This is a genomic window from Flavobacterium sp. ZB4P23 (assembly GCF_003970375.1).
In the GTDB taxonomy this organism is placed as follows: domain Bacteria; phylum Bacteroidota; class Bacteroidia; order Flavobacteriales; family Flavobacteriaceae; genus Flavobacterium.
The window spans coordinates 1-115343 of record NZ_RYDK01000009.1 but is presented as its reverse complement, the minus strand read 5'-3'; the positions used below and the strand labels follow the sequence as shown (position 1 = coordinate 115343).

Annotated in this window: 98 protein-coding genes, 1 other RNA gene and 1 pseudogene; 51 read left to right on the top strand and 49 right to left on the bottom strand. The window is 33.9% G+C overall.

The features are described from left to right. Window positions 1–22: 22 nt before the first annotated feature. Together EKL99_RS14085 and EKL99_RS14080 are read left to right on the top strand one after the other, a co-directional pair. On the top strand, window positions 23–559 hold the full coding sequence (locus EKL99_RS14085) for a lipocalin family protein (protein WP_126463420.1): 537 nt from the start codon (window positions 23–25) through the stop codon (window positions 557–559). 143 nt (window positions 560–702) lie between these two features. Then, the gene (locus EKL99_RS14080) at window positions 703–1881 is read left to right on the top strand and encodes an MFS transporter (RefSeq protein ID WP_126577161.1); all 1179 of its coding nucleotides are present in this window, start codon (window positions 703–705) and stop codon (window positions 1879–1881) included. Window positions 1882–1969: 88 nt separating this feature from the next. Here EKL99_RS14080 and EKL99_RS14075 read toward each other — a convergent pair whose 3' ends face one another. Further along, complete coding sequence (locus tag EKL99_RS14075; protein ID WP_126577160.1) at window positions 1970–4489, bottom strand: M14 family metallopeptidase; 2520 nt, start codon at window positions 4487–4489, stop codon at window positions 1970–1972. A gap of 224 nt (window positions 4490–4713) precedes the next feature. On the opposite strand from EKL99_RS14075, the gene EKL99_RS14070 reads away from it, so the two are divergent. Then, complete coding sequence (locus EKL99_RS14070) at window positions 4714–5646, top strand: peptidylprolyl isomerase (RefSeq protein WP_126455419.1); 933 nt, start codon at window positions 4714–4716, stop codon at window positions 5644–5646. Window positions 5647–5790: 144 nt separating this feature from the next. Here EKL99_RS14070 and EKL99_RS14065 read toward each other — a convergent pair whose 3' ends face one another. After that, window positions 5791–6675: a transporter gene (locus EKL99_RS14065; RefSeq protein WP_197037254.1), complete on the bottom strand. Its 885-nt coding sequence runs from the start codon at window positions 6673–6675 to the stop codon at window positions 5791–5793. 123 nt (window positions 6676–6798) lie between these two features. Between EKL99_RS14065 and EKL99_RS14060 the strand changes: the two genes are divergently transcribed. The 8 genes from EKL99_RS14060 (at window position 6799) to EKL99_RS14030 (ending at window position 13790) form a co-directional block, all read left to right on the top strand. Continuing rightward, entirely contained in the window at window positions 6799–7083 is a 285-nt protein-coding gene (locus EKL99_RS14060; protein WP_126455421.1) for a DUF4834 family protein, read from the top strand. Between the two features lie 48 nt (window positions 7084–7131). Next, complete coding sequence (locus EKL99_RS14055; protein ID WP_126577159.1) at window positions 7132–9552, top strand: YfhO family protein; 2421 nt, start codon at window positions 7132–7134, stop codon at window positions 9550–9552. A gap of 65 nt (window positions 9553–9617) precedes the next feature. After that, window positions 9618–9782 carry a hypothetical protein gene (locus EKL99_RS14480; RefSeq protein WP_156063283.1) on the top strand — a complete coding sequence of 55 codons (165 nt, stop codon included), beginning with the start codon at window positions 9618–9620 and terminating at the stop codon, window positions 9780–9782. A gap of 6 nt (window positions 9783–9788) precedes the next feature. Next, entirely contained in the window at window positions 9789–9992 is a 204-nt protein-coding gene (locus EKL99_RS14735) for a hypothetical protein (RefSeq protein WP_231507451.1), read from the top strand. A 274-nt stretch (window positions 9993–10266) separates the two neighbouring features. Next, window positions 10267–10494, top strand: a complete 228-nt coding sequence (locus EKL99_RS14045; protein ID WP_126463410.1) for a hypothetical protein — start codon at window positions 10267–10269, stop codon at window positions 10492–10494. A 2-nt stretch (window positions 10495–10496) separates the two neighbouring features. Continuing rightward, the gene (locus EKL99_RS14040) at window positions 10497–11786 is read left to right on the top strand and encodes a glycosyltransferase family 4 protein (RefSeq protein ID WP_126577158.1); all 1290 of its coding nucleotides are present in this window, start codon (window positions 10497–10499) and stop codon (window positions 11784–11786) included. Window positions 11787–11827: 41 nt separating this feature from the next. Further along, window positions 11828–13288 (top strand): lipopolysaccharide biosynthesis protein, encoded by a 1461-nt coding sequence (locus EKL99_RS14035; RefSeq protein WP_126577157.1) that lies wholly within the window; start codon window positions 11828–11830, stop codon window positions 13286–13288. 202 nt (window positions 13289–13490) lie between these two features. Then, on the top strand, window positions 13491–13790 hold the full coding sequence (locus EKL99_RS14030; RefSeq protein WP_126463404.1) for a hypothetical protein: 300 nt from the start codon (window positions 13491–13493) through the stop codon (window positions 13788–13790). Window positions 13791–13793: 3 nt separating this feature from the next. Here EKL99_RS14030 and uvrA read toward each other — a convergent pair whose 3' ends face one another. Further along, entirely contained in the window at window positions 13794–16589 is a 2796-nt protein-coding gene (uvrA, locus tag EKL99_RS14025) for an excinuclease ABC subunit UvrA (RefSeq protein WP_126577156.1), read from the bottom strand. Window positions 16590–16813: 224 nt separating this feature from the next. Between uvrA and EKL99_RS14730 the strand changes: the two genes are divergently transcribed. Together EKL99_RS14730 and EKL99_RS14015 are read left to right on the top strand one after the other, a co-directional pair. Continuing rightward, the gene (locus EKL99_RS14730; RefSeq protein WP_231507450.1) at window positions 16814–17149 is read left to right on the top strand and encodes a hypothetical protein; all 336 of its coding nucleotides are present in this window, start codon (window positions 16814–16816) and stop codon (window positions 17147–17149) included. Window positions 17150–17375: 226 nt separating this feature from the next. Further along, complete coding sequence (locus EKL99_RS14015; protein WP_126562083.1) at window positions 17376–17960, top strand: RNA polymerase sigma factor; 585 nt, start codon at window positions 17376–17378, stop codon at window positions 17958–17960. 287 nt (window positions 17961–18247) lie between these two features. Here EKL99_RS14015 and nth read toward each other — a convergent pair whose 3' ends face one another. Then, window positions 18248–18898 carry an endonuclease III gene (nth, locus tag EKL99_RS14010; RefSeq protein ID WP_126555464.1) on the bottom strand — a complete coding sequence of 217 codons (651 nt, stop codon included), beginning with the start codon at window positions 18896–18898 and terminating at the stop codon, window positions 18248–18250. A gap of 77 nt (window positions 18899–18975) precedes the next feature. Here nth and bcp point away from each other — a divergent pair, with 77 nt between their 5' ends. Continuing rightward, entirely contained in the window at window positions 18976–19428 is a 453-nt protein-coding gene (gene bcp / locus EKL99_RS14005; RefSeq protein WP_126463396.1) for a thioredoxin-dependent thiol peroxidase, read from the top strand. Window positions 19429–19572: 144 nt separating this feature from the next. On the opposite strand, the gene EKL99_RS14000 is transcribed toward bcp, so the two are convergent. Then, complete coding sequence (locus tag EKL99_RS14000; protein WP_126577155.1) at window positions 19573–21036, bottom strand: TonB-dependent receptor; 1464 nt, start codon at window positions 21034–21036, stop codon at window positions 19573–19575. A 94-nt stretch (window positions 21037–21130) separates the two neighbouring features. Between EKL99_RS14000 and EKL99_RS13995 the strand changes: the two genes are divergently transcribed. Beyond that, window positions 21131–21895: an MBL fold metallo-hydrolase gene (locus EKL99_RS13995; protein WP_126463392.1), complete on the top strand. Its 765-nt coding sequence runs from the start codon at window positions 21131–21133 to the stop codon at window positions 21893–21895. A gap of 11 nt (window positions 21896–21906) precedes the next feature. Then, window positions 21907–22407, top strand: coding sequence for a hypothetical protein (locus tag EKL99_RS13990; protein WP_126555469.1), 501 nt, complete (start codon window positions 21907–21909; stop codon window positions 22405–22407). A gap of 51 nt (window positions 22408–22458) precedes the next feature. Here EKL99_RS13990 and EKL99_RS13985 read toward each other — a convergent pair whose 3' ends face one another. The 4 genes from EKL99_RS13985 to EKL99_RS13970 all read right to left on the bottom strand — a co-directional run bounded on the left by EKL99_RS13985 (window position 22459) and on the right by EKL99_RS13970 (window position 26746). Then, window positions 22459–23109 (bottom strand): alpha/beta hydrolase, encoded by a 651-nt coding sequence (locus EKL99_RS13985; protein WP_126564445.1) that lies wholly within the window; start codon window positions 23107–23109, stop codon window positions 22459–22461. Window positions 23110–23112: 3 nt separating this feature from the next. Beyond that, complete coding sequence (locus tag EKL99_RS13980) at window positions 23113–23439, bottom strand: hypothetical protein (protein WP_126577163.1); 327 nt, start codon at window positions 23437–23439, stop codon at window positions 23113–23115. 13 nt (window positions 23440–23452) lie between these two features. Continuing rightward, a complete protein-coding gene (locus tag EKL99_RS13975; protein WP_126577154.1) occupies window positions 23453–24706 on the bottom strand; it encodes a dihydroorotase family protein in 1254 nt (417 codons plus the stop codon). Window positions 24707–24817: 111 nt separating this feature from the next. Then, entirely contained in the window at window positions 24818–26746 is a 1929-nt protein-coding gene (locus EKL99_RS13970; RefSeq protein ID WP_126577153.1) for a BatA domain-containing protein, read from the bottom strand. Between the two features lie 182 nt (window positions 26747–26928). On the opposite strand from EKL99_RS13970, the gene EKL99_RS13965 reads away from it, so the two are divergent. After that, complete coding sequence (locus tag EKL99_RS13965) at window positions 26929–28041, top strand: lactonase family protein (protein ID WP_126562076.1); 1113 nt, start codon at window positions 26929–26931, stop codon at window positions 28039–28041. 147 nt (window positions 28042–28188) lie between these two features. Here EKL99_RS13965 and EKL99_RS13960 read toward each other — a convergent pair whose 3' ends face one another. From EKL99_RS13960 to EKL99_RS14575, 8 genes are all read right to left on the bottom strand, one after another. Continuing rightward, window positions 28189–29541, bottom strand: a complete 1353-nt coding sequence (locus EKL99_RS13960; RefSeq protein WP_126463381.1) for a DEAD/DEAH box helicase — start codon at window positions 29539–29541, stop codon at window positions 28189–28191. Window positions 29542–30322: 781 nt separating this feature from the next. Further along, the gene (eptA, locus tag EKL99_RS13955; protein ID WP_126577152.1) at window positions 30323–31852 is read right to left on the bottom strand and encodes a phosphoethanolamine--lipid A transferase EptA; all 1530 of its coding nucleotides are present in this window, start codon (window positions 31850–31852) and stop codon (window positions 30323–30325) included. Next, window positions 31833–32660 carry a phosphatase PAP2 family protein gene (locus EKL99_RS13950; RefSeq protein ID WP_197037253.1) on the bottom strand — a complete coding sequence of 276 codons (828 nt, stop codon included), beginning with the start codon at window positions 32658–32660 and terminating at the stop codon, window positions 31833–31835. Before EKL99_RS13950 ends, eptA begins: the two co-directional genes overlap by 20 nt. Window positions 32661–33679: 1019 nt before the next feature. Further along, window positions 33680–34630 carry a nucleotidyl transferase AbiEii/AbiGii toxin family protein gene (locus EKL99_RS13940; protein WP_126577150.1) on the bottom strand — a complete coding sequence of 317 codons (951 nt, stop codon included), beginning with the start codon at window positions 34628–34630 and terminating at the stop codon, window positions 33680–33682. After that, entirely contained in the window at window positions 34623–35207 is a 585-nt protein-coding gene (locus EKL99_RS13935; RefSeq protein ID WP_126555485.1) for a DUF6088 family protein, read from the bottom strand. Before EKL99_RS13935 ends, EKL99_RS13940 begins: the two co-directional genes overlap by 8 nt. Before the next feature lie 593 nt (window positions 35208–35800). After that, window positions 35801–36197: a transfer-messenger RNA gene (ssrA, locus tag EKL99_RS13930) on the bottom strand. A gap of 106 nt (window positions 36198–36303) precedes the next feature. Then, window positions 36304–37503 (bottom strand): serine hydrolase, encoded by a 1200-nt coding sequence (locus EKL99_RS13925; RefSeq protein WP_126555487.1) that lies wholly within the window; start codon window positions 37501–37503, stop codon window positions 36304–36306. Then, window positions 37415–37603 (bottom strand): hypothetical protein, encoded by a 189-nt coding sequence (locus EKL99_RS14575; protein WP_197037256.1) that lies wholly within the window; start codon window positions 37601–37603, stop codon window positions 37415–37417. Before EKL99_RS14575 ends, EKL99_RS13925 begins: the two co-directional genes overlap by 89 nt. 148 nt (window positions 37604–37751) lie before the next feature. Between EKL99_RS14575 and EKL99_RS13920 the strand changes: the two genes are divergently transcribed. Together EKL99_RS13920 and EKL99_RS13915 are read left to right on the top strand one after the other, a co-directional pair. Next, window positions 37752–38954 (top strand): NAD(P)-dependent oxidoreductase, encoded by a 1203-nt coding sequence (locus tag EKL99_RS13920; protein WP_126577149.1) that lies wholly within the window; start codon window positions 37752–37754, stop codon window positions 38952–38954. 171 nt (window positions 38955–39125) lie between these two features. Beyond that, window positions 39126–40133, top strand: a complete 1008-nt coding sequence (locus EKL99_RS13915; RefSeq protein WP_126463369.1) for an LLM class flavin-dependent oxidoreductase — start codon at window positions 39126–39128, stop codon at window positions 40131–40133. A gap of 208 nt (window positions 40134–40341) precedes the next feature. On the opposite strand, the gene fumC is transcribed toward EKL99_RS13915, so the two are convergent. Further along, window positions 40342–41739: a class II fumarate hydratase gene (fumC, locus tag EKL99_RS13910; RefSeq protein WP_126463367.1), complete on the bottom strand. Its 1398-nt coding sequence runs from the start codon at window positions 41737–41739 to the stop codon at window positions 40342–40344. A gap of 250 nt (window positions 41740–41989) precedes the next feature. Here fumC and EKL99_RS13905 point away from each other — a divergent pair, with 250 nt between their 5' ends. Further along, entirely contained in the window at window positions 41990–42154 is a 165-nt protein-coding gene (locus EKL99_RS13905; RefSeq protein WP_091170588.1) for a hypothetical protein, read from the top strand. A 124-nt stretch (window positions 42155–42278) separates the two neighbouring features. On the opposite strand, the gene EKL99_RS13900 is transcribed toward EKL99_RS13905, so the two are convergent. After that, the gene (locus EKL99_RS13900; protein WP_126577148.1) at window positions 42279–44732 is read right to left on the bottom strand and encodes an outer membrane beta-barrel family protein; all 2454 of its coding nucleotides are present in this window, start codon (window positions 44730–44732) and stop codon (window positions 42279–42281) included. Between the two features lie 97 nt (window positions 44733–44829). Beyond that, on the bottom strand, window positions 44830–45174 hold the full coding sequence (locus EKL99_RS13895) for an arsenate reductase family protein (protein ID WP_126555494.1): 345 nt from the start codon (window positions 45172–45174) through the stop codon (window positions 44830–44832). 97 nt (window positions 45175–45271) lie between these two features. Between EKL99_RS13895 and EKL99_RS13890 the strand changes: the two genes are divergently transcribed. The 3 genes and pseudogenes from EKL99_RS13890 to EKL99_RS13880 form a co-directional block, all read left to right on the top strand. Beyond that, entirely contained in the window at window positions 45272–46183 is a 912-nt protein-coding gene (locus EKL99_RS13890) for a CPBP family intramembrane glutamic endopeptidase (protein ID WP_126577147.1), read from the top strand. A gap of 41 nt (window positions 46184–46224) precedes the next feature. After that, window positions 46225–47274 (top strand): AMP-binding protein, encoded by a 1050-nt coding sequence (locus tag EKL99_RS13885; RefSeq protein WP_126568661.1) that lies wholly within the window; start codon window positions 46225–46227, stop codon window positions 47272–47274. Between the two features lie 145 nt (window positions 47275–47419). Then, window positions 47420–47687 (top strand): annotated as a pseudogene (locus EKL99_RS13880) (IS5/IS1182 family transposase); the annotation flags it as partial. A gap of 280 nt (window positions 47688–47967) precedes the next feature. Here EKL99_RS13880 and EKL99_RS13875 read toward each other — a convergent pair. From EKL99_RS13875 to prfB, 7 genes are all read right to left on the bottom strand, one after another. Further along, entirely contained in the window at window positions 47968–48390 is a 423-nt protein-coding gene (locus EKL99_RS13875; protein WP_126463356.1) for a DoxX family protein, read from the bottom strand. A gap of 318 nt (window positions 48391–48708) precedes the next feature. Beyond that, window positions 48709–50337 carry an acyl-CoA carboxylase subunit beta gene (locus tag EKL99_RS13870; protein ID WP_126463354.1) on the bottom strand — a complete coding sequence of 543 codons (1629 nt, stop codon included), beginning with the start codon at window positions 50335–50337 and terminating at the stop codon, window positions 48709–48711. A gap of 155 nt (window positions 50338–50492) precedes the next feature. Beyond that, window positions 50493–51494 carry a UDP-3-O-(3-hydroxymyristoyl)glucosamine N-acyltransferase gene (gene lpxD, locus EKL99_RS13865; protein ID WP_126463352.1) on the bottom strand — a complete coding sequence of 334 codons (1002 nt, stop codon included), beginning with the start codon at window positions 51492–51494 and terminating at the stop codon, window positions 50493–50495. Between the two features lie 302 nt (window positions 51495–51796). After that, complete coding sequence (locus EKL99_RS13860) at window positions 51797–52795, bottom strand: NADP-dependent oxidoreductase (RefSeq protein WP_126463350.1); 999 nt, start codon at window positions 52793–52795, stop codon at window positions 51797–51799. Between the two features lie 77 nt (window positions 52796–52872). Further along, window positions 52873–54837, bottom strand: a complete 1965-nt coding sequence (locus EKL99_RS13855) for an aconitate hydratase (RefSeq protein WP_126463348.1) — start codon at window positions 54835–54837, stop codon at window positions 52873–52875. 55 nt (window positions 54838–54892) lie between these two features. Further along, window positions 54893–56275: an NAD-dependent succinate-semialdehyde dehydrogenase gene (locus EKL99_RS13850; RefSeq protein ID WP_126577146.1), complete on the bottom strand. Its 1383-nt coding sequence runs from the start codon at window positions 56273–56275 to the stop codon at window positions 54893–54895. A gap of 664 nt (window positions 56276–56939) precedes the next feature. Next, window positions 56940–58038 (bottom strand): peptide chain release factor 2 gene (prfB, locus tag EKL99_RS13845; RefSeq protein WP_126456165.1). Its coding sequence is split into 2 segments (ribosomal slippage): window positions 56940–57974 and window positions 57976–58038, totalling 1098 coding nucleotides; the frame shifts between segments, so codons are not numbered across the junction. A 193-nt stretch (window positions 58039–58231) separates the two neighbouring features. Here prfB and EKL99_RS13840 point away from each other — a divergent pair. Then, entirely contained in the window at window positions 58232–59254 is a 1023-nt protein-coding gene (locus EKL99_RS13840) for a low specificity L-threonine aldolase (protein WP_126456163.1), read from the top strand. A gap of 85 nt (window positions 59255–59339) precedes the next feature. Here EKL99_RS13840 and EKL99_RS13835 read toward each other — a convergent pair whose 3' ends face one another. After that, the gene (locus EKL99_RS13835; RefSeq protein WP_126454841.1) at window positions 59340–59660 is read right to left on the bottom strand and encodes a YbaB/EbfC family nucleoid-associated protein; all 321 of its coding nucleotides are present in this window, start codon (window positions 59658–59660) and stop codon (window positions 59340–59342) included. A 70-nt stretch (window positions 59661–59730) separates the two neighbouring features. Here EKL99_RS13835 and EKL99_RS13830 point away from each other — a divergent pair, with 70 nt between their 5' ends. Continuing rightward, a complete protein-coding gene (locus EKL99_RS13830) occupies window positions 59731–61866 on the top strand; it encodes a S9 family peptidase (protein WP_197037252.1) in 2136 nt (711 codons plus the stop codon). A gap of 70 nt (window positions 61867–61936) precedes the next feature. Beyond that, the gene (locus EKL99_RS13825; RefSeq protein WP_126463342.1) at window positions 61937–62977 is read left to right on the top strand and encodes a PLP-dependent cysteine synthase family protein; all 1041 of its coding nucleotides are present in this window, start codon (window positions 61937–61939) and stop codon (window positions 62975–62977) included. Between the two features lie 83 nt (window positions 62978–63060). On the opposite strand, the gene EKL99_RS13820 is transcribed toward EKL99_RS13825, so the two are convergent. The 3 genes from EKL99_RS13820 to gcvT all read right to left on the bottom strand — a co-directional run bounded on the left by EKL99_RS13820 (window position 63061) and on the right by gcvT (window position 67525). Then, window positions 63061–65133, bottom strand: a complete 2073-nt coding sequence (locus EKL99_RS13820; protein ID WP_126555511.1) for a hypothetical protein — start codon at window positions 65131–65133, stop codon at window positions 63061–63063. 537 nt (window positions 65134–65670) lie between these two features. After that, on the bottom strand, window positions 65671–66384 hold the full coding sequence (locus EKL99_RS13815; protein WP_126454832.1) for a YebC/PmpR family DNA-binding transcriptional regulator: 714 nt from the start codon (window positions 66382–66384) through the stop codon (window positions 65671–65673). Between the two features lie 58 nt (window positions 66385–66442). After that, window positions 66443–67525 (bottom strand): glycine cleavage system aminomethyltransferase GcvT, encoded by a 1083-nt coding sequence (gene gcvT / locus EKL99_RS13810; RefSeq protein ID WP_126516245.1) that lies wholly within the window; start codon window positions 67523–67525, stop codon window positions 66443–66445. A gap of 285 nt (window positions 67526–67810) precedes the next feature. Here gcvT and EKL99_RS13805 point away from each other — a divergent pair, with 285 nt between their 5' ends. Then, the gene (locus EKL99_RS13805) at window positions 67811–68659 is read left to right on the top strand and encodes an NAD(P)H-hydrate dehydratase (protein WP_126577144.1); all 849 of its coding nucleotides are present in this window, start codon (window positions 67811–67813) and stop codon (window positions 68657–68659) included. A 26-nt stretch (window positions 68660–68685) separates the two neighbouring features. On the opposite strand, the gene EKL99_RS13800 is transcribed toward EKL99_RS13805, so the two are convergent. Then, entirely contained in the window at window positions 68686–70035 is a 1350-nt protein-coding gene (locus tag EKL99_RS13800; protein WP_126577143.1) for a TlpA disulfide reductase family protein, read from the bottom strand. 481 nt (window positions 70036–70516) lie between these two features. Between EKL99_RS13800 and EKL99_RS13795 the strand changes: the two genes are divergently transcribed. Together EKL99_RS13795 and EKL99_RS13790 are read left to right on the top strand one after the other, a co-directional pair. Further along, on the top strand, window positions 70517–71311 hold the full coding sequence (locus EKL99_RS13795; RefSeq protein WP_126463334.1) for a HipA family kinase: 795 nt from the start codon (window positions 70517–70519) through the stop codon (window positions 71309–71311). Continuing rightward, the gene (locus tag EKL99_RS13790) at window positions 71289–71672 is read left to right on the top strand and encodes a DUF3037 domain-containing protein (protein WP_126562034.1); all 384 of its coding nucleotides are present in this window, start codon (window positions 71289–71291) and stop codon (window positions 71670–71672) included. Before EKL99_RS13795 ends, EKL99_RS13790 begins: the two co-directional genes overlap by 23 nt. A 6-nt stretch (window positions 71673–71678) precedes the next feature. Here EKL99_RS13790 and EKL99_RS13785 read toward each other — a convergent pair whose 3' ends face one another. After that, window positions 71679–72869 carry a TIGR03862 family flavoprotein gene (locus EKL99_RS13785; RefSeq protein ID WP_126562033.1) on the bottom strand — a complete coding sequence of 397 codons (1191 nt, stop codon included), beginning with the start codon at window positions 72867–72869 and terminating at the stop codon, window positions 71679–71681. Between the two features lie 129 nt (window positions 72870–72998). After that, complete coding sequence (locus EKL99_RS13780) at window positions 72999–74528, bottom strand: S10 family peptidase (protein ID WP_126577142.1); 1530 nt, start codon at window positions 74526–74528, stop codon at window positions 72999–73001. Between the two features lie 197 nt (window positions 74529–74725). Here EKL99_RS13780 and EKL99_RS13775 point away from each other — a divergent pair, with 197 nt between their 5' ends. Beyond that, on the top strand, window positions 74726–75271 hold the full coding sequence (locus EKL99_RS13775) for a hypothetical protein (RefSeq protein ID WP_126463326.1): 546 nt from the start codon (window positions 74726–74728) through the stop codon (window positions 75269–75271). Between the two features lie 191 nt (window positions 75272–75462). Here EKL99_RS13775 and EKL99_RS13770 read toward each other — a convergent pair whose 3' ends face one another. Both EKL99_RS13770 and EKL99_RS13765 read right to left on the bottom strand, forming a co-directional pair. Then, window positions 75463–75858 (bottom strand): response regulator, encoded by a 396-nt coding sequence (locus EKL99_RS13770; RefSeq protein WP_126555538.1) that lies wholly within the window; start codon window positions 75856–75858, stop codon window positions 75463–75465. Beyond that, on the bottom strand, window positions 75855–78689 hold the full coding sequence (locus EKL99_RS13765) for a PAS domain S-box protein (RefSeq protein ID WP_126562031.1): 2835 nt from the start codon (window positions 78687–78689) through the stop codon (window positions 75855–75857). Before EKL99_RS13765 ends, EKL99_RS13770 begins: the two co-directional genes overlap by 4 nt. Before the next feature lie 380 nt (window positions 78690–79069). On the opposite strand from EKL99_RS13765, the gene EKL99_RS14570 reads away from it, so the two are divergent. The 6 genes from EKL99_RS14570 (at window position 79070) to EKL99_RS13740 (ending at window position 83434) form a co-directional block, all read left to right on the top strand. After that, window positions 79070–79219 (top strand): hypothetical protein, encoded by a 150-nt coding sequence (locus tag EKL99_RS14570; protein ID WP_197037251.1) that lies wholly within the window; start codon window positions 79070–79072, stop codon window positions 79217–79219. 12 nt (window positions 79220–79231) lie between these two features. After that, window positions 79232–79474, top strand: coding sequence for a hypothetical protein (locus EKL99_RS13760; protein WP_126463444.1), 243 nt, complete (start codon window positions 79232–79234; stop codon window positions 79472–79474). Window positions 79475–79491: 17 nt separating this feature from the next. Then, the gene (locus EKL99_RS13755) at window positions 79492–79872 is read left to right on the top strand and encodes a YchJ family protein (protein ID WP_126562029.1); all 381 of its coding nucleotides are present in this window, start codon (window positions 79492–79494) and stop codon (window positions 79870–79872) included. 89 nt (window positions 79873–79961) lie between these two features. Beyond that, window positions 79962–81080, top strand: coding sequence for a VWA domain-containing protein (locus tag EKL99_RS13750; RefSeq protein ID WP_126463317.1), 1119 nt, complete (start codon window positions 79962–79964; stop codon window positions 81078–81080). Between the two features lie 84 nt (window positions 81081–81164). After that, a complete protein-coding gene (locus tag EKL99_RS13745) occupies window positions 81165–82628 on the top strand; it encodes a magnesium chelatase (protein WP_126463315.1) in 1464 nt (487 codons plus the stop codon). Between the two features lie 212 nt (window positions 82629–82840). Next, a complete protein-coding gene (locus EKL99_RS13740) occupies window positions 82841–83434 on the top strand; it encodes a 2OG-Fe(II) oxygenase family protein (RefSeq protein ID WP_126463313.1) in 594 nt (197 codons plus the stop codon). Window positions 83435–83453: 19 nt separating this feature from the next. Here EKL99_RS13740 and EKL99_RS13735 read toward each other — a convergent pair whose 3' ends face one another. Beyond that, window positions 83454–84449, bottom strand: a complete 996-nt coding sequence (locus EKL99_RS13735; RefSeq protein WP_126577141.1) for a metal-dependent hydrolase — start codon at window positions 84447–84449, stop codon at window positions 83454–83456. 175 nt (window positions 84450–84624) lie between these two features. On the opposite strand from EKL99_RS13735, the gene EKL99_RS13730 reads away from it, so the two are divergent. From EKL99_RS13730 to EKL99_RS13700, 7 genes are all read left to right on the top strand, one after another. After that, window positions 84625–85524, top strand: coding sequence for an MBL fold metallo-hydrolase (locus EKL99_RS13730; RefSeq protein ID WP_126568676.1), 900 nt, complete (start codon window positions 84625–84627; stop codon window positions 85522–85524). 150 nt (window positions 85525–85674) lie between these two features. Beyond that, entirely contained in the window at window positions 85675–86529 is an 855-nt protein-coding gene (locus tag EKL99_RS13725; RefSeq protein WP_126577140.1) for an EamA family transporter, read from the top strand. A 353-nt stretch (window positions 86530–86882) separates the two neighbouring features. Then, a complete protein-coding gene (locus EKL99_RS13720; RefSeq protein WP_126463305.1) occupies window positions 86883–87593 on the top strand; it encodes a PepSY domain-containing protein in 711 nt (236 codons plus the stop codon). 47 nt (window positions 87594–87640) lie between these two features. Beyond that, a complete protein-coding gene (locus EKL99_RS13715; RefSeq protein WP_126568678.1) occupies window positions 87641–88510 on the top strand; it encodes a DUF2911 domain-containing protein in 870 nt (289 codons plus the stop codon). A gap of 610 nt (window positions 88511–89120) precedes the next feature. Further along, window positions 89121–89330: a helix-turn-helix transcriptional regulator gene (locus EKL99_RS13710; protein WP_126463301.1), complete on the top strand. Its 210-nt coding sequence runs from the start codon at window positions 89121–89123 to the stop codon at window positions 89328–89330. Between the two features lie 2 nt (window positions 89331–89332). Beyond that, entirely contained in the window at window positions 89333–89647 is a 315-nt protein-coding gene (locus EKL99_RS13705; RefSeq protein WP_126463299.1) for a HipA N-terminal domain-containing protein, read from the top strand. After that, window positions 89640–90563 carry a HipA domain-containing protein gene (locus EKL99_RS13700; protein ID WP_126562024.1) on the top strand — a complete coding sequence of 308 codons (924 nt, stop codon included), beginning with the start codon at window positions 89640–89642 and terminating at the stop codon, window positions 90561–90563. The genes EKL99_RS13705 and EKL99_RS13700 overlap by 8 nt, the downstream gene beginning before the upstream one ends. Window positions 90564–90739: 176 nt before the next feature. Here EKL99_RS13700 and mnmE read toward each other — a convergent pair whose 3' ends face one another. Then, entirely contained in the window at window positions 90740–92128 is a 1389-nt protein-coding gene (gene mnmE, locus EKL99_RS13695) for a tRNA uridine-5-carboxymethylaminomethyl(34) synthesis GTPase MnmE (protein WP_126459159.1), read from the bottom strand. Between the two features lie 177 nt (window positions 92129–92305). On the opposite strand from mnmE, the gene EKL99_RS13690 reads away from it, so the two are divergent. The 3 genes from EKL99_RS13690 to EKL99_RS13680 all read left to right on the top strand — a co-directional run bounded on the left by EKL99_RS13690 (window position 92306) and on the right by EKL99_RS13680 (window position 95933). Further along, window positions 92306–93136, top strand: a complete 831-nt coding sequence (locus tag EKL99_RS13690) for a universal stress protein (protein ID WP_126553466.1) — start codon at window positions 92306–92308, stop codon at window positions 93134–93136. Between the two features lie 74 nt (window positions 93137–93210). After that, window positions 93211–94044, top strand: a complete 834-nt coding sequence (locus EKL99_RS13685; RefSeq protein WP_126568680.1) for a universal stress protein — start codon at window positions 93211–93213, stop codon at window positions 94042–94044. Window positions 94045–94160: 116 nt separating this feature from the next. Next, entirely contained in the window at window positions 94161–95933 is a 1773-nt protein-coding gene (locus EKL99_RS13680) for a DNA mismatch repair protein (protein WP_126568681.1), read from the top strand. Between the two features lie 214 nt (window positions 95934–96147). On the opposite strand, the gene dnaN is transcribed toward EKL99_RS13680, so the two are convergent. The 5 genes from dnaN to EKL99_RS13655 form a co-directional block, all read right to left on the bottom strand. Continuing rightward, a complete protein-coding gene (gene dnaN, locus EKL99_RS13675; RefSeq protein ID WP_126514988.1) occupies window positions 96148–97266 on the bottom strand; it encodes a DNA polymerase III subunit beta in 1119 nt (372 codons plus the stop codon). 103 nt (window positions 97267–97369) lie between these two features. After that, the gene (gene gldG, locus EKL99_RS13670) at window positions 97370–99055 is read right to left on the bottom strand and encodes a gliding motility-associated ABC transporter substrate-binding protein GldG (RefSeq protein ID WP_126577139.1); all 1686 of its coding nucleotides are present in this window, start codon (window positions 99053–99055) and stop codon (window positions 97370–97372) included. After that, the gene (gldF, locus tag EKL99_RS13665) at window positions 99055–99780 is read right to left on the bottom strand and encodes a gliding motility-associated ABC transporter permease subunit GldF (protein ID WP_126577138.1); all 726 of its coding nucleotides are present in this window, start codon (window positions 99778–99780) and stop codon (window positions 99055–99057) included. The genes gldG and gldF overlap by 1 nt, the downstream gene beginning before the upstream one ends. Window positions 99781–99848: 68 nt before the next feature. After that, complete coding sequence (locus EKL99_RS13660; RefSeq protein ID WP_126459184.1) at window positions 99849–100145, bottom strand: putative quinol monooxygenase; 297 nt, start codon at window positions 100143–100145, stop codon at window positions 99849–99851. 59 nt (window positions 100146–100204) lie between these two features. Beyond that, window positions 100205–101032, bottom strand: coding sequence for an S-adenosyl-l-methionine hydroxide adenosyltransferase family protein (locus EKL99_RS13655; protein ID WP_126577137.1), 828 nt, complete (start codon window positions 101030–101032; stop codon window positions 100205–100207). A 183-nt stretch (window positions 101033–101215) separates the two neighbouring features. On the opposite strand from EKL99_RS13655, the gene EKL99_RS13650 reads away from it, so the two are divergent. After that, complete coding sequence (locus EKL99_RS13650) at window positions 101216–102166, top strand: PhoH family protein (protein ID WP_126451687.1); 951 nt, start codon at window positions 101216–101218, stop codon at window positions 102164–102166. 46 nt (window positions 102167–102212) lie between these two features. Here EKL99_RS13650 and EKL99_RS13645 read toward each other — a convergent pair whose 3' ends face one another. Further along, window positions 102213–102638: an Rrf2 family transcriptional regulator gene (locus tag EKL99_RS13645; RefSeq protein WP_126459191.1), complete on the bottom strand. Its 426-nt coding sequence runs from the start codon at window positions 102636–102638 to the stop codon at window positions 102213–102215. Window positions 102639–102649: 11 nt separating this feature from the next. Beyond that, window positions 102650–103852 (bottom strand): NO-inducible flavohemoprotein, encoded by a 1203-nt coding sequence (hmpA, locus tag EKL99_RS13640; protein WP_126577136.1) that lies wholly within the window; start codon window positions 103850–103852, stop codon window positions 102650–102652. A gap of 191 nt (window positions 103853–104043) precedes the next feature. On the opposite strand from hmpA, the gene EKL99_RS13635 reads away from it, so the two are divergent. The 3 genes from EKL99_RS13635 to EKL99_RS13625 all read left to right on the top strand — a co-directional run bounded on the left by EKL99_RS13635 (window position 104044) and on the right by EKL99_RS13625 (window position 108315). Further along, entirely contained in the window at window positions 104044–104856 is an 813-nt protein-coding gene (locus EKL99_RS13635; RefSeq protein WP_126451684.1) for a Cof-type HAD-IIB family hydrolase, read from the top strand. A gap of 49 nt (window positions 104857–104905) precedes the next feature. Next, window positions 104906–107254, top strand: coding sequence for a prolyl oligopeptidase family serine peptidase (locus EKL99_RS13630; protein WP_126577135.1), 2349 nt, complete (start codon window positions 104906–104908; stop codon window positions 107252–107254). A 107-nt stretch (window positions 107255–107361) separates the two neighbouring features. Then, window positions 107362–108315, top strand: coding sequence for a phosphoribosylaminoimidazolesuccinocarboxamide synthase (locus EKL99_RS13625; protein ID WP_126577134.1), 954 nt, complete (start codon window positions 107362–107364; stop codon window positions 108313–108315). 188 nt (window positions 108316–108503) lie between these two features. On the opposite strand, the gene EKL99_RS13620 is transcribed toward EKL99_RS13625, so the two are convergent. Then, window positions 108504–109592: a M42 family metallopeptidase gene (locus EKL99_RS13620; RefSeq protein WP_126459203.1), complete on the bottom strand. Its 1089-nt coding sequence runs from the start codon at window positions 109590–109592 to the stop codon at window positions 108504–108506. Window positions 109593–109675: 83 nt separating this feature from the next. Here EKL99_RS13620 and EKL99_RS13615 point away from each other — a divergent pair, with 83 nt between their 5' ends. After that, the gene (locus tag EKL99_RS13615; RefSeq protein ID WP_126577133.1) at window positions 109676–110344 is read left to right on the top strand and encodes a DUF4294 domain-containing protein; all 669 of its coding nucleotides are present in this window, start codon (window positions 109676–109678) and stop codon (window positions 110342–110344) included. An 82-nt stretch (window positions 110345–110426) separates the two neighbouring features. Here EKL99_RS13615 and EKL99_RS13610 read toward each other — a convergent pair whose 3' ends face one another. From EKL99_RS13610 to EKL99_RS13600, 3 genes are all read right to left on the bottom strand, one after another. Further along, window positions 110427–112367 carry an OmpA family protein gene (locus EKL99_RS13610; RefSeq protein WP_126577132.1) on the bottom strand — a complete coding sequence of 647 codons (1941 nt, stop codon included), beginning with the start codon at window positions 112365–112367 and terminating at the stop codon, window positions 110427–110429. Window positions 112368–112377: 10 nt separating this feature from the next. Next, a complete protein-coding gene (locus EKL99_RS13605) occupies window positions 112378–113295 on the bottom strand; it encodes a type IX secretion system membrane protein PorP/SprF (protein ID WP_126553448.1) in 918 nt (305 codons plus the stop codon). Window positions 113296–113451: 156 nt separating this feature from the next. Beyond that, the coding region (locus EKL99_RS13600; protein WP_148106058.1) for a gliding motility-associated C-terminal domain-containing protein at window positions 113452–115343 on the bottom strand (1892 nt) is incomplete at its 5' end.

Here is a 115343-nt window from a genome sequence, read left to right as displayed (position 1 = left end):
TTTTGATATCTAAAGATAGATCATGAAAAAGAAAATTCTGGCCTTAGGAAGTCTAACATTGCTCTCAGTAACTTTATTCGTAATGAATCTGTGCCACTCTACACCTAAAAAGGTAAAGGCAATACAAAATTTTGATAAAGACAAATTTCTAGGCAACTGGTACGAAATTGCACGGCTGGATTTTGTTTTTGAAAAAAATTTAAACAATACCACAGCTAAATATTCACTCAATAAGGATGGAAGTCTTAAAGTGATAAATCGGGGTTTTAATTTTATAAAGAACAAATACGTTGCAGCTACAGGCAAGGTTAAGTTTGCGGGCGATTCAAACACCGGAAAATTAAAAGTTTCTTTTTTTGGTCCATTTTATTCAGGGTACACCATTATAGCACTTGATTCGGATTATAAATATGCTTTGATGGCTGGGAGAAGTCTTAAGAATTTATGGTTTCTTTCACGAGATAAAACAATGCCTCAAAATATAAAACAAGAGTATCTAAAAACAGCACAAGACCTTGGCTACAATACTTCCCAGCTCATTTGGGTCCAACACAATTAATTGATACAATTGAAAACGTACTTGCTTATTTTCAATAATTGGTACTTAGTACGTTCCAATTGATGCCGTAAATTGTGCAGGAATGTATGAAAAAAAATATTTATTAATTTTTTCAGGAAAAATTAGAATAGTATTTTTGCCACATGAATTTATCCAAATCAAGTGTTTTGTTTATGGCAGCCTGCACTGGACTTATTGTTGCCAACCTCTATTATTGCCAACCCTTAATTATTTTAATAGCATCCGAATTTAAAATCCCCGTAACGGATTCCGGTACAATAACCTACCTGACGCAAGCAGGTTATGCTATTGGACTTTTTTTTATGGTTCCGCTTGGCGATAAGATTGAACGTAAAAAACAGATTTTAATCACCACTTTTGCCTCAGTAATAGCCTTGATTATTGCGGCTACTGCCCAAAGTTTTGTGGTGCTAGAAATTGCTTCATTACTTATAGGTATTACTTCTATAGTGCCACAATTGATTTTACCTTTGGCTGCCTCTTTAAGTAAGCCGGAAGAACGGGGTAAAGTGGTAGGGACCATTATGAGTGGTTTGCTTGTGGGGATATTATTGTCTAGAACCCTTAGCGGCTTTATTGGAGATATTTGGGGCTGGCGAGCCATGTTTTGGATAGCCGCCGGAATATGTCTTTTTATTTTTTTTGTAATCTACAAGCAATTTCCATTCAATCAACCAGTATTCGGGGGAACTTACGCGCAATTAATCCAATCGCTTTTTTCTTTGATAAAAACCCAACCGTTATTGCGAGAAGCAACCGCGATGAATGTATTTTGTTTTGCTCAATTTGGAGCGTTTTGGACCACAATGGTGTTATTGCTTTCTGATGATCCTTTTCATTTTAATAGCGCAACAATAGGTCTTTTTGGCGTGGTGGGCGCTTCCGGAGCATTAGCGGCACCTTTGGTAGGTAAAATCGGAGACAAAGGCAGTTCTAGAGTTGTTGTGGGATATGGCAGTTTATTGATGTTAGTCAGTTTTGTTATTTTTTATTTTTCAGCACAAAGTATTATCGGAATAATTATAGGGATTGTCTGTATTGATATTGGTTTACAAAGTGTTCATATTTCAAATCAAACCCGTGTATATTCAATACTTCCAGAGGCACGAAACCGTATGAACACCGTGTATATGTCGTTTAGTTTTTTAGGAACTGCGGCAGGTTCAGCTTATGGTTTGATGTTATGGAAATATGGAGGCTGGAAGGCTGTTACTTTGGGTTGCATTATTTTGTCATTATTAGCATTAACTGTGTATGCAGTTACTTATAAACGCAAAGACAAAGTGCAAAAAGTACAATGAATTGAGTATTATAAAAAAAGCGCAAAGTATTTTGACTTTGCGCTTTTTTTATAATACTCTGAAATACTTTAAAAAAAAATATAGTTTTTTACATGAGTTTGCCAAAGAAAACAGCATTCCAAAATAATTTTTCTGTTCCCAGCCAGAAGGCTCGGAAATTAGTATTGTCTGTGAAAATTAAAATAGCTCCATCTCCTTTTCGAATGGCTTGAAACGGTACCGTTTCTTTTAACAACTCCAGTTTTGGTTTCGAAATGTAACCGCTCAACAATGGATTTTTAGTATACTGGATTGGATTGCTAAAACTATTTTTATTGGGTTCAATAAAAATAGAGGAGTTTCTGAAAATAGGCATCATATTTCTTGGCATTCCATAATTAATAGGATGTGATAAATCTAATCTGGTTTCAAATATTGCCCCGCCAATCTCTTGTGCTCCCTTGAAATCACTAGTTTGTTCAAATGAAATTGCTTTAGCTTCATTTTTAGTAGTTTTCAAAGTTAATTCAATTAATTTACTATCATTCAGCCATTTAATAGCATCCTGATACGCAATTAAAGTTCCTCCACTTTGAGTCCATTGCTCTATTTTAGCTGCTGTAGCTGGTGAAAGTCCACCATAATTTCCATTGACCATGATCAAAGTCGTATAACCACTTAGAGTCACTCTTTGTAGTTGTTCCATATCTATTTTAGTCAATGGAATTTGTGCTTTTTGATCAAATAAATGCCATAATTCTCCCGCATCTGATGGATCAACACCACGTCCCACGACCATAGCTACTTTAGGCATGGTAAGATTGACTAGATTGGGATTTCCTAAATTGGCACCATCAGTAAACCCGGTTTCTACGGCGGTAATAGCAATAGCGTATTTCGGGATAATTTGGTTCAGGTACGCATACATTTCATCTGAACTCATTGTCTGATTCTGAACAGGTACTAACAAACTCCCATAGGAAAAAGTTTTTCCGTTGTGGACAAATGGTTTCTTAGTGGTTTTTATACGCAGTCCTTTGGCCTGTAATTGGTATAAAAGTTTAGGAGAATTGTAGTCAGTCCATTCGATTAGGTATCCTACATCACTTTTTTGATTGACCGTTCCGGGTTTCAATACATTTTCGTAACGTGCCCCGGCTTGTGAAAGGGAATTCAGTTCCTCAAAATTTAAATTGAAAGCCAGATCAAAATTCCATGCTGAAATGTCATAAAAGATACTGTCTTTGAACTTGGTTTGTCTATCAAAAATAGCGTGTATGAGCTTTGAGTTTTTTTGTTCCATGGGAATAATAATACTCAAATCTTTACTGAATTTCTTTTTGTTGATGGTGATGTCTTCTTTCAATTGCAGCATTTCAATTTTATGCTGGCTAAGTATTTTGGCGAGTTCTTGAACTTTAGTAGCATCTTTTTCATCTCCAAATACATAGCCTTTTGTTTTGTTTCTTTTACTTTCGGCACTGGAATTAGTAAAAAAATCGCGTTGGTATTCCAGCAACTCTTTTCGCATTTCATACGCAGCCTGTACTGATGACAAGCTGGTTGTAAATTGATTTTTGATGGTAAATGGAAAAGTGATTATTCCGTTTACGCTTTGTTGGGCATGTCCTCTTGAACTCGCTTGTTCAAATAAAATACCGATACCTCCATTGATGTCAGGATAGGTAGATCCTTTGCCGTAATAAAAGTCATCAAAACCATCTTCGACATAATAAAAACTTCCAATTTTATCCAATGCTTTGGCATGGTAGCCTGCAATTTTTTTGGTTAGTTTTTGGTTTAATTCAGGAGTGAGTGGGTTGGTGCGACTTTGAACTCCCGGCTGAAAAAAGTAAGTCGAATTAGTTCCCATTTCGTGAAAATCACACAATACATTTGGCATCCATTTCCTAAAAGTCCTAATGCGCGCCTGACTTTCAGGAAGTTGAACGGGAAGCCAGTCTCTGTTCATGTCAAACCAGTAGTGATTAAATCTTCCGCCTGGCCATGCTTCATTAAATTCTCGGTCATTAGGATCTGTTACTAAGTTTTTACTTTTATGGCTGTTCACCCAAGTTGAAAAACGATGCAAACCATCTGGATTTAAACTTGGATCTAATAGAATAATCGTATTATCCAGCATTTTCTTTAGTTCAGGACTTTCTGAGGCTGTAAGATAATAGGCCAGAGCAATTGCGGCACCGGTTCCGCTGGATTCATTTCCATGGATTGAATAGCCTAAATAGAGTACGATAGGCAAATTAGATACATCCGAAGCATTAGTATCTGAATCCGATAAAGCGAGGTGTTTTCTATGAATTTCATCAATTTTTGCTAAATTTTCAGGACTTGAAATGGTAAGTAATTGTAGTGGACGGTTTTCATAAGTGTAACCGGTTGTTTCTATTTGCACTCTGTCAGAAGCTTTTGCAATAGCTTCCATAAAGTGAACTACTTGATTGTGATCAGTATGCATTTCTCCTAATTCAAAATTAAAAACACTTTTAGGTGTCGGAATTTTGTCATTGTACGTTTCGTTTTGCGGCAAAAAATACGCTAGCGGTACTGGTCTTTCTTGCGCATTGCAAATGAAACTAAAAAAGAATAAAAGGTAATAAATAGATTTCATAGATAAATAGGTTTTTAGTGGTGACGGTATAAAAAGAATCATTTGAATACAGGTTGTGTTAGAATTACATCAAAGATTAAATTTCAAGTGGCTTTAAATAGGATCCTTTTTAAGACAGAAAATTGGAAGAAATTTCAAGATGATTTATCAAATGTAACGTTTTAGTGAATAGGTTCAAATAAATTAATTTTGTAAATTTGCATTTCAATAAAAATTAAAAAGCAATGGAAAACGGAATATATGCTAAGTTCAACACCACAAAAGGGGCTGTTTTAGTAAAACTAACACACGATTTGACTCCTGGTACAGTTGGGAACTTTGTAGGATTAGCAGAAGGTAACTTAGAAAATAAAGTTAAACCACAAGGAGTTAAGTTTTATAATGGATTAAAATTTCACAGAGTAATTCCTGATTTTATGGTACAAGGCGGTTGTCCACAAGGAACAGGAACTGGAGATCCAGGGTACAAATTTGATGATGAGTTTCATCCAAGTCTAAAACATGATCGTCCGGGTGTTTTGGCGATGGCGAATTCAGGACCAGGAACGAATGGTTCTCAATTTTACATTACACACATTCCTACGGAATGGCTGGATAATAAGCATACTGTTTTTGGTCATGTAGTTGAAGGTCAGGATGTCGTTGATGCTATCGCTCAAGGCGATGTTTTAGAGACTTTAGAGATCGTTAGAGTAGGAGATGAAGCTAAAAATTGGAATGCAATTGAAGCTTTTATTAGCTTTAAGGGATCACGGAACAAACGTGATGCCACTTTGAAAGCCGATGCTGAAGCTGCGATGGAAAAATTAGCTGCGGGTTTTGAAAAAACAGAAAGTGGACTGCGTTACCAATTCATCCAAAGAGGAGAAGGTAAAAAAGCAGAAAGCGGAAAAACCGTTGCTGTTCACTATGAAGGTTCATTAGAGAATGGAAAAGTGTTTGATTCCTCTTATCCAAGAAAAAAACCAATCGAATTTAGATTGGGGCAAGGTCAGGTTATTGAGGGTTGGGATGAAGGAATTGCCTTGTTGCGTGTAGGTGACAAAGCACGTTTTGTGATTCCATCTCATTTAGGGTATGGATCTCGTGGTGCCGGAGGAGCAATTCCGCCAAATGCTACTTTGATTTTTGATGTAGAATTGATGGAAGTAAAATAGTTTTTAGTACTCTTTTCAGCGACTAGAAAAGACAAATACAAAGAATCCCAAAACGAAAGTTTTGGGATTTTTTTATACCGCTTATTTTACTGTACTTATTTTTATATTTTTTCGCTTATTTTTAAGGCTTTTTTATCGGAATACTTAATTGTCAATATTTATTCTTACTTCTTGGTAATTGGCATCATAGCGCCAGGAAAAACCAATACCTCCATACAGTGCAGATGGAGTATCTTTAAGACTTGTACTTATTGAGGCATCAATTTGCATGTCTTTATTTAACAAATAAGCAGCGCCACCACGAACTATTGCATCGCTGTAAAAATCACTTTTGAACCCCTGATTTTCTACAAATCCGGACCATTTGTCATTAAACCCTCTAGTCAAAGTTACCACGTAGCCATAACTCGGGAAATCAGTTGTAATATAGTCAGCAATGATATTCGTTACAAAAACCCACCTGCCATCACCTAAATGATTTTGGGTAATCAACATAATTTTTGGAGATATACCGGATTCAGTGGAAAAAGAATACGGATTGTCTGCCATTGTAAAATTAGCTCCTGCAAACACAGATACAGCAGGTATTAGTTGATGCCAGTCAAAACTGCGATTGGCTTTCCAGCTGTAGAGGTTTGTTTTTTTTTCATAATTCCGGAAAGGATCATACACTAAATATTTAGCTCCCAGAACCGTTTGCTTGAAGTCTGCACGATTGCTTTTGTTGAATAAAGAAGTGTACAGTTCGTTTTGGTATTGTATATCGGCTATCAATTCCAGCTTTTCCATGAATAATCCCCATCGCAATGTGGCATCAATCCCAAAACCGTTTGCATCATAGTTCAATAAACGATGGTTTTGTTTGATCCCGTAAACACCAGTTTCTATTTGGATAACAGACTTTCCAACAGCAAAAGCCGACATGGTTTCACCCGGTCTGTTCGAATTGATTTGATCCGTATGTTGCCCATAATGAATACTTGGAATCATTGAGAGAGCTACAATTAGTAAGATTTTGATTTTGGACATCTTATTTTTTTTAGTTAAAAAGTAACAACGCTTTTCAAATGTACTATATTTTATTATTTATTTAAGAGAGATAGTTTAATTTTGAACAGTTGATTTATTAATTTTGGAAAAAATTACACTTATATGCAAACAGCTTCATTTACGGGTTTTATAAAAGCACTTTTTTATATGATTGCTTTCTATTATATTTTTAGATTTTTGGCTAAATTATTTCTGCCATTATTAGTAAAAAAAGTAGTGCAGAAAGCAGGCGAAAACATGCAGAAGCAACAGCAGTATGCACAAGAGAATACGTGGCAAAAAACGCAATCTAAGGAGGAAGAAGTTCTTTACACAACAGCAAATACTAAAAACCCACGCGAAACCAAAAAAGTGGGCGATTATGTAGATTACGAAGAAATAGATTAAATTTGTCATTATTAGCATCATTTTTACTATAATCCAAACCATTTTACATTGAAAATAATAAATAAGTTCTATCCACACGCCTTAGCCATACTTGGTTTTGTTGTGATTTCTCTGCTATATTTTTATCCTGTGTTGCAAGGAAAGCAAATTTTCCAGTCTGATATTGTGCAATATACAGGAATGGCCAAAGAGCAAAATGACTTTAGAGCCACCGATGATGTGGAGCCGTATTGGACTAATTCCGCATTTGGAGGTATGCCAACCTATCAACTAGGAGCAAAATATCCACACGATTATATTGGTGCGATAGACGATGCATTGCGATTTTTACCGCGTCCTGCGGATTATTTATTTTTATATTTTCTTGGATTTTATGGCTTGATGCTGGTATTAAAAGTGGATCCTTTAAAAGCCTTTTTTGGTGCATTAGCCTTTGGTTTATCTACCTATTTGATAATTATTCTTGGAGTTGGTCATAATGCTAAAGCACACGCTATTGCGTATATGCCACTGGTTATTGCTGGATTTATTTTGGTGTTTCAAAAAAAATATATTCTTGGAGGTTTGATTACGCTTTTTGCGACAGCATTAGAAATCAATGCGAATCACTTCCAGATGACCTATTATTTATTGATTTTCTTATTGATTCTTTCTATATATTTTGTGTACCAGCAAGTAAAAGAAAAAGACTATAAATCGCTACTGTATTCATTTGGAATACTTGCGGTTGCGGGAATATTTGCTATTGGCACCAATGCGACTAATTTATTAGCTACTGCCGAATATGCAGATTTTAGTACTCGAGGGAAAAGTGAATTAACCTTTAATCCTGATGGTTCAAAAAAGGATAGTGATAGCGCCTTGACGTATGAGTACATAACGGAATACAGTTATGGAATTATGGAAAGTTTTAATCTGATAGCGCCCCGACTTTTTGGAGGCTCAAATAATGAGGCAGTAGGAAAAGACAGTAATATGTTTGAACTAATGGTGGGCAAGGGCGTACCAGAAGATCAGGCAACTGATTTTGTTTCAGGAATGCCAACCTATTGGGGAGATCAACCCATAGTTGCTGCTCCCGCATACATTGGTATAGTGGTTTTCTTTTTGGCTATTATGGCCTTGTTTATTGATACACGCAAAATAAAATATGTATTCCTTTCTGGAGCTGTAGTTGCTTTGATACTTTCATGGGGGAAGAATCTTCCTTTAGTGACTGATTTTTTTATTGACTATATTCCTATGTACAATAAATTTAGAGCAGTTTCCTCTATACAAGTTATTCTTGAATTGTGTTTTCCTGTTCTGGCTATTATGGGCTTACAGTCTTTCTTTACATTGGACAAAAAACTACAAAAGAAAGCCGTAATGGAGACCGGTGTTTTAGGGCTGGGATTAATACTGATCTTGTTTTTTAGTAAAAGTATGTTTAGTTTCTCTGGAGGTAATGATGCGTATTATCAACAAAGTTACGGACCTGACTTTGTTAATGCCTTAAAACAGGACCGAATGAGTTTGTATAGTGCTGATTTATTGCGATCTGGTTTCTTGATAGTAATTACAGCGGGTATTTTATGGTTGTTTATTAAAGATAGGTTTGCTCAGAAAACCGCTATTATACTTGTAGGCTTATTGATGGTTTTTGATTTGTTTTTTGTTGATAAAAATTATGTGTCAGGAAAAGATTTTGTCAGCGGCAGGGAAGTGGAAGTCCCATTTCAGGAAACAGCTTCCGATGTTGAAATTCTCAAGGATACAACTCATTACAGAGTTTTTGAAGTAAGTGGAAACTTGTCCAGCGCACGTGCTTCTTATTTTCATAAATCAATTGGTGGCTACAGTGCCGTGAAGCCGCGAAGAATGCAACAATTATTTGATTATCAAATTGCCAATAATAATATGGAAATCCTAAACATGCTAAATGTCAAGTATGTAATTCAGACGGATAAGGAAGGAAAAGAATTTCCAACTTCGAACCCAAATGCCAATGGGAATGCCTGGTTTGTAAGCAGTGTGAAAGTAGTTAATACCCCTGATGATGAGATGAAATCTTTAGGACAACTAGATACTAAAGATGTCGCAATATTTAACCGGCATGAGCATGGATCTAAGTTTAGAAATGTTGGATTGAAAAGGAGATGGGATACCAGTGGAACCATTCAATTAGATGTTTACAAACCCAATTATCTTAAATATACTGCTAATAATACTAAATATGCTTTAGCAGTTTTCTCTGAAATATATTATGAAAAGGGATGGAATGCCTATGTTGATGGCGTAAAAACAGTTCATTTCCCTGTTGATTATGTATTGAGAGCACTAGTTCTTCCAGGGGGGCAACACAAAATAGAATTCAAGTTTGAACCTCAAGTTATAAAAACCGGAAGCACGATTACGTTGGTAAGTTCCATAGGAATGTTGTTGCTTTTGATTGGTGGGATTTATTTTGAAAGAAAAAAAAGGCGTTAGCTGTCTGATATTTATTTGTAAATTTGATCTAATAAATTTCGAATACATTCTAAATTTTTAATGCAATGGGTAAAGTCAAATTAAATCACGAACATCCAACAGTAAAGGAGGCTAGATATGTTGAGGAAACAAGAGGATTGACTTATCAGCAACGTTTTGAAAAACTGATGGCAATAATCGAAATATCTTGCTTATTAAAGGCAGTAAAGAAATATTCAAAATCAAAATAATTTGAAATGAATATGCAGAAACAAATAATAGATGTTTGGAAGTACTTGTCAGAAAACAAGGTAAACTATTTAACTATCGGTGGATTTGCAGTAAATATTTACGGCTACGGAAGAAACACAGGAGATATTGATATTTTCATTGAAGATACGATTGCTAATCGTGGAAATTTAAGAAATGCGATCAAACAAATTGGTTTAGGTGATTTTTAAAGTATTAATACAATGCAATTTATTCCGGGTCGGACAGATTTCACTCTAAATATTAATTTTAGATTGGATATTATGACTTCTGTTAAAGGTTTAGAAAATTAGCCTTTTGTAGTACTTTTAGAAAAAGCAAATATCATAGATATAGATGGAATTCCAGTGTTTTTTATTGATTATGATAATTTGATTATTTCCAAAAAAGCAGCTAATAGACTTAAAGATCAACTAGATATTGAAGAGTTGGAGAAACTAAATAACAAAAATATTTATTAAAATTATGATAGAATTATTCGGTTTAAAATCGTTTCAACAAATATTGTTGTTACTTTTTTTATTAGGTTTTATTTTTGGAGTATTGTTTGGTATTTACTTATTTATACCTGACAAATTTAAATATTATTCAGTAATCCCCGCTTTACCGGCTTTTTACATTATTTCAAAAGGATTGTATCAAAACAGTACTTTGTTTTTTACGGATTTAAAATCAATTACAACAAAATCCTAAACTTGGAACCAAAAAAAATTTTAATAATTACCTATTATTGGCCACCGGCTGGAGGACCTGGGGTACAACGTTGGCTAAAGTTTGTTAAGTATTTGCCAGATTTTGGCATTCAGCCGATTGTGTATATTCCGGAGAATCCAACGTATCCTATTGTTGATGAAAACTTGGTTAAAGAAGTTTCAGATAAGACCATTATTTTGAAACAGAAAATTTTTGAACCGTATCAACTGGCGTCTTTTCTTTCGAAGAATAAAACTAAAAAAATCAGTTCAGGAATTATTCCAAATCAGAAAAAGCAATCTTTTCTAGACAAAATTTTTCTTTGGATTCGTGGAAATCTTTTTATTCCCGATGCGCGTGTTTTTTGGGTAAAACCATCAGTTGCTTATCTGGAGAAATATATTGTAGAAAGCAATATTGATACCATAGTTACTTCCGGACCACCGCACAGTCTGCATCTTATTGGAATGGAATTAAAACAGAAATTAGATTTAAAATGGTTTGCTGATTTCAGGGATCCATGGACCACTATTGGTTATCACAAATCCTTGCGATTGTCGAGTTTTGCTGCTAAAAAACACAAAGCACTAGAACACCAGGTTTTGAATACAGCCGATACCATTATAGTCACGAGTAAAACTACTAAAACTGAATTTGTAGCGATTACAAATAAGCCCATTGCGGTAATTACCAATGGGTATGATACGGAGCAAGTCGAAAAACAAGCGTTAGATTCTAAATTTTCTTTGGCACACATTGGTTCTTTTCTTTCCGAGAGAAATCCTCTGATTTTATGGGAGAGTTTGGTTGAATTAATTAATGAGATTCCGGAGTTCAAATCGCATGTAGAAATAAAGCTAATCGGAGCAGTCAGTCAAGAAGTTTTGGAAACTATGAAGCAATTCGGGTTAAATTCCTATTTGAATAATTTGGGATATGTTTCGCATGCAGAAGCGATTGCACATCAAAGAAAATCTCAGGTTTTGTTGCTTGTCGAAATTAATTCTCAAGAGACTAAAAGCATTATCCCTGGGAAATTATTTGAATATATGGTTTCCAACCGTCCAATTATTGCAATTGGTCCCAAAGGTTCTGATTTTGCCGAAATTATTACCACTACCAACACAGGCATATTTTTTGATTATTCGGAGAAAATGAAACTTAAAAGTGTAATTTTGGACTTTTATAATCAGTTTTTGGAAGGTAAATTACAGGTAAACGGAGTTGGACTACAGCGTTATTCCAGAAAAAATCTTACAAAAGAATTGGTTGAACTGCTTAATAAAATATAAATTAAAAGTGAGATTGCTTTGTGTCTCGCAATGATAAAGAAATGGGAATAGTATTAAATCAATCTTTAAAGAATACAATAATTACCTATTTTGGTTTTGGTATTGGGGCAATAAATACACTTTATTTGTATCCGTTTTTTTTAGGAACAGTATTTTATGCCTTAACAAACTACATTCTTTCTTGGGCAAATATCATTATGCCTTTATTGGCTTTTGGTATGCAAAATACGTTGGTGAAGTTTTATACTCAGTATAAAACAGAAGAAGAACGCTCCAAGTTTCTCTCGTTTACTGTACTAATTCCTTTCTTGTTGTGTATCCCTTTAGTATTGATTGGATTATTCTTTTTTGAACCTATTTCATTATACTTGAGCAAAGAAAATCCTGTAGTTAAAGATTATTTATGGCTTATTCCATTTATAGGACTTAGTATGGCTTATTTCGAGATTTTTTATGCTTGGGCCAGAGTGCACATGCATTCGGTTTTTGGAAATTTTGTGAAAGAGGTAGGGCTAAGATTATTTTCTTTATTTGCTTTGATTGGAGTCTATTATAAATGGATTACAGTGGTACAATTTATTTATGTTACTGCTATTATTTATTTTCTGGCTTTTGCTATAACGATGTTTTATGCTTTCCGAATAAAAAAACCTGTATTTCAGTTTTCCATTCCTCAAAATGTGAAAGATGTTTTAGTATATACTTTTTTCATTATTTTATCAGGTAGTGTTGCGGTTATGTTGTTGGATATTGATAAAATTATGCTGAATCAATACATTAAAATTGAGAATATAGCCTATTATTCCGTTGCTACTTATATTGCATCCGTCATAGCAGTTCCCAGTAGGGCGATGCATCAAATTACATATCCCATAACGGCTAAGTTAATGCATGAGAATAAACAGGATGAATTAAATGATTTGTACAAAAAAACATCAATTAATTTGCAAGTTGTAGGCGGTTTTGTAATGCTGTGTATTTTTGTCAATATCAACCAGTTGTATATAATGGTTCCAAAAGAGTATAGTGGAGGAATTCTAGTGGTATTTTTGATAGGGATTTCTAAATATTTTGATTTGATTTTAGGAAATAATAATGCTATTATTTTTAATTCAAAATACTACCGTATGGTCTTGTTTTTAGGTTTATTACTTGTTTTTCTAACAATAGGACTGAATATGTTTTTTATACCAAGATATGCTATAACAGGAACTGCAGTAGCTACTTTGTTATCAATAACACTGTATAGTTTGGCTAAACTGCTTTTTGTAGTCAAGCGTATGCACTTGTATCCGTTTACAATACAGACATTATATTCTCTTGCGATAACTTTTGTATTGTTCTTGATGTTTTATTTCTGGGAATTTCCTTTTCATCCAATCATAAGCATAGGATTAAAATCTATTTTAGTAGCCGTTTTATATATTTATATTAATTACAAGTTTGTTATTTCAATAGAGATAAACGAAGCTCTGAATTTGGTTGTAAAAAAATTCACCTAAATATTATTTATTTTCGGATTGTTACGTATTAAGTCACTTATTTTCATGTATTTATAATTATTTTTTTTATATTTAATAAAAAATAGAAATGCAAAATATCACTAAAAGTGGGTATTGTGAAGTTCTAAAATTGCCATTATTTTTGTAAACGTCATTTTGTCACTACTAGTAAAAAAATTAGAGATAAATTATCTGAAATAATATGAAAAGCAATACAAGTATAACCGAGGAGAATTTTATAAAGTTTTCCTCCATCCTGGAAAATAAAACCAACCATGGATTTATAGTGTTGGAACGAAACGACAAGTTGCCCTTCGCTATTTTATTGAAAAAAAGAAAAAAAGTAGATCATCTTTTTAATTTTTGTATCTGTTGCATTACATTAGGACTGTGGTCCATCGCCTGGATTTATATTACACAGGTTTCCTCAAAAGCTAAAAAAATACTTGTAGCTATTGATGAAGATGGAAATACTTTTGAAGAGAAATGTTATATGGGATAATATTTATAATTTATCTTTCAAATATTTTCCCGTAACAGATTCTTTTATTTTAACAACTTGTTCCGGAGTTCCTACCGCCAATAATTTCCCGCCATTTTCCCCGCCCTCAGGCCCCAAATCAATAATCCAATCCGCACATTTTATTAAATCAAGGTTGTGTTCAATAACAATAATTGAATGTCCTTTATCAATCAATGCATCGAAAGACGCTAATAATTTTTTGATGTCATGAAAGTGCAGTCCCGTTGTAGGTTCGTCAAAAACAAATAAGGCTTTGTCTTTTGTAGCTCCTTTCACTAAGAATGAAGCCAGTTTTATTCGTTGGGCTTCGCCTCCGGACAGAGTAGAAGATGATTGGCCTAATTGAACATATCCCAATCCCACATCTTGCAAAGGCTGTAATTTTTGAGTTATTTTAGGTTGTTTATTAGTATTGAAAAACGCAATCGCATCGTCTATGGTCATTGTAAGAATATCATGAATGTTTTTGCTTTCAAAAGCTACTTCCAGTACTTCTTTTTTGAATCGTTTCCCGTTGCAGGTTTCACAAGGTAATTGTACATCAGCCATAAAAACCATTTCTACGTTGATAGCACCTTCTCCTTTACATGTTTCACATCTCCCTCCATCAACATTAAAAGAAAAATGTTTGGCTTGATAGCCTCTAATCGTTGATAGTTTTTGTTTAGCATACAATTCTCGGATATCATCATACGCCTTGATATACGTCACCGGATTAGAACGGGAACTTCTTCCTATTGGGTTTTGATCTACGTATTCTATGTGTTTAATTTGAGCAAAAGAACCGGTCATTTCAGTAAATTGTCCCGCTTTTTCACCTGCGTTTTCCAACTTTTTTTGCATGGCCGGAAAAAGGATTTTCTTAACAAGCGTACTTTTTCCACTTCCAGAAACTCCTGTAATAACCGTTAATACATCCAGTGGAAAAGTAACATCAATATTTTGTAAATTATTTTCTCGTGCTCCTTTTATGTCAATAAAATTCTTGAAAAGTCTTCGTTTTTTAGGGACGCTAATTTCTAAATCACCGTTTAGATATTTCGCAGTAAGTGAAGTCGATTTTAATATTTCGTCATAGGTTCCCTGCGCGACTAAATGCCCGCCTAAAGTTCCTGCTTCCGGACCTATATCTATAATCATGTCAGCGGCTTTCATGATATCCTCATCGTGTTCTACTACAATGACCGTATTGCCTAAATCGCGTAACGATAGCAATACTTTTATCAAGCGTTCCGTATCTTTAGGGTGTAGACCAATACTGGGCTCATCCAAAATATACATAGATCCTACTAAACTGCTTCCAAGCGAAGTCGCTAAATTAATACGTTGTGATTCTCCTCCGGAAAGCGTTGCTGAATTCCGGTTTAATGTCAGATAATCTAATCCTACTTCGGTTAAAAACGATAGACGGTTGTTGATTTCAACCATTAATCGTTTCGCAATTTGCTTTTCATACACATCTAAATCAATGTTTTCGAAAAAGGTTACCAGATGTTTAATCGGTAAATCAACTAAATCAGAAACCGTTTTTGCGTTTATTTTCACGTAGGAAGCTTCTACTCTCAAGCGTTTTCCTTTGCAGGAATGGCATTTGGTTTTGCCTCGATAGCGCGAAAGCATTACTCTGTTTTGAATTTTATAATTTTTTTCTTCCAGTTCTTTAAAAAAATCATTCAGCCCTTGAAAGTAGCTATTTCCATTCCAAATTAGTTCTTTTTGATCCTCAGACAACTCATAATACGGTTTGTGTATTGGAAAATCAAATTTGTAGGCATTATTTACTAATTCGTCGCGAAACCAGCTCATACTTTCTCCTCGCCAAGGGAAGATTGCGTTTTCATAAACAGACAAAGTGGTATTTGGCACGACTAATTCGGAATCAATTCCTATAATATTTCCATATCCTTCACAAACGGGACATGCTCCATACGGATTATTGAAGCTGAACAAATGAACGTTGGGTTCTAGAAATGTAATACCATCCAACTCAAAATTATTGGAGTAGGAATACTTTTTATCAGCGTTTAATTCTTGTAAATGGCAGATCCCTTTTCCTTCAAAGAAAGCAGTTTGCACCGCATCAGCAAGACGATTGTAGAATTCTTCTTCTCCGGAAGTATCGTGATTGACTACAATTCGGTCAATGATTAAGAATATTTCTTTTATATCTAGTGAATCCGGTAAGTCGTCCAGACGAACCATTTCGTTATTCACTAATATTCGGGCAAAACCTTGCTGTAATAGGACCTTTAGTTTGTCTTCCAGTTTTCGCCCTTCTTCCAGATGAATCGGAGCAAGCAGCAACCATTTGCTGTTTATTGCAAATGTTTTGACATCGGTAACGACATCGGTAACGTTATTTTTTTTGACTTCCCGACCAGAAATAGGCGAATACGTGCGTCCAATTCTGGCAAAAAGCAATTTTACATAATCGTATATTTCGGTTGAGGTTCCTACAGTAGAGCGGGCATTGGTAGTATTCACCTTTTGTTCAATAGCAATTGCCGGAGCAATTCCTTTGATGTATTCCACTTTTGGTTTATCCAATCGTCCAAGAAATTGTCTCGCATACGAAGATAAACTTTCTACGTAACGGCGTTGCCCTTCGGCATATAAAGTATCAAAAGCCAAGCTTGATTTTCCAGAACCCGAAAGTCCCGTGATAACCACTAATTTATTGCGGGGAATGGCGACGTCTACATTTTTTAGGTTGTGTACTTGCGCTCCTTTTATAATAATATTTTTCTTTGGATCTAGTTTCGAAAGGTCAACTTGCATAAAAATGATAATTTTTACAAAAGTAATCAATTTTGAACAGAGAAAAGGGAATGAACAACTCACAAATAATCATAAAAAGCACGGTTGAAAAGTGCTTTTCTTCTTGTATCGTTTTAATATTTTCAATCCAATAAATAAATACTATTTTTAATTTTATTTTTGAAAAATTAATAACAAGAACTTTTGAAAACAAAATTATACATTTTTCTTTTTTTAATATCTTTTTGTGTTTTTCGCAAGAGCTACCGCCAATTGTAAAATATTTCTCTACTACTTATGGTGCAGGAAATCAAAACTTGATGATTTCTCAAGATCAAAATCATTATGTTTTCTTTGCAAACTATGAGGGATTATTAGAATTTAATGGATCTAATTGGGAATTGTATCCATCACCAAATGAAACTATTGTTCGTTCTGTAAAAGTGATTGGAAATAAGATTTTTACTGGTTGTTATATGGAATTTCAGTTTTGGAAAAAACGAATAATTAGTGGAGTTTTAGAAATAAAATTGGTGAATTTGATTATTCTGCTAAATATTTTGAAATTACAAACAACTTGAATGTATTCATCGGCATGCTATTTGTGTTGTAAATGTGAAAAAACAAGAAAAATTTTAACAAATTTCAATGAACATCTGTTAATTTATATTAATTTTACTTGGATCTTAAAATAATAATTGGTTAAATTTGAAAACTTTAATAAACCTAAAAACTCTTTAGCCTATATACAAAACTACTTTTTAGAGAAAACTCTCCAATTTTAATTAAAAACTAAAAAGTATAATTATGGTTAATATACAACTCCCTGACGCATTATTGGTAAAGGAATACATCTCAGGTAATGAGGATGCCTTAGCTAAATTGATAAAAAGGCATGAATCAAAAATTTTTGGTTTTATATATTCTAAAATTCCGGATAGAGATATTACCAAAGACATTTTTCAGGATACTTTTATCAAAGTAATAAAAACTTTAAAATCAAATTCGTATAATGAAGAAGGTAAATTTTTACCTTGGGTAATGCGTATTTCCCATAATCTGGTTGTTGATCATTACCGAAAAACTAAAAAAATGCCCATGTTCAGAGAAACGGAAGAGTTTTCCATTTTCTCAATTATGTCCGATGATTCGTTGACCATAGAAAACAAAATAATATCGGAACAAGTCGAACTGGATTTAAAAAAACTAATAGAAGAACTTCCTGCTGATCAAAAAGAAGTTTTGGTGATGCGAATGTACCAGGATATGAGTTTTAAGGAAATTTCAGAGACAACAGGAGTGAGTATCAATACCGCCTTAGGGAGAATGCGTTACGCTTTGATGAATTTGAGAAAAGTGATTGATAAACACCAAATTGTTTTGACTAATTGACAATATACTGAAACTTGCTGCGTTGTAATAGAAAACAAATTTGTATTACTCTATGGCAAAAACTTACTCAAAAAAATCATTAGTTTCTCAAACAATGAAACCCAGTAAAGAAACAATTTCTTTTTTATTAAGCTATTCTAAGGCGTTAAGCATACTGAAAATAGACAATAAAAATTTCGAAATTATATCGAATTGACCAAGAAATAGCAGCTTTCCTATTTTATTTGGATTGTAAAAGACTAGAAAACCGCTTATTCCATTTGGAAGCAGCGGTTTTTTAGCATACTTTATTTTTTATAATATGTATCAATAACCGTTTTTCGGCCAATAGTTTTAGTAATAATATCCTGATCTAAATCCCAGCCACGAGCCGGAGAATATTCTCTTCCGTACCAAATAATTTGAAGATGCAGGTCATTCCAAATTGCTTCAGGAAAAAGGCGTTTAGCATCTTTCTCTGTTTGAACTACGTTTTTCCCATTGGTTAAATTCCAGCGGTACATCAAGCGATGAATGTGTGTGTCAACCGGAAAGGCTGGAACTCCAAAAGCTTGGGACATCACAACACTGGCCGTTTTATGTCCTACCGCGGGTAATTCTTCCAGAAATTCAAAACTCTGAGGTACTTTTCCGCCATGTTTGTCAATTAATATATGGGATAAACCATGAATTCCTTTTGATTTCATTGGCGATAAGCCACAAGGCCGAATGATTTCCTTAATTTCTTCGACAGACATTTTGATCATATCAAACGGATTATCTGCTTTTGCAAAAAGTAAAGGAGTGATTTTATTTACTTGAATATCCGTACATTGTGCGGATAATAAAACGGCAATCAGCAGCGTATACGGGTCTTTATGATCCAAGGGAATTGGAATCGTAGGATATAGTTTTTTTAACGTATTTATAACAAAAATTACACGTTCCTGTTTATTCATTATTTATTAAATTTGATTGGTAAAGAAAAACAATTTCGGCGGCATTAGCAAAATTCAAATTCAAATCAATAAAAATAATGACAACATTAAAAAAAGGAGATAAAGCACCTGATTTTTCAGGTCTGGATCAAGATGGAAAATTACATCAATTAACAGATTATGCAGGTAAAAAATTAGTAATTTTCTTTTATCCAAAAGCAAATACGCCAGGATGTACAGCTGAGGCTTGTGACTTAAGAGATAATTTCGAGCGATTTGAAGCAAACAATTATGCTCTTCTGGGCGTTAGTGCCGATGTTCAAAAAGCACAGGCCAAGTTTAAGGAAAAGTATAACTTTCCTTTTCCATTACTTGCAGATGAAGACAAATCAGTGATACAGGCTTTTGGGGTTTGGGGTCCCAAGAAATTTATGGGAAAAGAGTATGACGGGATCCACAGGACTACTTTTGTAATTGATGAAAACGGGATTATTGATGAGGTTATCTCGGCTGTAAAAACCAAAGTGCATGCTGCTCAGATACTAAAATAATGATTCCGTGGTGTCATCCTTTATTGCATTTGCAAATATAAATGCAAACCAACTTTTAATAATAAACAAAGTCCAGATCTGCGGTTTTAATCGACCCCAGCTCTGGACTTTGTTTTTAATTTAACTCAAAATTTGACTACTGATTCACGAATTGATTTCCTTCAAAACTTTATTAGGATCAAATCCAAAAAGTCTGTGTTCCTTAATTATTTCTGCAATACCAGGGGGAAGCATTGTTTCCCAACCGGGCTTTCCATTATTAATCATATTTAAAACTTCACGAGAGAACACCTCTAAAATAGAGGGATCATAATCATCTATATCAACTACTTTTCCGTTGAATTTAAAGAATTTATAGAGTTCTTTCATTCTTGGGTGTACTTTTAAATTTTCGGAGGTGATTATTTCTCCATTTTCCCCAATCATTGGATACAAGAATACTTTCATGTCGCGGTAGAATAATTTCCCGAAAGCTTCCAGAATTCCGCCACTTAAATGACGGTAATATTTCTCGTCAAAAATATCTATTAAATTATTCACACCCATGGCTAATCCCATTCTGGCTTTGGTATAATTCGCAAAATACTCCACTACCTTGTAATATTCCTGAAAATTTGAAATCATTACGGTTTGTCCAAGTGAACAGAGTAATTCAGCTCGATCCATAAAATCTCTTTCATCGATTTCTCCATCAGATCGTAGGTTGGATAATGTAATTTCAAAAATCACTAATGTGTTTTCCGGACTGACCTTGTTCTCATTTAAAAACATTTTTAATGATTTCTCATACATGTCCATGTTGACTTTTGTAACCGGACGAAAACTACCCCTAAAAGCAAGGATGTTTTTCTTGTATAACATAGCAGCAGGAAGTATGTTTATTCCATCAGGATTAAACATAACGGCATCAGTCATTCCATTTTTGACTAATTGTAAACTCATCAAACGATTGTCAACATCAGCAAAACGCGGACCTGAGAAATTTATAGTGTCTATTTCTAATTGATCTTTGTCTAAATGGTCATACAAATAACGCAAGAGACGTTTGGGGTCGTTGTATTTGTAATACGCTCCGTAAATTAAGTTTACGCCCAGAATACCTAATGTTTCCTGTTGCAAACGCACATCAGTTTCTTTAAATCGAATGTGAAGAATAATTTCATTATAATCCTCATCCGGCTCAATTTGATAACTAATACCGACCCAGCCATGTCCTTTGAATTGTTTGGCAAAGTCAATAGTGGCTACGGTATTCGCATAGCTAAAAAACATTTTATTAGGATGTTTTTCTCTGCTTAGCCTTTTTTCTATTAGATTTACTTCATGAGAAAGCATTTTTTTGAGTCGACTTTCGGTCACATAACGACCGTCCTCTTCAATTCCATAAACGGCATCGCTAAAGTCTTTGTCATAGGCTGACATTGCTTTTGCAATTGTACCTGACGATCCACCAGATCTAAAAAAATGTCTTACAGTTTCCTGTCCAGCGCCAATTTCTGCAAAAGTTCCATAGATATTTTCGTTCAAATTGATACGAAGTGCTTTATCTTTGACTGAAGGGATTTGTTCGATGATTTTATCACCTTTTAATTTTATTTCTGTATCCATTTTCTTTTAATATGGCTAATATTTTGTAAAGTTAGTTAAATAGGTTTCTAATGAAAGGGAATTAACCCTATTTTTGCAAATAAAATAAAGAAAGTTGACGGTATATTTTTTAGGAACTGGTACATCACAAGGCATTCCTGTTATTGGTAGTAATCATCCTGTTTGTAAAAGCTCTGATTCTAAAGATAAAAGACTGCGCGTCTCTGTATGGATTTCTTGGGAGAATTATTCTTTTGTAATTGATTGCGGACCTGATTTCAGACAGCAAATGCTTGCGTCAAATTGCCAGAAAGTAGATGGTATTTTATTTACTCATGAACATGCGGATCATACCGCAGGAATCGATGATATTCGGCCTTTTAATTTCAAACAAGGAGAAATTCCAATTTATGCACATCAACGGGTTATAACTAATCTAAAAAGACGTTTCGATTATGTTTTTGAAACGGTCAATAAATATCCCGGTGCGCCTTCTGTTACAACTATTGAAGTTGTCAACAACCAGTCATTTGCCATTGGCAACAAAACGGTTGTCCCCATCAGTGTCATGCATGGAAATCTTCAGGTTTTTGGGTATCGAATTGATGATTTTGCCTACTTAACGGATGTGAAAACTATTGAAAAAAGTGAAATAGTCAAGTTGAAAAATCTAAAGGTATTGGTTGTGAATGCTTTACGGGAAGAGTCTCATGAAACGCATTTCAATTTAAAAGAAGCGTTGGATTTTATAGCTTTGGTCCAACCAGAAAAAGCCTATCTCACACACATTAGTCATATCATGGGGTATCACGAAGAGGTTCAAAAAAATCTCCCCGAGCATGTTTATCTCGCCTATGATAATCTAGAAATTAAAATTTAATTATATTTAAAATGAAAAATTCATTATTCCTGTACCTTACTATTCTGGCTGTGCTTTCTACTGTTTTTACGTATATGTTTTTGAGTAAACAAGTAGTATTTGAGCAAACTAGATATGAAAAAACCACTAAAAAATTAAGAGACAGTCTGAGTTTGGTTTCGAATCAATTAGTGGATGCCAACTATTTTTCTTTGGAAAAAAATGAGAATGCTCAAAATTATTTTGATACTACAAGCGCTAACAAAACAATTCAATACGAGAAATTGATTCCTTTCGTCACTGAAAAATTATTGGATTTGAACGCCAACCCAAAGGGAAATCCGTATACGGGTCAAGATCAAATTAGCACAAATAAATTTATTATTAACAAAGTCAAAATACTAAACCACAGATGGATTATTGCTGATTATAGTGATGGTGAAATTTGGGGTGAAGTTTTGTTGAAATATTTTGTCAATGAAGATAAAAGTATTTCTTTTGAGGTCAATCAATCGTTGTTGTACCAAAAATAATTAAGGTGCCGTATTCCGTTTATAAAGACCTGAATACGGCACAAATATTATTTATTCATTCTCTAAAATCCAGTTTTTGAAGTCATAAAAATTCTGTGGAGCAACTCCATGACCTATAGGATATTCTTTGTAGGTTATATTTATCCCTAAATTTTCTACTATTGCTGGTGTTTTTCTAGCCCATTCAACTGGAATTACTTGATCCACTGTTCCATGTGAAGCAAATATTTTCAGGGTATGAAAGTTGTTTTTTAGGTAATCCTCAGTGACAATTTCTAAATTTAAGTACCCGCTCATCGCAACTACTTTCTGAACCTTTTCAGGGTACGAAAGTGCAACTGCATAACTCAATATAGATCCTTGGCTGAAGCCAATCAATGTGACTTTCTCAGTATTTATGGGGTAGGTTTGAATTAATTCATCAATAAATCCGGCAATTAAATCTCTTGAAACTTTGGCTTGATCGTGATCCGAAAATTTATTTTGATCCGCATCAAAATTGATTGCATACCATGCATATGCACCGTATTGCATGTTATAAGGCGCACGTGCTGAAACAATATAATATTCATCAGGAAGCTCGGTTGCAAATGAAAATAAATCATCTTCATTGCTGCCGTATCCGTGCAATAAAAGTAAAAGTGGATTTTCGTCTAATTTTATTTTAGGCTCTCGTATTTTATATTCTAAAGATAAATTCATGGATTATGAGATGTTTGATAACCATTTTTGATAATACGTTCCCAATAATGGAACCGGTTTTGTTTCTCCTTTTATAGCACTGGTAATACCGTAAGACCATAAAACAAATACGAAAATCCACATGGGAGCCGAAATCATTAGGCTGTCAAAATTGCTGATGATTAATCCCAGTGATATGAATGTTAAAGTTAGTCCCAGTCCTTGACGGATGTGAAATGAAGCAAATTCATTTTTGTCTTCGGAGTTCATAGACATGGCAATAAATACGCCAATTCCTAAAATATAACTGGTGATTGCGGCCGTCTTTCCTGACTCTGTATTATTATTAATAGTATTCATTTTTTTATGCTAAAATTAATTTTTCTTGATTAACAATTCCGTACACTTTACCTCTTAGTTCAGTTCCTAAAAAAGCAGTGTTTTTAGATTTGGATAAAATGGATGATTTTGTAAAAATGCTTTTTGGTTCCGGATTAAATAAGGTAATATTTGCTTTTGAACCTTGATTAATTGATACTGTTTCGATGCCAAAAGTTGTTTTTCCTGAAGTGAGTTTTTCTATTACGGTTTCTAATGGCAAAACAGTCATCAAAGCTCCAAAAGCACTTTCCAGACCAATAGTTCCACTCTTGGCTCCATCAAATTCCATTTTTTTGTGCTCAATATCCATCGGATTATGGTCGGATGTAATCATATCGATCGTTCCGTCTTTTATTCCTTTCAGTAATGCTTTCCTATCGGTTTCAGTTCTAAGCGGTGGAGAAATTTTATAACGGGTATCAAAACCTTCCAGTTTTTCATCAGTTAGAACTAAATGATGCACAGCAACACTGCAGGTTACCTGCAGTCCATTGGCCTTAGCCTCTTTGATTAATTGTACTGATTTTTTAGTTGAAATAGTTGGAATATGAAGTTTTCCCCCAGTATATTCTAACAGAAATAAATTCCGTGCAATTTGTATTTCTTCGGCAAGATTTGGAATTCCTTTCAAACCCAGTCGGGTCGAAACTATGCCTTCATTGGCCACTCCATTTCCTTTTATATTTTCGTCTTGGGAAAAAGCAAGAATCAATCCATCAAAATCCTGAACGTATTGTAAGGCTATTTTTAGCAAATTAGCATTATCTAAACTTTTATTATAATCTCCAAAAGCAACGGCTCCCGCTTTTTTCATATCATATAATTCAGCCATGTCTTTTCCTGCACTTTCTTTACTCAAAGCGCCGATAGGATACAGTTGAGTTGCAAATCCTTGTGCTTTGTTCAAAACAAAATTGACTTGGGATTGATTGTCAATAATAGGAAAGGAGTTGGGTTGTAATGCGATTGCCGTGAAACCACTTTTGGCAGCTACAGTAAGTCCGTTTGATATGGTTTCACGGTCCTCAAAACCAGGCTCCCCGAGCGAAACGCTACTATCAAACCAGCCTTGGGAGACATGTAAATTATCAAGTTGTATTTCTTCTGCTTTATCCAGATTTGGGAGCCAGGTTCCAATTTTTTGTATAAAACCATCAACAATTAAAATATCTGCAGTCTTATTATGAAAGGGACTTTTCGAATCGATAATTTTGGCGTCTCTGAGGATTAATTTCATATGTAGATACTATTTGTTTTTTTGATTGAATATGAAATTTGCATTGACTTTTATGACTAAAGTACATTCATGCTCATTTTATATTGATTTTTAAGTATTGAACTTCGTTATTTACTTTACGAATCGTATAATTGCCATTTCGGTTATTAGAAATAACAGTGCAAAGATAACAAACCATTTCCAAATTTGATTATCAGTTCTGTCAGTTTGTAAAGTGTCAAAGAACGATGGTATTGATTCGATTGTTTTATAGTCAGAAAGAATAGTCTCATTGGCTGAAGCCAAATCACTTTCGGTTCGGTTGTAATTGAAACTAATGTTTTCAATCCACTCTTTTGTATTGTAAATGCTGAAATTCCCTGCTTGTATCGGATAATCATTGAAAGTCATTTTGACTTTATTATTCAGAATTTGTTGGATAGGAATAAATTGTTCGTCTAAGCCTTTTGCCGTTAAAATAGCGCCTTTGTTTAGCGATGCTTCTATAAAATGCGGGTTGTTATTACCAATTATCAAGGCATTTACTCCGTTGTTTTGATTGTGCATCGCCATCTTGTAAAATGTAGGTACAATTAATGGAGATTGCTGAAAATTTGAATTTTCGATGTTAATAGGAGCAGCAAAAAAACTAACTGCTGAAACCGAATTTGCTATCGATGTCAAGAAAACGCTTTGATCTTCATAAGACAAAGCTGCAGGAGAGGAACTGGATATTACAAAAGATTTTTTTGTCTTTGGATATTGAAAATTAGTCACTTTATTTTCAAAAACACTATGGAATATAGGATGATTGAAGTTGATTTTAGTAATCAATTTTTCTCTATTTTCTAAAGAACTAAATTTGAGGTTTCCAAAATTCGACAAAAAAGAATTCATATTGGTAATGGAACTTATCGCCGAAGGAATCACAATTAAATTGCCGCCTTTTTCTACAAAAGAGTTCAATGTGGTTGCCAAAGCTTGCGGAATTTCATTCAATTCATTAAGAATAATCGCGTCTTGTTCTTCCAGTTTATTATAGTCTAAGGTGCTTAAGGTATAATTGTTATAATTGAATTCTTCACTGGTATAAATTCTGGAAAGGAAGTTGCTTTTCGCTAGTTCTCCAATGCTGATAATGTTGGTTTTCTTCGTTTTTGAAATACTGAAAAACAACGTGTTGTCATAAGACAAACCATTGTCAACTATAGAAAAATAACCATGAAAGGATTGTTTAGGAATCGTGAAACTGAGGTTTTTTTTCTTTGTGTCTAAAGTTGTTATCGTTTTAGCAATAAGCTTGTTTTCATTGTATAGAGAAATTGGAATCGGGTTGAAATTCTTGCCATAACTGGATATTTGGACACTAATTTCATAAAAATTTTCTACTATTTTATGGATGAATACGCTGTCAATAGAAACATTGTTTTTTTGTTCTGCTTTTGGAATTATAAATGAAGGAGAATCAGTTGCATCACTATTTTTCAGTTGTTGTTCATCAAGACCTACCGCATCCGTAATGATGACGATATCTTTATTAAAAGCTGATTTATGCGCTTTTATTTTTGCCATTATATTGTCTAATTGGAACGGAGTTGGGCTGTATTTTAGATTTTGTAAAGCACTACGAACAGACTTTATATCCGTGTTCCAATAATTTTCGGAATTGGTAATTAAAGAAAAATTTACATTTTCCGGAGTTTCTTCAAGTAATTCCTGAACCGCTCTTTTTAATAATTCCCCTTTTTTGCCTTTGGCTTGCATGCTAAAAGAATTGTCCAAAATAATATACAATTCATTGGTGGCATTTTTGCTGTCTTGGGACTCGAAAAAAGGTTGCGAAAATGCGAAAATAAGGCAAGTTAGAAGTAATAAACGACAGGCGAGAAGCAACCATTTTTTGATTTTAGAGCTTTTTCTGGTTTGAATTGAAAGTGCTTTTAAGAACCGAACATTGGTGAAATATTCTTTTTTGAAATGGCGTAATTGAAACAAATGAACCAAAATTGGAACAATCAACAAGAACAGAAAGTATAAAATTTCGGGATGTTTAAAATGCATTCTGAGGTTGAGTTTACTTTACTGTATTTTGTTTTCAACGGTGTTCATTGAATTTCAGGAGTCAAAAATACAAATTTGTTGACAGTTTTAGATGAAGTTGTTATAATTTTTCAAAGGAATAAACTAGTGACATTCATTAGGAATATAATGTGTATTTTAGCTTTCTAATAAATTTTAAAAACATGAAAAAGCCGTTTGCGGTTCTTCTATTAATCTTCCTTTTTACAAGTGTTCATGCACAAAAAAACAAATTGAATTTACTAATAGGAACCTATACCCAAAGTTGTGACAGTAAAGGAATTTATGTATATGATTTTGATTCAAACACAGGCGATTTCAGTTTTAAAAATGCGACTGAAAAGGTTATAAATCCCAGTTATTTAACGGTTTCAAAAAATAATAATTTTGTGTATTCCGTAAACGAAAATGGGACTAAAAGTACGGTGAGTTCTTTTAGCTATAATCCAGCAAGAGGAAAATTAGACTTAATCAACAAGCAAAGCTCCAAGGGTGCGGATCCTTGTTACATAATCAATGACGATAAAAATGTAATTGTTGCTAATTATTCCGGGGGAAATATTTCCGTTTTTGCTAAAAATAACGACGGAAGTCTAGCTGAAGCGAAGCAAGTTATTCAACATTATGGAAAAGGAACTAATACACAAAGACAAGAAGGTCCGCACGTACACATGGTTCATTTTTCTCCAGATAAAAAGTTTGTTTTGTCTAACGATTTAGGGAATGACAAAGTATATTCATACGCTTATAATCCTAATGCTGAACACACTGTTTTAGAATTAAAAGACAGCATTTCAGTGAAATCCGGGAGTGGACCCAGACATTTAACCTTTAGCAAAGATGGTAAATTTGTTTATTTATTACAGGAACTGGACGGCGCGCTAACAGTATTTAGTTATTCTAACGGAACATTGACAAAGATTGATGAAACGATTATTTTAGCCAAAGATTTCAAAGGATCATTTAGTGCTGCGGATATCCATATTTCACCTGACGGGAAGTTTTTATATGCCTCTAATCGCGGCGAAGCAAATAATATCACCATTTTTGAAATTCTAAAAAACGGAAAATTACTATTGAAAGGGCAAACCAGTAGTTTAGGAAAAGGACCTCGAAATTTCACCATTGACCCAACGGGAAATTTTCTTGTGGTAGCACATCAATATACCAATGATGTAGTGATTTTTAAAAGAAATAAAAAGACTGGATTGCTTGCTGATACTGGCAAAAAAATTGTTTTGTGTTCTCCGGTTTGCTTGGTTTTTACTAAGAATTAAAATTAAAAACTCACAAAAAAAGTATTGAAAAACGAAAATTATTTTTCAACACTTTTTACTATTTATTTTTGTTTTTATCTTTAGACCCCGATGTTCAGAAAAAAATCAGGATTTAGAAAATGAACACTAAACACGGAATACTGATCACTATTTGTTCTTGTCTTTTCTCTTTTTGTCTCTGGTTTTTAGCATATTCCTATTTACAGAACCATGTGTTTTTTTCTTAGTTACACCAGGGCCGCCTAAATTGACTTTTTTATTCTTTTTACTTTTCTCTTGAAAAGCGCCATCTCCGTCAAGTTTTTGTTTTTTCATCATAAACTTGATCGGTTGTCTCTCTTTTTCAGGTTCAATTAATTTTGATGAAATTTCTACGGTTTCTGGGAAAGGTTCAATAGCTAATTCCATATTCATCAGCACTTCAATCTCTACTTTAAATTCTTCTTCGCGAGGTGCGATAAGACTTATAGCGGTTCCTGTAGCATCTGCACGACCGGTTCGACCAATTCTGTGCATATATAGTTCAGGTAATTCAGGCATTTCAAAATTGATAACGTGGGTAATATTAGAAATATCCAAACCTCTGGCCATGATGTCAGTAGTAATCAAACCACGTAAATTTCCTTCTTGGAACGAAGCCATCGTACTCAAACGATAATTTTGTGATTTATTCGAGTGAATTACTCCAAACTGACCTTCAAAATCCTCCTCGATTCGTTCGTGAACCATATCAGAAATTTTCTTATTATTGACAAACACCAGCACACGGCTCATGTCTTCGTTGTTTTGCAATAAGTGTTTTAAAAGGTTTATTTTAGTATTAAAATTAGGAACCTGATAGGATATTTGTTTGATGTTTTCCAGAGGTGTTCCTGATGCCGAAAGCGTAACTTCTTGAGGATAATCAAAATAATCATTCAAAATCGCATCTACTTCATCTGTCATAGTTGCTGAAAACAGAATGTTTTGACGTTTTTTAGGCATCATGGCCAATATAGAGGTCAATTGGGTACGGAAACCTAAATTCAGCATTTCATCAAACTCATCTATTACCAGCTTTTGCATTTCTTCAAAACGAATCACATTATCCAGCGTTAAATCCATGATTCTTCCTGGAGTTCCCACTAGTATGTCGCAACCTGCATACACTGCTTTCTTTTGGGTATTGATATTGACACCTCCAAAGATTCCAATAGTACGAACCGACATGTATTTTGTCAATTTCTCAATTTCTTCCGCAACTTGTACAACAAGTTCACGAGTAGGAACCAGGAGCACTATTTTTGGGGTATGCCCGGGAGTAAATTTATATAGTTTCAACAAAGGCAAAAGGTAAGCAAATGTTTTACCAGTACCGGTTTGAGCGATTCCCATCATATCTCTTCCTGACATTATCACAGAAAATGTTTTTTCTTGAATAGGAGTAGGAGTTGTAAACCCTAAATCATCTATCGCTTTTTGTACGGATTTAGGAAGATTGAATTGCTCAAAAGTAGTCATTTGCTTAAATTTTTTGCAAATATAGTCTTTTTGAAAGTAATGCTCTAAAAATGATAAATATCACAAATCAAACGCATTAAAATCACCAGTTTTCCATTTAATTTTTCAAGCAAATTATATTAAATTCAACAGATTATACGTGATAAATATGTTTGTTGTTAGTGTATTTATTTGATAAGTAGCAAGAAAGATATATTGTCGCAATTATTAAAAAGAGTTTTTGCCACAGATTGTAAGGATTAAAAATATTTTTAAAATTACATAACGAATTAATCTGTGCTAATCTGTGAAATCTGTGGTAAAGAAATTTAGTGCTTTATTAAAATACGACATTAAATTTTAGTCATTACTTAGATGCACAATATTTAATAATTTATATCAAAAGGATGGTAAAGGCAAATAATATTTGTCATAAAGAAATAATATGCGGTTAGTTAGATACCGACCTCGAAGTTTTATAATTAAATTAGCAATGAATTGACGGTTGATGATAAATAGTGTCTCAACCAAGATATGGAAAGAATAGCAAATATACTTTTACAAATCAACAAATCCAGGTTAATTAAGATTATACTTCAAGCAGAAAATAGTCAAGCAGGACTTAAAAACTCGCAACGCCAGAAACCGAAAAACGGTAATGCTCTTTTGGTCACTACTATATTGACAATATAAATCAAATGATCGATTTCTTGAAAGTAATCATTTTAAATAGTTTGTGAATAAAAAGCACTGAATTACAAGGGTTAAAAATGTTTTTACTAAAAGAGATACGAAGTTTTACTTATTTAAAAATGTTCAATTCTTCGTTATAAATAGGACTTTGAATATTTAAAAAATTTAAAACACTGTGAAATACATGGTTTTGAGACAACATCTCATTAGGTTTTAAATGTTTTGAACTGTTATCAGAATACCAAACTATAAAAGGGATTTCATATTGTTCTTTTGGTGCAATACTCAAAGGTAAACCATGCATGTATAGGTTTTTTTCTCCCAAAGATTCACCATGGTCAGACACAAAAATCATAGTACTTTTATAGGTAGTCAATTGCTTTAAATCTTTAATTATATTGGCTAATATATAATCGGTATACACAATGGTATTGTCGTAAGCATTGATTAGTTCTGTTTGAGAACAATTAGCTAATTCAACGCTTTTGCAAACGGGTTTAAAAGTCTCAAATTCAGAGGGATATTTCTTGCTGTATGTAGGCCCATGACTTGTACTTGTATGTAAAACGATTAATATTTTATTCTTTTTACTGGCTAAAATTTGTTCTTTTAATCCGCTCAAAAGTACTTCATCATAATTACAGCCATCGCCTTTGCAATTTGGCATTAGAAATGCTCTGTTTTGATAATTTTTTATATGAATTGGTGGCTCTCCCCAATTTGTTGTTCTCCAAATAACCTCAACATTATTTCGATGCAAATAATTGGGCAAAATTTCATACAAATCATCGGTGTTTTTATGTTCTAAAATACTTTTCACACCTGCAGTGGTATAGGTTGCATCCGATTTTGCATTAAAATGAAATACATTATTAGTTTTAGAGAGTAGGGGATTTGTGTTTTTGTTGTATCCATACAAAGAAAAATTTTGACTTCTTGCAGATTCGCCAATAACTAAAACTACAACTGATTTTTGATTATCTTTTATTGTTGCATTTGGTAATAAAATTTCTTTTTCATTTTTTTTGGATTCATGTGCATAAAAAAGTGAAATATTTACAGTATAAGACCAAGGCATTGCAAGTCCGCCCAAAGTTTTTGAATTTTTATCAATCCACAAAACATTACTTGAATTGGCAATTACTAAACCTAAAATAAATAATAAAGTCAATGAGATCAGGACAAAAAATCTTTTTACTGTAACATTTATGACTTTAACTTTGATGATATAAATACTAGGAATTATGCCCAGAAAAAGTAAGTATACAACTAATTTGAACGAAAAAAAACTGCTAGACTCGTCATAATTGGTATTAAGTATATTGCCTATCATACTTTCGTCAATGATAACACTATAGGTATTAACGAAGTAAACGGCAACTGAATTTATTATAAAGAACAACACTAAAAGAAATTTCCCAACATAACGCGACAGGAAAAAAAGCAGAAAAAAAACGAAAGCATTTAGCACTAACATTAGAATCATCAAACTAAGAATTAAAAACATTCCGTTCAAGTTTTTATATTCAACGTTATTAAACACAAATTTAAAAAACGGATAATGAAAGAATATAAAATTAAGAAAACTCATCAATAAGACAAAACGAGTTAATTTTAAATTATTTTTTAACGTATACATGAATTATTTTATAAAGTGAAACAATTAAACTAATTAACGCCAAATCAAATATGATGAAATTTTCTCGATTTATTTTGATGATGAATGAAATACCGCAGATCACAATCAACAGAATAAAAATTGGATAGTATTTTTTATTATTCACCCAATTCCATATTTTATATTTTCGGCTGGCAAAAATACCAATAAGACCCGAAATATATCCTATAACACTGCCTATAATGACGTCTAGCGGATGATGTGCTCCAACACCCACTCTGGAAAACACAATAATCAATCCTGTAAATACAACAGAAAAGACCCATAAGATTTTATAGTTTAACTTTTCAGTCATAAATGCAAACAACAAAACGGTGAGTATAGTAAAAACTGTAATGGAATGCCCAGAAGGCAAACTACTAAATCCGATAGCTGTTTTTCCTACAATGATAAAACTATGATTGTCAAAAATTTGAGCAGGTCGAGGTACTAAGAACAAGTTTTTTAAGAGGCAAGAAAATAGGAGGGAAGCCAATGAAGCTGTTAATATTGCCTCCCATATTTTAGGAGCATACACGATGAAAATAATTAAAAATGACAAAAAAACAGAGGTATCCCCTAATTGGGTAAGATTGTATTCTAAATTTGGATATTGACCTAAATAATGGTTAATATATAAAAAGTAGTCCTTTTGAATTTGTACATACTTAAAAGTAGTTAAAGAATCTTGGCTGAAAAGAAATATAAGAATAACCAATAACAATATAAGCGGTAAAAAAAACAAAGTTATTTTTAGTTTGGCGTAATTATTAATAACTTTTACATTCATTATAATTTTATGTTTTCAGATTTAGATGAACAAATTTATTTAAAACTCACATACATTTATGACACCTTATTCGGTTAACGAACCACTTAATAAGTATTCCGGTGAAACTGTACCACTTTTTTAACGATGTTTTCTGGGGTCAAAATTAGATATTTTTTTCTAATTATTTTTCATTTTTTTACGCATCGATTCACCCTTATGTTCGAACCTAATTGCGGAGTGAATTATCCTATCTGTAACTATTTAGGTTAGAATAAAGCAAACTTGGCTATCTAATTCTGAATGATTGGTAGAGTTTTAAACGAAATTTTGATAAAAGAGGGATATGCAAAGCCATATAACAATGTTTTCTGTGAAACGCTTCTATGAATCAGGAATGGAATTTACAAGCTAAAAACAAAAAATAGGATTGTATTCTATTGTAAATAAATTTTAATTTATTTTGTTGGGAAATAGTAAAATAAAAAAATCGTAAAAGCTTAAAATACAGCTTATTACTATTTTTTTAAAGTGGAGTCGATGGGACTACAATCGAACACCTAATTCCTATATTAACTTTTTTTGACAGCTTAAAATTGTAATGTAATCATTTGATTTTAAGTGATTTGATTTTTTTTTTAATTCAATGATTATTTTTTAGGTTTAAAATATTTACCTAACTGTTTTTAACATTTTTCAATAATTCTAAGTTTTTTAAAGATAAAAAGTTGTGTTTAAAAGAACCGTTAGAGTTCGACTGTCGAACTCTTTTTCACAGTCGAACACTTTAGAGATTAGAGTAATAGAAAAAAGTATATATATAAATATGAAAAAAAATTAGGTTTTTCTTTTGCGGAGAAAGAGGGATTTGTATTCCATTTCTAACCGGTTGATATTGTTACGTTTTAATAACTTTTATTATCCTAGGGTCTTGCTTTTGCTCCTCAATTTTGACTCGAAAATTTTAGAATCCACCCATAGCAAATATAATGAAATATTTAGATTTAAAATTATTCAAAAGCATGGCTTAATTTAGAAAACTACAATTTCTCAACCCATTTACCGATTTCAACAAGTAGTTCGTCAAAGTCAGGTTGGCCTTTGTAATACAATTTTTCCGTTTTTTTATAGCGTTTTATAAATCGCTCTCTAAGTTCTAAATTCTTCAATAAAAAAGCTTCATTATCAGCAATGGGTATTTCATAGTCTTTGGGAGGAAAACGAGCTTCTTTGTGTTTCTGATATTCTTTTGTGCCTATGAATGATTTTACTGTATTATCTTGTAACAGACTATAGACATCGTAGTACTGGCGCATCAAATTTTGTCTTTCTATTTTATCTTCCTGCTCCTGCCTAAATTTGGTTGCAATTGTTTGTAGTTTTTCGACAAAAGTGTACCCAATGTGATAGCAGGCAATATCTACAGCCCGATTGTCAATTATGTCTACTTTTTGCTGTATTGCTTTTTCGTATGCCCAAGACGATATTGTTAGAGGGTTGTTTGGTGTTACCGTGTCAAATCCAACTTCCAGTAAAATTCCTTCTTTAACTCCTTCAATTGTTTCCATTATACTCTCATAATGTAATCGTATGCCTCCACTGCGGTATTGCTTTAGGTCGTCAAATGTTTCATCTCTTTTTACTGCTATGATTCCGTTTATTTTTATTTCATCTGCCAATCCATCATAAAAATTTTTTCTTTTTTGAATATTCCGGGGCTTATTGTTGTTTGGGTTTTCATTTATTTCCATTTCAGCCGGTGGTTTGATATGGAGGTCGATGTCTTCGGAGAAACGGTGTATAATTTCATATCCTTTGGATAGAGAAGTACCTCCTTTGAGTTCGAATTGAAACCCTTGCTGTTTTAGCCCGAACAACACATGCATAATCCAATAGTCTTTTTCGATAAGTCCAGGTTCGATATTTAATTCTGCTCCTACAATACGCAGGAGATCACGGAAGTTTTTATGGTTGTGTAAGTAATCAGACATATTGTGCTGTTATAACAGGTTCCAACAATTTTTTTGCTTTAACACTGCCGTACTCCTGAAGTGATTTTTTTAGTTTTTTAGCATCCATTGTTTTTGCTTTCAATCTCACTTTTGACACTACTTCTTTTGGGTCTTCAGCTAATTGGTCGAGATTGTTTAACAGGTCTACCAATAAAAATTCTGGGGTGGCTTTTAATGGGAAATGAGGTTTTACCCTAAATGAAAATGTCATACCGCCGAGGTTGAAATCTCCATGACGTTTGTGGTTGTAAACCGTTTTGCTGTTGTATAACTGAGTGGTTCCTACTCCCAGAGAATTATAAGCATTTAAGGAAGTTACCAAAAAACGTTTGTCTTTGAGAAAAGAGCGCACCAATACTTCTTCTTCTGGAGGTGTTTCTCCAAAGACTGTTACTTCGGGATAATAGTATAAGCCTTGTGACAGTTTTTGCAAAGTGCCTTCCTGCACCAACTCATCTAAATGGCGGTCAACGGATTTTGACCATTTGGACAAATCAGCCCTACGGTATACTTTTCCTCGTTTTAAATGTTTTTTTAATTCTTGTAATTTATTCATGTTACAAAGTTAATAAATATTATTTAATTGCATATATTTTTATTGAAAATTCATGCAATATGTTTTACATAACTCTATTTAGTTCTGTCTAATCTAAAATAATTTTTTATCTTTAGCGCTTTTAAATCATTCGATCCATGAATATCAAAGGTCACTGCTATTCACAATCTATTATTCTTCAAGCTGTATATTTCAAACTTTGATTTAAGTTAAGCTATCGTGATGTTGAGGAAATAATGAAAATGAGGGGAGTTCAGGTTGACCATACGACAATTCAGCGTTAAGTGTAGTACTGCAATCACATCTTGCAAAAATTCTATTACTCGTTTAAGCCAAGTAGATAAACATACACTTACAATTTTACAAAAAAACTTGGATTTACTTGTTGATTTAAAATCAATATATAATCGAGCTAATATTACCCAAAAGAGAGAATTTGTAAAACTGGTGTTCGACAGCAACTTATACTATCAGGATGGTATCTATCGAACACCTACAATGATTGATTTATTGTCTCGTAATCACCTATTAATGAAGGAAAAAGGTTTGTTTTTATATAATAAAAAAAGGGATGATTTTTCAATCATCCCATCCAGTGGAGTCGCCGAGAATCGAACTCGGGTCCAAACAAGCAACTAAAAAGCTTTCTACGCGTTTATTTTCTGATTGAGTTTTCGATACTGTGCTAGGCCAGAAACAGCCACACGATACTTATCTTCTTAATTTTGAAATCCACCCGAAGCTCATGGAAATCTAGGTTTATTTTTACGGTTCTCCTAAACTGAACGCCACAAACCAAGGCTTTCAAGGAGAATCCAGCTTTCCTATCTGATAGGAACGTGGCTTAATCGTACTATAATTCGGATTATGCAGCTAAAGCGTAGTTATTTTCGCCGTGTAAAATGGTAAGATCTTATATTTACGAGCAAGGTCTCAATGCTCGACGTGCTTACTTATCAATTCGACTTGCTGTCAAAACCAGTCGACCCCTTTTTGTTTAAAATTCCAATCCTGAATTTTAAGTTTGCAAATTTACACTTTTTATTGGGATTACTATTGCAAATCTAGTATCACTATTCTAAAATCATTCTTTTTTTTATTCATCTCTTAATTTGAATGGATAGTCGCCAAATAAAACAGCTAATTTTCGTACATTATACGTTTTTCGTGTAAATTTATTAGAAAGTGCTATAATAGTAACTCCTTCTTTTCTCAAAGTAATATAGGCTGAAGTATTTCCATGCCACCAGCCGTTGTGGAAATAAAAATTTTGTCCCGTTTCCCAATTGACCATTCGAATCCCCAAACCATAATTTTTTGTTCCTTTGCGTTCATTACTGTAGCCTTTATATACCTGACTTTGTAGTTCAGGTGTTAAAAAAGCAGCGCTATTTCTGGCTCTGTCAAACTTTAATAAATCACGTGGTGTAGAATAGATATTTTTATCTCCATAAACGGCATCCAGGTAATCTTTTCCTATCTCGACTTTGTTTCCTTTGTAGGATGTAACGGCAGTATCTTTATCTCTTTCATAATCAAAAACATACGTATTTTTCATATTAAGTGGCTTGAAAATAATTTGTTTCATAGCCTCTTTATAGGGAAGTTTTGTGATTTTTTCAATTATTAGTGCTAACATGGCATAATTGGTATTGCAGTAACTAAAACGGGTATCGGTTTTGAATTCTAAACCAATGTCTTTTGTAGCCATGATCGTCAGTATGTCTTGATTGGAAAGTATGTTGTGTCGGTCCCATATCGTTTTGTCTCGATCTGTAAAATAGGCGTAATTACGCATGCCGCTTCTGTGATTCAATAATGTTTTTATCGTAATTTCGGGATAAGGAAATTCCTTCAGGATTGTATTTACCTTTTGATCCAATTCGATTCTTTTTGCGTTTACTAATTTTAAAATAGCCGTTGCCGTAATAACCTTGCTGACAGATGCAATGTGCAGCGGCGTAGATTTAGTAATGACTGTTTTATCTTTGAAATTTGCATACCCTTCATATTTTTCATAAATAATTTGACCGTTTTTAGCAACCAGAAAACTTCCATTTGCGCTGTTATTGGGCCAATTTTTTTTGTAAAAAGAGTCTATTTCTTTTCTTTTTGAATCGACATATTCCGCGGTAAGTTTGGGCTCTAGGTTTGTTAACGGCTTCATTTTAGGCAATGTACTCTTTGGAAGTTGGGCATCACTTAATTCAACTTTCTTTTTCTCCTTGGCGCAGGAGCTCAAAATCAAAAAGAGGAGGTATATATGTAGTATCTTTGTTTTTTTTATAAAATTCATTTCTGTGGTGCTGGAAAGGCAAATATATAGAATCAAAGCCTTTTTGTTTGTTATTTTTTCTAAACCTTAACACTATTTTATCAGTAGACAGGGTACTCATTTTTGTATCATTTTGTACTTCAGTGACTAGGAGTGTACTGCCTGCAGATTTTAATTTTAAAATAAATTCAAATTCGTTTATTTGTTACATTTGTAACAAATAAACGATACAAAGTTATATTAAACTAAATCAAAAGCATTCAAAACGTATGAAATTTGGAATTTTAAAAGAACGGAAAAATCCGCCGGACAGAAGAGTTGTTTTCTCACCTAATGAATTAACAAAGCTGAAACAACAGTATCAAGAGTGTATGGTAAAGGTAGAATACTCTGATATTAGAGTTTTTACCGACTCTCAATATGAAAATCAAGGCATCGAATTGACTGATGATATCAGTGATTGTGATGTTTTGTTTGGGGTAAAAGAAGTACCGGTAAAAAATTTGATTCCTAACAAAACCTATTTCTTTTTTTCGCATACCATAAAAGAACAGCCCTATAACAAAAAATTATTGCAGGCTGTTTTAGAAAAAAATATCGATTTGTACGATTATGAAACAATTGTAGATGCTAACAATCGCAGGTTAATTGGTTTTGGTCGTTATGCAGGGATAGTAGGGGCATACAACAGTATTCGTGCTTTTGGAATAAAATTCGAATTGTTCAAATTGCCAAAAGCAGAAACATTATCCGGTAAAGAAGCCTTAATAGCTCATTTAAAACGATTAGTATTACCGCCTTTAAAATTTGTTATTACAGGAACAGGAAAAGTGGGAAACGGAGCCAAAGAAATTTTGGATGCTATAAAAATAAAGGAAGTTTCGGTGGAGAATTATTTAACTAAAAACTATTCGCAGCCTGTTTATACTCAAATAGATGTCTTAGAATATAACAAAAGAAAAGACGGGCAGGTTTTAGATTTTATTGATTTTTATCACAATCCAAAAGAATATGTTTCTGATTTCGAAAGATTTACAAAAGTGTCTGATATCTATATAACAGGACATTTTCATGCCAATGAGGCTCCGGTAATTTTGACCCGAGAAATGCTTCAATCCAATGATTGCAAGATCAAAGTAGTGGCAGATGTTTCTTGTGATGTGAATGGGCCAATAGCCTGCACCCTCAGATCATCAACAATTGCTGAACCTCTCTATGGGTATGTGCCAAATGAAGATAAAGAAGTGGATGTGTTTCATCCTGCGGCAATTGTGGTTATGGCAGTTGATAATTTGCCGTGTGAATTGCCTAAAGATGCCAGTGAGGGATTTGGAGAAATGTTCATGGAACATGTAATTCCTGCATTTTTCAATGGAGATAAAGATGGAATTTTGCAAAGAGCCAAAATAACTGAAAACGGAAAACTGACTCCACGATTTAGTTATTTACAAAATTATGTTGATGGAAAATAAATCTTTTTTCTTATGAATCCAAAAGCCCTGAATACAACGTTGCCGGTTTTTTTTATTAAAAGTTTTTAGACATGTTTTTTTTTGGTTTTATAATATTATAAATCAATTAACACCAGACAATTTTTGGCTCGACCGAAAATGATTATTTTTGTATAAAATCAGAAATTTATAATGACTAAAAAGATTCCAATTTCCATATTAGAGTTAGCATTAATTACTCAAGATAGCGATGCAAACGAAACATTTAAAAAAACAACAGCACTGGCGCAACTGGCAGACAGTTTAGAGTACGACCGTTTTTGGCTAGCCGAACATCATAATATGGCTAATGTAGCCAGTACAGCAACGGTTGTTCTGATTGGTTATATTGCCAGCCAGACTCAGAATATCCGAGTGGGTTCTGGGGGTATAATGTTACCCAATCATGCTCCGTTAATTATAGCGGAACAGTTTGGAACCTTAGAAATATTGTTCCCCAACAGGATTGATTTAGGATTAGGAAGAGCGCCGGGAACAGATGGATTAACCGCACAAGCGATTCGGAAAGATTTCTTTGAGCAATCGCAGCGATTTCCTCAAAATGTTGCCGCACTGCAAGAATTTTTCTCTAAAGATAATGCTATAGCCAAAGTGCGTGCTTTTCCAGCCGAAGGAACGAATGTTCCCATTTGGATTTTAGGTTCCAGTATGGATAGTGCTGCTTTGGCTGCTGCCAATGGTTTGCCGTATGCCTTTGCCGGTCATTTTGCGCCAAAACTAATGCATCAGGCATTTGAGTTTTATCGAGAAAATTTCAAACCTTCCCAATTTTTAGAAGCACCCAAAACTATGGCTTGTGTAAACGCCATAGCTGCTGATACGGATGAAGAAGCGGAAAAATTATCAACCAGTTTGACTCAAATGTTTTTGAACTTGATTCGGAATGATAGAAAACAATTACAACCGCCTGTTGATTCGCTAGATGGGATTATGCGTGAAGAAGAACATTTTCATGTGAATCAAATGACTGCTTGTTCGTTTGTAGGAAGCAAAAAGAAATTAGAAACAGAATTGAAACAATTTATCGAATATACGCAAATTGATGAATTGATGATTACAAGCCCAATTTTTGATCATGAAGACAAATTGAAAAGCATTCGAATCATGAAAGAAGTTATGGATACAATTAATAAGAAATAAAAACTATAAGACATTCTTTCTCAAAGCATAAAGAAACTTAATTGACTTATCTGGTAAAAAAAAATAATCAGATAAGCCATGTAAGTAAAGATCAATTTTTAAATTTTGCTATTTAAAATATAAATACATACAAAGAAACCCTGCAACGTTACATTGCAGGGTTTCTAATTTACAGCTTAATAATTAAAAATTCAACATTGATAATTAATTATTTAAGGCTTCCCACCATATCTTCGGGTTTAACCCAAGCATCAAAATCTTCTGGAGTTACGTAGCCTAGACGAACAGCTTCTTCTTTGAGAGTTGTTCCGTTTTTATGTGCAGTTTGTGCAATTTCAGCTGATTTGTAATACCCAATTTTAGTATTCAAAGCCGTAACTAACATCAATGAGTTGTCAACTAATTCTTGAATACGTTTGTAGTTAGGTGCAATTCCTTGTGCACAATGTTCGTCAAAAGACATACAAGCATCACCAAGTAATCTGGCTGATTGCAAGAAATTTGCAGCCATCAAAGGTTTGAAAACATTTAATTCATAATGACCTTGCATTCCTCCCACAGAGATGGCAACATCATTACCCATCACTTGTGCGCAAACCATTGTCAATGCTTCACATTGTGTTGGGTTTACTTTTCCTGGCATGATGGAAGATCCCGGCTCATTTTCAGGAATAAGGATTTCTCCAATTCCGGAACGTGGTCCAGAAGCCAGCATACGGACGTCATTGGCAATTTTATTCAATGAAACGGCTAGTTGTTTTAAGGCACCGTGCGTTTCTACAATGGCATCGTGCGCGGCAAGTGCTTCAAATTTATTTTCGGCAGTTACAAATGGATGTCCGGTAAATTCAGCGATGTATTCGGCAACTTTTACATCGTATCCATCAGGAGTATTCAATCCTGTTCCTACGGCTGTTCCTCCTAAAGCTACTTCGGATAAGTGTGCCAATGTATTTTTAACCGCTTTCAAACCGTAGTTCAATTGTGCTACATATCCTGAAATTTCCTGACCTAATGTTAGTGGCGTAGCATCCATTAAATGTGTCCGACCTATTTTGACTACTGTATTAAATTCAACTGCTTTGGCATGAAGCGTGTCTCTTAATTTTTCAACTCCGGGAATAGTAACTTCAACTACTGCTTTGTAGGCTGCAATGTGCATTCCGGTAGGGAAGGTGTCATTTGAAGATTGGGATTTATTTACATCATCATTGGCTTTGATGAATTGTTCGCCTTCGCCAATGTTGAATCCTTTGAGAACTTGAGCACGATTGGCAACTACTTCGTTCACGTTCATATTACTTTGTGTACCAGAACCCGTTTGCCAAATTACCAATGGGAATTCATCATCTAGTTTTCCGGCTAGAATTTCATCACAAACCGCAGCAATGGCATCTCTTTTTTCGACTGGTAAAACTCCTAAATCACAATTGGCATACGCCGCTGCTTTTTTAAGATATGCAAAACCTTCCACGATTTCTTTTGGCATGGAAGCTGATGGGCCTATTTTGAAGTTGTTCCTGGAACGTTCTGTTTGTGCACCCCAGTATTTGTCAGCGGGAACCTGCACTTCACCCATGGTGTCTTTTTCTATTCTGAATTTCATTTTGTTGTTATTTAAGAATAATTATGTTGTTTATTACGTTTTTAGCCCCGATGGCAACGGAAATCCTTTTCTTTTTATTTTCAAAAAGAAAAGATTGGAGCGTACAGCGGGAAATAGCTCCAAATTCTGAGTTCAAAAATACGGATAATTCCTTTTTTATAAAAATTGATTGATAGTTTTTATGGTTTTTTATTGGTACGAAAAGGAATTAAACTTACATTTGTGGCTACATTCAAAAATTCCGGAAAACATGTTTGAATTTTCACAGTATTTAGGCTTTTTACTTTTCTTAACCATCCTTACTATAGGATTTTGGTTAATGTTTTTTCTTGTAGGTTTCGTTCAATATTGGATTGGCGGTGCTTTATGGGAAATGTATAAAGAAAGAAAAGCAAAGAAAGAACAATCAGTATAATCTGTTTGTTAAATAAAAAAAGGACTTCTGAAAAGGAGTCCTTTTTTTATGCTTATACTTTTCAATTTTATTAGCTCTGATGATTTATAAAAAAAAAGACCCATTTTCATGAGTCCTTACTTTATTATCCTTGATAATCTCCTTCGTTATCATTTTGCAATTTTTTAGGCTGTTTTTCTTTTTCGTTTTTTGGTTTGTTAAAACGATATGTGAATGACAAACTAAACTGTCTGACTCTCCATTGCATCTCACCGTAGGAGTTTGCAAATCCGGGAAGGTTTGTTTCCATCATTCTTTTTCTGGAATTGAATACATCGCTGATATTAAACGAAAGCGTTCCTTTGTCTTTCATGATATCTTTACTGAATGCTAAGTTTGCACTAAAAACACCTAGACGATTTCCTTGAGCACTTTTTTCTGCACCATTATAAGTCGCATTCGTTTGCCAGTCAATTTTGTACGGCAACGAAACTTTTGAGGTGATTCTGGTGAACCATGATGTTGCGATATTGTCAAAATTTTGTGTAATTATTTTGTTGTTGAAATCAGTATAAACAAAATCTCCTTGTGTTTCGTTTCTGAAGAAATTGAAATTCCCGTTTAATTTCCACCATTTGTACGGAGAATAATTTAACGTGAATTCAAAACCTGCTCTATATTCTGTAGCTAAATTAATTGGTGAACTGATTGTTATTGGTATGCCGTTAACGAAATCTCCGGATTCTCTTCTTGCAAATTGAAAAACATCTGTTGTTTTATTTACATATAGGGATGTATTAAAGGTAAGTTTATCCCATCTTTTGATATAACCAAAATCAATAGCATCTGAAAAAGCAGGATCTAAATCTGGATTTCCCACAAAAATATTGATATTACTAGACAAGTTGCTGAATGGATTCAACATTCGTCCTCTTGGTCTTTGTATTCTTCGGCTGTAGCTTACCGAAGCGCTGCTTTTGTCTGAGATTTCATAAGTAAAGAAGGCGCTTGGGAAAAAGTTATTGTATTTTTTAGTATTAAAATCATTAGTTGCCAATTGATTGATATTAATATTAGAATCCTCAAAACGCAATCCTACTAAGACAGAAAATTTATTTATTTTCATTCCATATTGGGTGTAAACAGCATTCACTTTCTCCTTATATTCTAATGTATTGGTGAAGTTTTTATTGATTAGGCCGTCATTTTTAACTTGATAATCCGTGAGTAATTCTGAAAAATCACCACGATATCCAGCCTCAAACTGACCTCCTTCGCCAATAGGCAACACATAATCCATCTGTAGTAAATTTCGACTTTGACTTTGGTTGTTGAGGGTGTTGTCAAATTTTACCTTAGCGGTATTGGTAGCTCTATCCGTAATTACTGCTATTTCGAGGTCTTTACTAGTTGAAAAGGAACCGTCAAGGGTTAATTTATGTCCTTCTTTTTTGAATTTTTTAGTAAAATTAGTTGCAAATTCTACATTTTCACTATCACTGTTTTCTAAATTGATTCGGTTGCGAGTGTAATCAAAAGTATTGTCTGCTTCAAAATAATTCTGAAAAACATTATCCCGATTATCTCCGTTATTTTTTCGGTAATTGAATGTATTGGTCCATGCGGTGGTCTCGTTTAAATACAATTCTATTCCAAAATTTCCATTGTACCCTTTACTAAATCGGTCATTTTCTCGGGTTTCATTTACAATATTGTTGATAGTGTTGTCCGCATTTAAATAATTGGTATTTGTAAGAGCGTTTCCTGGACTGTTCCGCTTGTTGTATCCTTGAGTAGTGAAAAGATTAAAGTTGTCAGATTTATAATTTAATGTACCACTCAAACCATTATTTTCAGGATAACCTGCCGAGCCAATAAATGTTCCGTTTAAACCGCGGTTTTTTCCTTTTTTCAAAATGATATTTAATAATCCACCACCACCTTCCGCATCGTATCGTGCTGATGGGTTAGTGATCACTTCTACTTTTTCAATGGCATCCGCAGGAATCAATCGCAAGGCTTCCGCGATATTTATGGCATTTGAGGGTCTGCCATCAATAAGAACGCGAACATTATCGTTTCCACGAAGACTTATATTTCCTTCAATATCTACCGCTACAGAAGGAATGTTGTCTAACACATCACTTACAGTTCCACCTTTTACCATCAGGTCATTACCCACGTTGTATACTTTTTTATCTAATTTGATTTCGACAGTAGTTTTTTCAGATCGAATAATAACCTCATTTAATTGATTCGCATCCTCCTCTAAACTAATCAATCCTAAACTGGTGTTAACCTGAAGGTTTTTTTGCTTAATTTCATTTACTTTGAAAGAAATAAATTCAATATTAATATCGTAAACACCTGGAATAACTTCTATATTAAATTCTCCTTTTGGATTTGTTATTCCTCCGGCAACCGGTTTTGGATTGTTAGGATTCAGGAAGGTTATAGTAGCATATTCTAAGGGTTGTTTGCTGATTTTTTCTATTACTTTACCGGAAATTTTAATTTTTTGGGTGGGAGCTTGTTGGGCAAAACTAAATAGTGTAGTAAAGAAAAGCACTACAATTAAAACAGATTTCATTTTTTTCATTTTAAAAAAACTTTGGTTACAGTCGTTAGATTGTAAAAGTAAGAGATGGTTTAATAGTACAAATCATAAAAAAATGTTAATTAAAAAAATAAGAATTTTAGGAAATAAAGGCCTCTACTTTTTCTAAATCTCTTCCTATTATTGCTTTATTTCCCATGATAACCAGGGGTCTTTCTATCAGAATTGGATTTGATAGCATAGCTTGAATGATTTGTTCCTCATTCATCGTTGTTCCTTTGAAATTTTCAATCCAAATTTTTTCTTTTTGACGAACCAATGCTATCGGTGTTATATTTAGTTTCTTTATAATTGCAGACAATTGTTCAAAAGTAGGCGGACTTGTCAGATAATTGATTACTTCAAACTCTTTTTCTGATTTTTCTATTAATGCAAGACAATTTCTAGATTTTCCGCAACGTGAATTATGGTATATTTGTATCATATTTAGTCGTTTTTAAATAATTATTAAAAGCATTAGATTAGTGGTAACAAAAATAACGTTTGTGAAACTAATCAAGTATAAAATTAAATTAAAATAGATGTTTATAGAGCAGGGATTAAAATCAGAGAATACGTTTTGGAAATATATTAAGGGGTCATTTATATTTATTTTTGCTTCAACTTTGGGTCAGTTGCCACTTATAATTCTTTTAATTTATGAAACAACAGTTAAAGGAAAACCTTATCCTTTAAATAATGAAGCCGTAATGCAGTTTTTTGAACCCAATTTAACCCTGTTTTTAGTCCTGATTCCATTTGTGGTTCTCATGGGAAGTATTATTTTGGTTGTGCGTTATTTGCATCATCAAACGCTACTTTCGGTAACTACTTCAAGAGCTAAAGTAGACTGGAAGAGAATCGTATTTTCCTTTTTAATTTGGGCGGCATTTACTGTTGTATCTACGTTGTTATTTTATTTTTATAGTCCAAGTGATTTTGTGATCAATTTTAAGCCTGTTCCATTTGCTATTTTGGTTCTCATCGGTATTGTTTTAATTCCGATACAAACTAGTTCTGAAGAATATATTTTCAGAGGCTATTTGATGCAGGGATTTGCGAACCTTGCTAAAAACAAGTGGTTTCCTTTGCTGATGACTTCTGTTATTTTTGGGGGAATGCATTGGTTTAACCCTGAAGTAGCTAAGATTGGTCCTATTATTTTAGTATATTATATAGGAACCGGATTGTTTCTTGGAATGATTACCTTGATGGATGAGGGTATGGAACTCGCATTGGGATTTCACGCAGCTAATAATTTAGTGGGTGCATTGCTGGTCACTTCGGATTGGTCTGCCTTTCAGACACATTCTGTTTTTAAGGATATTTCGGATCCATCTGCGGGATTAGATGTTATTGTGCCGGTTGTTTTTATTTACCCGATACTTTTATTTATCTTTAGTAGAAAATACAACTGGACAAATTGGAAAGAAAAATTAACTGGAAAAATTTAGTAAAAGAACAGTTTCAATAATTTATAAAAAAAAACGCAATCATGGTCAATACAATTACGTATCAAAATGTTCATAATCTATTTAAAATGAATGGTTATCATCTAAATCGAAACGATTTATGCAGAGTAGCGTATAGTTTTATCAAAGAAGGGGAAGAATATGAAAAAGCTGTGGGTGATTTTATCCTAGATTGGTTTGACAACAAATCCTATCTAGAATTGAATACATCAGGCACCACTGGAATCCCAAAAGTGATTCGAATAGAAAAACAAGCCATGGTAAATTCAGCCATTGCAACCGGTGATTTTTTTGATTTGCAACCAGGTAATAAAGCTTTACATTGTTTGCCAACTAAATATATAGCCGGAAAAATGATGTTTGTAAGAAGTTTTATCCTGGGTCTTGATATTGATTTTGTTGCGCCAAGTTCACATCCTTTGTTAAACAATGAAACTAAATATGATTTTGTTGCCATGGTGCCTTTACAGGCTCAAAATTCATTGACAATGTTGAAGAATGTCAAAAAAATGATTGTTGGCGGAGCTAAAATGAATAAAACTCTTGAAAAAGGACTTTGTAAATTGAAAACCAAAGTATATGAGACCTATGGAATGACGGAAACCATCACGCATATTGCGGCAAAGGAAATAGGTGAGATGGCTTTTTCAGTATTACCTAATATAAAAATAGCTAAAGACGACAGAGATTGTCTGGTTATTAATGCACCTAAAATTTCAAGCGAAGCAATTGTTACTAATGATATAGTAGAACTGATCAATGAGAACCAATTTATTTTTTTAGGTCGAATTGACAACATCATAAACAGCGGAGGAATTAAATTAATTCCAGAGCAAATCGAGGAAAAATTAGCTACTATGATTCATTCCAGATTTTTTGTCACTGCAAAACAAGATCTTGTTTTAGGAGAAAAATTAGTATTGATTATTGAAGGGGAACAACAAATTATAGCTGAAACTGTTTTTGATGTTTTGGATAAGTATGAAAAACCAAAAGAGGTTTTGTTTGTTGCAAAATTCGCTGAAACACAAAACGGAAAAATAAAGCGAAAAGAAATTACAGAAAGTATTTAAATTGTTTTTAATAAAAAAACATCCGCCTAAACGAGGGCGCCGAAAAAGTCTTTTTCCGAATAAATCGATAAATAAAAAGAGGGTAAATCTTAGGATTTATCCTCTTTTTTGGTATGTTTAGTTCTAATTATAAGAGTTTTTTTAGATGTTACTACAACAGCAATCAACACATTTCAGTGAACATTCTTTGTCTATGATTTAATTATTCCAAAGAATAATTTTTTGAAAAAGATCAATGATTTAATAGATTTTCCTTAATTTATGACAAATTGTTAAATAAATACTGCACCAATAATGGACGTATGGCAGAAAGTCCCGTTTGTATGTTAGAGTATTTGCTTCTTAAAACAATTTGTAGCGTTTCGGATGTTGATGTAGTGGAAGGTTTGCGTTACAACATGTTTTTTAAATATAAATCCAGAACCATTCCGGTTTAAACTGTACAGGTGAAATAGCAATTTTCACAGTCAATTTAAAAAGAATATTTAAATTAATATTAGAAAAATGCAATCTACCAGAGTTACTTAAAAGGACTCTAGCTAAGCTTAAAGTAGGTTTATTGAACCTCCATTAAAAAATCAATCATAAAAAAAGAAAAAACGCTTGTAACCGATTATATAAATCCTGTTACAAGCGTTTTTTTATTATCTGAAAAATGATTCTGATCAAAATAAGGAATGTTTTTTTATTAAATTATTGCTGCATTTTAAAATAATAATCAGCTGAATTTTTCCCGCTTCCGTAGAATAAGAAAAATATGCAAGCTCCTAATATTAGCAATGCCAATAGTAAATTTTGAGAATGCATTGCTCCCATAAAATTTATTATAGTAGCACCTACCAATATGGGAAGTTGTGTTATTATAGCCCATCTTGTCAGTAAACCAAAAGCAATCATTATACCACCTACCATGTGTGCTGGAGCAATATAGTGGATAAGGAACATTCCGCCACCAATCCTGTCAATTGGAGATATTAGATCATTTAAATATTGGATGTTCGTTATAAAAGAGATTCCTTTCATAAACAAAAATACACCAAGTGTTATTCGTACCAAATCCACGGTTAAATAAGTGTGCGTATTCGCCCATTTGTTTAAATTTTTTACGCTATTCATAATACTATAGTTTTAAATATTTAGTACTAAGTTACTGAATTTTAATATAATAAATTATAATTGTTAAAGAAAACTAAACTTTGATTGTTTTTTTTGTTTAAAAAAATAGAATTTCAGCTGTTGAGAATAAACCACTAATAATGCCGTCTTAATTTATAAGTGCAGCGTAAGTAAGTATATTAAATAATTAAAATGAATTTGGTTTAGATTTTCAGCACGTTATATCGCAAAGGGGCTAATGCTATAACTACCAATCCTTTGAATAAAGGCAATTATATATGTACAAAATAATAAATATAAGTTCCAGTAAATTAGGAGTTAAACTTGAATAATACCTAAGTTAAATTTTTTATCAATAGGCGAGTGGTTAGCCGCTTCTATTCCCATAGAGATCCAAGTTCGGGTGTCTAGGGGATCAATAATAGCATCTGTCCATAATCGAGATGCGGCATAATAAGGCGAAACTTGCTCGTCATATCTGGCTTTTATTTTATCAAATAATTCTTTTTCTTTTATTTCATCTACGAGTTCTCCTTTTGCTTTAAGCGAAGAGGCTTCAATTTGAGCCAGCACTTTTGCAGCTTGGGTTCCACCCATAACGGCTAATTCCGCACTTGGCCAGGCGAATATTAATCTTGGATCATACGCTTTTCCGCACATGGCATAATTTCCAGCACCATATGAATTTCCTACAATTACAGTGAATTTTGGAACAACGGAATTGGATACCGCATTTACCATTTTGGCACCGTCTTTTATAATTCCTCCATGTTCTGATTTAGATCCTACCATAAATCCAGTAACATCTTGAACAAAGATCAATGGGATTTTTTTCTGGTTGCAATTGGCAATAAAACGGGTGGCTTTATCTGCACTATCGGAGTAGATTACGCCACCAAACTGCATTTCACCATTTTTAGTTTTTACCACTTTTCGTTGGTTGGCAACAATTCCCACTGCCCAACCATCTATTCTGGCATAACCAGTGATAATAGTTTGGCCATAGCCGTCTTTATAAGCTTCAAATTCTGAATTGTCTACTAAACGATTGATGATTTCCATCATGTCATACTGCTCATTTCTGGCTTTTGGCAAAACACCGTAGATTTCTTTTTCGTCTAATGCTGGTTTTTGGGATTTAATTCGGCTGAAACCAGCTTTATCAAAATCACCTATTTTATCAACTATATTTTTTATTTTATCCAATGCATCTTTATCGTCTTTGGCTTTATAGTCGGTCACACCGGAAATTTCACAATGGGTAGTTGCTCCGCCCAGAGTTTCATTATCAATACTTTCGCCAATAGCAGCTTTGACAAGATAACTTCCTGCCAAGAAAATACTTCCTGTTTTTTCGACAATCAAAGCTTCGTCACTCATGATGGGTAAATAAGCTCCACCGGCGACGCAACTTCCCATTACAGCAGCAATTTGGGTAATTCCCATGCTGCTCATTTGGGCATTATTTCTAAAAATACGTCCAAAATGTTCTTTGTCCGGGAAAATTTCATCTTGCAAAGGCAAATATACTCCGGCGCTATCTACTAAATAAATAATTGGCAGTCGGTTTTCCATAGCAATTTCCTGTGCCCGTAAGTTTTTCTTGGCCGTTATAGGAAACCAGGCTCCCGCTTTTACGGTAGCATCATTGGCTACAACAATACATTGTTTGCCTCTGATGTATCCTATTTTTACCACGACACCACCTGATGGGCATCCACCGTGTTCTGCATACATTCCTTCACCAACAAATGCTCCAATTTCAATGCATTTCGCTTTTGGATCCAATAAATAATCAATACGTTCACGAGCGGTCATTTTGCCTTCACCATGTAATTTTTGAATGCGTTTTTCACCGCCGCCTAATTTAACTATGCTTAATTTTTGTCGCAATGCGGAAAGTAAAAGTTTATTGTGGTCTTCGTTTTTGTTGAAGTTTAAATCCATGATGAAAGAATGTTAAAAATATTTTTGGGCTAAAATACAAAATTCAACTAAATAAATTTTATTGGTTTAGAAAGAAAACGGAATATTTTTTTGATTTAAAAACAAAAAAACAGAAGTTACCTCCTGCTTTTTTATGAATTTAATAAAAAAAAAGGTTATTTATGTTTGGATTCATTTACAAGTCTTTTTAAAATTGCCCATTGTTTGAGTGCATCACGAGCTTCAACGGCCGGATACCCTAGCATGGTTTTTCCTGCAGGAATATCTCCTGTTACACCGGAACCGGCACCTACAATCGCACCATCGCCTATGGTGGTGTGATCCTTTATAGAAGCGCTTCCTCCAATGATTACGCCATTTCCTAATGTTACAGAGCCTGCTAATCCACTGTTTCCAGCCATAATACAAAACTTACCTAGTTTGCTGTTATGCCCAATTTGGACTAGATTATCAATTTTACAGCCGTCACCTAAAATGGTTGAACTGAATTTGCCTCTGTCCACACAGGTATTAGCGCCAATTTCGACACTATTACCAATAATTACATTTCCAATTTGCGGAATTTTGACCAAACCTCTTTGTGGGTCAGGTCGAAAACCAAAACCATCCGCACCTATTGTCGCATTAGGATGTAAAATACAATCATTGCCAATGTGGCATCGTTCTCTGATAACCGTTCCTGACCAGATTACTGTGTTTTTACCAATCGTACATTCATCTAGAATGGTCACATTAGGATATACAGTGGAGTTGTCTCCAATTATGACATTAGGTCCTATATAACAGCCAGCACCAATTCGGGCACCAGTGCAAATAGAGGCAGTTGGATCAATCACAGCACTGGGATGAATGTCAATAGTAAATACTGGTGTTGGTGGAGCAAAGAGTTCTAGTACCTGAGACATCGCTAAATCAGCATTTTTAACTTTTATGAAAGCTCTATTTTCTCCGGGTTCTATAGCAATATCTTCATTGACAACTGCCGCACAAGCATTGGAAGTAAACCATAATTTTTCGTATTTTTTGTTTCCAATGAATGAAATTTCGGAAGCGGTAGCCATTTCTAATTGTTCAGGAGCAGTAATGTTTTGGGTAGTATTCCCTATAATTACGCCATTAAGAATCGCATTAATTTCTTGGATTGTATAAGATTTCATTCCGTGTAGATTGGATTTGGTTGTTTAATATTTTTCAAATAAAAGAATTTAGCGTTGAAATTCCTAATCTTACTAATTTCTTTAACAGGAATAAATGGAGTGGTTATATAAATTGTGAATACAATATTGTAATTGTTCCTTATCCTTTGGACATGAGGAAATGCTGATTGATTACAATAAATAGCAAACAACAGTTAGCGGTAGAGACTTTGTTGATTCAATGGTTGGGGTTAATTATAAAACAAATAGCCGGTACTTAATTATAAGTACCGGCTATTTTCTATTTATTTGACTCGGATAAATTATCTTTTCACAATCATTTTTCCATTGTTTTCTCCTTTAAATAAACCAAGTAGCGCTGTAGGTAATTGATCAAAACCTTCTACTATAGTTTCTGTAAACTTCAATTTTCCTTCATTGACCCATTTTGATAAGTGTGCAATTCCTTCTGGAAAGTCTTTTTGAAAATTATTGATAATAAAACCCTGCATTAATACACTTCGGGTTAATAACATGGGTTGGATTCGGGGTCCCATTGGTATTTCGGTGCTGTTGTATAGGGAAATTTGTCCACACAAAGCAATTCTGGAATGAAAATTCAGGTTTTCGATAACCGCATCAGAAATACTGCCACCTACATTGTCAAAATAAACATCCACACCGTTTGGACATAATTTAGCAATTGTGGATTTCATATTGGTATTTGTTTTGTAATTGACGACTTCGTCATAGCCAAATTCTTCTTTTAGCATTTTTACTTTTTCATCAGAACCGGCAATTCCTATTACACGAGCACCTTGGATTTTTGCAAGTTGGCCTACTACTATCCCAACGGCTCCTGCGGCTCCTGATACCACAACGGTTTCTCCCGCTTTTGGTTTTCCAATTTGCATTAGACCAAAATAAGCGGTAAGTCCTGTCATTCCCAGTATTCCTAAATAATATGTTAGGGATTCTACTGTTGATTCAATTTTTTGCAGGCCTTTTTCAGAGGCAATCATTTGTTCGCTCCAAGGCAAAGCGCCCAGAACAGTATCTCCTGTTTTGAAAAGATCGGATTTTGATTCTACTACAGTAGCCAAAACTCCGCCCTCTATAGGTTGGTCTAATTCAAATTGAGGTACATACGATTTTCCTTCATTCATTCGACCGCGCATATAGGGATCTACGGAATAATACAATCCTTTTAAAAGGACTTCTCCTTTTTTTAGATCGTTTAATTCTATATTTTCAGATCTAAAATCATTCAATGTTGGAATTCCATTAGGTCTTGATGCTAATACGATTTGTTTCGTTTTCATTTTTTTTTGTTTAATAAAAACTCTATTAGCCATTAGCTAATGAAGTTTTGTTTCCTGTTTTCTTTTTTAAAACTAATTTATAGTTTGGTTCTGAAATCATTTATGATTCCCCCTTTTGCAAGTACGTTAATTTGACGATCACTTAAACTGTGTTTGGTTTCAAATTCTAAAGTGCTTCCGTCCCCTTTTTCGATCACTACTTTTATATTATTTCTATTGACAACATCTTCACGGAGGTTTTTAAAACGGATCAAATCTCCCTGTTCCATTTTGTCATAATCAGAAACGTTTATAAATTCTAAAGGCACAATTCCAAAATTGACTAAATTTTGCCAAGCAATACGGGCATAACTTTGGGCAATAACAGCCACTTGCCCCAAATATTTAGGAGCAAGAGCGGCATGTTCCCGACTGGAACCTTGGGCATAATTTTCTTTTGCAATAACGATATGTCCACCAAATTCTTTTTTAGATTTCATGGCTCGGTCATAAAAACTAGGATCGATCACACTAAAAGCATATTTACTGATTTCAGGAATATTACTTCTTAAGGGAAGTACATCGGCTCCGGCTTTCAAAATTTCATCTGTAGATACATTATCGCCCATTTTTAATAAAATAGGAATTCGATAGTCTTGTTGTAAAGCTTCAATTTCAGGAATCGATTTGATATTTGGACCTTTATGTAATTCAACTCCTGATCCATCTTTTAGGGGAGCCACGAGCATATCAGTATTGATAATTTCTACTTCAGGATTCTCAAATTTAGGATATTTCATGCCATAGATTTTTTCCATATCTCTAGGATCTGTGATTTTTCCTGTCAGGGCAGATGCAGCAGCCGTTTCGGGACTACACAAATAAACCTGATCATCTTCTGTTCCAGAACGACTTGGGAAATTTCGAGGCATGGTTCTTAAACTGATTGTTCCGGTAGCGGGAGCTTGCCCCATTCCTATACAACCCATACAACCTGATTGATGAAAACGAGCACCAGCAGTAATCAAATTTGCAAAAGTAAAATTCTTTAGCATGTTTTGAATTGTCTGTCTCGAAGTAGGATTGACATCAAATGAAACTGCACTGTTGATTGTTTTGTCTTTTACGATCACTCCGGCAATCCAAAAATCTCGTAATCCAGGATTTGCAGAAGAGCCTATTACGACTTGACCAATTTCTTTTCCGGCAACTTCGCTCACAGGAACTACATTTCCAGGACTTGTAGGCAGGGCAATCAAAGGAACTAAATCGCCTAAATTGATTGCTGCATATTCATCATAAGTTGCTCCTGAATCGGCAATTAATTCCGTCCAGTCAGATTCCCGATTTTGGGAAATTAAAAACCGTTTGGTTTCATCATCACTGGGGAATACAGTTGTTGTAGCACCTAATTCAGCACCCATATTGGCAATTACATGGCGGTCCATCACGCTCAGATTTTTCAATCCTTCACCATAATATTCTATAATTTTTCCCACTCCGCCTTTTACATCATAGCGTCTTAGCATTTCTAGAATGACATCTTTGGCACTAACCCAATCGGGTAGTTTACCGCTGAGTTCTACACCCATTACTTTTGGCATTTTGACAAAATAAGGTTGACCTGCAATTGCAGCTGCAACATCTAAACCACCGGTTCCAATGGCCAGCATGCCCAAAGACCCTGCAGCACAAGAATGACTATCGGACCCAACGAGTGTTTTTCCGGGTTTGCCAAAACGTTCCATGTGCACCGGGTGACTTACGCCATTTCCGGGACGACTGTACCAAAGACCAAATCTTTGTGCCGCCGAAAGTAAAAATAAATGGTCATCGGCATTTTTAGAATCCGTTTGTAAAAGATTGTGATCCACATATTGAACCGCAACTTCTGTTTTGGCTTTTTTTAGACCCATGGCTTCTAATTCTAATTGGACCAATGTTCCAGTTGCATCTTGTAATAATGCCTGATCTATCCGGATTCCAATTTCTTGACCCGCAATCATTTCACCATGTAAAAGATGCGATTGGATTAATTTTTGACTAACGTTTAATTTTGACATATTTTGTACTTTTAGATGCTTTTCTTAAATGTAAAAATCGAGATATTGTCTTATTCTAGAAAGGATCAGATAATCCACTGATACGGATTAATTTTTTATTTACAAATTCATGAATTCCAATTTCAGAGAGTTCTCTACCGTAACCAGAACCTTTGGTTCCTCCAAAAGGTAAATCGGCTTGTGTCCAAGTTGGGTGATTGATAAATACCATTCCAGAATCAATTTGATCTGCAAGTCGTTTTCCACGTTCGATATCTTTAGTAAATATGGATCCTCCTAAACCAAAATCAGAATCATTCGCCAAGGCAATTGCAGCAGCTTCGTCTTTTACTCTGTAAAAAGAGGAAACTGGTCCAAATAATTCTTCGTGATATGCTGGAATTTCAGGATTTAGATCCGTTAGAATGGTAGGTTCCATAAAGGCTCCCGGACCATCAACTCTTTTTCCTCCAAGTAAAACGGTAGCTCCGGCAGCAACTGATCTTTCCACTTGATCTACTAAGTGTAATAAAGCTTCTTCACTACTCAATGGACCTAATTCTGTATTTGAATCCATTGGATCTCCTACTTTTAATTTAGCTAGTTTGGCTGTGTACTTTTCGATAAATTCATCAGCAATAGCTTCTATAGCAATAATTCTTTTGGAAGCAATACAGCTTTGTCCATTATTGTTCATTCTACCTACTACGGCCCATTCTACAGTTTTATCAATATCGGCATCTTCTAAAACGATTAAGGCATCATTACCTCCTAATTCTAAAACTGATTTCTTAAGGTTTTTACCAGCTTCTGTAGCTAAACTTGCACCAGCGGCTTCACTACCGGTAAGTGAAACGCCTTTGATTCTTTTGTCAGAAACAATGGCTGAAGCTCTCTTTCCTGAGATTAACAAATTAGTGTATAATCCAATTGGCGCTTGCGCTTCTTTAAATAAATCTTGAATTGCAATTGCACATTGAGGAACCATAGAAGCGTGTTTTACTAAGATAGTATTTCCTACCATGATGTTTGGCGCAATGAAACGAGCTACCTGATAAAAAGGGAAATTCCACGGTTGAACACCCAGTAAAACGCCTATTGGGCTTGATCTGATAATAGCCTCGCCAAGTTCAGGTTCTAATTTTTTATCGGCTAAAAATGCTTCGCCATTTTGAGCATAATAATCTAATATATTAGCACTTAATTCAATTTCACCTTCTGCCTGTGAAAATATTTTTCCCATTTCGAGTGTAATCAAAGTAGCCAAAGCTGTTTTTTTCTCTCTCATTAAAGAAGCTACTTTGTTTAAAACAGCCGCTCTTTCAGAATATGATGTTTTTTTCCAATCTTGGAAGGTATTGGCAGCTTGTACAATGGCATCATCTACTTGCTTGTCGGTCATTTCATCAAATGATTTCAAAACTTTGTTTGTTGCGGGATTCGTTGTTTGTATGGCCATAATTCTAATATTTAAAGAAGATTAATTTTTGGCTTCTGCCAAAAATAATTTATACTGTAAAACAGATGGTTTTAGCATGTATAATTCAATAATTGGTTAGGAAATTTTTACGAAGTAGATTGGTTTTTTTGAAAAAAATAAAATTGTTCTAGTTTGTAATAAAAATTATTGAATAACAAAGATAAAAATATTATGAGGAATAAGACTTACATAATTCCCACATTAACTTTTTTTTATGCGTAAAGTAAACACATCTAAAAGCCTTCTTTTTAAATGTTGTTTCTTTTCGTCTTCCTTTTTTTACATTTGGATGGATGGTGCTAGTTTTTACTTTTTTTAATTAAAACAAGACAAGAAATAGTAATTATAGCGGTTTAGATTAATACAATAGGATATTTTTTAAATTAATTTTTCTTCATAATAGTGTTACTTTCAAAACAGAAAAAAATTAGCATTGAAAATGGGATGCAATTGTGGGTCGTGAATAATTACTAAGCAGAAAATAATACCGTTTTCTAATGGCTTTAGAAAAAAAGGTAAAGAGTAGTATGATGCCTTAAGTAACATGATAAAATGTAACCGCTAAAAAAAGGGTTTATCTATAAAAAAAATCCCACCGACTTTAAAGCCGGTAGGATCTGTTTTATTTTAACTAAATGGTATTTTATTCCTCTTCCTTTTGTCCCATCATCATTAGATAAGCTTTCAGGAACTCATCAATTTCTCCATTCATAACGCCGTCAACGTTGCTGGTTTCATAACCGGTGCGAACATCTTTGACTAACTTATAAGGTTGCATGACATAATTTCTGATTTGGGAACCCCATTCTATTTTCATTTTACCAGCTTCAATATCAGCGCGTTGTGCCTGTTTCTTTTTTAACTCAATTTCGTACAATTGAGAGCGTAACATCTGCATGGCACGCTGTCTGTTGTCTTGCTGCGATCGCGTTTCGGAACATTGTATTTGAATTCCGGTAGGTTTATGAAACAATTGTACTTTAGTTTCCACCTTATTTACATTTTGTCCACCAGCTCCGCTGGATCGCGAAGTCGTGATCTCAATGTCAGCAGGATTGATGTCAATTTCGATGCTATCATCTACCAGTGGATACACGTAAACGGATGCAAATGAGGTATGACGTTTGGCATTGCTGTCAAAAGGAGAAATTCGTACCAGTCGATGCACGCCGTTTTCGCCTTTTAAATATCCAAAAGAATAATCGCCTTCAAACTCGAGTGTTACGGTCTTGATACCGGCAGCTTCTCCTTTCTGGAAATTCAGTTCTTTGATTTTGTAACCGTATTTTTCGCCCCACATCATGTACATGCGCATGAGCATTTCGGCCCAATCACAACTTTCGGTTCCACCGGCACCAGCAGTAATTTGTACCACAGCACTCAAAGTATCCCCTTCGTCCGAGAGCATGTTCTTGAATTCAATGGCTTCAATATGCGCTTGAGTGGCGTAGTAATGTTCGTCTAATTCTTCTCCGGTAAGTTCACCTTCTTTGTAAAAATCATAGGCAAGTTGCAATTCATCCGTCATTTCGACTGCTTTATTGTAATCTTCAATCCACTTTTTCTTATTTCGGAGATTTTTTACAATGATCTCAGCTTCTTTTGGATTGTTCCAAAAATCAGGGGCAAAGGTTTTTTCTTCTTCGTTTGAGATCTCAATTAGCTTGGCATCAACGTCAAAGATACCTCCTCAACGCACCAAGGCGCTCTACAATACCTTTAATTTGTTCGGTAGTTGTCATAAAATTATATTAATTTGGTTGGTCTGTTTTCAATAATTTATCAAAATTGCTGCCGTGTACTACAATTAGTGTAGTTTTAACGGAACTAGTTGGAATTAATAAACGGTATTGTGTAAATTTGTGGCACAAAAATAGAAAAATTTTACGAAGGGACAATTCGCGAATTGTCCGTACTGAAAATATAAAAAATTATATGGAAATAAATTTAGTTAGCGACACAATCACGAAACCTTCACGTGAAATGCTGGTTCATATGTTAAATGCTGAAGTAGGCGATGATGTTTACAAACAAGATCCTACAGTTATAGCCCTAGAAGCCAGAGTTGCTGAGATGTTTGGTATGGAAGCGGGTCTTTTTTTTCCCTCAGGAACGATGGCCAATCAAACAGCGATAAAATTGCATACCCAACCCGGAGAACAATTAATTGCTGACAAATATGCACATGTATACCATTATGAAGGCGGCGGTGTTTCCTTCAATAGTGGCGTTTCTTGTTGCTTATTAGACGGAAACCGCGGAATGATAACTGCAGAGCAAGTGGCTGGAGCCATTAATGATCCGGAGTTTTACCACAGTCCTTTAACAAGTTTAGTTTGTGTAGAAAACACCACTAATAAAGGTGGAGGCGCTTGCTATGAACTGGAAGATTTGCAAAAAATAAAAAAGGTTTGTGATGCTAATAATTTGAAATTTCACCTGGATGGCGCCCGAATCTGGAATGCTTTGGTAGCCAAAAATCAAGATCCAAAAGCATTTGGGGAATTATTTGATACCATTTCGGTTTGTTTGTCTAAAGGTTTGGGAGCACCAATTGGTTCGGTGTTGTTAGCGGACAAAGCCACGATTCACAGAGCATTGCGAATTCGAAAAATATTAGGTGGCGGAATGCGTCAGGTAGGCTATTTGGCAGCAGCAGGAATATATGCCTTGGACAATAATATAGAACGCCTTGCTGAAGATCATAGGCGAGCGAAAGAAATTGCCGAAGTTTTGAAAAAGGTAAGCTGGGTTGCATCAGTAGAGCCGGTTGAAACTAATATTTTGATTTTCTCGTTGGTTCCAAATTGTATCGAAAAGAATTTAATTGAATTGTTAAAGCAAAAAAATATTTTAATCAGTTCCATGGGGCATGGAAAACTGCGAATAGTCACGCATCTTGATTATAAGGAAGTTATGCATACCTATGTATTGGAAACCTTGCAGAAGTTAGTATAGTTCTTCTTGGAGAATTTGTTTAAAGTTTAAGGTTTAAAGTTTTTATCGTGATCAAAAAACGTTAAACCTTAAACTTTAAACTTTTTTATTTAAACAAATCTTCCATTCCGGGAATCATTGGCATATCCATTTTAGTAACGACATCCAGTTCGCTCTGATTGACATTTGTCGCTTTTTCGATTGCTTTATTCAATACTAAAATCAAATAATCTTCCAGTTGCTCTTTATCTGCTAATAGAGTGTCGTCAATAATAATTGATTTTAGGGTTCTGTTGGCAGTCAAAGTAACTTTCAATAAACCATCAGTGCTTTGTTCGTCTATAAGAACAGTATCTAAACGTTTTTTTGTGTCTTCTATCTTTTGTTGGGTCTCTTTAAGTTTGCCCATCATTCCCATTAAATCCATGTTTTAATTTTTTAAATTAATTTGATTTACAAAATTACTATATTGCATAGTTATAATCAATAAAATATTCATGAAAAATAAACTCGTCTTAAGTTGTCTTTGTGTTATTTTTGCACCATCAATTACTAATATAAAAGCGCAACAAATGTCAAAAAATATTCCTTCTCCCGTAGCTAAAATAATTCCAAAAACTTTAGAAAAACACAACCAAAAACGGGTAGATAATTATTTCTGGTTAAACGAGAGAGAGAACCTGGAAGTGATTGATTATTTGAATCAAGAAAATACGTATTATGAAGCCATGACTGTGGATACAAAAGGGTTTCAGAAAGAATTATACGAAGAAATGAAAGCCCGCATCAAGGAAGACGATCAATCGGTTCCTTACTTATACAATGGTTACTATTATATCACGCGTTTTGAAACCGGAAAGGATTATCCCATTTATTCCAGAAAAAAAGGAAGTCTTACCGCTACTGAGGAAATTTTATTCAACTGTAATGACTTAGCCAAAGACCATTCTTACTTTCAATTGGGTGGTTTGAGCGTGAGTCCGGACAATAAATTTGCGAGTTTTGGTATTGATACCGTTGGAAGACGTATTTATACGATACAAATCAAAAACTTAGAAACGGAAGAAATTCTTTCGGATAAGATTGAAAATGCTACTGGAAGTTCTGTTTGGGCCAATGATAATAAAACGATATTTTACACCAGACAAGATAAAGTTACCTTGCGGTCTGATAAAGTTTTTAAACATAAATTAGCCACAGATTCAGCTACTGATATATTAGTTTTTAATGAAAAAGACGATACGTTCAATGTTTCTGTAGGCAAAGAAAAATCAAAAAAATATATTGTAATAGGCTCCGGAAGTACCTTAACAACCGAGTACAGAATTTTAAATTCAGATACTCCAGATGGAGAGTTTGTGGTTTTTCAACCAAGGGTTCGCGGCTTAGAATACAGTATTTCTCATTTTGGAGATTCTTTTTATATCATGACCAATAAGGACAAAGCAACTAACTTCAAGTTGATGAAAACGCCTGAAAACGCTACTGCAAAAGAAAATTGGAGAGATGTCATTGCGCATCGAAAAGACGTTTTACTGGAAGATATCGAAATTTTTAGAAACTATTTAGTTGTAGAAGAACGTTCCAATGGTTTGAACCACATTCGTATTATGCCTTGGAGTGGAGAAGGAGAATATTATTTGCCTTTTGGAAGCGAAACGTATAGCGCATATACGACGACAAATGTGGATTTTGATACTGATATTTTGCGTTACAGTTACCAATCATTGGCAACGCCATCTTCAGTTATTGACTTTAATATGAAAACCAAAGAGAAAGAAATCAAGAAAGAGCAACAGGTTCTTGGGGGTAAATTTGATAAAAATAATTATATCGAAGAGCGTGTTTGGGCCACAGCAACAGATGGTACCAAAGTACCCATTTCTATGGTGTACAAAAAGGGGTTGAAAAAAGATGGGAATAATCCGGTATTGCTTTATGCCTACGGTTCATACGGCGTTACCATGGATGCTTATTTTTCATCTACGCGTTTGTCAATTTTGGATCGAGGATTTGTATTTGCCATAGCACACATTCGCGGTGGTGAAGATTTAGGAAGACAATGGTATGAGGACGGAAAATTATTGAAAAAGAAAAACACCTTCACTGATTTTATTGATTGTTCTAAGTTTTTGATTCAGGAAAAATATACTTCACCAAAACATTTATATGCCGAGGGCGGTTCAGCAGGTGGATTATTAATGGGAGCAGTTGTCAATATGGCGCCGGAATTGTACAACGGAGTAATTGCGCAGGTTCCTTTTGTAGATGTTATCACCACGATGCTTGATGACACGATTCCGCTGACAACAGGAGAATATGATGAATGGGGCAATCCAAACGAGAAAAAATATTATGATTATATGGCATCCTACTCTCCTTATGACAACGTAAAAGCTCAAAACTATCCTAATATGTTCGTTTCTACCGGACTTCATGATTCACAAGTACAATATTGGGAGCCTGCCAAGTGGGTTGCAAAGCTCCGTACTCAAAAAACAAATGATACCGTTTTATATCTTAATACGAATATGGATGCGGGTCACGGCGGTGCTTCAGGTCGGTTTGAAGCCTTAAAGGAATTAGCAAAGGAATATAGTTTTTTATTAGATTTAGAAAAAATTAAAAACTAGATAGCTTTTTTTTGTTAAATTTGTAACTTTCGAGGTGTAATTAGAAATTGCTGCAACTAACTATTTTTTTATGAAAAAAAAAGTAAACGCTTACAATAATGTCTTAGAACTTATAGGTAATACTCCTCTTATTAAGTTAAATAAAGTCACTGAAGAGTTAGAAGGTGCTTTTTATGCAAAAGTAGAAGCTTTTAATCCGGGACATTCCTCCAAAGACAGAATAGCATTGCACATAATTGAAGAAGCTGAAAAGAGAGGCGTTTTATCTCCTGGTGATACTATAATTGAAACAACATCCGGCAATACGGGTTTTAGTTTAGCAATGGTGAGTATCATCAAAGGATATAGCTGTATTCTGGCTGTTAGTTCTAAATCATCTAAAGACAAAATAGACATGCTTCGCAGCTTAGGAGCTAAAGTGTATGTTTGTCCGGCGCATGTTTCTGCTGATGATAAACGTTCGTATTATAATGTTGCCAAACGTTTGCATGAAGAAACGAAAGGCTCGGTGTATATCAACCAATATTTCAATCAGTTGAATGTTGATGCGCATTATAAGTCTACCGGTCCGGAAATTTGGAAGCAAACAAATGGAGCAATCACACACTTAATTGCTTGTAGTGGAACAGGAGGAACTATTTCCGGTACTGCAAAATACTTAAAAGAACAAAATCCAAACATTAGAATTCTTGGAGTCGATGCTTTTGGATCCGTATTAAAAAAGTACCATGAAACTGGAGAATTCGATAATGATGAAATTTATCCGTACCGAATAGAAGGTTTAGGGAAGAACTTAATTCCATCAGCAACGGATTTTGATATTATTGATAAATTCATGAAAGTAACTGACGAAGAAAGTGCTCATGCGGCTCGAGAAATCACAAGGAAAGAAGGTTTATTTGTAGGATATACTTCAGGAGCTGTTTTGCAAGCCATCAAGCAATATGCTGATGAAGGAGAGTTTGATGTTAACAGTGTTGTTATTGCCATATTTCCAGATCACGGTTCTCGTTATATGAGTAAAGTATTTAGTGATGATTGGATGCATGAACAAGGTTTCTTTGACAGTATAAACCAAGAAGAAGTTCAAAAAATAGAAATGATAAAATAAGTTGAAATTATAAATAAAAAGTCCCATTAGCTTTTGCAAATGGGACTTTTTTATTGATCATATAAGGAAGAATACTTTTTTGGTTAATCCAATAATTCAGGAGTACTAAGTATTAATTCGATTTTTTTAATAGTGATCGTGATCTGGCTCATTTGTAATTCTATGTTTCTAAAAAAGAGACTAATATCTCTGTTGACCCAACTTTCAGAAATAACTCTTGCTCCTAAACTAATTCTTAAAATAGCACTTTCAATTTCAGTAGTATATTTTACATTAACTGCTTGACCAATATGGCATTTTTGGGCAGCAAGCCGAATGATTTCTAATGAAGAACCTTCAAACTGATCCGATAAATCAGTATTTAATAACGTATATAATTTTTTTACGTTATCAACAGATAAAACTTCATTATCTTTAAAAATAAAGAAAGGAAAAATGGTACGGATATTTCGTATTCCAAATTCTTTACTGCTGTAACTCTTCGTTTTTGTTTCATCACCATAAATAGGCTGTAAAAAAGTGGCTTCTTTTATGGAATCATCAACAAAATTGCAAAACATCTCAATACCCATATTTCGATATAAAACAGGTGTTTTGTAGTATCTGTCCATTTCAACTACGGCCGCATTCCAGCGCATATAGGAACCATAGTTATACCCATCGGATAATTCATTGGAACAAAACCAAGAAGCCGGCCAATCAGAATGATTGTAATATTGGGTTAAACCTTTGGGTAATGTGTTTTTTACAGAATGTATTAATTTGTTGACACTTTTAGGTAAAATTAATGCACCGCAGTATGGAGGGCCCGTGAAAAATTTACTTCCTGTTATAGTAACAATATACCCTTTGTTTAAATAATTTTGTATGTCTTTTGGATCTAATCTAAGCTGTGAGCCATCTACAATAATCTGAATTGATAAATTTTCAAGTGTATTTAGTTTTTTTATAAATTCGTCACTGGGAGATTGATACCCTAATTTTGATTGGTCCATAGTATGTAACACGATGTGCCTGCCTTGATTTTTGGTCTTGATAACGGCATCAAATACTTCCTTATCTAATTGAGCAGAAGATTTTGATGCGCCATTTTCATCTCGAAAAGGGATTTTAATTAAATCAACCTCTCTAAAGCCTTCAATTTTAGTGTCTTTTTTAATTGGATAATTTAGTGCAGTAGTGTTTTCAAAGTGGCATCCTTTTAAGGCGGCAGCAACGCCACTACCAGTTTCATCAGAGGCCACCAAAATGTGTGTAATTTCTTTGTCGGAAATAATTTGTGTTATAGCTGCTATTTGCAGCGACGAATCGGTACCTGATGGAGAAAAAATTATTTCACATTCCTCATTTAATTTAAATATTTTTCTAAGGTTATTTTTTAGTAATTCAGAAAACTCGGTAGTAGTATTTTTAAAACTGTTTTTCAAGCTGTTTCTAATTAATATACTTCTCACTTTATCGGTTTTATCAAAAGCAAAATTTGAAACGCTGGACGCCGTAGATGAGGCAAAAGTAAATGCATCAGGTCTTGGGAATGGGCGACATCCGTATTTGTTTAGCAAATGAATTTCGTCGATATTCAATCTAAGATCTCCTCCAGACATTAATAAGTATTCGGTGGGTTTTGCTAGATTTTCAATAATAGGTTTCCAAGATTCTTTGAGTTCAGTATTTAAATTTTTTAAACCATGGAAAGATTGTAGCTCTTCGTTTATTAATGAAGATTCTGTATTTAAATAGGTATCATTTTTGATTAAATTAATTAAAACATAATCAAGATCTTCTAATTTTTCTTTATCATCTTTAGGTAGTAAATTATAAAATATTCGAATCACTTCAAGTGCAGCGATATCGCATAAAACAGCCTCTTTTTTTTCGTTATTCAACGCTTTGTACCATAACTGCCATTCAATACCATATCTTAAATAAACTAGAGCTAAAATAGGTTTGTTCAAAAAGGACGAGCCAATAATAATCGATTTATTGGGTATAATTTTGAAAATAGTAGGCTCACTAGTTGAGGTGATTATATTGATGTTATTTATCTTTGGTACAGTATTAAACCTTTTTAAAATACGCACTAAATAGTTTACATTTTCTTTTTCAAATAAACTGGTTCTTTTATATTGATTTTCAATTAGAATGTTGTTTGTCATATATGTTATAATTTAAAACGTTCCTTAGAACGATATTCTGTATTAGGAATATTTAGTTAATTCACTACACGCATTCAATCAGGGACTACATTCTGCTGAAAATTGTCACAAAAAATAATTTTCCCTTTTATTCTTAATATTCAATGATGGTGCTCTATTTTTAAATAATTATGCTCTCACTTGCTGGCTGTTTCGCTTGTTTTTTGGGCGTCGCATTTATCAAAAAGTAGGCAAATATAAGAAACTTGATATCAGGAAAAAAAATATTAAAAATACTCGTTTGCTAAATCTCATCGTGTTAATTATAGGCCGTGAATTAAACTTATATTCACTAAATAATGGAACTTATATTTTTTAATTAAATATTGTATTTTTTTATTTTTTATTTTTTATTTGAGCACCTGATAAAAAAGGATATGGGATACTCCAGAGGACATTTAAAACAATAAATGACCGAGGCTTAATTTTAAAGTCATACATTTTCAGGCAAAAAAACTCCAGCCGAAGCTAGAGTTTTAGTTATTGTAGAAATTAAGTTTATGCTTCTTCCATAGTATGATACACGTTCATGACATCATCGTCTTCTTCCATTTTTTCAATTAATTTTTCTACATCGGCCATTTCAGCTTCCGATAGTTTTTTAGTAATTTGGGGGATTCTTTCAAATCCGGAAGAAAGAATTTCCAGTCCTCTGTTTTCTAATTCTTTTTGAATGGTTCCAAAACTTCCAAAGGGCGCATATATTAAAATACCATCTTCGTCTTCAAAAACTTCTTCAGCACCAAAATCGATTAACTCTAACTCTAGTTCTTCAGGATCAATTCCGTTTGCCGGGATTCTAAAATTACAGGTGTGATCAAACATAAATTCAACTGAACCTTGTGTTCCCAATGTGCCATTGCATTTGTTAAAATAACTCCTAACATTAGCCACCGTTCTGTTATTATTATCAGTAGCAGTTTCAACCAGAATGGCAATACCATGGGGTGCATATCCTTCAAATAAAACTTCTTTATAATTGGCCGTGTCTTTATCGGTTGCTTTTTTAATGGCGCGTTCCACATTTTCTTTTGGCATATTCACTGCCTTAGAGTTCTGGATCACGGCTCGTAATCTGGAATTGGCATCAGGATTTGGTCCGCCTTCTTTTACGGCCATTACAATATCTTTTCCTATTCTGGTAAATGCTTTGGCCATTGCTGACCAACGTTTCATTTTTCTTCCTTTTCTAAACTCAAACGCTCTTCCCATTTCTATTTCTTATTTTGAACTGCAAAAATACAGTTATTCTAAACTTTATCCAATGATTTTATTTCTTGTAAAAAGGTAATTTTACCACTTTGGCAGGGACGTCATTTTTACGGATTCGGATAAAGATATCGCTTTCCAAAGCACTGTTTTCTGAAGTTACATACCCCATTCCTATTCCTTTATTCATTGAAGGTGACATCGTTCCCGAAGTTACAATTCCGATTACATTTCCTGTTGCATCTACAATTTCGTAATCGTGTCTTGGCACCGCACGTTCCTGCATTTCAAAAGCAACCAGTTTTTTAGAAACACCCGCTTCTTTTTGTTTTTTCAGATTTTCTGAATTCGTGAATTCTTTTGTGAACTTTGTAATCCATCCCAAACCAGCTTCCAGTGGCGAAGTTGTGTCATTAATGTCATTTCCGTACAAACAGAAACCCATTTCCAATCGCAACGTGTCACGAGCTGCAAGACCAATTGGCTTGATTCCAAATGCCGCACCTGCTTCAAAAACTTTAGTCCAAATTTGTTCTACTTCTGAATTTTTGCAATAAATTTCAAAACCTCCAGAACCAGTATATCCTGTAGCCGAAATGATTACATCTTTGATACCCGCAAATTCACCCACTTCAAAATGGTAATACGGAATCGCAGATAAATCTTTTGAAGTCAACGATTGCATTGCTTCAACCGCTTTTGGCCCTTGAATTGCCAATAATGAATAATCATCCGAAAGGTTTTTCATCTCCACACCCAAATCATTTTGAGCCGAAATCCAATCCCAATCTTTCTCAATATTCGACGCATTTACTACTAATAAATACTGCTCATCTTTCATTTTATAAACAAGCAAATCATCTACAATTCCACCATCATTATTTGGCAAACAAGAATATTGCGCTTTTCCGATAGTCAAAGTCGAAGCGTCATTTGTAGTCACTTTCTGAATCAAAGCCAATGCATTTGGACCCGTAAGCAGGAATTCACCCATGTGAGAAACGTCAAAAACACCCACGGCATTGCGCACCGTTTCATGTTCCGCATTCACTCCTTCATATAAAATGGGCATATTGTATCCGGCAAACGGTAGCATTTTTGCTCCCAAACTCTCGTGTATGTGCGTAAGCGCAGTATTTTTCATTGTGTTTTTCTATAAAATTTAATTTTGCTAATTTATTGATTTTATTTCGGGTGACAAAGGCGGAGCGAAGCAAAGTTTAAAGTTTCAAACGTTTTCGGAACAACACGTACCATATCATTTATCATAAGTTTTTTTAGGAGCTATTTCCTGCTTTTCACTGCAATCTTATTATTCGCCAAAAAGGCGTATAATAAGGATTTCCGTTATAATCAGGGCTAGGGAATTTCGGTTCAAATAACGAATTTGTATCCTATTAAATTCGTAATTTTAAACAAATAAATTTCCATGACGAATCCTATTTATATTGACCAAAAAGAAATTCTAAAACGCTTCAAACAACCAGACAAACATACCCACAAAGGTATTCAAGGACACGCTTTAATCATTGGCGGAAGTTACGGCAAAATAGGAGCAGTGAGCTTATCCTCTAAAGCGGCTTTGAAAACCGGCTGCGGATTAGTTACCGTTTTCATTCCGAAATGTGGGTACGATATTTTACAAATTTCAATCCCAGAAGTCATGGTTTTAACTGACAATCAGGAGAAATCAATTTCCAATATTACTTTCGACATTACACCACAAGCCATCGGAATTGGTCCTGGATTGGGTCAGGCCGTAGAAACCCAAAATGCGCTGCATCAGTTTTTAAAAACAAATAAAACGCCTTTAGTGATCGATGCCGATGCACTGAATATTTTATCCCAAAACAAAGAATGGTTTTCTTTAGTACCGCCCAAAACAATCTTAACGCCACATCCCAAAGAACTGGAACGATTAATTGGAAAATGGGATTCCGAAGAAGAGAAAATAAGTAAAGCAATCTCCTTCTCTAAACAATACCATAGTATAATCGTAATGAAAGGCGCAGCCACCCGAATCATAGATGGCGAAATTGTCTATGAAAATACCACCGGAAATGCTGCGCTTGCAACCGCCGGAACAGGCGATGTTTTGACAGGTATGATAACCAGTTTATTGGCACAATCCTATGAACCTACAAGCGCTGCAATTCTAGGCGTGTATCTACACGGATTAACCGCTGCTATTGCTTTGCCAGAAACCGGTTATCAGTCTTTTATCGCTTCAGATGTGATTGCGAATATTGGGAAAGCTTTTTTGAGTATTACAGAATAAGACTTTTTATAAAGGTTTCAAAAAAATTATATTTTCAATTCGTTAAACAAATCAATCAGTTTGGTGTCAGATGGTTTTGGAGCATCTGAATTTTCAATTTTACCATTTGGATCAATAAGAATGAATCTGGGAATTTCCTTAATGCCATAACCTTTAATAAATTCAGAATTGAAGTCCATATCGGCTAATAATTGAATTCCTCCTAATTGTTTTTGATTTACAAGATCGCTCCATTTTTTTCGATCTTTAATATTATCGACCGAAATACTTATAAAAACTATGTTTTTATCTTGATATTGTTTTTCCACTTTTTCCAAAAATGGTGCTTCCTTGAGACAAGGTCCACACCACGTTGCCCAAACATCTATGTAAACATATTTCCCTTTTAGACTTTCTAAAGACGTTTTTCCACCTTTTTGGTTTTCGTAATTAAATTTTGGAGATGCTTTGTGAGGTTGAGTCGCTAATATATTATGATAAATTGCAGTTAGGCTCTCTTTTAATTTCGGATCATTTGTAATGAAAAGATATTCTTGGTATATTTTTTCATAATTGGCATTATCAATATTTACGTCATAAATGGAGTTATGAATGATGAAATTCTTAAGGTTTTGACTTTTGAGAGCTTTAATATTAATGATTTTAGCTTTAATAAAATCAATCTCAGTTCCGTCAAATTTGATATTAGTAAAGAATTTTAACCTAGCTAGTTTTTGGTATTCAGTAGAAAATATAAAATCAGCATCATTATCTAAATCTATTTTTTCATCAAATTTTGGGAATTCATCGGAAACGTAAAATTCTTTTAAATGGGCGTAGAAATTATGGTACTTTTCATAAAATAACAAGTGTTTTTGCTCTAAATAATTAATATTAGCAACTTCTTTTTCTTTGAAATAAGCGCTAGAAAATTTAGTTGTATTGTACAAGGCGAAAATAGAAGTTTTAATTTCATTCACTTTCTTCAAGAACTCCTTTTCATCCAATTTATACAATTCTTCATCTGAAATTTGAGAGGTTATCTTTAATTTTTCAATTATATATTGATTCTCGATACTACCTTTGCCTTTATATTTTAAACTTGTATTAAAAACATTATCATCAGCGAGTAGCATTAGATTAGTCTCTTTTGATAAATAAATTGGCATACTGTTTTTACCAGTTTCAAGGGTATAAATTCCATCATGTGGAATACTTATGTTTTCTGAAAAACTACCATCAGCTTTTAATATGATTTTTTTTTTAAATAATTCTCCTTTTATACTGATAGTATCGCTCGCGGTATTGGTTATTTTCCCGGAAATTGGTATTAGCTCTTTTGAAGTTGTAAATGAGGCTAAAACTAAAATTAGCAATAGATAAATAACTTTTTTCATTGCGGTTTATTTTTAATAATTACTCAAATATAAACTATTTCTTAAAAATTAGTATCTAATTCTTTGATAATTAAATAAAAAGGGATTGTTTTCTTTTTTAAATTTAGATACGAATAGTGTTTTATAATAAACGGGGAACCAGTCTTAAATTGCTTCTTATCGTATTATAAATATTGGGAAAGCTTTTTTGAGTTTAGAAAAATTGGAGTAGTATTTTGTCTTTGACCATTTTATTTTATTCCTTTTCCTTTTGTCATTCAGACGAGGGAGGAATCTCATTGTAGTTTCCGGTAATTTTTTTTATGAATAGCTCATTTGTTCAATTTATTATCAATATAGTTTAGTGATGAAAATATTCTTCATGAGATTTTTCCTGGAGTAGAAGCCAGATTGTTAGCAATCATTCTGCAAAATAGATACTAAATTCTTCTACTTATTTGTAAGTTTGTATCCAAGCAAAATAGCTTTATCCAATTCGATTATGGAAAAAACACCCCATCTTAGAACCGTAAATGTTACGCGATACATCACTCCGCTGCGGGAAGGCGGTTCTTTGCCTGCGCTCGCTGAAGCCGATGATGATTTTAAATATGTCTTGAAATTCAAAGGTGCTGGACATGGCGTAAAAGCCTTAATTGCCGAATTAATCGGTGGAGAAATTGCTCGTGTATTAAACTTGAAAATGCCGGAACTCGTTTTTGCAAATCTCGACGAAGCTTTTGGCCGCAGTGAAGCCGACGAAGAAATTCAGGACTTGCTTCAAGGGAGTCAGGGTCTGAATTTAGCCTTGCATTATTTATCGGGAGCCATAAATTTTGATCCTGTTGTCACGTTGGTTAACCCAAAACTAGCTTCCCAAATTGTTTGGTTAGATGCTTTTATCACCAATGTGGACAGAACCTTTAGAAACACCAATATGTTGATCTGGCATAAAGAATTATGGTTGATCGATCACGGCGCAAGTCTTTATTTTCATCATTCGTGGACCAATTGGGAAAAGCAAGCACAAAGTCCTTTTGCACTGATTAAAGACCATGTTTTGTTGCCTCAGGCTTCTTTATTAATAGAAACGGATGTAGCATTCAAAAAAATAATGACAGACGATGTATTGCAAAATATCGTGAATCTGATTCCGGAAGTATGGCTCCATTGGGAAGATACCGATGAAACTCCGGATGCAATTCGGGAAGTCTATTTTCAGTTTTTAATAACACGTTTGAACCATTCCGAAATTTTTATAAACGAAGCACAAAATGCAAGAAAAGCACTTATATGAGTATGCCGTAATCCGGGTTGTGCCAAGGGTAGAACGCGAAGAATTCCTCAATGTGGGTATTATTCTTTTTTGTAAAAAAGCAAAATTCATCAAGGTTTTGTATGCAGTAAATGAATCCAAACTCCAAGTTTTTTCGGATGATTTGGATATAGAACAATTGCATTTAAATATACTGGCATTTGCCAAAGTAGCGCATGGCGAAAAATCAGGAGGGCCAATAGGACAATTTGATATTCCATCGCGTTTCCGTTGGTTGACAGCACTTCGCAGTTCCGCCATTCAAACCTCAAGACCACATCCAGGATTGTGTGATGATTTGGAACAAACAACACAACGCTTGTTTGAAGAAATGGTATTGTAATAAAATCTAAGAAAGACTGTTTAAGTGGCGCGCGAGGTGCATTCCCATACTAAAACAAGCTTGCAAGAGATAGCCTCCGGTAGGTGCATCCCAGTCGAGCATTTCACCAATGCAATAATTACTTTTTTTATCTTTTAGTTGAAAATTTTCGTCCACAGCATTCAGTTGGATACCGCCTGTCGTTGATATCGCATCGTTCAATAACGCAGCACCGGTAATTTCGAGGCTTAATTTTTTAATATTTTGAGCCAATAATTCTGGATTCAAGTAGATTTCTTTCGAAAGGTATTTTTTCAAAAGTCCAATTTGAGCGGGACTCAATTTTACTTCTTTCTGTAATGTTTCGCTAGTCTTTTTAAAAGTTGATTTTCTAATTTTGTCAAGCAAATCTTCATGACATAAGGTTGGTTTGAGATCTAGGAAAATTGTAGCTTTTTGTTGGCTTTCCAATTCTTCCCGAATGTATGGACTAAGTGCATAAATAGCATTTCCTTCTAAACCGAAACGTGTGATAACCGCTTCGCCTTTTTGTCTTTTATTCAAACAGCTAATCGCAATATTTTTAAGCGGACTGCCTTCATGTTCCAAGATGAAATCTTCCGGCCAGTTCACCCGATACGCACAATTCGAAGATTGAAAAGCAACGATAGGAATATTTTCCCTTTCAAATAAATCTAGCCAGGCACCATCAGAACCGGTGATCTTCCAGCTACCACCGCCCAAGGCAAAAATGGTATAGTCGGATTTTATTGCTGTATCTGTATTGAAAACGATGTCATCTTTGTTCCTCCAGCCCGTCCAAGTGTGTTGGTATTGAATAGCGACACCTTGCTTAGTCAAAACATCCAGAATTGCGTTGAGTACTGTTATGGGTTTGATGCCACTTTCAGGATATACTCGTTTGCTACTGCCAATATAGGTTGGGATACCGATGGTATCTATCCACTGTCTAAAGTCTTCATTATCAAAATCAAGCAATGCTTTTTTCAAAAAATGAGGTGGTGTATAGCGTGCAATCAATTCAGCAATGGGTTCCGAATGGGTGAGGTTAAATCCCCCTTTTCCGGCCACCAAAAATTTCCTTCCCAGTGTTTTGTTTTTTTCGTAGACTGTAACCTTGAATTTCTCACAATCCAATAATGCAGCCAGTATAAGTGCTGCGGGTCCTCCTCCAATAATTGAAACTGATTTTTTCACGTCACAAAAATAGGTTTTGTTTTACCCATAAATGCCGTTACGTATTTTATATTAGCCAATGTATATGTAAAAAATAAAAAAGGCTGTTCAAAATAATTTTGAACAGCCTTTTTAGAAATTTTTTATCCACTAATATTTTGCCGACTCTCCGGCTTTCGGCAAGGATTGTTTTATAAATTGTCTGATATCCTCGTTGGCAGTTTCTAAATCTACTTTTCTCAAATACATCATGTGCCCGCTTCTGTAACCTTTCCAGGACATTCGATCTTTTAGTCTTCCGCTTGGATCCATTTGCCACATGTTGTATTTTGAATTGAAATAATCACAAGCCCCGTCATAATAGCCGGACTGAACCATTACATGCAAATACGGATTTTGAGCCATGGCTTGTCTCAGGTTTTCTCCAGTTTTATCATTGGAATCATCCCAAGGCCGCACAGAACCAAACATATTGTATTTGAAATCGGTTTTGTAATTCAAATTATTGCGCAAGTACATATTGATGGCAGGAGTAAAGGAGTGGAGCCAAGAAGTAAGTTCGGCATTAAAATCAGGACTGTCACCAGCGGTTTTACGGTCAATTCCTTTGTAACGAGAATCTAATCTTCCTACGGTAAATCCTTGATCGCGCAACAATTCTTTCCAGAAATAATCATAGGGAACATCTAAATTATTTTGTAAAACCACTTTTTCCGAAAGTCCGGAATAGCGCGCAATTTTGGATGCCATTTCTTTTCTTTTTTGATCGTCCAATGCGCCTCCTTTGCTCATTGCGGGAAGCAGTTCATTTATGGTAAATTCTTCTACTTCAGGCAGCATATCCGTTAAATCTTTGTTCTGTAAATCAGCAGGTAATTTTTTATGGAACCAAGCCGTAGCAGCAAAATAAGGCAGTTTCAGTGCAGCTTCAGAAGCGACTCCACGAGTGATTCCCAATTCAGTTGGCGATACTAAAATAACGCCGTTCAAATACATCCATTCACTGTTTTGTAATTCTAGTGCCAATCCGGAAACACGCGTAGTACCATAACTTTCACCAATGAGATATTTGGGTGAAGCCCAACGATTGGTTCGGGATACAAATCCATTAATCCAATCAGCAAGGTATTTAATGTCGGCATTTACACCAAAGAATTTAGTGGTTGGTATTTCTTTACTTGTCGCTCTTGAATAGGCGGTATTAACAGGATTTACAAAAACAATATCGGCAACATCCAATATCGAATATGGATTTTCCTTGATTCCATAAGGCTGTAACGGATAGCCTTCATCATCAATATTAATTAAAGTGGGACCCGTATAGGCAATCTGCATCCAAACCGAAGCGGAACCTGGACCGCCATTAAAGGAGATGACTAAAGGGCGGGCAGCACGATCTTTTACATCAGAACGCTCATAATACGTGTAAAATAATCCGGCAATTGCTTTTCCATCCTCATCCCAAACCGGCATCGTCCCAGTGGTGGCTTTGTAAGGCACTTTTTGACCTTTGATAGTTGTGCTGTGTTCTGTTATGACCTGCGAATCCGGATTGAAAATAAGATTTGCAGCTGAATATTCTTCTTTTGGAGCAGGAGTAGCTGCTGGTGTTTTTGATGGTTGGGCATGCATTGTCGTAAAAAATCCAACTAAGAGCAACGATAGTACTGTTTTTTTCATAAAGAGATCGGTTTGAGGTGTTTTTAACAACAATTTTTTGATAAAATTTAATTTCACTAATGTATTGTTTTTTATTGGAGCATCTATAAAAGAATGCAAAATTGTGATTTTAATGCGTTTGACCTGTCATTCAAGCACCTGGAATAGGAATCAAATAACTGTTGTGTTTGCCCTGATTTTCTGATTACCTTTGCATCATGGATAAAATTTTTCGTCCCAACCCTAATTCTTTCAAAAATACTTTCTGCGTATTTGATGAAATTTCTATTGATGCTATAAATGGATTGAAAATTCAGTATGACAGCAAATCGGGCAGTAAATATTATTATACTAAAACGGGAATGTATCGGTTGTCCAATCATTGGGGACGATTAGCTAATAGCAAATGGCGATTAGAACCTTTAGAACCAGAAACAATTTCTAAAATTAAATTGGGTTATGCTTCTTGGGATCGTTTTTATCCAGATAATGCTATAGAAGAACTCTATTATTTAGAAGCAAATTATCTAAAGAAAACAGTCAATTACCAACACAGAAATAATCCAAAGTATGATAAAAAAGCGATCTTGAGAACCAGTTTTGAAACCACTAAACGCATCAAGCAGATCCGGAATTTATTCAATCTGACTTCGTGGGCTAACTATTTTGATTGCGACGATATTGATCTTTTGAGAGAGAAAATTATCAATCAATTAATTTTTACCACTAAAACGTTAGAGGAAATAAAAAAAGAATTTATTTGATGCCAGCCACGGAATCATCTGAAAAATATTGATTTTTCGCCTTTTAAGTAATAACCATGGTATAATGTCGTGTTTTAAAATCAGGATAAAATTATGTAACAATCTGATTTAAAGTCGTTTTACTTAAAGTTAATTCTTTTGACTTTACGACTTTTAAACTTTCGACTTACTTAATAGACTGCTTCGTGTTTTTAATCACATAAAGAAATCAATAATAAATCATTAGTAGTGATAGGTTTAGACAGGTATCCCAGAATATTTTCATATGATTTAGATTTGTTTTTATCTTCAACTGCAATGGAGGAACTCACGATATACACAATGATTTGTTTATCAAATAAAGGTTTTATAAGTCCCATTTCTTCCATAAATTCCCAGCCGTCCATTATTGGCATATTAATATCCAATAAAATGATATCCGGAAGTGCAGCATTATTTTCTACAGCAATATGAAGATGGTCAATTGCTTCTTTTCCATTTTTGAATGATGAAACCCTCGAAAATATTTCGGACCTTTGAATTATTTTATTTACGATAATTTGGTAAATGGCATCATCATCGACTATCCAGATTGCTTTTTTTGTCATTGAATATAGATTTTAAATGTTGTTCCAATATCGGGTTCACTTTCCACGGTGATATTTCCTCCCATAGCATCAATTTTATTTTTAGTAATAAACAATCCAATTCCTTTTGAATCAGAATTAGGGGTAAAGGTCTTGTACATTCCAAAAATTTTATCGGCATTTTTAACCAGATCAATCCCAATGCCGTTATCCGAAATTTGAAGGACTTTCATCTCGTTTTCTATAACCAAAGTAATTTTTATGATGGGTTTTCGCGAGGGATGTCTGTAACGAATAGAATTTGAAATAATATTATAAAGTATGCTTTCCAGATAAGCCGGATTATAATTTATCATTATTTGATCTGAAATGGCTGAAATAATAGTGACTTCATGGGCCATAATTTGTTCCGAAAGTACATTTTGTGTTATCTGAATGTACTGTTTTAGGTTCAAAGGTTCGGATACTAAACCAATATTTGTGCTTATGTTTACGACTTCATTCAGGTGTAACATGGTTTCGTTCAGCGAACTAGAGACTGTTTTTAAAAGCTCCATCATTTCTGCTCTTTCTTCTTCGGATTCTGAGGAGGTGATTAATCCTATAATTGAAGTAATATTGCTAGTATGTGATCTTAAGTTATGAGAAACGATATAGGAAAAATTCAGCAATCTTTTATTTTGTTCCGTAACAAGAGTAAAGGATGATTTCAACTCTTTTTCAGCTTCTTTTGTTTTAGTAATATCAATCATAATGCCTTGTAATCTTGCTACTTTACCATTTTCAATGACAACATTTGCGATGTCACGCAGCCAAACTACATCCCCATTTTTGGCAACCATCCGATACTCAAAATCAAGGTCTGCCTTGTCATTTATTTGTATAGTACAATAATTCTGAACCCATTCACTATCTTCTAAATAGAGATGGTCACTCCAAAAAGTAGGGCTTTTAAGCCATTCTTCAGGGGTATAACCTAATATGTTTTCAACTTTCTGACTAATGAATTTAAAAGTAAGATCAGTAACACCGCATTCCCAAACAATTCCGTCAATGGTATTGATCAGCGATTTAATTCTTTGTTGGGAATCTATAATTATTTTTTCAGAGTATTTACGATCAGTAATGTCTTGTGTGGAAACAATGATTCGTTCAAATGTTTTTTCATAACCACGAATAACATTCCATCTTAAGTTAATGTCCCGTAATTTGCCTTCTGAATCTTTTATTACGGTTTCAATAATAAATTGTTTGTTATATTGAGTAATTGAGACCAAATTTTTTATGAAATCTTCTCTGGACTTCATATTAAACAATTCTCCTTTAATACTTATTAATTCCTCTAATGAGGAAACCTTATAAAGCAACAAGTTAGCTTTGTTAACATTGATAACTTTAATTAAAGAATGACATTTGTCAACAACTGCGGGATTATTGTTGAAATATTCTGTTACCTTTTCTTTGTTTTCTCCAAACAAATTTAATTCCTCCAGATATTTTTTAACATCTAAAAAATCCTCTTCTCTAAGAGGTAATGGAGAGTCCAGAAAAAGGCTTTTGAACCGGTCTTCACTTTTTTTGATTAATTGCTCCGCTTCTTTTTTTATTGAAATATCCTCTATAATAGCGATATTAGTGGATGCTATTTTATTTTTTTTATAGAGTGCTGATACCGTAAGATTGACCCAAAGAATAGTACCAGATTTTGTAAAATACCGTTTTTCCACTGAATACTCAGTAATTTCACCATTCCGGAGTTTTTCAAGTTTTATTAAATCTTGTTCTAAATCATCGGGGTGCGTTACTGATTGGAAATTTAAGTGTTTCATTTCCTTTTCAGAATATCCTAATAATTGGCAATATTGGTTATTGATTTCAATAAAATTACCGGTTAAGGAATTTATGTGCGCTATTCCTACAGGTGCCTGATCAAATATGGCTTCAAATTTTATTTCAGAATTCAATAATTTTATGGCCTGAGTATTTACAAGAGACAGCAATTCTTTTGGTATTTTCAGCACTATAAATAGTAAAACACCAAAAAGCGCAGCAAAAAACACACCAATAATTCCAGGAATTAAAATTTGAGGATAGAGGTAATTCTCGTGTTTTGATATCAGATATAATTTCCAGTTGCCATCCGGAATAGAAGTTGAAATAGTATAATTTTTTGAAAATTCAGTTCTAATGGGCAAATAGAAAATTTCTTTTTCATTATCAAATTTTGAAAACTGGAAGTAATATTTAGAATCATCAATATCTGTTATCCCTGAAGTTTCTAAAAAAGTTTCTAATGTAATGATAATGGCTGAAAATCCCCAAAATTTATTGTTTTCAAATACTGGAAACCGTCCTATAATTCCCATTCCGCCTTGTTTTAATTTCAAAGGCCCGTCAAAATACATTTTTTGGGTTTTTATAGATTTTAAAGATTCCTTTTTTTGATGGGGTGCTGTTAAAACATTTAATTCTAAGGATGCTTCATTTCCTTTTAAAGGATAGATGTACTTAATTATTCCATTAGGAATCAGCAAAATTGCACTGATGTTGGTATTTGTTTCAATCAGTTTTTTACTTACGGAATCAAAATTTTCAGGAACACCTTTGTCATTGATGGTCAGTGCTAATGTTAACGTTGAAGTGTAACAGTTTTTAAGCGATTGATGAATGTTTTGACGAACAAAATGAAGAATAGTATTCATTTCGCGTTGTTCATCTTCTTTTATTAGTTGGTATTGCTGCCAAACGATGAAACCAGTGAGACAACTTAAAATGAGAAATGTCATGAAGCCCATTGTCCTGGGCTTGTCTATAAACCATCGGATGAATTTATTATGTTTTTTTTTAGACATTATGTAGTATTTTTAGTAGGTTTTTGGGGCAATATCATTAAAAAAATAAATATATAAAAAATAAAGATTAAAGTATATTTTTTTTTTGGATTTAGTTGCAGTATCAATTTTTGTGTTTTATATATTTTTTAGTGTATTTACAGTATATGCCTCATAATCTTTGATATCAAAAAAAAATGATTTTCGCAAAAAAAAAGTACACTACGGAGAAGATATTTCAAAGCCCATTTGAAAATTTAAAGCGTAAAGTAGCCTGTTGACAATTAAAAGAAGCACTATCAAACTAAAAACAATTTTAATTTCAATAATTAAACCGAACTTTGCAGTAGTTTTTGAATCGAAAAATTGATTCAACATTTGATAATTTAGAGCGCAAGAGCATGAGTAGAAATAACGAAAGAAATATTAAAAAACACAACGATAAGTTGCACAAAGCGCAGGATAAATTAAAACAAGCTGAAATGCTGCGCAAGGAAAAACTAAAGCAAATCACTAAAAAATTTAATGAAGATAAGGCTTCAGAAAAATAATGTAACTACATCATGGAAAAAAATAAATTTAGCGAAGTAAAAAGTGGCGTTCAGCAAATAATAGATTTTATTGCTAAAAAAAATGCCCGGGAAGCCAATACTAAATTAGCAGAAGTTAGCGAGCAATTAGATGAACTCCTGGATTTTGCCGAAGAGGATGAAGACCTAATGGAGATAAGCCGCTATCAAGTCTTGTTGAACCAGTTGCATCAAAAAATAGTAGGGTTAAATGGACAGGCAACCGAATCCATTTAGACGAATTTTATCAAAGAATGATCAAAAATAAATGTTATTGCGGTTTTGATAAAAATTTCCAGGATTGTTGTGAACCCATTATTAATGGAGTAAAAAAAGCGACTACTGCGGAGTCTTTAATGCGTTCCAGATATTCAGCTTATGCAACGCATCAAGTAGATTATTTGTTAGCCACGACCCATATTACGGTGAGAAAGCAGTATTCTAAATTTGAAATTCTAAATTGGGCCACCTCAAATAAATGGCAGCAATTGGAAATTATAGAATCCACAGAGAACACGGTAGAATTCAAAGCTCATTTTTTAGACACCAAACTTCATAAACAAATTCATCATGAATTTTCTACTTTCAAACTTGAAAATGGATGTTGGTTTTATGTGGACGGACAATTTTTTTAGGTAGCTTTTTTTGGATTTTATCGTTTTTAACTAAAAATTAATAAATGTTTGTATAGCATACATTTTTTATTGGTGTAATTTTATTGGCTATGAAAAATGACACTAAAAAAGGTTTTTATTTCAAGCAATACGAAGCCCCCTTTCAGTCTCCGTTTGATAAGCTCTTTGGTATTTTCAAAGAATTAATTACACATACTTCAGGAGATTTTGATGAAGCAATCGACTGGTTACGGGAATTGGACAAAGAATATAAACTCACTGATGAACACTACAGTATTGATGATTTTATTGAAGATTTAAAGAAAAAAGGATACATCCGCGATGAACTTAAAGAGGATGGAACTGCTGGAATTGGTATTACTGCCAAGACGGAGCGTGCCATTCGGCAACAAGCCTTGGACAATATTTTTGGTAATCTGAAACGCTCCGGAAGCGGCAATCACAAGACTAAACATTCCGGAAACGGTGACGAACATACCGGGGAATTTCGGGAATTTCATTTTGGTGACGGACTCGAACGAATTTCCTTGACCGAAAGTTTACGCAATGCCCAAATCAATAACGGAGTAGCAGATTTTATGTTGACCGAAAATGATTTAGTTGTCGAAGAAACGCAATATAAATCACAGATGAGTACTGTTTTGATGATCGACATCAGCCACAGTATGATTTTGTACGGTGAAGATAGAATTACTCCCGCCAAGAAAGTAGCAATGGCTCTTGCTGAATTGATTACGACACGTTATCCAAAAGATACTTTAGATATTCTGGTTTTTGGAAACGACGCTTGGACCATTGCAATTCGGGATCTACCGTATTTAAAAGTGGGTCCTTACCACACCAATACAGTTGCCGGTTTACAACTAGCCATGGATATTCTGCGCAGGAAACGAAACACCAACAAGCAAATTTTCATGATTACCGATGGGAAGCCAAGTTGTGTCCGCGAAAAAGACGGTTCCTATTATATGAACAGTAACGGACTCGACGAATATATTGTGGATAAATGCTACAATCAGGCGCAGCAAGCCCGAAAACTACACATTCCAATCACCACATTTATGATTGCGAATGATCCGTATTTGCAAAAATTCGTCAATAAATTCACCGAATCAAATCAAGGAAAAGCATTTTATACCGGATTAAAAGGACTGGGTGAAATGATTTTTGAGGATTATGAAACCAATCGTAAAAAGAGAATAAAATAGTAATTAGTCACAGTCTCAGTTGTCAGTTCGAGCGCAGTCAAGAACAAATTGACAGTTAACAATAATAACAATTTTAAAAGCAATATGAAAATAGAAAATATAAAAACTCTCGGAGAATTAAAAAAATCAGGTTACAAAAGTATAAACATCAAAGATGAGTTGCGTACGAACTTAAGAAATAAAATTAAATCAGGACAACCAACTTTTGAAGGTGTTCACGGTTTTGAAGATACCGTAATTCCGGAACTAGAACGTGCTATTTTGTCGCGTCACAACATCAATTTATTAGGGCTTCGTGGTCAAGCCAAAACCCGATTGGCGCGCAAAATGATCGAATTGTTGGACGAATACATTCCGTTTGTGACAGGTTCCGAGATTAATGACGATCCGTTGCAGCCCATTTCTCGTTTTGCCAAAGATATTATTGAAACTAAAGGCGATGCAACTCCCATTTCCTGGCTACACCGAAGCGACCGTTTTTTCGAAAAATTAGCTACGCCGGATGTAACCGTTGCAGATTTGATTGGAGATGTCGATCCAATTAAAGCAGCAAATTTAAAACTGTCCTATGCGGATGATCGTGTGATCCATTTTGGGATGATTCCAAGAGCGAATCGTTGTATTTTCGTTATCAACGAATTACCGGATTTACAGGCGAGAATCCAAGTAGCACTATTTAATATTTTGCAGGAAGGCGATATCCAGATTCGTGGATTCAAATTGAGAATGCCCCTTGATCTGCAATTTGTATTTACAGCAAATCCAGAAGATTACACGAATCGTGGGAGTATTGTAACCCCATTAAAAGACAGGATAGGTTCTCAAATCCTGACACATTACCCGGAAACCATTAAAATTGCCAGAACCATTACAGAGCAGGAAGCAAAGCTGGACGCCACACAAAATAATATGGTTTACGTGCCTTCGTTAGCGAGAGATTTATTAGAACAAATCAGTTTTGAAGCAAGAGAAAGCGAATATATTGATAACAAAAGTGGGGTGAGTGCCAGATTGAGTATTACCGCTTTTGAGAACTTATTAAGTACTGCAGAAAGAAGGGCTTTGAAATCCGGAGTAGATAAAACAACGTTGCGATTGTCTGATTTTATGGGAATTATTCCTGCTATTACCGGAAAAGTCGAATTGGTTTACGAAGGAGAGCAGGAGGGAGCCGCCGCTGTAGCACAACATTTATTGGGCGATGCGATCCATACTTTTTTCCCTGCATATTTTCCAAAAATCGAAAAATTAGAGAAAGAAGGTGTCAAAAATGCCTACACGGATATCATCGAATGGTTTTTTGCCGAAAGTGGTTTCGAATTATCAGACGATTGTTCTGATGAAGAATACGAAAGAATATTAGGAAGTATTGTTCCTCTTGAAATTTTAATCAAAAAATACCAACCGCAACTGGAAAAAGAAGATAAATTTTTCATGAAGGAATTTATTCTTTGGGGATTGGTTGAATATAAAAAACTAAGCAAAGACCGTTTTTCTAAAGGGTATCAGTTCAAGGATATTTACGGAAGCTTTATTAGTAAATTGTAAATAACATACGTTTTTTACACTATAAGTCATTTAAGGAATCACTATTGTGTAGTTCCTTAAATGACTTTTTTGTTTAAAAATTGATCTATTTTTGTCGTTATTTTTCTAGAGAATAAAATAAGCGTCCCATTTATTTATTTCTTTATCGGCGTTACTGATTTTTATTAGTCTACCTTGCCTCATTGACCGTCTAAGCAGTCAAAAAGAAAGACATGGAAAATAGCTTTGAAGCCTTGATTGCTACTTATATTGAAAATAAGGTAGGCATATCCGAACATTTTTTGAGTACCGATTTAGCTAATAATCTTAAACAAAATTTGATTGTTTTAAACCAAAATAGTCTGTTGACGGAAGCAGGAATTGGTAACGCAGAAAAGGTTTCTTATGATGGTGCAATACGAAGCGATTCCATTTATTGGTTGGATAAAAAACACAACAACGCATTCGAAAATGAGTTTTTTGCTCAAATAGAAGCTTTTATTATTTATTTGAATGAAAGTTGTTATGCTGGAATAACGGGATATGAATTTCATTATTCGTTGTATGAATCGGGCGATTTTTATCTCAAACATTTGGATCAATTCAAGAATAATCCCAGCCGAAAATACTCTATGATCAGTTATCTGAACAGCAATTGGCAAGAAAGTGACGGTGGTGAGTTGCTGATTCATCAAGCTAATAACAATCAAAAAATAGCCCCAACTCAAGGTAAAACAGTTTTCTTTAAGAGTGACGAATTAGTTCATGAAGTTTTGGTCACCCAAAATACCAGAATGAGTATTACGGGATGGTTGAAGAGTGATTAATATTTCTAAAAAAAAATACTCAGTTTCCCTTTATCCGCGTAACTATTTTTTGAAATAATCGCTTTCCGTCCCTTTTGTTTTTAGGAACTTCAACCGCTTTTAGTTCTGTTTTGCTTGCAATAAATTGATAGCTGAAAGCAAATTGAGGGTTTTTTGAATCGTCATTTAACAGTCCAAAGCGCAAATCATTGAAATATAAAGATTTATTTTTATTAGAAATAATATACCAGCCTTCGCTCGCTTTTTTTAGTTTTTCAAAATCTGAATTTCCTTTTAGCTGCGATTCTAGAAATTTATTTTTGCTATAAGCAGTAAATAAAATGGGTTGCGTGTCAAAAAGAGAGTAGTCGCCTAATGCGTAATTGTTTGCTGTGGCTACGTTAGCATTCCACAAAATGAGGTTGAAAGCGGTGGGTTTTACGATGATTTCAGAATACTGAATTTTTTGTTTTGTTAATGCTTTTTCAAATTGGTTCAAGGCATATACTTTTATAAAACAGGACAAAAGGAGATACGCACTACTGATGGATAATCCTCTAATTATATATTTTTTGCGAAGTACTGCGTTTTTTGTTTTCCAAGTCACAATCAATGTAATAATTAGTGGAATGGTGTACAACGGGTCAATTACAAAAATGGTTTTTAACGCAAATCTATAGTCTAAAGGCCATAAAATTTGTGTACCCCAAGAAGTGAACATGTCCAATAACACATGGGTAAACAAACACCAAAACGCCATACGAGTTGCCTGAAAAAAGTTGATTTTATCTCTTTCTATTTTTGAAATAATCCAACCCAAAACAGGCGATAAAAATAGAAAAAGAAAAAGAGAATGACTGATGCCACGGTGAATCAGGATGGCATCTACAGGATTTAAAAACAATCCCACTACAATATCTAAATCGGGAATTGTGCCCAGAATTGAACCATATAAAATTGTTTTATTTTTGAGCTTTTTGCCTGCGCATACTTCGGCAATGGCAATTCCTAAAGCAACTTGAGTAAAAGAATCCATTCTGTAAAAGTAGCTGAAATCAATAGATATCTTGATGACCAGTAGTAAATTTTTGGTGTGAATTACACTTTTTTTTATTGTACTTGAAAAAGTATCTTAAAATAAAACTATACTGATCAGTAGAGATTTTAAAATAAATATGTGCTATCTTGTCCCATAATAAATAAACCAAGCTATGTATAAAATTCATACTATTGATTTACACTTTCAATCCGAAAAACATTCTATTGGTGCTTTTTTAATTGAAACCGAAAAAGGTCCGATACTTATCGAAACCGGACCGGAATCTACTTGGGAGTATCTTGAAAAAGGAATCCAGAAGATAGGGTATGAGATCAAAGATATTCAGCATGTATTCCTGACGCACATTCATTTTGACCATGCCGGAGCAGCATGGAAATTGGCACAAAATGGCGCTAAAATATACGTACACCCCATTGGAATTCCACATTTAGCTAATCCAGAAAAATTATGGAATTCGGCCAAAATGATCTATACCGATAAGATGGAGCTTCTTTGGGGGAAAATGGAATCTATCCCAGAGCAACAATTGATTGGGGTTACGGACGGTGATGTTGTAGACTTGGGAGATATTCAAATAAAAGTATGGTATACACCGGGTCATGCCGTGCATCATAATTCGTATCAAATTGAGGATGTGATATTTACTGGGGATGTGGCCGGAGTAAAAATAGGAGATGGTCCCGTTGTTCCTCCTTGTCCTCCCCCGGATATTAATATTGAATTATGGAAACAATCCCTTAGAAAATTAAAAGATTTAAAGCCCAGAGCCTTGTATTTAACACATTTTGATTTTCAAAAAAATCCGGATGAATTACTATCCGGATTAGAAATAGTTCTGGATGATTGGGCTAGTTTTATCAAACCTTTTTATGACAATCAAACTCCGCCAGAAAGTATAGTTCCTCAATTTATGGAATACACCCGAAAGCAGTTTTTGGACAAAGGACTCGATGCGGAAGAAATTCAAACCTATGAGTTTGCTAATCCAAGCTGGATGTCTGTAAATGGTTTATTGCGGTATTGGAAACTCAAAGAACAAGGAAGGATTTAAGATTGCCATAATTTGATGGCTAAATTCTCCTTTTGTACTACTGAAACCGGATGCGTACTATTCTTGTTCTGGAAATATTACTTTCAATACTTTCATAAAAGAGCAAAAGGAAAGACAATAAATGGTAGTTTTACCCTCTAAAAATTCGCTATGCTATTTCTTGTTTTAAGTATTATTTGCAGTGTCACTGTGGGAGTGTTGTTTAAAATGGCTCGCGGATATGAAGTCAGTCCTATTCAAATTGTTGCTTGGAATTATGTATTTGCGCTTATTCTTTGTTATTTTTTCTTCAGTCCAAATCTTACCAATATTGGCACTTTAGCACCTTGGGGAATTTATGTTTCTCTTGGGGTTTTGTTGCCAGCAATCTTCCTTTTTTTGGCGGCTTCAATCAAACAAGTAGGGATTGTAAAAACGGATGCTGCTCAAAGGCTATCTTTGTTTATTCCTATTTTAGCGGCTTGGCTGGTCTTCAAAGAGGATTTTACTATCCTAAAAATAGCGGCGCTTTTGGCAGCATTTCCAGCGCTGTTGCTAATCCTTGCTAAACCTTCTGAAAACACAAAAAATAAATGGATCTATCCTGCAGTAGTGCTATTAGGATTTGGAATTATAGACATCCTTTTCAAGCAAATTGCCCTTCACACCACTTTGCCATATACAACGTCATTATTTGTAGTTTTTGGAATTGCGTTGTTTATTATGATTGGCGCTGTTATTTATAACGTGATGATAACTAAAGTCTCATTAAACTTCAAAAATATTATTTTTGGTGGTATGGTAGGTGTTTTCAACTTTGGAAACATACTCTTCTATCTAAAAGCGCATAAGGCTTTCGCTGAAAATCCTTCAACGGTTTTTGCCGGTATGAACATGGGTGTAATAGTAATGGGAAGTCTTGTTGGGATTTTTATTTTTAAGGAAAAACTAACTAAAATGAATTTTGCTGGACTTTTTCTAGCTTTAATAGCGATTGTTTTAATCGTAATCTCGCAGATCATTTAAAGAATAAGTTGCAACTAAAAGAGTTTTCATATACAATTTTTGGTTTTTTTGATTGCATTTAAAGCAAAAGTATCCGATCTAAAAGCGGATCTACAGTCGAATCAAAATTCCGTAAAACAAGGTTGCATAAAAAAGTGATATTTTTTGCATTTAATTTTACAGAATCATTGTTTTTTTTATAATTTACCGTATACAATAAATTATTGGTCCGAAACTGGTGTAATGGAATAGAAAATTAAGCACTAAATATTCAAATATATGTTGTTTTATATAATTGCAAGTTTAATGCGATTTTCAAGGTTGGTTCAGTTTATTTAACAATTTCAAAAATAAATAAATAAATAACAAGATAAATGATTAAAGGAAAAAAAGCAAAATGGATTAGGAAGTCTCACCGATATTTAGGGATATTTTTGGGTCTTCAATTCTTAATGTGGACTATTAGTGGACTATATTTTAGTTGGTCAAACATTGATGACATTCATGGAATGCAATTTCATAAAAAAGGAATTGTTGCTGAGTCGTTTTCAGGTTTAATTAGTCCTTCACTTCTTCATCCTTCGATAGCAATTCAATCTATCGAATTAAGGAAAATAAATAATCAACCTTTTTATTGGGTGAATGAGAAGATGCTTTATAATGCGAAAACTGGAAAATTAAAAAATGGGATCTCTAAAAAAGAAGCATTGTCAATTGCAGATAAATACATTATATCGGGTTTAAAAGTAAAAGAAATACAACTCATTAAAGAAGTAGGGAAACACCATGAATATAGAGAGCATTTACTACCTGCCTACGTTATTTCATACCAAGAACCGGATAATTTAAAAGTTTATATTTCAGTCAATGACGGAGGTTTTCAGACGATTAGACATAGAAATTGGCGATGGTTTGACTTTTTATGGATGACCCATACCATGGATTATGAAGGTCGAGATAATATGAATAATATTGTTTTGCGACTATTTTCATTGTTAGGGTTAATAACTGTTTTAAGTGGTTTTTTACTTTGGTATATCTCTTCGCCTACCGTTAGAATAATCTGGAAGAAAATAAAAAAATAATTTAACATAATAAAACAAACCATAAAATCAATTTAAAATCAAAAACTATGAGAAAAATAATTCTAATACATTTCTTTATTTTACAAGCATTAGTAATTTCGGCACAAGAAAAAGTTCAAATAAAACTAACTTCGGCAAGTCCATCTGCATCATTTGAACAAGAATTGGGTAGCACAATGATTAAAGTTTCTTACAGCAGACCACTAGCAAGAGGCAGAAAAATATTTGGTAAATTAGTGCCTTTTGAAAAACTTTGGCGAACTGGCGCTAGTGATTGCACTTTAATAACTACTAACGAAGATATTGTATTTGGAAATACTACTTTAAAAATGGGTAGCTACTCAATATTCACAATACCTTCTAAAAAGGAGTGGACAATAATTGTAAATGCAGATACAACATTACACGGCGAAACTGGATATGATGCCAAAAAAGATGTTTTTCGTTTAACAGTTCCTGTAGAAAGCATATCTAATTTCTATGAAACATTTACAATCGAAATAAATGATATTAACAGCAAAGGAGAGGGGTTTCTAAAAATAATATGGGAAAATTCGATGATTAAAATTCCATTAAAAAGTAAAGCAGATGAAACTATTTTAACAGTAATAGATAAAAACATCATTAAAGAAAAAACCCTTGATGCTAATTTATTATTTCAAGCAGCAAACTATTATTACAGTACAAACAGAGATTACAAACAAGCAGTGGCTTGGCTTTTAGAAGCCGCGAAATTGGATCCAGATAATTTTTATTATCCTAATTTGAGACAAAAATTAGCAACGGAATTAAAAGACTATCCAAGTGCAATTGAAGCAGGTAAAAAAGCTTTATCTATAGCAGAATTTAAAAAAATGAAAAGTGTAGAATCACTCAAAAAACAAATTTTAGAGATGGAGTTACTATTGAACAAATAAATTAATTTTAAATCAAAAATTATGAAAATGAAACACACAACAGAAGAGCATACACAAGAATCAAGTTTAACTATGTGCAAAAAATTGACGATTATGATAGTGGTGTCATTTATAGCTATGTACATACTAATGTATTCAATGGTAGATATTTTATCTATATTTATAAGGGGTTAGAAGGGTAGAGGTGTACAAAAGGAGTACTGATTTTGATCAAGTAACTATCTTTAGTGTTAGTAAAAACAATTTGTATTTTTTATTCATTCAAAAACTGCTGAGTTCTATACTTTGTTTTTATGATAAAAAACGTTCTTTCTGTGATGGAAAAAATATTGAAATGAATCGCTTAGCTTTTGACAACTTTTCTTCAATTTTGTTATATACAAAGCTAAGTTGCTTTTCATTCAAGTCTAACACTGATACAAATTTATCATTTATATTTTAGTTAATTTTACCGCCTTAACAGTAATTCGTCCTTTTGTTTCTTTAATTAGATGCTATGTCACGTCCTAATAATGATTTTACTGCTATAACAGTAAAATAATAAATTTTTTAATGATTTAAGCCGTGCGTGTTATTAAATTGTATATTTTTACCGCTAAAACAGTATATAATGAATGATTTTGATTTAGGTGCTTTAATTAAAGACCATCGAAAAAAAGCAGGACTTACACAGCTTGAACTAGCCGACTTAGCTGGAGTAGGCAAGACCACTGTTTTTGATATTGAAAAAAATAAAGAGACAGTTCGTTTGAATAATCTTTTTGCAGTACTCCGAGTGCTAAATATTAAAGTAGAATTCAAAAGTCCTTTAAATAAATAATTATGAGAAGAGCAATTGTATTTGCACACGGAAAAAGAGCTGGAATTTTAACGGAAATTGCTGCTAACGACTATCATTTTGAGTACGATGAAAATTATGATGGCGAAGCGGTTTCATTGACTATGCCTACAACTCAGAAAAAATATAGCTATACATTTTTTCCACCGTTTTTTGAAGGGCTATTACCTGAAGGTGTAATGTTAGAGGGATTACTACGTATTGTCAAAATTGACAAAAAAGATTACTTCTCTCAACTGATAGCAACGGGAAATGATTTAGTGGGAGCAGTAACGGTTAAATTGATGGAAGATGAATAGATGTCCTATTACGTATGACTTGTGTGGTACAGATAAGTACAGTGAAAAAGGATTACGCATGATAGCTCCTAAGCTGGCTTATTTAAATGATTTACCTTATACAGCTGTTGAACTTCGTCAGGAAGCCGCAAATAGAGCTAAAAAGCTATCCATTCAGGGAGTGCAACCAAAGCTTAGTGCGGCTATTTCAATAGTGGATCAAGAATTTAAAATTGTGGACCAATTTGGAACGTACATTATTAAGCCACAAAATGATTTATTTCCACAATTACCGGAAAATGAAGATGTAACTATGCGAATGGCGAAAGTGTTTGGTTTAGAAGTGCCATTTCACGGGATGCTATATGGCAAAGATGGTAGTTTGTCTTATTTCATTAAACGTTTTGACCGCTACGGTAAAGGAAATAAGTTCGCAACAGAAGATTTTGCTCAATTGACTGGGAATACAAGAGACACAAAGTATCGTTTTACGATGGAAAAATTGATTCCTGTACTTGATGAATATTGTTCATTTCCCGCAATTGAAAAAGCTGATTTTTTTAAAAGAATTCTTTTTTGCTATCTGACCGGAAATGAAGACATGCATTTGAAAAATTTTTCGCTAATTACCAAAAATGGAAAAACAACACTGACACCTATTTATGATTTTCTAAATTCTACAATAGCGATTAAAAATCCTGACGAAGAAATTGCTCTAACTTTGAAAGGAAAAAAAAGTAATTTAAGAGCAACTGATTTTATAGATTACTACGGCAAGGAAAGATTACAACTCAACGAAAAAATTATAGCAAGTATTCTCGAACAAATGAAAAAAGCAACTCCTGAATGGAAGGAGCTGCTTGAAATTTCTTTTCTTACTGATAGAATGAAAGAGAAGTATTTGGAGTTGTTGGAAAGTAGGGTAGGGATGTTTTAGTAATCTCCGCAAAAATGCGGTGAATAAGCAACTTATTCACCGCATTCATTAAATTTGATTAACAGGTAGTTTTTGAAGTGTAACAAATGTATGAATTAAACTTAATAGAAGAAAACTAAAACACTGCTAAATCAATGGGAGTCAACTAATAGAAAGTAAAGTTAAAGAAAGTGCTTTTATTTCCCGATACAGAAATTAGCAAAAATATTCCCTAACAATTCGTCATTAGTTACTTGTCCCGTAATCATTCCAAATTGGTACAAAGCTTCCTTAATATCTAATGCCATCAAATCGGAGGACAAGTTCGTTTCAAGACCAAATTTTACTTTTTGTATTTCATCTAACGCTTTTAATAAGGAATCGTAATGTCTGGTATTCGTTACAATTGTTTCATTATTTCGTAATGCTCCGGTATTGACAAATGAAAGTAATTGATTTTTTAAATCCTCAACGCCTAGTTTCTCTTTTGCAGAAATCAGTAAGATTTCAGGAATTTCTGATTTCAAATTTCCTATTTCACTTTCTTCTAATTTATCGGCTTTGTTACCAATGATTACAAGAGGTTTCAACGGAAACTGGTTTTTAATTTTTTCCAGTTCCACTTTTAACTTTAAACCAGAAACTTTAAACTCGGAACTGTCAAATAGAAAAACGACAACTTGCGCTTGTTCAATTTTTTCAAAAGTCTTACGAATCCCGATGCTTTCTACCACATCTTCCGTTTCCCGAATTCCAGCCGTATCAATGAATCGAAAACCAATGCCGCCAATCACTAACTCATCTTCAATGGTATCACGTGTCGTTCCCGCAATTTCCGAAACAATGGCGCGCTCTTCATTCAATAAAGCATTCAAAAGTGTCGATTTACCTACATTGGGTTCGCCCACAATAGCTACAGGAATTCCGTTTTTAATCACATTTCCTACGGCAAATGAATCGATTAATCGTTTTAGGACAAATTCGATTCGGTTCAGTAATTCATGAAATTGGGTTCGGTCAGCAAATTCTACATCTTCTTCGGCAAAGTCCAATTCGAGTTCGATTAGTGATGCAAAATTCAAGAGTTCTTCTCTTAATTTTGCTATTTCATTAGAGAAACCGCCACGCATTTGCTGCATTGCAATTTGGTGTGAAGCTTCATTATCTGATGAAATTAAATCGGCAACAGCTTCTGCTTGGGACAAATCCAGTTTTCCGTTTAGAAATGCTCTCAACGTAAATTCGCCAGGATCTGCCATTCGACAGCCTTTTCGAAGCAATAATTGAATAATTTGTTGTTGTATATAAGTAGAACCGTGACAGGAAATTTCGATCGTGTTTTCGCCAGTATAGGAATTTGGTCCTTTAAAAATGGAGACCAGGACTTCATCCAAAGTTTTGGAACCATCCATTATATGCCCTAAATGTAACGTATGCGTTTTTTGGGTTGTTAATTCTTTGTTTTTGATAGATTTAAAAACAGAATTTCCAATAGCAATGGCATCTTGTCCGGAAATCCGAATTACGGCTATAGCACCCGCTCCCGAAGGAGTTGCCAGTGCCACTATGGAATCGTGAGGTATCATATTTAAAGTCAATTTGGTGTAAAAGTAAGTAAATTTGACATGGCTACAAGTCTCTTGTACTAAACCATTAAGGTTATTTTTTGTTAAAAATTAGCCAAAGTGATAATTATCATACTATTTTGTTTTTTGTTTTGTAAATTTATATAAATAATTAATTTGCAATAAATTAACTATAGTATGAAGAAAATCTTATTTCCTACCGACTTTTCGGAAGTGTCTAAAAATGCGTTTATCTATGCATTAAAATTGGCAGAATCTATTAATGCTGAAATAGTTACAATGCATGTGTACCAATTTTCACAAGCCAATTATGTTAATGTTTCTAAGTATTTACATGAAATTTATGAGGTTACAGAACTCAGTAATTTTGAAAATTATAAAGATGAAGTGCCACTTTTAAGAAAAATTGCGGAAGCAAATAATTTAGGTCATATCAAAATAAGCCATGTTTTGATTTTGGGAAATTTGGTTCCCGAAATTAAAAAAATAACCGAGAATGAAAATTTTGATTTCGTAGTTATGGGTACTAAAGGCGCCACTGGTATAAAGGAAACTTTTTTCGGTACGATAGCCACAAAAGTAATGAATGATGTCAAAGCATTAGTTTTGGCAATACCGGAGCATTGTACATATCATCCTATTGAAAAAATACTGTTCATTACGCAATATAAATTGGAGGACACAGGGTCTTTTGTAAGAGTTCTGTCTTTGTCCAAAATATTTCAAGCACATATTGATTGCCTGCGTGTCGAGTCTCCGCATCATGAAGTTAAAGAGGACAGTAGAGAAGATTGGAAGGTATTAGTAGAAAATAATGGAGTTGCATTTCACTCCATTAAAGGAGAAGATGTAGAAGGAATTATTTTAAATTTTATCGATTTGCATAAAATTAATTTGATTGCAATGCATGTGTATCACAGAAATTTCTTTGAGAAACTTTTCGAAATTAGTCTTTCAAAAAAATTAGCATTTCATATCAATGTACCCATTCTTGCTATTCATGAATAAAAATATTCTGATTTGACTACGTAAAGACACCAATATTTTATTTTAGTAAATCAATTATTTTAATAAAAGATAAAATGAAAAAAATTCTATTTCCAACCGACTTTTCTGAAGTGGCTACTAATGCTTTTGTACATGCTTTAGAATTTGCAAAAATAGTTCAGGGCGAACTCGTTTTATTGCACACCTTTGAATTGCCCATTTATGACAATCAGTTTTTTCCCGAAAATTACGCCGTCATTTATGATTCCTTGGCCTTAGCTCAATTTGATATGTTTAAAGATGAAATCCCAAAATTGCGCGCCATAGCCGATGAGCGGCATTTGGACAAAATAAAAATGTCTCATAGGCTCATGGATGGGAATTTGCTTTATAATATTAAAAAATCAATTAAAGAAGATAAAATAGATTTTGTGATCATGGGTACTTCAGGAGCTACAGGATGGGAAGCTTTTTTTATGGGTACCAATACAAGTGCTGTTATTTCTGGAATAGATATTCCTATGTTGTGTGTTCCGTTAGAAGCAAAATTCAAAAAAACAGAAATTATTGGATTTACAACCCGTTTTAGAACTAAAGATAAAAAAGCATTGAAAATGGTGTTAGATATCGCTAAAAAAACGAAAGCTAAAGTAAAATGCTTGTATGTAAAAACTAGTGATTCCGATGTTTCAAATGATACAGTAACTGCTTGGGAGGAAGAATTTATTAATGAACCCGTTGAGTTTTTTGTGATCAATAGTGACGAAGTCAAAGAAACAATTCTGGATTTTATAATGTACAAAGAAATTGATGTACTGACTATGCTTACGTATAAAAGAGGTTTTTTTGAAGGGATTTTCAAACCTAGTTTAACAAAAAAAATAGCTACGAATTTTGATATCCCAATTTTAGCGATTCCTATTGATTGATTCAGTTTTAATTCAATTGAAATCTTGAATTCTATATAGTGCGGCATCGCCATTGCCTTTTAATTTAGCCTTCAAAGTAATCTATTTCGTTATATTTGCAATTCATTAATTGAATTATGGAAATATACAAAGCAAAAAAGATACGCTTTTCAACAGCATTGACAGCAATCAATAAAAAGTACAATAGTATAAGTATTTTAAGACTTCTTTCTATTGTACTTTTTTTGGTTTCTATTTATTACTACATCAAAAACAGCGAAATTATTTTCATAATTGCCGCCATTTTTCTTTTTGGACTATTCGTAGTATTTATGCGCATTCATTCTAAATTAGTTTTCGAAAAACATGTCAATCAAGCCTTACTTGATATTAATGAAAATGAAATTTCCTACCTGGAAAGAAATAAAATCCCTTTTGAAAACGGACAGGAATTCAATGATTTTCACCATCCGTATGCCTATGATTTAGATATTTTTGGCGAGCATTCTTTGTTCCAAAACTTGAATAGAACCGCTACTTTTATTGGTAAAAAAACATTCGCAAACCAGCTTTTATCAATTTTGCCCAATGAAGAGATTCTTAGAAATCATCAAGCGGTAAAAGAATTAACCAAAAAATTAGACTGGCGTCAGGAATTTTTGGCTTTCGCCAAAATAAGCAATGACAATCAATCGAATTATGAGACTCTGCTCAAGTGGTGTACATTTAATAGTACGCCCTTGGCTAAAATGAGTGTTTTCATTTCTTATTTTTCACCACTTCTTTTTCTGGGAGTTTTGATTGCCTATTTAGTAACTTCGACTACTGTTTTTGCTTCCGTTTTATCGTATTTATTTGTATTTAATTTAATTGTTTTGGGTCGGTTTATGAAGCGTATCCAGGCAGAAATTGCTAATTCTACGAATATAGATAAAACCATTCATCAATATAGTTTACTGTTGCAAAAAATAGAAAATGAATCTTTTCAGTCGAAAAAATTAATCGATTTACAGCAAAAATTAATGTTCAAAAAAGAAAATGCCAGCGTGCATTTGAAACAGTTAGCCGGTTTGTTTTCTAATATGGACAGTATCTCAAATTTTGTTACGGCTATCGTATTCAATGGAACGTTCCTTTTTAATTTACATGTTTTAAAATCATTAATTCAATGGAAAAAAGATCATGCCCAAGCTTTAGAAAATTGGTTGGAAGTTATTGGTGAATTCGAAATGTTGAACAGTTTGGCCAATTTTTCGTATAATAATCCGGAGTTTGTATATCCAACATTGAACAGTAATTTCGAAATAGATTTCAAGGATTTAAGCCATCCTTTATTAAATGAAAAAACTAGAGTAGGAAATGACGTGCGTTTTCATCCCGAATCGTTTATGATTTTAACAGGTTCTAATATGTCCGGTAAAAGTACTTTTCTAAGAAGTTTAGGAATCAATATGGTTTTGTCAGGAATAGGTTCGCCGGTTTGTGCTCGTCAGGCTAGTGTACATCCGTTACCCGTTTTAGTTTCCATGCGATTATCTGATTCGTTGTCCGATAGCGAATCGTATTTCTTTGCCGAAATCAAACGCTTAAAGCAGATTATGGACGAATTGGAAAATAGACCGGCATTTGTTTTATTGGACGAAATATTACGTGGTACCAATTCAGATGATAAACGCAACGGAACAATTGAAGTGGTCAAAAAAGTAATTGGTAAGAAAGCCGTTGGAGCTATTGCAACGCACGATATCGAAGTTTGCCTGACAACCAATGAATATCCAAATATATTAACCAACAAATGTTTTGAAGTAGAGATTATCAATGATGAACTCCATTTTGATTACAAACTTCGGGACGGAATTTGTAAAAATAGAAGTGCTACTTTCCTGATGAAGAAAATGGGAGTGATTTAAATTAGTATTCAGTGTTCAGTTTGTCTTTGCGAGGAACGAAGCAAACCCACTAACTGATAATTATAGGTAATCGTCGAAACTGAAATACTATAAGATTCCTCTTTCGTTCTGATAACAAAAGAGTGATGAACATAGACAAAAAACCGTCCCGATTTATCGGGACGGTTTTTTAAATATAAAAATGGTTTGGTTAATAGCGTATTTTTAAATTGAGTTAACTGTTCAACATTACTGGCATTACAAGCATCGTTACCGTTTCTCCTTCTTCTAATCCATCAACAGGAGTTAGAATTCCGGCTCTGTTTGGCAATGACATTTCAAGCATAATCATATCCGATTGTAAGTTAGTCAACATTTCAGTTAAGAAACGAGAATTATATCCTATTTGCATATCATCACCTTGATAATCACAAGTCAATCTTTCTTCGGCTTTGTTTGAATAGTCAATATCTTCAGCAGAAACATTCAATTCAGCACCTGCTATTTTCAAACGGATCTGGTGTGTAGTTTTATTCGAAAAGATAGCAACACGACGTACAGAACTCAAAAATTGAGAACGGTCAATCATTAATTTATTCGGATTTTCTTTTGGAATTACTGCTTCGTAATTTGGATATTTTCCATCAATTAAGCGGCACATTAAAATATAATTGTCAAAAGAAAAAGTAGCATTCGAATCATTATATTCAATTTTCACTTCAGCATCTGAAGTACCTAGAATATTTTTCAAGATGTTCAATGGTTTCTTTGGCATGATGAAATCAGCCACCTGAGAGGCGGTTACATCGGTACGCGCATATTTCACTAATTTATGCGCATCAGTTGCAACAAATGTCAACCCTTGTGGCGAAAACTGAAAAAATACACCAGACATTACCGGACGTAAATCATCGTTACCGGCTGCAAATATAGTTTTACTTATAGCAGTTGCCAAAACATCAGCAGGAACAAGTGTTACAGATGGATCGTCTAAGTTAACCGATTTTGGAAATTCATTTCCAGGAGCATAAGCCAAAGCATATTTACCAGAATTAGAACTGATTTCTATCGTACTATTTTCTTCAACTGTAAAAGTTAGCGGTTGTTCCGGAAATGTTTTAAGGATTTCCAAAAGCAATTTCGCAGGCACAGCAACGCTTCCTTTACTTTCTGAATCAATTCCTAACGTTGCAGACATGGTTGTCTCTAAATCAGAAGCAGAAACTGTTAGCACATTATGGTCTAAATCAAATAAAAAATTATCTAAAATAGGCAAAGTATTACTGCTGTTGATAACGTTACCTAAAACCTGTAATTGCTTCAATAAGTACGAACTCGATACTATAAATTTCATCTGTTTTGTTTTATTTTTTAAGGTATTTCTCTAAATTCGAAATACGTTACATTTTACAAATATATCGTAAACTATTCTAGTTTCGAAACTTTTTTATTAACATCTATTTGCTGTATTTTCTTTTTCGAAGAAAAGTAAATAAGATCCCAAAAAGTACCAAAATAAGAATTGGAAGTCCGATAGTTAGGATTTGTATTAGGGTATAGTTTTCATAAACTTTTTCTTTATCCAATAAAGGTAAATCAAGATCTTTGCTTCGAATGTTAATAAGTCCCGTATCATCGAGTAAATAATTCACGCAATTTATCAGGAAATCTTTATTATCATACAAATTTCCTGACCTTTGGTCATACCCTAATTCTACGGGTTGAAAGTTTTTATCCAATTGGTTTTTTATCAAATCTCCATCCGAAATCACAATCATTTTGTTCTCTTTTCCTGTCGTTTGAAATGTTTTTTGTTCAAATGGCAACACTCGATTTTCAAACATAGAACGAAACGAACCTTCCAATAAAACAGAAAGCGGAATCTTTCCTTTCTTCAAGTAATCATTTGGCGAAGTTTCTTCGGCAACACTATTCAGGTTGATCTCTGTTGGAGTTCCTATTTTTTTCGAATATTGAGACGATTCCAACAGAATAGTTTTCTTAATTCCATTTTTCAAAGTATCGATTGGATTCGCAAAATCAAATTTGATTCCTCCTAAATTTTTAACTATCGGATGTACACTATTTGGATACACTTGTGGCGCAAACTTCCAGTTGAATTCCTGAAATTGTGTCGCACTTCCTTGTTCTCCAGTGGCTAGTTTTATGGGGCTTCCCTGTTCGTCTTTTACTAAATCAGGATTGATTCGGATGCCGTATTTAAAGAACATATCATTTAAATTTAAATCTCTTGGATACGCTAAAGTAGCTCCTGAAGCATTGTACAAACTGTCCATTTCAGCCGTAACTTGGTCAATCAACCATAATGTTTTTCCCCCGTTGATGATAAATTGATCCAAAACTTGTTTCTCCGCATCGGTAAACGTTTCAGTTGGTTTAGCGATAACTGCCAAGTCATATTTTTCTAAAGCTTCTAAACTTCCAATCGGATTTTTGGCAACCGAATCTAAAGTAAAAGGACCAATATGGTAACTTTCGCGCACTTGCAAAAGAAATTTAGCCATCATGATATCTTGCAATTCACCGTTTCCTTTGATAACAGCAATTTTCTTTTGTTTGGCTTTGGTAATTTTATTCAATCCTTCAGCAATAGAATATTCCAAATGCTGAACAGATCCAATGACTTTTTGGGTAGTTGTAGCTCCCATAATATTTTTCAACAAGGGGATGTTAACTTCTTTATTGTCATAAACGGCTGTGGCCCACGGGAAAACCATCGCTTGAGATTGCTTTCCTTTATCGTCAACGGTTATGTTTATTGGCGTAAGCCCTTTTCGATACAAGTCTTTAATATTGTCCATGCTGGCGTCATCATTCTCCAATGGATCTACGAATTCAAAAATAATATTGGAGTTATAGGCCTGAAATTCTTCCAGTAATTGTTTCGTTTCTTGTTGTAAACGCTTGAATTCAGCCGGTAAATCACCTTGCATATATACTTTTATAGACAACGGATTTTGGACTTGCTTTACGATAGTCAAAGAAGTAGGAGAAAGAGTATATCTGTTGTCTTTTGTTAAATCAAAACGATGAAAAAAGGAATTTCCTATTACATTCGCAAGAACTACAAGGACAAGGACAATCAATACTGATTTTAGGTTGTTTTTCTTAGAAGTAGTCATTACGATTTGAAAGATTTTAGATTATAAACAGTAAATGAAAGAAAGACAACGGTTATACTGGTAAAATAAAGAATATCTCTGGTATCTAATACGCCTCGGCTCATGCTTTTGAAATGATCTTGCATTCCTAATGACGCGATTATGGAAGATACATTTGGAACAACAGCAGCTAACCCTTCAAACCCAAAATAGAAGAAAAAACATAAAAATACGGCAATAATAAATGCCACAATCTGGTTATCCGACAATGTTGAAGTGAATATCCCAATGGCAGAATAGGCTGCAATTAAGAATAATAATCCAAAATAAGAACCAATTGTGCTTCCCATATCAATATTGCCTTCCGGCATTCCTAAACTCGAAATAACGGCTACATAGATGAAGGTTGGAATAATTGCCATGACAATTAAAAGTAAAGCACCAAGAAATTTTCCGTTTACAATTTGCCAAATACTCAATGGCTTCGTCAGCAATAATTCTATTGTTCCTTGTTTTTTTTCATCCGAAAAACTACGCATGGTTACTGCAGGAATCAAGAATATCAAAATCCATGGCGCTAAGGTAAAAAACGGAGTCAAATCAGCAAATCCGGTATTCAAAATATTATAATCTCCTTCGAAAACCCAAAGAAACAATCCATTAATAATTAAAAAAATGGCAATAACTAAGTAGCCGATGGGCGAAACGAAAAAGGATTTTATCTCTCGTAAAACTATTGATTTCATGTTTTATTTTTTGTTTAAAGTTTAAAGTTTTTTTAGTTTAACGTTGCTCAACTTTAAACTAAAAAACTTTAAACCAAAGTAACTAATTTATCCACGCTCCATGCTTCTGGTTTGTCGTTGAATAATTTCTTGGTGAATGTCCAAACATCGTAAAAAAGTTCGGAATTTCGGTAATTTTCTAAATCGGCTTCGGTTTCCCAATAACTATAGGTAAAGAAAATGCTTTTGTTGTTTTTGTCCTGATACAATTCTAAGAAACGATTACCGGGCGCATTTCGTATTTTATCTTTCATTAATTCAAAATTTTCTAAAAAAGCAGGAATATTTTCCTCATGAAAACTCAATTTTACTATTCGTACAAACATTTTGGATTTATGATTTTAGATTAAAGATTTTAGATTTTTAAACTGATTACTGAACACAGCTATCTGAATATTATATTTATTATATCTCTATAATTCAATCCCAATAAGCTATTCGCTGAACCTACTTTAGAAGGATTGCTTCTGAAAATTGCAATTTCAAGAAAACCGGCTTCATTGAAAATGGCTAATTTTTCTCCTTCATACGATTTAATCGGATATTTATCGGAACTGGCAATTGCGGAATAATTGGGCGAAATTGTTTTGATATTTTTAGTTTTCAAAACAATTTCATACGCCCTTCCTTTGGCGACTTCAATAAAATATTTTTTAGTAATATTTGTAATTACATTCCCAAAATGATCAATGTAAATCACATGACCTTTTAATGAATTCCCATCATCCGAAATAGTGGCTTGCAGATTTGTAACTTGCTTAATAGTGTGTATTTCTTTACCAATGACGTTCATCAAACCCCCTTTGGCTAAATGGCAGGCTACTTTTACAAACACATCAAGATCAGCCGCATCACTCGGTAAACGATCATGAATATTGATTGCCACCATTTTTTGCGGAACAATTTTTTGCGAAAGCATGCTTAAAATACCATTATCAGCAGCAATAAAATAATGATCATTCCATTGCATCACAATATGTTGGTTTTCCTTATTGGCTTCTATATCCACACCTATGAGATGAACCGTGCCTTTTGGAAAGCTAGCATATGAGGCACTAATTGCATAACTAGCTTCTAACGTGTTAAATGGATCAATATCATGTGAAATATCAATAATTACAGCTTCGGAATACTCAGACAAAATTTTCCCTTTCAGCGCACCTACAAAGTGGTCTTTCAAGCCATAATCGGTAGTTAGGGTAATTATTGACATAAATTTGTTTATAACTATTGGTGTTTTGTAAACCTAATTTTCATTAAATTTGAGAAACGCAAAGCTAATAATAGTAAATTCAAAAAAGCAAAAAACAAAAGACAAATTCAAATTAATACTACAATTATTCGCATTGATAACAAATTTATTGATTTACTTAATTTAATTTAAAAACAACCTCATTTGAACGAAAGAATAATCGAGCTCATAGACATCGCTCCAACAGACTTTTGGGGCGCTCAAGACACTCATCTTGAAACAATTAAAAAATATTATCCAAAATTAAAGATTGTCGCCCGGGGAACAACCTTAAAAGCTTTTGGTGAAAAAGAAGTTTTAGACGACTTTGAAAAACGTTTTCAACGATTAATGGTGCACTTTTCAAGATACAATAACATTGATAATAATGTAATCGAGCGTGTTATTCGTGGTGATGTTCAGGAAGACAAAAAATTTCAGGGACAAGATAAAATATTAGTACATGGAGTAGGTGGTAAAATCATCAAACCTATGACGCCCAATCAGCAATTGTTGGTAGATACCATGGAAAAAAATGATATGGTTTTTGCAGTAGGACCTGCTGGTACAGGAAAAACGTACACCGGAGTTGCTATGGCAGTGAAAGCGCTAAAAGAAAAGCAAGTCAAACGCATTATATTGACAAGACCAGCGGTAGAGGCAGGGGAGAACCTTGGTTTTCTTCCAGGAGATATGAAGGAAAAACTAGATCCGTATATGCAACCACTTTACGATGCTTTACGCGATATGTTACCCAACGAAAAACTGGAAGATTATATTTTAAAGGGAATTATCCAGATAGCACCATTGGCATTTATGCGTGGTAGAACACTGGATAATGCTTTTGTAATTTTGGATGAAGCCCAAAACACAACGCATTCTCAAATGAAAATGTTCCTAACCCGTATGGGAAAAAGTGCTAAATTCATGATTACAGGGGATCCCGGACAAGTCGATTTACCGCGAAGAACCATATCCGGACTCAAAGAAGCGCTATTGGTTTTGAAAGACGTTGAGGGAATTGGAATCATTTATCTGGATGATAAAGACATTGTGAGACACCGATTAGTTAAAAAAGTAATTGATGCCTACAAAATGATTGAGAATAATGATTAAAACAAAAGGAGGCTTTGTGAAAAAGCCTCCTTTTGTAATTTTTTTATTAATCCTGAAACATAGCACTCCAATTCTTGAATTCTATATCAGAAAGTGTGTACTGATTTAAACTTTCAATAAAAGCTTGATAAGCGGTATTGAACAATGATTTTAGTTTGCAATCGTGTGATTGAAAGATGCAAGGTTTTGAATCGCAGTTGACGATGGGCGTATCGTCTTGTTCTAATAGGTGAATCAAATCGCCTAATCGAATTTCTCTTGCTTTTTCAGAAATCACTATTCCGCCATTTTTTCCTCTTTTGGTGAGAATTAATTGATTTGCCGATAAAAATTGAACCACTTTTATAAGATGGTTTCGCGAGATTTTAAATGTAGTCGCTAAATCATCTAGAGAACTTTGTGGAGTATCTTTTTTTTGATTTAGATACATCAAAACGCGCATACTAAAATCGGTAAAGTGATTCAATTTCATATTAAAATTTACTAATTAAGGCTTAATAATTGAGGGCCAAATTCTTCATACAGAATATTTTCTCTATTTACGCCAAGTGCAACCAAAGATTGATATTGAACTTTTATAAAAATAGCCGGTCCGCAAATATAATATTTTGCATCCTCAATAAGGATTTCTTCTTTTATTTGCTGCAAATCAATTCTTCCTTCGATAGCATTTGTTTCTGATTCGGGCAAAGTTTCATAAAAAACGAAAGAAGTTAACCACTCATTTTCGTTGTTTAATTCCTCGATAGTATCTTTAAACGCGTGAACATTTTCATTGCGACAACTGTGAATCCAAACTGTTTTGTTTTTTTGAAGTGAATTTTTATTGGTTTCAACCATACTCATCATAGGAGTAAGTCCAACACCTCCACTAACCAGTACTAAAGGATTTTTTGCGTCTGGATCTGCAAAAAACACCCCCGCTGGTGCACTAGCTTCGATACTGTCACCTTCCTTTTTGTTATGTAAAGCATTGGAAACAATACCATCGGGAGATGTGTTTTGACTAATTTCTTTTTTTACTGAAATTCTATAATATTCATTATTAGAATAAGACGACAGACTATATTGTCTAGGCTGTTTATGACCTAATTCAGGAATATACGTACTCACAGATATATATTGACCCGGATAGAAATCAGCAATTTCTTTGTTGTCTTCCGGTTTAAGATAAAATGAATTAATTTCGTCGCTTTCTTTTACAATTTTAGAGATTATGAAGTTTCTCCAGCCATTCCATCCTCCTTTTTTATTAATTGTTTTTTGATACATTTCAGCTTCAATACTAATCATTATCTGAGCCAATTCATTGTAAGCACAGGTCCAGGCTTCAATTAATTCTACTGTTGCGAGATCACCTAATACTTCTTTTATCGATCCGATTAAATGGTTTCCAACAATATCATATTGCTCTGGTTGAATATTTAAACTTACATGTTTATTTCCAATTGATTTTAACGTATTGATCAAAACAGTAGGATTTTCTATGTTTTCAGCATAAGCAAGTACAGCTCCACTTAAAGCATTTTGTTGTTTTCCACTAGCTTGATTTGCCATGTTAAAAATGTTTTTCAACTCTGGATTATTGGATAGCATTCTTTGGTAAAAATAGGTTATCAAATCATTTCCATTTGTTCTTAAAATTGGCAAAGTTGCTTTTATTAATTCTTTTTGACTTGCATTCATGGTATTGAAATTTATTTTTTACAAAGATAGCAATCATTTTCTATTTGTTGTATTTAAAATACAACAAATAAATAGCTATATTTATCAAAATATCGTCAAGAAAGGTTAACCTAAACTTTTTATAAATTTTGCGTTTCTCTTTAAAATTGAATAAATTTGGAAATATTAAAAATGACAGTGAAAACCGAAAGATGCTACAAGAAAAAATAAAAGTCGTAATAAGCGATTTAGACGGAACGTTACTAAACTCAGATCACAAAATATCCCAATACACCAAAACTGTTTTTCAAGAACTCCATAATCAAAATTACCTAATAATTATAGCAACTGGTCGTCATCATCTGGATGCAATGCCTATTGTAGCAGGATTGGATGTTCCTGTTTATTTAGTCACTTCAAATGGAGCACGGATACATTCTCCTGAAAAAGAGCTGATTTTTTCTTATAATATGGAAAGTGAGGCCGTTAAATCCGTCTTGTCTTTAGATATTGATCCTGAAATTACAACCGTATTATTCAGAGAAAATGTTTGGCAAACGAACAAGCACAATGAAAAATTAAATGAGTTTCAACCAGAAGTAAATTATCATCCAGAACTCGTTGATTTTGAAAACTTAGAGGATTTGAGTGCTATAAAAGTATTTTTTACGCACGATCGACATTCAAAATTAATCGAATTAAGAGATCAAATTTTAGAAAATCATACCGGACTTTTTAGCCATGCTTTTAGTCTTCCGCTTTGCCTGGAATTTATGGACAAATCTGTAGATAAAAGTGTTGCGATTGCCAGAATTTTGGAACTGGAAAATTTTGTTTTTCAGCAAGCACTATCTTTTGGTGATGGCTACAATGATGAAAAGATGCTTAATTCTTCCGGTAAAGGTTTAGTGATGGGGAATGCACCTGATAGTTTGAAAAATAAATTGTCTCATTTAGAGGTAATTTTAACTAATGATAATGACGGAGTCGCCAAATATATAGCGCAGGAATTATTGAATAATTAATGTTTTTAACTAACCATATTTTCCCATTTTCAAAAAAAACTAAAACCAAATGAACAAAAAAATAATCTTCGTTATCTGTATCTTATTTTTCATAACAATTCAAAGTCAAACGTTAAAACTGGAAGAAATCATGAAAGGAAATACTTTCATAGGTGTGCAACCTGAAAATGAAAGATGGTCTTTAGATGGTCAGAAAGTGTATTTTGATTGGAATCCAAACAATGAGTTGGGCACAAGTACTTATTTTTGGAAAAATGGATTAACAAAACCAGAATTAGCTTCTCCAGATGAAGCTGCTTTTTCAAAACTAGATTTTAAAAAAACAACTAATCCAGATTTATATTATTATATCGATAAAGGAAGATTATTTTCGTATGCTGTAAAAAGTAAAATCTCAAAAAAACTGTACCAACAAAGCAGTCCGATTGCTAATTTGCAAATGGGTTCTGTACCAGGAGTGCTTTATTTCAGGCAAAATGAAAATCTTTTTCAGTTCAATACCAATGAAGGTTCTATCATTCAAATCACAAACTTTCGTAAAGGAAAATTAGATGAGAAAACCACTGAAAAAGAGTCTTTTTTGAAAAGCCAACAAGCAGAATTATTCCAATTTGTCAGAGATCAGGAAGCACTGAAAAAATGGAATTTGGCAAAATCAAAAACTACAAAATCTGATTTTCCAAAGCCTTATTATTATGGAAAAAACACCTTTGGAAGCTTAAAAGTAGATCCAAAAGGAAACTTCGCCACCTTCAGATTAATAGAAGATTCAGAACGTAAAAGTGAAAAAATGGAACTTTTCATAACTGCTGATGGCTACAACCAAATTGAAGATACTAAGGAGAAAGTTTCTGTAGATAATTTGTTGCCAATTAAATTCGGAGTGTACAACATTGCCAAAGACTCTGTTTATTTGATAAATTTTTCAACATTAAGCCACATTCAGGATGTTCCTAAATATTTTGAGTTGTATGAAAAATCAAAAACGACAGAAAAAAAGAATAAACTAATTGTAGTTCAGGAACCTATTTACAATGAAAATGGCTCTTACGCTATTTCCGAAATAAGAAGTCAGGACAACAAAGACCGATGGATTGTAAGTTTGAATTTAGAGCAAGGAACTTTTCAGGAATTAGACCATCAGCATGACGAATCTTGGATTGGCGGGCCCGGAATTCCTTCTAATTCTTATGGAAGAGGAACACTGGGGTTTTTGGGAGACAATGAAACCATTTATTTCCAATCCGAAGAAACTGGTTATTCGCATTTGTACAGCTATAATTTAAAATCAAAAAAGAAAACTCAACTGACTAAAGGAAATTGGGAAGTGCGCAACGTGAGTTTAGCAAAAGATAAAAAGTCTTTTTATTTGACCACAACGACCACGCATCCCGGAAACAGAAATTTCTATAAATTCGAAGTGGCAAATATGGTTTTACAGCCAATTTTAACTAAAGATGGTGCTCATGAAGTAAGTTTGTCTCCAGACGAAAAAACTTTATTGGTTCGTTACTCGTATAAAAATAAACCTTGGGAATTGTATGTAGCGCCTAATAAAAAGAATACAAACTTAAATCAGATAACGTCTTCCACATCGGAAAGTTTCAAAGGATATTCTTGGCGTGAACCGGAAGTGATTACTTTCAAGGCGCAGGATGGAACTTCTGTACATGCTAGATTGTACAAACCACAAATTGCCAATGCGAATAAAGCAGCTGTCTTGTTTGTTCATGGTGCCGGTTATTTGCAAAACGCGCACAACTATTGGAGTACGTACCACAGAGAATACATGTTTCATAATTTATTGGTCGATTTAGGCTATACTGTTTTAGATATTGATTATAGAGGCAGCGATGGATATGGACGTGATTTTAGAACAGGAATTTACCGTTTTATGGGCGGGAAGGACTTAACAGATCAAATTGACGGAAAGAAATACCTAGTTGAAAATCATGGAATCGATGCGACAAGAGTTGGGATTTATGGCGGTTCTTACGGCGGTTTCATCACGTTGATGGGAATGTTAACTACTCCAAAAGAGTTTGCTTCGGGTGCTGCATTGCGTTCTGTAACTGATTGGGCGCATTACAATCATGGCTACACCGGAAACATTCTTAATTTTCCGGAAACGGATCCAGATGCTTACAAGAAAAGTTCTCCAATCTATTTTGCAGATAATTTACAAGGCGATTTATTAATGCTTCATGGAATGGTAGATGACAATGTTGAATATAAAGATATTGTTCGTTTGTCTCAGCGTTTTATCGAATTAGGAAAGAAAAAATGGAGCTTATCTAGTTTTCCCGTTGAAGCTCATGGTTTTAAAGAAACCTATTCCTGGGTTGATGAATACAGCCGAATCTTAAATTTATTCAACGAGACGTTGCTTAAAAAATAGTTTTACAGATAAAAATAAAATGTAATAGTTCCGTTCTTTTCTTTGCGAAACTATATGAAATAGTTTTAAATTTGCAAGAATAAAAATAAACACACACAACTAGTATAATGAGCAACACCATCACAACTACTGATTTTAATTTTCCAAACCAGCAATCTGTTTACCGCGGTAAAGTAAGAGAAGTATATAATATCAATGATGAACTTTTGGTAATGGTAGCTACGGATCGGCTTTCGGCTTTTGATGTAGTTTTGCCAAAAGGAATTCCATATAAAGGTCAGATTCTAAACCAAATTGCTACTAAATTCATGGAGCTGACGCAGGATATTGTTCCTAACTGGTTGATTGCAACTCCTGATCCTAATGTGGCGGTAGGGCATTTATGTGTCCCTTTTAAAGTAGAAATGGTCATTCGGGGCTATCTTTCTGGTCATGCTGCCAGAGAATATGCTCTTGGCAAAAGAGAAATTTGCGGAGTTTCAATGCCTGACTATTTGAAAGAAAATGATAAATTCCCGGAACCTATTATTACTCCGACTACCAAAGCGGATAATGGCGAACATGACGCTGACATTTCTCGTGAGGATATTTTATCGAAAGGAATTGTTTCTGAAGAAGATTATGTGGTTTTAGAGAAATTCACGAGAGATTTGTTTCAAAGGGGAACTGAAATTGCAGCCAGTCGTGGTTTGATTTTGGTTGACACCAAATATGAATTTGGAAAAACCAAAGAAGGGGTAATTGTCTTGATTGACGAAATTCATACGCCGGATTCTTCTCGTTATTTTTATGCTGAAGGATATCAGGAACGCCAAAACAAAGGTGAGGAACAAAAACAATTATCGAAAGAGTTTGTTCGTCGTTGGTTAATCGAAAATGGTTTTCAAGGATTAGAAGGACAACAAATTCCTAATATGACGGATGAATATATTCAAACAGTTTCTGAAAGATATATTGAATTGTATGAAAATATCTTGGGAGAGAAATTTGTAAAAGCAGACATCAGTACTATAGACGAAAGAATCGAGAAAAATGTCTTGGAATATTTAGTCAATAGATAATTATTTACACTAAAAGTAAAATACAAAACCGCAATTCATAATTTTGAATTGCGGTTTTTAGCCCCGATAAAAGTGGAAATCCTTTTCCTTTTTACTTTAAAAAGGAAAAGATTACTTCACTATACTTTTATTTTTATTTGAGTTCAGTGAATTTCATTTAAAACGGATAGCGGGATTAGCTCCTAAAACTATTTGAAATAAGAGAATGTTTCTTCGTTTTCTAACTTCAATAAGGTTTCATAAATTAATTTAATCACATTTTCAACATCGTCACGATGCACCATTTCAACCGTGGTGTGCATATATCGCAACGGCAACGATATTAATGCAGAAGCTACGCCGCCATTACTATACGCAAAAGCATCGGTATCAGTACCCGTAACACGAGATGAAGCTAATCTTTGGAACGGAATTTCGTTTGCCATGGCGGTTTCTAAAATTAATTCTCTCAAATTATTTTGAACAGCAGGAGCGTAAGTAACTACAGGACCTTTACCAATTTTTGTATCTCCTTCAATTTTCTTTTCAATCATTGGAGTAGTAGAGTCATGACAAACATCGGTTACGATCGCTACATTCGGTTTGATGGTTTTGGTAATCATTTCGGCACCGCGAAGCCCTACTTCTTCCTGAACTGAATTCGTAATATACAATCCAAAAGGAAGTTTTATTTTGTTTTCGTGTAGCAAACGAGCCACTTCGGCAATCATAAACCCACCCATACGATTATCAATCGCGCGACAAACAAATTTATTTTCGTTCAAAATCATGAATTCATCAGGATAGGTAATCACACAACCTACATGAACGCCCATTTTATCAACCTGTTCTTTGGTTTCACAACCAATGTCAATAAATAGATTGTTAACTTTAGCTACTTCTTCTTTGTCTCTCATTCGTGTATGAATAGCAGGCCAGCCAAAAACACCTTTTACAATTCCTGTTTTAGTATGAATATTGACGCGCTTTGAAGGTGCTATTTGGTGATCGGAACCACCATTTCTGATCACGTAGATTAATCCATCGTCTGTAATGTAATTTACGTACCATGAAATTTCATCTGCATGACCTTCAATTACTACTTTATAAGGTGCATCCGGATTTATAATTCCTACCGCTGTGCCGTAAGTATCTGTTATAAAAGTATCAACGTAAGGTTTTAAATAATCCATCCATAATTTTTGTCCACCACTTTCATAACCGGTAGGCGAGGCATTATTAAGATAGTTTTCTAAAAACTCAAGTGACGACTTGTTTAATATTGATTTTGTGCTCATAAAATTATTTTTTTGCTAAATTATAAATTTGGCATTACAGTTGCGTATATAATGTATAATTTTGGCAATTAAACTTTCCTAATATGAAGCTAATTAAATTTTTGTTGTTTTTTCTATTGATAACTTTGTCTGTTAATGCACAGGTAATACCGCAGGATACTACAAAAATAGAGCATGAGTTAGAAGATGACGAATTGATTCTTAATGACACCATTCAATTACCAGAAATAATAATATACAAGGGAAAAACAGATCCCGAAGCAAGAAAGCAATTTTTATTACTTCAAAGTCGGGTTTATAAAACGTATCCTTATGCAAAACTAGCTTCGGAGCGATTGACGATTCTTAATAAAGGAATGGCAAACCTTAAAACAAATAAGGAGAAAAAAAAATACTTTAAGATAGTAGAAAGTTATTTGAGTGAGGAGTTCGAAGCTAAACTTAAAAAGCTATCTCGTAAACAAGGTCAAATATTGGTAAAGTTAATTCACCGTCAAACAGGCACTACCACTTATGAGTTAGTAAAAAACCTTAAAAGTGGCTGGAAAGCTTTTTGGTCCAATACTGCAGCAAGCATGTTTGACATTAATCTAAAAACAAAATACGAACCCTACTATGTCAACGAGGATTATTTAATAGAAACTATACTAGTACGAGGATTTGATTCAGGAAGATTACAAAATCAAACTCCGGCACAGCCTATTAATTATGACAGCTTGAACGATGCTTGGGTTAGCAGGGCAATTAAATAATACCATCATTTTGTGTTCCTATTTCTATAAAGATAATGTTGCAGCATAGTTAGCAGTGTAGGTGCTACTTTGATAATTTTTTTTATAAATCAGTAATAATAAATTCACTTCTTCTGTTAAGTTGATGCTCCTCCTCAGTGCACTCTAGATCGTCTACACATTTGTTTACCAGTTGGGTTTCACCATATCCTTTTCCAATTAATCTGCTTGTATGTACTCCATTTTTTATCAGCCAGTTAATAGTAGATTTAGCTCTTCTGTCAGATAACGCTTCATTGTATTTGAACGTTTGTCTGCTATCTGTATGAGAACGAATATCAAGCTTCATCGTTGGGTTTTGATTTAAAACATCTAATATTTTTTCTAAATCAAAAGCTGCCTCTTGCCTGATATTTGATTTATCCAGATCAAAATAAATCATTTTTATATTAAAACATTTACCTAAATCATCCCCTATGGTTACTTTGCACTTTGCATCTTCTAATGCGATTGGTACGTATGTCTTTCCATTTTCATCAGCTATTGTAATCTTTTGTTCTTTTGCAGTATATTCAGGTTTTTGAGCCCTTACGTAATATGTTTTACCACATTCAACAGGAAAAAAATAATTAGCTTTATCATCTGAAAGGGTTGTATTTACAATGTTAAAATGATTGTCAAATAGAGTAATTTTAGTGTTCGGAAGGAATTCTTTTGTAGCAATATCAGTGATCTCACCATATAATAACTGTTGGCAAATAATTTTTTTCAGTTCTGAAAATTTATAAATATCATCATATCCTAAACCACCATCTCTATTGGAAGAAAAAAAACCTTTTCTTGATTTTGTATCAATTAAGTAGGCAAAATCATCTTTTGGAGAATTAATATCTGCCCCCACATTTTGTACCTCACCAAAAGTTCCATTGGGATTTATAGCGGCAACAAAAACATCTAAACCTCCTAAGCCAGGATGGCCGTCTGATGCAAAATATATTTCGTTCTCATCATTTACAAACGGAAATGTTTCTCTACCTTCAGTATTTATCACAGCACCTAAATTCTCTGGAGTGCCAAAGCTTTTGTCATTGTGTATTATTACTTTAAATAAATCAGATTGACCTATAGTTCCGGGCATATCCGAGACAAAATATAATGTTTTCTCATCTGGACTTAGTGTAGGATGAGCCGTACTGTAATTATCATTATTAAAAGGAAGTTCGGTTATATTAGACCATTTGTCATTTTCTAAAGTGGCTTTATATATTTTTATTAAAGTAATTTTATTAGCATCTTTTCCTTTTTTTCCATCAAGATAGTTGTTACGGGTGAAGTACATGGTTTTTCCATCTTTTGTGAAAGCAGGAGTAGACTCGTTAAATTTAGAATTTATATGGGCATCGAACTGGAGAGGGTTTCCCGGATTCCTATTTTCCCCTAAATTGGCAGTATATAAATTGGTAAAATATTGATTTGTCCATTTATGTTTTCTTTGGCCTACACTTCCGGTGTCCCTTGCCGATGCAAATACGATTTCATTTGCATGAAATGCAGTACCGTAATCGGAATATATAGAATTTATTCCAGCATCCTCGATTTTATATCTTCCGGAATTTGCTTTGATTGCGTCAAGATAATTTACATTTTTCATAAAAATCTTGCCGCGGCTATCGTTTCCAGATTTTTGATTGAATAGTTCTAATAGATCATTGGCTTTGTGATTTTGACCAATGGATCTCAAGCACTGCGCATAACGAAAATAATATTCAGGTTCTAAATCGATAGTATTCATTGCAAATAACTCTCCATACCATCTGGCTGCTTTTTCTAACTCTGCATTAAAGTAATAAGAATTTCCTAATTTCTTAAACATATCAGCCGATTTGTATTTTTTTTCGGCTACTTTTTCGTAGGTTTTTATGGCATCAATGTAGGCATAGTTGTCATATTTTTTGTCGGCTACAGTAACTTCCCCTTTTTGTGAGTATCCATGAATAGATAAAGCAGTTATTACAATTGTATAAAGGAGTATATTATTTTTCATACTAATTTTTTTAGAAGAATCTTGGAGTTATAATTTTACCATTATTTTTAAAGATTTCATAGCGCAAGAAAAATTCATGCGAGCCAGAATTATAGTTGTTTAATCGAGTGGTTTCCCTGTCATACCCATATCCTATATACATTCCGTCAGAAATTTGGAAACCAACCATAGCACTAAGTGCAGCACTCCATCTGTAGGCAATACCAACGACAAATTTCTCGTTAAACATAAAGTTTCCTGAAATATCGACTTGAAGAGGAGCACCTTCAATAAATTTTGACAGAACCGCGGGTTTAAATTTTATGGTTCTATTTAAATCAAATATATATCCTGCAATTAAATAATAATTTATTTTTTCTTTGAATATGGCAACTTCATTATTATCATAGCGGTCTGATTCAATAAAGTTAGGAATAGAAAAACCTACATACGCTTTATCCGAATGTAAATAAACACCTGTACCAATATTTGGAGAAAACTTATTATCAATATTTTGTATACTTTGGTCTACAGGATAAGCATCTACAGGATTTAATTTAGATATATCCAAATTGAATAAATTTGCGGTACCTTTTATGCCAAAAGAAAGTTTAAATGTTTCTGAGGTTTGTATGGTATATGAAAAATCGGCAGAAATAGTATTTTCATTGGTGGGACCAATTTTATCATTGATAAAAGAAATTCCTAAACCTAGATTATTATTATTTAGCGGTGTATTAATCGAAGCTACATTTGTTACAGGAGCACCATCTAAACCCACCCACTGCGTGCGGTGCATAGCAAAAATACTTAATGCTCCTCTAGATCCTGCATAGGCCGGATTGATATTGATTGTGTTGTACATATATTGTGTAAATTGAGCATCTTGTTGTGCATAACTTGTAAATGCTGTAAACATCAATAGGATTAAAAATATTTTTGTTTTCATAGTTGCTTTTTTATTTTGTTTGAACTAATTATTTAAAAAAGGTTCAAAAGGGTATTTAGGATAATGTCAATTCTATTTTTGTTAAAGAATAGTGCTAATTCATTTTTAAAACCGAAGGACAAAAAAGAATCCTCCGATTTTTAAATTAATTCAAGATTATTTACTAAGGTATAAATACCCGTCTAATTTTTTGATTTCCACTTTGCCATTCCCATTAATAGCACTGTAATTTAAGATGTAAAAATAAGTACCGGTAGGTAATCCAGAAGATTGACTAATAGTTGTTCTTCCACGAGATATACCTTCAAAATTATTAGTTTGATTATTATAGTTTTTTGTTTCAAAAACTAATACACCCCAACGGTTATATATTTCAACCGTATTCTCTTGGTAGCAAGTTGTGTTTTCAATATTATCGATTACAAATACTTCGTTTATACCATCTCCGTTTGGCGAAAAAGCATTATGGACTTTTATGTTTCCACATCCTAAAACGATACAATCATCGTTAATATTCACTGTTAACTGGATGCTTTTTGGACACATTTCGTCATTAATTCGATACTCAAAAACTTTGTTTCCTAAAGTCAAACCAAAAGGCGATAAGATATTTCCTTGCAATGCGCCAGTATTATCAACATCTGTCCAAGTTCCATTTATTAGAGTTCCCTCGGGTAACAAATTAAAGATATTGATTGTTGAAGAGTCACCATTACACGCAGAGCTTACAATTGGTGTGGCGTTATTTGATGCTGTTACATTCACAATTTGAGTAAATTTAGAAACATTCCCGCAAGAATCAGAAACAGACCACTCTCTGACAATTGAGTAGGAGTTAAGTGAGCTGTTAGTAATTTTTTCAGTAAATAGTGCGGGGGAAACAGTTGAACAATTATCTGTAAATATAAGTTCCGGTTTCAAAGGAATAACATCACAATTTACATTAATATTAGATGCAAACTCAGTTGTTGTGGTTGGGCCGTTAGTATCTTGTACACTGATCCTTTGAGAAGCAGTAGTTGCATTTCCTGCTAAATCAGTAGCGGTCCATGTCCTTGTTATCGTATAGGAACCAATACAGCTTCCTTGAACCGTTGCGTCAACAAATGTTAGTGTAACAGAACTACAGGTATCAGTAGCTGTTGCTTGAGCAAAATCAGGAGTAGTACTACATAGTATCGTTGATGGCACTGGTAATGATGCAAAGACAGGCGCAGTACTATCTTTAATGATTATTGTTATTACAGCAGTATCACAGTTTTCAGTGTTTGATTTTTCGCATATTTGATACGTTAAAACGTACGTTCCAGGAATTGTTCCGTTTAATATATTGATGTTTCCAAGGTTATCCAATTGAATGTTTGAATTTAGTCCAGAAACTAAAGAGATGTTTACCGCTGAAGCCACTACCGGGTTTCCGTTTATTGAATCATTTATTAAAACACTTCCTAACAATCCTACTGAAGTACAATTTTCGATTGAAAAAATATCATCATTAGCAACAATAGCAGGCGCAGTAACGGTAACGCTAACGGTGGCAGTATCACAATTTATTGGATTTATAATTTCACAGATTTGGTATACCAAAGTGTAACTTCCCGCAGGCGTACCCGGAGCCACAATCACATTAGTACCAGAAAGCGTTATTCCAGCATTCGAAGCCGACACAAAAGTCGTATTCACTTGCAAAGCCAAAACAGCGACTCCATTTAAGGTATCATTTATTAAAACATTGGAGAAAGCTGTTCCTCCGTTGGCACCATTTACAGACGTTCCAGCATCATCATTAGCGACAATAGCAGGCGCAGTAACGGTAACGCTAACGGTGGCAGTATCACAATTGTTTGGATTTATAATTTCACAGATTTGGTATACCAAAGTGTAACTTCCCGCAGGCGTACCCGGAGCCACAATCACATCAGTACCAGAAAGCGTTATTCCAGCATTCGAAGCCGACACAAAAGTCGTATTCACTTGCGAAGCCAAAACAGCGACTCCATTTAAGGTATCATTTATTAAAACATTGGAGAAAGCTGTTCCTCCGTTGG

Coding starts and splice junctions, on each gene's coding strand:
- EKL99_RS14085 (WP_126463420.1), top strand. CDS start 23: ATGAAAAAGAAAATTCTGGCCTTAGGAAGTCTAACATTGCTCTCAGTA.
- EKL99_RS14080 (WP_126577161.1), top strand. CDS start 703: ATGAATTTATCCAAATCAAGTGTTTTGTTTATGGCAGCCTGCACTGGA.
- EKL99_RS14075 (WP_126577160.1), bottom strand. CDS start 4,489: ATGAAATCTATTTATTACCTTTTATTCTTTTTTAGTTTCATTTGCAAT.
- EKL99_RS14070 (WP_126455419.1), top strand. CDS start 4,714: ATGGAAAACGGAATATATGCTAAGTTCAACACCACAAAAGGGGCTGTT.
- EKL99_RS14065 (WP_197037254.1), bottom strand. CDS start 6,675: ATGTCCAAAATCAAAATCTTACTAATTGTAGCTCTCTCAATGATTCCA.
- EKL99_RS14060 (WP_126455421.1), top strand. CDS start 6,799: ATGCAAACAGCTTCATTTACGGGTTTTATAAAAGCACTTTTTTATATG.
- EKL99_RS14480 (WP_156063283.1), top strand. CDS start 9,618: ATGGGTAAAGTCAAATTAAATCACGAACATCCAACAGTAAAGGAGGCT.
- EKL99_RS14735 (WP_231507451.1), top strand. CDS start 9,789: ATGAATATGCAGAAACAAATAATAGATGTTTGGAAGTACTTGTCAGAA.
- EKL99_RS14045 (WP_126463410.1), top strand. CDS start 10,267: ATGATAGAATTATTCGGTTTAAAATCGTTTCAACAAATATTGTTGTTA.
- EKL99_RS14035 (WP_126577157.1), top strand. CDS start 11,828: ATGGGAATAGTATTAAATCAATCTTTAAAGAATACAATAATTACCTAT.
- EKL99_RS14030 (WP_126463404.1), top strand. CDS start 13,491: ATGAAAAGCAATACAAGTATAACCGAGGAGAATTTTATAAAGTTTTCC.
- uvrA (WP_126577156.1), bottom strand. CDS start 16,589: ATGCAAGTTGACCTTTCGAAACTAGATCCAAAGAAAAATATTATTATA.
- EKL99_RS14015 (WP_126562083.1), top strand. CDS start 17,376: ATGGTTAATATACAACTCCCTGACGCATTATTGGTAAAGGAATACATC.
- nth (WP_126555464.1), bottom strand. CDS start 18,898: ATGAATAAACAGGAACGTGTAATTTTTGTTATAAATACGTTAAAAAAA.
- bcp (WP_126463396.1), top strand. CDS start 18,976: ATGACAACATTAAAAAAAGGAGATAAAGCACCTGATTTTTCAGGTCTG.
- EKL99_RS14000 (WP_126577155.1), bottom strand. CDS start 21,036: ATGGATACAGAAATAAAATTAAAAGGTGATAAAATCATCGAACAAATC.
- EKL99_RS13990 (WP_126555469.1), top strand. CDS start 21,907: ATGAAAAATTCATTATTCCTGTACCTTACTATTCTGGCTGTGCTTTCT.
- EKL99_RS13985 (WP_126564445.1), bottom strand. CDS start 23,109: ATGAATTTATCTTTAGAATATAAAATACGAGAGCCTAAAATAAAATTA.
- EKL99_RS13975 (WP_126577154.1), bottom strand. CDS start 24,706: ATGAAATTAATCCTCAGAGACGCCAAAATTATCGATTCGAAAAGTCCC.
- EKL99_RS13970 (WP_126577153.1), bottom strand. CDS start 26,746: ATGCATTTTAAACATCCCGAAATTTTATACTTTCTGTTCTTGTTGATT.
- EKL99_RS13965 (WP_126562076.1), top strand. CDS start 26,929: ATGAAAAAGCCGTTTGCGGTTCTTCTATTAATCTTCCTTTTTACAAGT.
- EKL99_RS13960 (WP_126463381.1), bottom strand. CDS start 29,541: ATGACTACTTTTGAGCAATTCAATCTTCCTAAATCCGTACAAAAAGCG.
- eptA (WP_126577152.1), bottom strand. CDS start 31,852: ATGTATACGTTAAAAAATAATTTAAAATTAACTCGTTTTGTCTTATTG.
- EKL99_RS13950 (WP_197037253.1), bottom strand. CDS start 32,660: ATGAATGTAAAAGTTATTAATAATTACGCCAAACTAAAAATAACTTTG.
- EKL99_RS13940 (WP_126577150.1), bottom strand. CDS start 34,630: ATGTCTGATTACTTACACAACCATAAAAACTTCCGTGATCTCCTGCGT.
- EKL99_RS13935 (WP_126555485.1), bottom strand. CDS start 35,207: ATGAATAAATTACAAGAATTAAAAAAACATTTAAAACGAGGAAAAGTA.
- EKL99_RS13925 (WP_126555487.1), bottom strand. CDS start 37,503: ATGAATTTTATAAAAAAAACAAAGATACTACATATATACCTCCTCTTT.
- EKL99_RS14575 (WP_197037256.1), bottom strand. CDS start 37,603: ATGAGTACCCTGTCTACTGATAAAATAGTGTTAAGGTTTAGAAAAAAT.
- EKL99_RS13920 (WP_126577149.1), top strand. CDS start 37,752: ATGAAATTTGGAATTTTAAAAGAACGGAAAAATCCGCCGGACAGAAGA.
- EKL99_RS13915 (WP_126463369.1), top strand. CDS start 39,126: ATGACTAAAAAGATTCCAATTTCCATATTAGAGTTAGCATTAATTACT.
- fumC (WP_126463367.1), bottom strand. CDS start 41,739: ATGAAATTCAGAATAGAAAAAGACACCATGGGTGAAGTGCAGGTTCCC.
- EKL99_RS13905 (WP_091170588.1), top strand. CDS start 41,990: ATGTTTGAATTTTCACAGTATTTAGGCTTTTTACTTTTCTTAACCATC.
- EKL99_RS13900 (WP_126577148.1), bottom strand. CDS start 44,732: ATGAAAAAAATGAAATCTGTTTTAATTGTAGTGCTTTTCTTTACTACA.
- EKL99_RS13895 (WP_126555494.1), bottom strand. CDS start 45,174: ATGATACAAATATACCATAATTCACGTTGCGGAAAATCTAGAAATTGT.
- EKL99_RS13890 (WP_126577147.1), top strand. CDS start 45,272: ATGTTTATAGAGCAGGGATTAAAATCAGAGAATACGTTTTGGAAATAT.
- EKL99_RS13885 (WP_126568661.1), top strand. CDS start 46,225: ATGGTCAATACAATTACGTATCAAAATGTTCATAATCTATTTAAAATG.
- EKL99_RS13875 (WP_126463356.1), bottom strand. CDS start 48,390: ATGAATAGCGTAAAAAATTTAAACAAATGGGCGAATACGCACACTTAT.
- EKL99_RS13870 (WP_126463354.1), bottom strand. CDS start 50,337: ATGGATTTAAACTTCAACAAAAACGAAGACCACAATAAACTTTTACTT.
- lpxD (WP_126463352.1), bottom strand. CDS start 51,494: ATGAAATCTTATACAATCCAAGAAATTAATGCGATTCTTAATGGCGTA.
- EKL99_RS13860 (WP_126463350.1), bottom strand. CDS start 52,795: ATGAAAACGAAACAAATCGTATTAGCATCAAGACCTAATGGAATTCCA.
- EKL99_RS13855 (WP_126463348.1), bottom strand. CDS start 54,837: ATGTCAAAATTAAACGTTAGTCAAAAATTAATCCAATCGCATCTTTTA.
- EKL99_RS13850 (WP_126577146.1), bottom strand. CDS start 56,275: ATGGCCATACAAACAACGAATCCCGCAACAAACAAAGTTTTGAAATCA.
- EKL99_RS13840 (WP_126456163.1), top strand. CDS start 58,232: ATGGAAATAAATTTAGTTAGCGACACAATCACGAAACCTTCACGTGAA.
- EKL99_RS13835 (WP_126454841.1), bottom strand. CDS start 59,660: ATGGATTTAATGGGAATGATGGGCAAACTTAAAGAGACCCAACAAAAG.
- EKL99_RS13830 (WP_197037252.1), top strand. CDS start 59,731: ATGAAAAATAAACTCGTCTTAAGTTGTCTTTGTGTTATTTTTGCACCA.
- EKL99_RS13825 (WP_126463342.1), top strand. CDS start 61,937: ATGAAAAAAAAAGTAAACGCTTACAATAATGTCTTAGAACTTATAGGT.
- EKL99_RS13820 (WP_126555511.1), bottom strand. CDS start 65,133: ATGACAAACAACATTCTAATTGAAAATCAATATAAAAGAACCAGTTTA.
- EKL99_RS13815 (WP_126454832.1), bottom strand. CDS start 66,384: ATGGGAAGAGCGTTTGAGTTTAGAAAAGGAAGAAAAATGAAACGTTGG.
- gcvT (WP_126516245.1), bottom strand. CDS start 67,525: ATGAAAAATACTGCGCTTACGCACATACACGAGAGTTTGGGAGCAAAA.
- EKL99_RS13805 (WP_126577144.1), top strand. CDS start 67,811: ATGACGAATCCTATTTATATTGACCAAAAAGAAATTCTAAAACGCTTC.
- EKL99_RS13800 (WP_126577143.1), bottom strand. CDS start 70,035: ATGAAAAAAGTTATTTATCTATTGCTAATTTTAGTTTTAGCCTCATTT.
- EKL99_RS13795 (WP_126463334.1), top strand. CDS start 70,517: ATGGAAAAAACACCCCATCTTAGAACCGTAAATGTTACGCGATACATC.
- EKL99_RS13790 (WP_126562034.1), top strand. CDS start 71,289: ATGCAAGAAAAGCACTTATATGAGTATGCCGTAATCCGGGTTGTGCCA.
- EKL99_RS13780 (WP_126577142.1), bottom strand. CDS start 74,528: ATGAAAAAAACAGTACTATCGTTGCTCTTAGTTGGATTTTTTACGACA.
- EKL99_RS13775 (WP_126463326.1), top strand. CDS start 74,726: ATGGATAAAATTTTTCGTCCCAACCCTAATTCTTTCAAAAATACTTTC.
- EKL99_RS13770 (WP_126555538.1), bottom strand. CDS start 75,858: ATGACAAAAAAAGCAATCTGGATAGTCGATGATGATGCCATTTACCAA.
- EKL99_RS13765 (WP_126562031.1), bottom strand. CDS start 78,689: ATGTCTAAAAAAAAACATAATAAATTCATCCGATGGTTTATAGACAAG.
- EKL99_RS14570 (WP_197037251.1), top strand. CDS start 79,070: ATGAGTAGAAATAACGAAAGAAATATTAAAAAACACAACGATAAGTTG.
- EKL99_RS13760 (WP_126463444.1), top strand. CDS start 79,232: ATGGAAAAAAATAAATTTAGCGAAGTAAAAAGTGGCGTTCAGCAAATA.
- EKL99_RS13755 (WP_126562029.1), top strand. CDS start 79,492: ATGATCAAAAATAAATGTTATTGCGGTTTTGATAAAAATTTCCAGGAT.
- EKL99_RS13750 (WP_126463317.1), top strand. CDS start 79,962: ATGAAAAATGACACTAAAAAAGGTTTTTATTTCAAGCAATACGAAGCC.
- EKL99_RS13745 (WP_126463315.1), top strand. CDS start 81,165: ATGAAAATAGAAAATATAAAAACTCTCGGAGAATTAAAAAAATCAGGT.
- EKL99_RS13740 (WP_126463313.1), top strand. CDS start 82,841: ATGGAAAATAGCTTTGAAGCCTTGATTGCTACTTATATTGAAAATAAG.
- EKL99_RS13735 (WP_126577141.1), bottom strand. CDS start 84,449: ATGGATTCTTTTACTCAAGTTGCTTTAGGAATTGCCATTGCCGAAGTA.
- EKL99_RS13730 (WP_126568676.1), top strand. CDS start 84,625: ATGTATAAAATTCATACTATTGATTTACACTTTCAATCCGAAAAACAT.
- EKL99_RS13725 (WP_126577140.1), top strand. CDS start 85,675: ATGCTATTTCTTGTTTTAAGTATTATTTGCAGTGTCACTGTGGGAGTG.
- EKL99_RS13720 (WP_126463305.1), top strand. CDS start 86,883: ATGATTAAAGGAAAAAAAGCAAAATGGATTAGGAAGTCTCACCGATAT.
- EKL99_RS13715 (WP_126568678.1), top strand. CDS start 87,641: ATGAGAAAAATAATTCTAATACATTTCTTTATTTTACAAGCATTAGTA.
- EKL99_RS13710 (WP_126463301.1), top strand. CDS start 89,121: ATGAATGATTTTGATTTAGGTGCTTTAATTAAAGACCATCGAAAAAAA.
- EKL99_RS13705 (WP_126463299.1), top strand. CDS start 89,333: ATGAGAAGAGCAATTGTATTTGCACACGGAAAAAGAGCTGGAATTTTA.
- EKL99_RS13700 (WP_126562024.1), top strand. CDS start 89,640: ATGAATAGATGTCCTATTACGTATGACTTGTGTGGTACAGATAAGTAC.
- mnmE (WP_126459159.1), bottom strand. CDS start 92,128: ATGATACCTCACGATTCCATAGTGGCACTGGCAACTCCTTCGGGAGCG.
- EKL99_RS13690 (WP_126553466.1), top strand. CDS start 92,306: ATGAAGAAAATCTTATTTCCTACCGACTTTTCGGAAGTGTCTAAAAAT.
- EKL99_RS13685 (WP_126568680.1), top strand. CDS start 93,211: ATGAAAAAAATTCTATTTCCAACCGACTTTTCTGAAGTGGCTACTAAT.
- EKL99_RS13680 (WP_126568681.1), top strand. CDS start 94,161: ATGGAAATATACAAAGCAAAAAAGATACGCTTTTCAACAGCATTGACA.
- dnaN (WP_126514988.1), bottom strand. CDS start 97,266: ATGAAATTTATAGTATCGAGTTCGTACTTATTGAAGCAATTACAGGTT.
- gldG (WP_126577139.1), bottom strand. CDS start 99,055: ATGACTACTTCTAAGAAAAACAACCTAAAATCAGTATTGATTGTCCTT.
- gldF (WP_126577138.1), bottom strand. CDS start 99,780: ATGAAATCAATAGTTTTACGAGAGATAAAATCCTTTTTCGTTTCGCCC.
- EKL99_RS13660 (WP_126459184.1), bottom strand. CDS start 100,145: ATGTTTGTACGAATAGTAAAATTGAGTTTTCATGAGGAAAATATTCCT.
- EKL99_RS13655 (WP_126577137.1), bottom strand. CDS start 101,032: ATGTCAATAATTACCCTAACTACCGATTATGGCTTGAAAGACCACTTT.
- EKL99_RS13645 (WP_126459191.1), bottom strand. CDS start 102,638: ATGAAATTGAATCACTTTACCGATTTTAGTATGCGCGTTTTGATGTAT.
- hmpA (WP_126577136.1), bottom strand. CDS start 103,852: ATGAATGCAAGTCAAAAAGAATTAATAAAAGCAACTTTGCCAATTTTA.
- EKL99_RS13635 (WP_126451684.1), top strand. CDS start 104,044: ATGCTACAAGAAAAAATAAAAGTCGTAATAAGCGATTTAGACGGAACG.
- EKL99_RS13630 (WP_126577135.1), top strand. CDS start 104,906: ATGAACAAAAAAATAATCTTCGTTATCTGTATCTTATTTTTCATAACA.
- EKL99_RS13625 (WP_126577134.1), top strand. CDS start 107,362: ATGAGCAACACCATCACAACTACTGATTTTAATTTTCCAAACCAGCAA.
- EKL99_RS13620 (WP_126459203.1), bottom strand. CDS start 109,592: ATGAGCACAAAATCAATATTAAACAAGTCGTCACTTGAGTTTTTAGAA.
- EKL99_RS13615 (WP_126577133.1), top strand. CDS start 109,676: ATGAAGCTAATTAAATTTTTGTTGTTTTTTCTATTGATAACTTTGTCT.
- EKL99_RS13610 (WP_126577132.1), bottom strand. CDS start 112,367: ATGAAAAATAATATACTCCTTTATACAATTGTAATAACTGCTTTATCT.
- EKL99_RS13605 (WP_126553448.1), bottom strand. CDS start 113,295: ATGAAAACAAAAATATTTTTAATCCTATTGATGTTTACAGCATTTACA.